The sequence below is a fragment of the Flavobacterium chungangensis genome (assembly GCF_042654045.1).
GTDB classification, from domain to species: domain Bacteria; phylum Bacteroidota; class Bacteroidia; order Flavobacteriales; family Flavobacteriaceae; genus Flavobacterium; species Flavobacterium chungangensis.
Genome location: NZ_JBHSFY010000008.1, coordinates 115343 through 230685 on the forward strand (window position 1 = coordinate 115343; position 115343 = coordinate 230685).

Below are 115343 nucleotides of genomic sequence, written 5' to 3' on the forward strand. Positions count from 1 at the left end.
TTTTTAGCACCTCCACAACAAATTACTGGAACAGTTACCACATTACAAACGGAGTTAATTAGATCAATATCATATCCTAAATAAGATCCATCTCTATCAACAGAGTTAATTAATATTTCGCCTGCTCCTAAATTTTGAAATTCAACAGCAATTTTATTAACTGGTATATCAAGTACTTTGTGATTTATATAATCAAAAACTTTATATTCTCCGTCTTCTTTAACAGCATCTATAGAAACTACTACACATTGATCTCCAAATATATGTGCTGCTTTAGAAATAAGATCTTTATTTGTTAATGCTGCATGATTAAGTGCAATCTTATCAGCTCCACAATGCATGAGCTCTCTCATTTGATCTACATTTGTAATTCCACCTCCAACAGTTAATGGAACGTGAGATTTTAATGCTGCGTTTTTTATCATTTCATAATTAGGCTCCAAATTGTTTTTTGTCGCCGAAATATCTAATAATATAATCTCATCTATACCCCATTGATTTAAAAATTCAATGGCTATATCAGGTTTACCTACAGGTAAAAACTTCTTAAAACCAATACTTTGAACTACAATTCCATCTTTTACGATCAAACTTGCAGCGATTCTTTTTTTTAGCACTATATTTTAAATTGAGTTAAAAAAATCTCTAAATAACTTCAAGCCATTTGTCTGGCTTTTTTCTGGATGAAACTGAACACCAAAAATATTATCTTTCTGGATAGCTGCAGTTACTTTAATATGATAATCGCAATATGCACTTACGTAAGCTGGATCACAATCATAGTAATAGCTATGATCAAAATAGAAATTAGATTTATCTGCATTTCTATCAAATATCGGTTTTACATTATTTACAGTTACATCATTCCAACCAACATGAGGAACCGCAAATTCTTTTGGAAGCTGTAATTTTTTTACTTTTCCTTCAATCCAGTTTAATCCATTATGAATACCGTTTTCTTCGGACAAAGTAGCCATTAACTGCATACCAACACAAATTCCTAAAATAGGTTTCTTCTTTTCAAGTACTTGCTCATTTAAAATCAAGTCAAGATTTCTAGCTCTCAAATTGTTTACAGCCTCTTCAAAAGCTCCTACGCCTGGCAATATAAGAACGTCAGCATTTTTGATTACTGATTCACTGTCAGATATAATTAACTTATTATAGCCAAGATATTTTATTGCGTTTGAAACAGAATTAGTATTACCAACTCCATAATCAACAATTACTATGTTTTGTTTTAAATTCATAAGCCAACTCCTACTTCAAATTTTGGAACCCATTTATTTTCGCCATCCTTTTCAAATAAATCTTTATTAACTGATTGATCAACTTTTTCCCAAAATTGTTTTTCAGTAATGTCTATATAATCACAAAAACTCTTGATATATTTTGGCGAACAAGCTCCGTCATATTTTTTATTCAGTGCAATAGCTTCATCACGTGTCATTCTACCTAAACGGATGTCTTCATTTACGTAATCGCTAATACGACCAAAACCAAACTTAAGATACTTGATCATTTGGTTCAAACCAACCCAGTCCTCATCTAAAGAAGTAATTCCTAATGGATCCCCTATATCTTTTGGCGATTCATTTCTAATGTCTAATCCTCTAAGCGCTGAAAAATTACCATTATCTAATAATGACCAATCTTTCCAGAAATATCCAAGAAATGTAATACGTAAATTTGCATCTTCCATTTCTTTTTCTGAAGGATAATTATATTGTAAAATATCCTGCTTTTTTATTTCATCGTTTAGCAACCATGTAATATCTCCTCCTCCTAAAGTATTCATTTTACGCAGATTATTACCATCACTTCCACTTTTCCCCATTACATTCAAATCACCAAGTTGCAATGCCGCATTTTCACCCCACCAAATAAGAGGTATTTGATAAGCAATCGCTAAACGTGGAACACTACTAAACAAAGCAAGTTCTGTTGATTTTGCCCAGTTTGTATATTCAAAAAAACCTTTTCTCATTAGCTTCTTCCATACTTTGGGACTTGGATTAATTGAAATGCAATCAAATCCATGAGCAATCATATTTGAAACGTTATCTACACCACGCTGCGTTACTTGTTCTGGAGGATAACCTAAACTCACTAAGAGTGGATTCATTTTCAGCACATCTTTTACAAAAAAAGCCTGTCTGGTACTATCCTTACCTCCACTAACACCAATAATACAATCATAGCCAGATTGAGCGTTTGCTTTTCCAAAGGCTACAATATCATCTAATTCTTTACGTCTTTCGTCCCAATCAACTGTTTTAAGACTTTCAAAATAGTTGCAAGCAGGACACACGCCTTTGTCGTCAAATTTTGTACCTGGACGAGTATCTACCTGTAAACATTTTTTACAATATTTCATATTTCTGTTGCTAAAATTCCGTATTCAACAATATCATAATATTGTCCTTTTTTAAATATTGCTTCTTTTCTAAGGCCTTCTTTTTTCATTTTTAACTTTGTAGCTAATTTTTGCATGCCAAAGTTTTCACTTGAAGTACCACAATATATCCTATGAAGATTTAAATTTTTAAAGCCGTGGTCAATAAGTATACTTCCTGCCTCATACATAATTCCTTTGCCCCAGAAAGATTTATTTCCAAGCAAAAAAGCGATTTCTGCATTTCTGTCTAGCCAGTTAATATTCTGAAGACTAATATTTCCAATATGCTTTAGAGTAATCTTATCCTCAATTGCTAATATTAAATCATTTTTTGAAGATCTTGAATGATCTATATAACTTAACAGTTTTTCTTTTGTCATTGGAAATCTTCCATGAGAATTAAAAGCTGTTATCTCTGGATCATTTAACCATAAATAATAATCTCCATTTACATCATCTGGTTTAAGTAATCGCAAATAAATATTTTCTCCTTCTAAAAAAAAATCGGTATTCATTTAAACTTCTTTATGTTGTTAACTAGACTTTCACCGTTTGTTTTGACACCTACATTTAATCCCAAAAAAGGATCATTTTTAAGCTCATTAATTAAGAACCTTATAATTGGTTTATTCATTACATCTGCCTCCATTAGGAATGAAGAAAAAAATCCCATTACAATATCTGAAAAATAAATACATTCATTAGTATTAACATCTAAAGGTAAAATAGTAAAATTGTCATTTGCTTCAAATATTCTTGCCAACTCTTCTACACATTGATTTGGATGCATTTTGATTAGAAAATGATATGTCTGTTTAAAATCGTCATTAGTTTCTTTAACGCATTTAACGATTTCCTTTGAAGCAATGTATTCATCAAAACCAAACTTTTCAATTCCATTGACATTGGAAAGTGGGTCTGGTGCAAACAAAATCATTTTTTTTGTTTCATCTAGTTTCAGACTATTAAAGAAATCCTTTCTTTCAACTTTCGGTTTCCATTTTTTTAACCAGATATGGTATGGATTTCCTACTATGAATAATTTCTCTTTGACGATTTTTTCTAGAATTGCTATGTGTTTAGCTCTTTCGTCTAAAACCCAAATTTCATCGGGAAAGTTTAATCCATCTGGATTTAAAAATCTATTAGATATTGAAGTCCAATGATCAACAAAAGAAATAGTAAAAACACCATTTTTTTTTGCGTAACTAATGGCCTTCCTCTCCAAATCTGAAGTATAGGATGTTCCTGTAAATAAAACATCTGGATCAAATTCATCTATTAGGGTGCTAATTTCAATGTCGTTTTTTAGAACCTCAACTGTAGATTTAAAATCATTGTAAAACGAATATTTTCGATCTGATATTATTTTTAAATTTAACTTATTGAAGTCTTCAAAAATCGATAAACAAGGTTTTGCACCACCTGGATCACTAAAGATTACAAGAATTTTACCTCTAAGTTTATTTTCAAACACAACTATTTCAATTCATTTACGTTCTCTAAAACTTTATGAAAAGCATTTACTACATCATTCATATCGTCTTTAGTCATCCCTGGACGCATAAACTCATGTGTAAATAATTTTTCAAAATGCATTTGTTCTGTAATCGGACATAGGCCTTTTGGATAACTTATATTCTTATCTGCTAAATGATGCTCAAATGCCCATGCTGCTTTTTGTTGATAGATTGGCTGTAAATAAATTGGCATTACATAACCAGCTCCAATTAATGGAGCAGTTTCTCTTAAAATTGCTGATGGAAGTTCTGCTTTTAATGCATTAACAAAAGTATTTCTATCAACGCCAATCAACTCTTTGTTAAATTTTATTGGATGAACATAATAAGTATGAACAGATCCATCCTTTACTTCCGGCTGTAGTTCTAAACCACTTATTCCGCTTAAATTCGCATTTAAAAAGGCAACATTTTTTAGTCTCTCTTCTAAAAGATGGGGCAACTTTTTTAATTGTTCAATACCAATAGCGCATTCAATTTCTGTCATACGATAATTAAAACCAATCATATTGGTCAAATCGCTAACAGCTTTTGGAGCTACAACATTTTCTGCGTGGTTTCTTATCATTTGACATCTATCTACTAGTTCGCTATTATTGGAAGTAATAACTCCTCCTTCACCTGTATGAATATGCTTATGATAATTTAAACTAAAAACACCTAAGTCACCAATCGTTCCAAGGTTTTTACCTTTATATTTACCCATTGGCGCTTGGGCACAATCTTCAATAACGTATAAATTATGTTCTTTAGCCAATGCCATAATAGCATCCATTTCTGCTGGATGTCCAAAAATATGAACAATTAAAATTGCCTTAGTGCGAGAAGTTATACAAGCTTTAATGCTTTCTGGAGACATACAAAAAGTAACTGGATCTATATCTGCAAAAACAGGTACACCGCCATACAAAAGTGGTGCAATAGCACTTGCAGACATTGAATACGGAGAAACAATCACTTCATCTCCAGGCTGAACCCCAATTGCACCCATTGCAGTATATAAACCTGAAGTATTTGAGTTTACCGAAACAGCGTGTTTAACATTAAATGCTTCTGCCCATGCAGCCTCAAATGCTTTTACCGTAGGTCCGCCTAAGAAATCACTATGGTATGCACCTAAAAACTGAGAAAGGTTTCCAGTGTCAAGAACTTTCATTACAGCATCCTTTTCTTGCTGTCCTATTGTATTATATGCAGGAAATAGCTCTGTTCTTACAGCTTTGCCTCCGTTGATTGCTAACTTTGACATATTTTGTTTAGTTATTTTTGTAGTTTAACATTTTTAAATTTAAGTCGATCGAATTAATAAAATTATCTTTTAGTTCTGGATTATTCATCAATTTAATTGCATAATCGACTACAGGAACCATATAATTTTTTAAAGAATCCTTTTTGCTAATATTTTCTTGAAATATAAGAGGCAAAAGAATCGTTGATTTATCCTCTGTCTTGTAAATCTCGATTAGATTTCCGGCATTTTTTATTAAAATTTTGTGCTTCTCGAAATATAAGTCTATTTCAAAATGTGAGAATAATACATTTCCAAGTCCTAGTATATTTATATTTACATGATCCCAAAGTGCCATTAACGATAATGTCTCATCATTATCAAATTGATCAAAAACTGCATTATGAGTTTTAATAGAATCAAAATTAATTTGTTTATCCACTAGAAATTCTAGCAAATCTAAAGCATGACTACAATTATTTATGAACCCTCTTTGATAGCGTATAGAAATATTTGTTAATTTCTCCGCAGATAAAACATCTTGGACAAAATTTTTAAGATTAAAATAATCTGGCTGGAATCTTCTTATATAATTGACAAGTATTTTCGATTTGCTTTTTTTATAAATATCTTTTAGCAGAATCATTTCCTCAACTTTATTTGAAACTGGTTTTTCACAAATGACTACTTTAACACCTGAGGCCAAGACATTTTCTAAAATTTCAAAATGAGTAAATGTTGGAGTACAAACACTAATGATATCAAACTGAGAAAGAGTTTCACTAGATATATTGTCTACTACTTGACATTTATACTTATTAGCAACTTCTAGTACAAGATTTTGATTAAGGTCAAAAACATAGACATTTGTCAAGTCGTTTAAGTGCCAAGCTTTAACATGAGTTTGTATTTCGTCATTATCAATATCATATTGCGCTCCAATATTGCCGCAACCAATTACTAAAACCTTATACACTAGTCTCTCTTTTTATTTTTTCTAAGAGAAATGTATATTTAATTTCAGCTACTTTCCAATCTTCTTCGGTATCTATATCTTGAACTTCAGATTCTGGCATTTCATAACCTAATGAATTATCAGAAAAAAGCTTTTTATTCTTCAAGAATAAATCAGTCTGAATGAAATAAAACTGTCCGCAATCATGATAAGCAGGAGGCAAATCTTGTGATCTTGTACTAATGTATTCAGGCCAATTCATTTTAATTAACCCAGCTTCCAATTTAAATGATCTTAAAATAGGAAAACCAAAACTTACAATTGGTACTACTGTTTCAGCATTTTTCTCAATCAGCATTTTATAAGCTTCATTAAGTTTAAAACCTGTTACAAAAGGAGCTGTAGGATAAATGCAACAAGCATAATCAAAATGCTCTCCTTTTTCTTTATACATGTTCAAAACCTCTGTAATTACATCTGCTGTTGTAGCAAAATCATTTGAATTTTCACTTGATCTAATAAATGGTACTTTAGCTCCTAATGATATTGCTAACGATGCTATCTCTTCGTCATCAGTTGAAACCATAACTTCAGTAAAACATCCTGCGTTTAAAGCCGCGTCTATGGAATACTTAATGATAGGGCTCCCTAAGAAATTCTTAATATTTTTTCGAGGAATTCTTTTACTTCCTCCACGTGCAGTAATAATTGCTAGGCATTTTTTCATATATCAAGTACTAAATTAAATCAAAACTTAAAGCTGTACCTCTTTTTACAGATTTGTTTATTTTTTTTCCTAATACTATTTCGAGATACTTTGGTGCAATTCCCAACCCTGGTCTAATTATACGAATGTTTTCCTCTGTAAAAACATCCCCCTCCTCCATATCTTTAACAATATAAATTGAACGTTTGAACATTTTACTTTTTTGCTCAGCATCCATAATACCGTAGGTAACTTTGCCAATTGACAAAAATGCTCTTTCTGATTCTTCGACTAGCATTTTAAACTCAGCAGGTTCCAAAGAAAAAGCTGAATCAACACCACCTTCTGATCTGTCAATAGTAAAATGTTTCTCAATAACACGCGCCCCCAAAGCGACACTGCTCACTGCGACACCTACCCCTAATGTATGATCTGATAAACCTACATGACAATCAAATAAAGCTGACATATGTGGGATTGTACTAATATTAGTATTTTCTGGAGTAGCAGGGTATGTACTTGTACACTTTAATAAGACAAGATCCTTACAGCCATTTTCTCTTAGTGTTTTTACTGCAATTTCTATATCTGCAAGTGTCGAAATTCCAGTAGACATAATTACAGGTTTACCAGTTTGTGCAACTTTTTTTAGTAAAGGAAGATGATTGTTTTCAAATGAAGCTATTTTATAAACTTCGACTCCTAATTCTTCTAAAAAATCAACAGAAGTATCATCAAATGGAGTACTAAAACATAACATCCCTTTTTCTTTTGCACGATCAAACAATGCTTTATGCCATTCCCAAGGAGTGTAAGCCTCTTGATACAGTTCATAAAGGTTTCTATCTTTCCATAATGAATTTGGATCCTTGATAGAAAATTCATCATGAGACACGTCTATTGTTAGAGTATCAGCAGTATATGTTTGTAATTTGATAGCATGCGCACCAGTTGCTGCGGCTGCGTCAATAATTTCAAGCGCTTTTTCTAATGACTGGTTATGATTACCACTCATTTCTGCAATTATAAAAGGTTTGTGACTATTACCAATTGTAATATCACCAATTTTAATGTCATTTTTCATTGTTTGTTTTTATATAAAATAAAACTAGGAATTTCACTTACTATTTCCTCTTTTAAAAGCTTATAATTAGCATTTATAAAACTATTAATCGAAGATTTATTTATTTTAAAAATATAGGCTAATATCGTGAATGAACTATTAAGAGATAAAAAATCGTCAGATGCCTTTGCAATCATTTCTTTCGCAAATCCATTTCCTCTAAATTTAGCATCAATCATTAGTCCAATTATTGCATTATCTTTCCCACTTTTATTTATTCTAACTTGGCCAACTGGTAAATTTGATTCGTTTAAAAAAACATAAAGATAATTAGTATCACTATTAATTTGATTGCTAAACCAGTTCACATGATTTTCATAAATAATCATTTCCTTTTGATATGAATTATTACGAACTAAAGGATCATTTGCCCAATTAAAAAATAACTCTACATCATCGATAGTTGCTTTTCTAAATTTTAGCATTCCCTAGTTTTTTAAATTCATCTAGAATTCTCTCGCCTGATTTTCCATCTGCAAATATTGACTGATTTTTGATCAAGTTATTTATAAATGTTAAATCATTCATCTTTTTTAGTTTCGAAACAATACCATTAACGCTGACCGTATTAAAGTCATCAATTGTTTCGGCATAATTTCCTTCAACTAATTGTTCATGAATTAATTTTTGGTTATCAACTGTAATTCCAGTAAGCAAACCAGATTTAACACAACAAACTTCCAATGCAATAGAACTTGATGGACATACACATATTTCTGCTTTACTAATTAATTCGATCATATCTAAAGCATTAATGTTGCTATAATTTGTAATGTTTACTTGAGAGTTTTGTGCAATAAATGTTTTTAGTTTATCATCCCACACATAAGCTGCGCCTGTAACTACAATTATATTTTTAATAAAATCTGTCTGAATAAAGCTCTCCAGAACCTTTAATGTAATGTTTGTTGGGTCTGCCCCTCCCATACAAATAAAAGCCGTATCAACTTTTAATTTTTCTTTATGCTCAGTTGCTGCTTTCTGCAAAAATTCCTCCCTAAGAATTAAATAATCTGGACCACACAATACCTTTGTATTTGGACTTACATCGTATTTATCAATTAAATATTTATTGGCATGATTTAAGACTAAATCTGAGTGAAAGTACCCCTTTGCAAAATCATCTATCTGAACAATCGCTTTTACTTCATTTTGTATAGTAGTAATATATTCTTCATTAAACAAATAGCCATCGAAAACTACAATATCACTTTTATTTAAAAACTTGCCAAATTCTATTAATTCTTCTGATTTATTAGACTCTAATAAAGAGACCACTTCTCCATATTGCAGTAATATCAAACTAATTTCTTCTGATGGACAGAAAATAACAAAAAAACAATCAAATTCATTTTCTAAGATTTGAGATAATGCCACACATCTCATAAGATGTCCTAAACCTATTGTACTATCTCCGTCTGCGCGAAAAAAAACTCTATTTTTTGTAGAAATCATTAACTTTTTCAATTACAAAATTTTGCTCTTCACTCCTTAAAGTAGGAAACATTGGAAGACTTAAACAATTTTTATAATATTCCTCTGCATTCGGCATATCACCTTCTTTCCAACCAAACTGTTTATAATAAGGCATCAAATGACAAGGTATATAATGAATTTGAGCAAAAATATTATTCTCTTTTAAGTAATTATAAAGTCCTAAGCGATTTTCAACTTCAATAACATATAGATGATAAGCATGCCCTTCAACAACCCCTGATTGTCCTTTGATATATCCTTTTCCTTTAAATGCGTTATCGTAAGTTTTTGCAATTTCCCTTCTTTTGACAATACCTTCATCAGCTCTTTTCAATTGGCTCGTGCCTAGTGCTGCCTGAAAATCTGTTATTCTATAATTGTATCCTAAAGTCTGCATTTCCATATACCAATTTGGATATTTTTCTGATCCTAAAGTGCCGTTTGCAAAATCAGTACTATTATGATATAATGAATCATTTTTTGTAATGCCATGTGTACGCAACATCAATAGTTTATTGTATAAAGCTTCATCATTGGTTGTTATCATGCCACCTTCGCCACATGCGATATGCTTAACGGGATGAAAAGAAAAAATAGATAAATCTGCAAAATTACCATTTCCGCAATTTTGTCCTTTTTTATTAGTATCTAAAAAATATCCCCCAGGTGCATGGCATGCATCTTCAATAATCCATAAACCGTATTCATTTGCCAACTCCCTAAAAGCTTCTAAATCAACACTTCGACCCGCAAAATCTACTGGTATTATACCTTTATATGTTCCTTTTGGAGATTTCTCTAAAAGGCTTCTTACATTATTTATATCAAGAAGATATGTGGTAGGATCAATGTCCGCAAAAACAACATCTCCACCACAATATTTTACACAATTAGCAGATGCTGCAAAAGTAATAGGGGATGTAATCACCTTATCACCCTCTTGGATACCAAGTGCCAAAGCACATAAATGCAATGCAGCTGTACCATTTGATACAGCAACTGAGTATTTTACTCCAATATAATCAGAAAAAGCATTTTCAAATTCAACTATTTTTGGTCCCTGTGTTAGGTAGTCAGATTGTAATGCACAAATCACTGCATCTATATCTTCTTGTGTTATATTTTGTCGACCGTATGGTATAACTTTATTAGTCATCTATTAAAAATTTGAATCTACATGTTCTTTAATTAACTCTCTCAAACTAGCAACAGTCTCCCATTCATCGTTATCACCCGAGTTATATGTAAAACCTTCTTCTACTTTTACCGCATTAAAGGCGGTTATAAAATCTTCTAAATTAAAATTTGGTATTGCTGGCAAAATTGTATAGTACCTTCCCAAATCATAAGTATTATATGAATCTGATGATGTAATCATTTCTTCATGAATTTTTTCTCCAGGTCTAATACCCACAATTTCTAGTTTACACTCGGGAGCAATAGCTTCTGCAACATCCGTTATATTATAAGAAGGTATTTTAGGTATAAAGATTTCTCCTCCCCAAGCATTTTCCATTGCATGCATCACCATATCAACTCCACCTTGCAATGAAATATTAAAACGTGTCATGGAAGCGTCTGTTATTGGTAGTCTTCCTTCTCGCCTCTTTTTTATAAAGAAAGGAATGACAGAACCATTAGACCCCATAACATTCCCATATCGCACAACAGAAAATTTAATAGGATTTGTTCCCTTTATATTATTAGCGGCAACAAATAATTTATCCGATGTCAATTTAGTGGCGCCGTATAAGTTGATTGGTGCACACGCCTTGTCAGTTGATAAAGCAACTACATTACTTACACTTGTTTGAAGAGCGGCATGAATAACATTTTGTGCACCTCCTATATTTGTTTTTATACATTCGTCAGGATTGTATTCCGCCAAATGCACATGCTTCATTGCAGCTGCATGTATTACAATATCTACTCCTTGAAATGCACGAACTAATCTTTGTTCATCTCTAACATCTCCAAGAAAGAACCGAATTTGTGGGAACTGATTTTCTGGAAATTCTTGAGCCATTTGAAACTGTTTTTGTTCATCTCTTGACAAAATAATTAGTTTCTTTATATTTGGATGATTTTTAAAGATATGATAGGTAAGAGCTTTACCTAAGGAACCTGTTCCTCCTGTTATTAATATTGTTTTATTTTCGAGATTCATATTATATATATTTGTGTGAAGTAATTAATTTAGATACTCTTTGAAATCTTTTCAAAAAGACATGTATGCAATTAAAAGATAATTACAACAATAATCGCTTTATAATCAATCCAAAAAGCGTTAAAAAACCCGCAATTAATCCACCAATAGCTAAGCCTTTTAATTTACTAAAACGCTCGTTAGGCAAAGGCAAAATTGGGCGATCAATTACTTGTATTAAAGGAGTTTCTTTTCGTAAAGTAACTTTAGCTAATTCAGTTTGTTTAACTAATTCCGTTAGAATAGCAGTATTTGCTTGTACATCAACTTGTCTTCTAGCGGAAGGTGTACGACGTACATTGAGAGCGGGATTTAACATAAATGTATTGTCGTTGGCAATTGCAACACCTGTAATGGCACTATTTAATTCACTTCGAATAGAATCCGTTTGCCGTTTAAGAATTTCCATATTCATACGTGCTTTTTTACTTTTTGTATCAACATAGAATTTACCCACTTGTTTAGCAAGAGCTTCACAAAAATAAAGAGAAAACAATTCATTATTAGAGGTTACATCCATAGAAATAATTGCTATTTTTTTATCTTTTTGAGCCACTGCCAAAGAATTTTGTGATAACTTTTGATAGATTACTCCCAAAATACTATCATGCGTGCGTGTGAAGAATTGGCGTTTAGTATCAGGTAAAAACTGTATATTCTTAAATTTAGAATTGTCATTCCATCTTTTTCTCCAATCATTATTCTCGATATACATTTCTGCTAATGATATCACTTTTCCATTAATGGTAACCGGGGTTAATAGTGTTTTTTCCACCATTGATCTCGATTTAAACAATTCAGTTAAGTTTGAACCAGTAAAAATTCCACCGCCTCCGCCTCCTAAATCTAACCCAAAAGAGCTGGCTAAGCCTAATGCACCTCCACCTAATCCTCCACTCTTTTCATCTTCAACAGCAAAAGTTAAGGTAGCAGTATATACCACTTTCTTCGTAATCGCATAAGCTAGCCCCAAACATCCACCAAGTATCCCAGCTAATAAGATTATTTTCCACTTTGAAAGCAAATATGAATAGTATTCCTTTGCTTTTTGCATTAATTCGTTTAACGATATTTCATCGTTTTCAACAACTCTTTTATCCATTAAATTAATTTATTTAAAAGCCGTAACAATTAACAAGGCTAAACTAGCCAAAACACTTCCCATTCCGACCCATTCTCCTGCACTCATCTTTTTCCTTTCAGGTTTTTCAGGCACAACTATTTGCGAATCTGGTTCAACTTTAGGATAAGATCTAAAGAATAAAAATGAGCTAGTTACAGCAGCTTTCCCATTTGGATAGATTATGTAAGCTTTTCTCTTCCATCCTTTATTATCTACACCTCCAACAGAATTAATATAATATTTGAATCCTTTACCACTTCTATATGGAATTTCAGAAGTCAACAACACATTACCAGTAACTTTTACTCCTTCGTTATATACAGCGACTTCAATCTCATCTCCAGGAAATAAAGTAACATTAGAATAGTGGTTTTTATCTTTTACAATTTTTTCCCAATTAACAGGGATAGTAGTATATTTTAATTCATCTCGAAGTTTTTTCGACAACTTAGATTTAAGCGTATCTTTTTCCATTAAATTAGACTTAGATTCGTCTTCTGAAATAGTTTTCTTATCTAAATTAAGATTAATACTTTCCAATTGCTCTATTTGTTCTTCTTTAATTGGCCGTTTGATTTTCATTCCATCTAAATTAGCAATAGATGTTAATCCACCAGCTCTCATCACTACATTATAAACTCTTTCCTTTTTATTTGCTAAAACATATTTTCCTGGATAAGTAACAGCTCCGCTTACTTTAACCATTTCTGGTTTTTCATAAACTGCCATTCGTCGAATATTAATAACATCAAAAGGTTTTAAAACAAAATTCTTTACTTGCTCATTATTATCTGCGGTAATTTCCAGTTCAACTAATTCTATTCGTTTAGGATCTGCATCATCAATAGCATCGGATTTAATCATTCTAGCAATTTCAACTCTCTTAGAAGCTGAACCTGTTAATCCTCCAACCTGAACAACTAAGTCGTTTAACGTAAGATTTTCAAAATATTCGTATTCGCCTGGATTTTTCACTTCTCCATCTATAGTTACTTTATATTCTTCCCTAAAGTCTAAAATAGAATATACTGTAACTATATCTTCTCTTTTTAATTCAATATCAGCATTCAAATCACCTGACAAAGCAGCCCCTAAATCAACATTAACAATTTCCGTTGTTAAATCTGTTTTTAAACGAATGACTCTTGCTCTTTTACTATAAGCATCTTCTTTTAGCCCTTCAGCTCTTATCACCAAATCTGAAATTCTCATTCCCTCTGTAAAAGAATAATAATCTGGTCTAAAAACAGCACCTTCAATCTTAATACGATTTTCAAAACGATTTAAAATCTTTGTAACCCTGAAAACATCTCCCGATTGTGGCTGATAAGAATTGTATTCACTTTCGTTTATATCATGAACTTTAAATTCTTTTCCTGTTTTTTGTAATACATTTACTGAAGCCGTATAAGCAAATTCGTTGAAACCTGATGCAAAGTTTAACAAATCAGAAAATTTTTCTCCTTTTTTCATTTCAAAGATTCCTGGTCTCTTTACTTCACCTTCAACTGTTACCCTCTGACTGTAAGCAGGAATTCGAATTACATCATTTTCCTTTAAAGCAACATTATCTGACTGATCTCCCTTAACTAAAAACCTATAGATATCAATATTCTTGTATACTTTATTGTTTCGTATTAATTCAATATTTCTATAACTTCCATTCTTTCCTGGTCCTCCAGCTAAGTGTAAAGCATTATAAACAGTTGCTAAAGAAGATATTGAATAGTTACCAGGTTGTTTGCCTCCAACAATTGTTACTTTTATAGTACGTATTTTTCCTAAACTAATGCTCACCTGAGATTGTCCAGAACGAACAGTACTATAAACTCTTGCAACAGCAGCTTTTATTTTTTGCGTAGCTGCCTCAATAGACATCCCTGAAACTGATATTTGTCCTACGTAATCAATATTAACTTTCCCTTCAACACTAACTGGTACATTGGCATTATATTCTTGAACACCATACACACTTATTTGTAGTTCATCACCAGGACCTAAAACATAGTTCATAGGAGTAGCTAAATTTAAATCTGGTTCAAAATTTAATGTAGGATTATCAAATAATTCTGATCCAAAAATTAAAGCATTTAAAGAGTCTTTTATTTTCTCGTTTTTTATTTTTTCTTGTTTTCTTCCAAACTCTGAGTCCTTATCAGTCTTTTTTGATTTATCCTGATCCTTTTTAGTTTTATCTTTATCCTTATCTGAAGTATTCCTTCTTTCGTATTCATTAACACGAGCTCTTAACTTATCAAATTCCGCTTGACTCATACCCTTTGATAAAGCCATCGACTCAACATCATTAATTGTTGTTTTATTACTTTTTAATTGAGAAACAATTTTTGCAATTTCATCATCTGACAAATAATCCACTTTGACAGTACTAAGATCTTTAGATTTTATAATATCTTGGGCATTTACATTAAAAGACATTAATAGAGTAAAAAATAGAGCAAGAACGTATATTATTTTTTTCATGTTTATGAGAAAATTATTTAAAAGAGAAATTTATTGTTTAAGTATCTTCTTTTATGAGTATTGTTTTTGATAATAATCCTTATAAGATCCTGAAGTAACACTTTGAAGCCATTCTTGGTTATTCAGATACCAATTTATAGTCTTTTGTAATCCTTCTTCAAAAGTTACTGAAGGCTTCCATCCTAATTCTTTATTAATTTTTGAGGCATCGATAGCATAACGTAAATCATGACCTGGTCGATCTTTTACGTATGTAATTAATTCTTCACAAGCACCTTCAACTCGCCCTAATTTTCTATCCATTATTTTACATAGTAACTTAACCAGATCAATATTTTTCCATTCGTTAAAACCTCCTATATTATATGTTTCATGATTTTTTCCTTCATGAAAAACTAAGTCTATTGCAATAGCATGATCTTCAACAAAAAGCCAATCACGCGTGTAATTTCCATCTCCATAAACAGGCAATGGCTTATTATTTATAATATTATTAATAAAAAGAGGAATAAGTTTTTCAGGAAAGTGATATGATCCATAATTGTTTGAACAATTAGTTAAAACATATGGAAGTCCGTAAGTTTCTCCATAAGCTCTAACAAAATGGTCAGAACTTGCTTTTGAAGCCGAGTATGGAGAATTTGGATCGTAAGGAGTATCTTCCGTAAATAATCCTGTAGAACCTAAGGAACCGTAAACTTCATCAGTACTTATATGATAAAATCTTTTCCCTTCAAAATTACCTTTCCATTGATTTTTAGCTGCGTTTAATAAATTCATTGTTCCTATTACATTTGTTTTAACAAATGCTAATGGATCTTCAATTGAACGATCAACATGAGATTCTGCTGCTAAATGTAAAACTCCGTCGAATTTGTGGAGTCTAAAAAGATCATTTATAAAAGTCTCATCAACAATGTCTCCTTTTACAAAGGTATAATTTGAATTATTTTCAATGTCTTTTATATTTTCCAGATTTCCTGCATATGTCAAAGCGTCTAAATTAAAAATCTCGTATTGTGGATATTTATTTACAAAACGTCTTACTACATGAGAACCAATAAAACCAGCTCCACCAGTTATTAGAATTTTTTTCATTTTTAAATGCTCTTATTAATTTAATAAATCTGAATTTTGTTTTTCCAATTCGTTATATATATCTTTTACATCTTGCGAATTTTCTTTTTGTAAAATCAAATTTGCCGTGTCTGTATGTACATAAATAGTATTTCTTAAGCCTAAAAAAGTTGTATGACTGTCACAACCTATTACCATATTACCATTAGAATCTACGGGATGCCCTTTTGAAACTAAATATTCGTATACCGATTCAAAAGAACCTAAATCTGACCAAGAAAAAGATGCTGGAACTACCTTAATCTTTTTACTTCTTTCCATCACAGCATAATCAACGCTTATTGATGGAATTTGTAAAGATAATCCTAAATCTAAAAACCCTTCATCAGAAGCCTCCCAAGCTATTTTAGATTTTTCATAAATATCTGGTTGAAATTGTTTTAACTCCTCTAAAAGTACATTTGCTTTAAAGCAAAACATACCGCTATTCCATAAAAAATTTCCTCTTGCAATAAACTCTTTGGCTGTAGTTTCATTTGGCTTTTCTCGAAATGACAATACTTTATCTCCTTTAGATTCAATATACCCATAACCTGTTTCTGGTTTTGTTGGGATAATTCCAAAAGTGACTATGAAACCTTCTTTTGCTTTAGAAATTGCCTCATTAATTGCATTATCGTAATCTTCTATTTTATCAATTATATGATCAGAAGGAGTAACAATTAATATATCGTCTGGTTTTGAAGCAAAAGCTGCAAAAGCAATTGCAGCAGCCGTATTTCGAGGTGTTGCTTCTACAATGTTAGTATAAGAAGTTTGAGTTTTATTCATCACCTTTCCACTTAAATGATGATTGTCTATATTTCCTACTACAATTACCTTATCCGCTAAATGACTGTTACGTTCTACAGTCATTTCAAATAAAGATTTACCTTCAAATATTTCTAAATATTGTTTAGGTTGGCTTTTGCGGGAAAGAGGCCATAATCTACTGCCTACTCCTCCTGTTAAAACCACATGTATTATTGAATTATTTGTTTCCATTTTCTCTAAAAATAAAAAAGGTTTTTTAGCGCTATAATCTATTATCAGCTATTGCCCCTAAAACTCCTTTTACATCATACAATAAACTATTTGATTTTTGCAATTTAGCAAAATCTAATTCTAAAAATTCAGCATGTGAAACTCCAAGAACTATTGCATCAAATTTATTGTTTGGAATAGAGTCTAATGTTACTAAATTATATTCTTTTATTACATCATGTGCATTTGCAAGGGGATCAAATATGGTAACTAAAATTCCATATTCCTTTAAAGCCTTAACAACATCCACAATTTTAGTATTTCTTACGTCTGGACAATTCTCTTTGAAAGTAATACCAAGCATTAACAACTCAGCTCCATTAACCGAAATCCCTTTTTTAATCATTAACTTCACTATTTGCGAAGCTACATATTCACCCATGCTATCATTCAAACGTCTTCCTGCCAAAATTATTTCAGGGTGATAACCAAACTCCTGTGCTCTTTGTGCTAAGTAGTAAGGATCTACACCAATACAATGTCCGCCAACAAGACCTGGTTTAAATGGCAAAAAATTCCATTTTGTAGATGCAGCTTCTAATACTTCTTGAGTATCGATATTCATTAAGTTGAATATCTTAGCTAATTCGTTAACAAAAGCAATGTTAATGTCTCGTTGAGAGTTCTCAATAACTTTCGCTGCTTCCGCTACTTTTATTGTTGGAGCTAAATGGGTTCCTGCAGTAATTACAGAATTATATAAAGCATCAACTTTTAAACCTATTTCTGGTGTTGATCCTGATGTTACTTTTAAAATTTTTTCAACTGTATGCTCTTTATCACCTGGATTAATTCTTTCTGGTGAATATCCTGCAAAAAAATCTTCATTAAATTTCAATCCTGAAACCTGCTCTAAAACTGGCACACATTGTTCTTCTGTCACTCCGGGATAAACCGTAGATTCGTAAATAACTATATCTCCTCTTTTTAAAACTTTACCAACGGTTTCACTAGATTTATAAAGAGGCGTTAAATCTGGCCTATTATTTTTGTCTACTGGTGTAGGGACTGTCACTATATAATAGTTACACTCAGCAATATCATTTATAGAGGTAGTACAATATAACCCTTTCTCATTTGGTTTATCTATTAAAACACTTTGTAAAACATCATCCTCTACTTCTAAAGTAGTATCTGTTCCAGATTTTAAAGAATTAACTCTCGATTCATTTATATCAAAACCAACAACTGGATACTTTGTAGCAAATAATCGAGCTAAAGGTAATCCTACATAACCTAAACCTATAACCGCAATCTTTACATTATTTTCCAACTTCATATTTTTTAATTTAATCTGGTCACTACAATTCACGGCTTCGCCGTTCTCAGTCACATAACTCTGACTCAGATACCTAAAATAATGATTTTCGCGCAAATATAGTACAATAACTCTAGTTATTCAATACGGTTTCCCGTAATACTCAAAAAACTGTTAAGCGCAAAAAAACTAAACCCTTACAACAGTCTACTAATCAGACTGTAAATAAATCCTTTATAAAAAAACAGAAGAAAATATTTCTTTCAAAGACTTTTTCTCCTGTTTGAATTACTTTAAAATCTACAATTACTTATATTTTATCTTTAATGTACAACCCAAAGCTTCTAATACTAATACATAATAATTATTAGAAACCTCTTGAACAACTCCACTTTGATTGCTAAATGCTCCCGATTCTAATTTAATTTTATCTCCAACCTGAATACTAGAAACTGAAACATCCTTTAGATTTGGAGATTTTAAACTTGTCTTAATAATTTCAATTTCTTGATCTTTTACAATTGCTGGCTTTCCTAACCAAAACAAATACCTAACTACTCCTTGCGCTTGAAAAACTAAATTACGATCTGAATCAGGTAACTGGACAAAAACGTAGGAATTAAAAAGAGGCGTTTCAATTTTCTTCTTGCGATCTGACCACTGCTTTATTTGAGTAATCAATGGACAATAGCATTCTATTCCAAGCTGATTAAGCTTATCTGCTACTTTCTTTTCCCATTTCGGTTTTGTATAAACAACGTACCAATTCATTTTCTTTTTATTTAGGATGAAGCAACATATTCAACTCCATTTTAACTCTACAAATACAAAACCAATTTATGCTCCAATACCATTATAAACGAATCCGATTGATTCTAATTGTTTGGCATTTAAAATATTTCTTCCATCAAATATAAAAGCTGGCTTATGCATAGAATCATAAATCCTTTTCCAATCGTAAGTTGTAAACTCATCCCATTCTGTTAAGATTGCAATCGCATGTGCGTCTTTACATGCCTCGTAAGCATTATTAAAAACACTTAGTGCATCAAGATTACTTTTACTTGCTCTCGTTTCTAGATAATCTAAGTCATTTAGCATTTTAGTTTTAGAAACCTTCGGATCAAAAACTGAGATTTTGGCTTGTTCATTTATTAAATCATCAGCAACATAAATAGCTGCAGACTCTCTTGTATCATTTGTGTCTTTTTTAAAAGCCCAACCCAAGAAAGTAATTTTTTTGTCGGCTACTGTATTATATAAAGTCTGAACTATTTTATTAGAAAATCTTCTTTTTTGATGATCATTCATAATAATAACTTGCTCCCAATAATCCGCAACCTCATTTAATCCGTATGATTTTGCGATATATACTAAATTCAATATGTCTTTTTGGAAACAAGAACCTCCAAATCCTACAGAAGCTTTCAAAAATTTAGAACCAATTCTACTATCCATACCGATCGCTTTAGCTACCTCATTTACATTTGCTCCCGTTTTCTCGCAAAGTTCCGACATCGCATTTATTGAAGAAATACGTTGTGCTAAAAATGCATTTGCGGTTAGTTTAGATAATTCTGACGACCAAACATTTGTTGTCAAAATTCGATCTTTGCTTACCCAATTCGAATAAACTTCTACTAATGAATTAATCGCTTCTTCTCCTTCTTGAGTTGTATCTCCACCAATCAAAATTCGATCCGGGTTTAACAAATCTGTAACTGCAGTTCCTTCTGCTAAAAACTCTGGATTAGATAAAATTTGAAATTGAACACCATTTCCGGTATTATCCAATATACTTTTAATTGCTTCAGCAGTTCTCACTGGCAAAGTCGACTTCTCGACTACAATTTTATTTTGTTTTGCAACCCTTGCAATTTGTCTAGCACATAATTCGATATATTTTAAATCTGCTGCCATTCCTTTTCCTTTTCCATAAGTCTTGGTTGGTGTATTTACAGAAATAAATATCATTTGAGCTTCATCTATTGCTTTATCTACATCAGTAGAAAAAAATAAATTTCTCCCCCTTGCTTCTGCTACAATTTCAGAAAGTCCAGGTTCATATATCGGAATATTTTCAGGATTCGGATCATTCCAATCTGCGATTCTTTGTTCATTTAAATCAACAACTGTAACCTGAATATGGGGACATTTTTGAGCAATAACTGCCATTGTTGGCCCTCCAACATATCCTGCACCAATGCAGCAAATTTTTGTAATTTTCATTTGATCTATTTTATTTTGATCTTAAATTTATTTTAAATTATTCCAATACCATTCGACAGCTTCTTTTAATCCGTCTTGCAAAGAATACTTTGGATTATAACCCAGATTTCTTTTTGCCTTTTCGATACTTGCTAGAGAATGCGGAATGTCTCCTACCCTATTTTCGCCATAAATAACTGGAACATTCTTAATTTCTGGATCAAAGTCTGATAAATATTCTTTTAAATATCCGACTAAGTCATTTAATGTATTTCTGTCTCCAAATGCCGTATTATAAACAGTGTTAATTGCTTCGGGATTCTGACAAGTCATAGCCAACTCATTCATTTGAATGACATTATCTATATATGTAAAATCACGAGAATAATTTCCGTCTCCATTAATTATTGGGCTTTCGTGGTTCATAAATTGCTTTACAAACTTTGGAATTACAGCTGCATAAGCTCCATTAGGGTCTTGCTTTCTTCCAAAAACATTAAAATAACGAAGTCCGATTGTTTCTAATCCGTATGTCTTGCTAAAAATTTCAGCATAAAGTTCATTCACATATTTTGTAATTGCATAAGGAGACAATGGTTTTCCTATAACATCCTCTACTTTTGGCAATCCTTGAGAATCTCCATAAGTAGAAGAACTCGCTGCATAAACAAATCGTTTTACTTTAGCATCGCGTGCTGCTGTAAGCATATTTAAAAAACCCGAAACATTTACATCATTAGTCGTAATTGGATCTTTTATCGATCTAGGAACAGAACCTAAAGCCGCTTGATGTAAAATACAATCTACTCTTTCAACAGCTAATTTACAATCAGTTAAATTTCGAATATCGCCTTCAATTAACTTAAAATCAGGATTATTTAAAAAATCTTTTAAATTATATCGATGGCCTGTAGAAAAATTATCCAAACAAACGACTTTATAACCTAAGCCTAAAAAATACTCAGTCAAATTTGAACCTATAAATCCAGCTCCCCCAGTAATCAAAATTGTATTCTTTACCCTGCTTTCCATTTATCAAGTTTATTTTTTTCTAATTCGGTTTAAAAATGCTTTCCAAAATCCATCTTTAACCTCCTCATCATGATAGCCATTTGAATAAGCACCGTAGCCGTAGCCATATCCATAACCACTACCATATTTTGCTTTATTTTCATAACCATTTAGCACAATACTCACGTTGCTCAACTCTCCACGTTTAATCCTAGTATTCAACAACGTGATCATATCTTTCTTAGTATAATTTTGTCTTACAATGTACAATATTACATCTGCAAACTGAACTAATTCTAACGAATCTGCAACTAAACCAACTGGCGGAGTATCCAAAACTATATAATCATATTTCTGCTTCAGTTCATCAATCAATTCTTTCATTGCATCACTTAAAATTAACTCAGAAGGATTTGGAGGGATTGGTCCTGAAAGTATTATATCTAAATTAGGAATTGGTGTCTCATTAGTAATTTCTTCTAAATTATTTTGTCTTATTAAATAATTGACCACTCCTAGAGATGATTTTAATTGAAATTCATCTGCCAATCTTGGTTTTCTTAAATCCAGACCAACTATTACTGTTTTTTTCTCGCTTAAAGCAAAAACTGTAGCAATATTTATAGAACAGAATGTTTTTCCCTCTCCACTAATTGAAGAAGTAATCATCAAGGTTTTGGATCCGTCAACTTTTTGCTTTTTATATAAAAACTGAAGGGAAGAACGTAAGCCCCTAAATGATTCTGAAAGAGCAGATTTTGGCTTATCAAAAACCGCTAAGCTTCCTGAGTCTTTATTAATACCCACTACTCCAAGTAATGGAATCTGAGTTAGTTTACTAATATCATCACCATTCTGAATTGAATTATTAATAAAGAAGATTAACAAAACAAACAACAAAGGAATTAAAATCCCTAAGAACAAAGCCATTACATAGTTTACAGAAGTCTTTGGCCCAATTAGACCTCCGCCAATATCTTTTGCAGGATCAATAAAATGAATATCTGATAGATTAGACGCTCTTACAATTTCTGCTTCATTTCTCTTTTGAAGGAATTCTGTATAGATATTATCGTTCAAATCATATTTTCTTTTAATCTTCAGTAATTCTTGTTGTTCAGCAGGAAGTTTTTTAACAGTGCTTTCTGCTTGGCCAATTTTAGCATTTAGCAAAGATAAATCATAAACTAAAGAAGACTTTGCTGTAACAATATTCTCTTGAAGAACATTTTTTACCGCGGCCATTTGATTATCAAAATCTTTAAATATTTTTTCACTTTTTACAGCATAAGCCATCTCAGATCTTTGAGTAGAAAGGGCTATAAGTCTGGAAACATTAGCAACAACGTTAGGATCTTCAATTCCAGCAACAGAAGGGGCAGGTAATCTAGAATAATCAACGCTACTATTTAGATATGCTTTTAAAGAGTTATAATAAGCAATTTTTCTAGCTACTTGATCCTTTTCAGCATCAAAACTCATTATTTTCTCTGAAACTTTAGACCCTCCATCTTCTATTTCGTAAATATTTTTGTCTTTTTGAAAAGACTTTAATTCGTTACCTGTCTCTTTTAGCTGAGATTCCATTGCAACAAGAGTACTATCAATAAATCTAATCGTGTTTGTTGCAAATTGATTTTTACCATCTAGTTGCAATTTCATAAGCATCCTTACGGTAGCATTTAGATAGTCAACCATCCTTGCTTTATTTGTTCCCTGCATTGACAAAGTCAACAACGAACCCGTACTTTTTCCAGCATCTACATTTATGCCTTTATATTGAGATACAGTTCCATCAAAATCATTAAATCTTACAAAGTATTCTTTACCTTTATAAAAACCTGGATTATCTACTATTTGAAGTTTCCAATTTAAAAATGGAAGATTAACACGTTCTCCTACTTTGTATTTTTTAATAAAAGTTGTGGGTTGTACTGACGTATTGCTGTAAGAATTATTGCTATAAGTAATTAACGAAACAGAATTAACTTCAAATGGTATCTGAATTTGATACTCATTTTCACTTAAAAATTTTATATTAATTAATGTATTTGCAAGCTGTCCCTTTGTTTTGTCAATATCGACATAAAATGGTACTGCTCCGTAAGAATCAATTAAATTGTATTTTCCCTGCTCTAAATAATTAATATAAAATTGAAGTTTATCTACAACTAGTTCATTATGAGATCGCGATTGCAAAATCGTAGAAATACCATTTACCTGATCCGAAACTCCTCCCCAATTGAATACCAAACTGGTGTTTGATGTAAAAAAAGGATTGCTTTCTTCTTTAACAGAAATCATGGTTTGCATTCCGTAAATTTTTTCTTTACGAATATTTATCTGGTAAGCAATAGTGAATGTAATAATCAAACTTACAAGAAACCATTTCCAGTAACTTACAATTTTCAACAGAAACCCTTTAAAATCAAAATGAGAATGATTTTCAAAAATGGCGAAATCTTTAATATCTAACATTTTAAAAATCTATTTTTTACTTTATAATTAAATAAACTGTTGTTGCCAAAGATAACAATGTAATTATTGTTCCTATAGACTGTATTCCCGTTTGCCCAGTTCCCCAAGTTTTTTGTCTCAATGGCTTTACGTATATATAATCATTCGGTTGCAAATAATAGTATGGTGATTTCATTACGTTTACATCTGTAAGATCAATATCATGCATTTGAACACCAGTTGGACTCTGACGAATTATGGTTACTTCTCTTCTATTACCAACTGTTGTAATATCTCCTGCATTTGCAACAGCTTCTAAAATATTTACATTGTCTTTAAATAATACTTTTGTACCTGTACTTCCAACTTCTCCATTTATGGTATATCTAAAGCCAGCTAATTTTACTGTTACAAAAATATTTGCTTCGCTTTTAAAATATTCTTCCAGTAATTTCTTTTCAATTTTTATTCTTGTCTCTTCGAGAGTGTATCCAATTACATTAATTTCTCCAAGAATTGGCATTCTTATATTTCCGTGATCATCAACTGTAAATCCATCAAAGTACAAAGCAGATTCACTTTTCCCTGCCTGACCTTGACCCGTTTCCGATTCTGTTGTATTAAAAATAGAAACTAATTTTGAGTCTATTGCCTTTATATTAATTCTTAAAATATCATGTACCTGCAATCTATATGGTTTTGATTCTACTGCTACAATCGCCGCTTGTTCTCCTGAATCATTTTTATCTTGAAGGTAAACCAAATCTTTAATTGGAATGCACGAAGTAAATAATGTAGAGACTAATAAGAATAGAAGAAAGCTATTTTTTGTCATTCGTTCAATGTTTTCGCAAAGATCGTTTCTTTTTAATATTAAGAAAAACCTAATCGCTATTTGGGGTTTAGTTAATTGTTTTTAAATGTTTTTTCGAAAGGCACTCTATGCAAGATACTGCGCCCAAGTGTTATTTCGTCTGCATATTCTAATTCATCTCCAACCGATATTCCTCTCGCAATTGTCGAAATTATAATATCAGAATCTGCAATTTGTTTATAGATATAAAAATTCGTTGTATCTCCTTCCATAGTTGAGCTTAAAGCAAAAATAATCTCCGCTACATTTCCAGATTTTACTTTTGTTACTAAACTAGAAATATTTAACTGATTCGGACCAACTCCTTCAATAGGTGAAATTTTCCCGCCAAGTACATGATATATTCCTTTAAATTGTCCAGTATTTTCTATAGCCATAACATCTCTAATATCTTCTACAATACATATTGTTTCATGATTTCTAACTGGATTAGCGCAAATCTCACACATTTTAGTGTCAGAAATATTATGGCAACTTTCACAAAACTTAATATCCTCACGCATTTTCAATAATGCTTGAGACAAAAAAGCTGTTTGTTCTTTAGATTGCTTTAACAAATGAAGAACTAATCGAAGTGCCGTACGCTTACCTATACCAGGTAATTGCGACATTTCGTTTACCGCTTTTTCAATTAATTTTGATGAAAATTCCATGACGACAAAAGTAATACTTTTAATGGTTTAGCCTACATTACAGCCATTAAATTCAAAGCTTAACACTAACAATAATTTATTACGAAACCCCTTTCTTTTCTTAGCTCAAATGAAGATGACAAACAATGTTTTAGTATTGATTTGTAGCCAACAAAACTAACGTACAAGCTACCTCTACTTGAATATCATTTAATTCTAGCAATTGGTACAACTCTGGATTTTCGGTTCCTGGATTAAAAATTACTCGTTTAGGATGTGACTCAATAATATAATTATAATAATCTCTCTGACGAATAGGATTTAAATACAAAGTGATAGTATCAATATTTTTAACTGGTATCGCTTTAGTTTGAATTTTTACTCCAGCAACTTCTCCAGCTTTTTGTCCGATTGCTAAAACAGAATGTCCTTTTCCTATCAGCATATTTACTGCTTTATAAGAATAACGTTCTGGATTTGTAGACGCTCCTATAACTAATGTTTTTTTATTTTTCATTTTTTTTGTTTAGAATGCAAAAGTAATTAAAAAGAACGATTTAACTTTATCTCTTTGACCCAGAATAAACAGCAATAAAAAACATTATTATAACATAATTCTACATAAAAACATCAAAAAATAACTACATTTACTTCAACCAACCAATACAATATGGAATTATTTATTTACTTATTTGCCGCCTTGTTCTCCGTGCTTAACCCAATTGGAACCGTACCTATTTTTGTCGGATTAACACAACACGACTCTCAAAAAGAAAGATCCCGAATCTCTCTTTGGACTGCAATCAATGTTTTCATCATATTATTGGTTTCTTATTTCATTGGCCAATATGTTCTAACTTTTTTCGGAATAAGCATAGACGCCTTAAGAATTGCGGGCGGAATTGTAATTGTAAATTCTGGCTTTTCTTTACTTTCTGGAAAATTCAACAAGAAACGAGGAATCAATAAAAAAATTGAAAATGAAGCACAACACAGAAATGATATCGCATTAACACCTTTAGCAATACCAATGCTTGCTGGCCCTGGATCGATGTCTCTTTTAATTGCTTTTTATCAAGAACATCATGAAATAAACGAAATTATCATTTCTTCATTAGCCATTCTTGCAATTGCTGTAGCGATTTTTGCCATTTTAAAAAGCGCTCATTATCTAGCTAGAATTTTAGGAGCATCTGGAATTGTTGCTATTTCAAGAATTGTTGGTTTTATCGTTATTTCTATCGGAATTCAATACATAGTAAGTGCTATAGTAAATATTATAAAAGGAAATTTTTAACTCCAAAATATTCTTAAAAAGAAAGGGATAAAATCTTACTTGATTTTATCCCTTTCTTTTTATTAGATCTTTTATTTTAACTTCTTGGCAAGAAAACTTCAGCCATCATACATCTTGCACTTCCTCCTCCACAAGCTTCAATTGTATCAAGGCTTGAGCTTAAGATTTCTGCATGATTTTCCAATTGAGCAATCTGTTTTGGAGTTAAGATCTGGTGTGCAGAAGCACTCATAACAATATATCTCTTATCATCTTTTCCGCGAACTTCTAGCATATTTCCTGCAAAATTATTCACTTGGTCTTCTGTTATTAAAATAACTTCCTTTTGATCTTGTTTAAGATTATCTAGAACCATTTTTCGTTCTTTCTTATCATCGATAGAATCTGCACAAATAACAGCAAAAGTTTCACCTAAACACATCATTACATTAGTATGATAAATTAGTTTACGCTCGCCATCAACCGTCTGAAAAGCTTCAAAAATAACAGGAGCATAATCAAAATCTTCGCAGAATTCTATAAAAAGCTCTTCATCTGCTCTTGGAGATAGTGCGCAATATGCTTTTCCATTAGCTCTATCTAACAACAAACTTCCTGTTCCTTCTAAGAAAATGCCATCTTCTTCTGCTGAAGTATAATCCATGATATTAGAAATTTCGAATCCTTTTTCTTCCAAAGTATCCAAAATATCTTCACGACGTTCTTGACGACGATTTTCAGCAAACATCGGATAAAGTGCTACATCACCATTTTCATGAAATGAAACCCAATTGTTTGGAAAAATACTATCAGGAGTATCAGTCTCCAAATTGTCATCAACAACAGTAACATCTACTCCGACTGCCCTTAATTTTTCAACAAAAGCATCAAATTCCTGTTGTGCTTTAGCATTAACGGTACTTGGTAAAAGTCCATCTAATACTTTTTGATAATAATTATTTACAGCTGTCTGTTCATTCATTCTGAAAGCAACTGGTCGAATCATTACTATTGCGTTTGTTGTTTGTCTCATTTTTTATATTTTTTTGTTTCAAGTTTCAAGTTTCAGGTTTCACGTCTTGCAAAAACTTGAAACCTGAAACTTGAAACAAAAACTGTTTTTAGTCTCTAATTAATGGAAGCGTTGAACATCTCAACAAACCTTCTTGCTTTGAAATTTCAGCATATGGAATTTCTTCAACAGTAAAACCATTTTCACGAAGCCAATTATTCAATCTCGTAAAATTCTTTTCAGAAACTACCACATTTTCATCAATTGAAAACACATTCGAAAACATATTATACATTTCGTTTCTTTCAATATGAAATAGATTTTCTTTTCCGAAAAGCTTCACTAAATAAAGATAATCTGCTTCTTCACGAAAACCTCTTTTATAAATAATACCTTTATTTTTTCCAACCGGCTGAAAACAACAATCTAAATGCAACGCATTGTCACGAGCTTCTAATTTCGATTTAACTAAATCAAATTCTTTTACAATCTTATTAGGAAATAACGATTTAATATAATTAACACCGTGCATATTTGTCCTTGCTGTAATGTAGTCTTTATAATCACTTCCTTTATAAGTTCCGATAAAAATATGATCATTCCAAAGCATTACATCTCCTCCTTCGATATGAACTTCTTCTGGAGGGCGAACTACTTTTAATGGATCTATCTGATCAATTACATATTGAATAGCATCCAATTCGCGCTCTCTATCTGGAAGAATATTTGATTTCACAAAGACATCATCAATTACGAACCCAATATCTCTTGCAAAAATCTGATTGTAGTTTTCAATCATTTCCGGACGATAAACTGTAACATCATATTTCTGAAAAACAGCATTAAAAGCATCCATTTCAGCAACCATATCTTTTTCTAAAGGATAAGTTCCCGCCTTAATATGTTCCAATGATTTAGGATCATAAGCCTCTTCTATAGTTGGAGTTGGTCCATTATGAACAGCAGAACCCAGAACTACAGCACGAAGTCGAGACGTTTCGTTCTTTACATTTAATTGCAACATAACTTTATTGTATTTTGAGCAAATATAAAAAAAGCTTCACAGTTAAGTGAAGCTTTCGTTTTTTATTTATTAGACTTAAACTCTCGTAAAGGATGTCCTGTATAAATTTGTCTTGGTCTTCCAATTGGTTCTTTATTTTCACGCATTTCTTTCCATTGCGCAATCCAACCTGGTAGTCTTCCAATTGCAAACATAACAGTAAACATATCAGTAGGAATTCCTAAAGCTCTGTAGATAATTCCAGAGTAGAAATCAACGTTTGGATATAAGTTTCTTGCTTTGAAGTATTCATCTTCAAGAGCAGCTTTTTCTAATTTTCTTGCAATATCTAAAATCGGATCTTCAACACCTAAAGTCTCTAATACTTCTGTTGCTGCTTTTTTTATAATTTTAGCTCTTGGATCAAAGTTTTTATAAACTCTGTGTCCGAATCCCATTAAACGGAAAGGATCATTTTTGTCTTTTGCTTTTGCTAAGAATTTATCTGTATCTCCGCCATCTTTATTAATCTCTTCAAGCATTTCAAGTACAGCTTGGTTTGCTCCACCGTGAAGTGGCCCCCATAAAGCTGAAACTCCTGCAGAAACTGAAGCAAATAAACCTGCGTGAGAAGAACCTACCATTCTAACAGTAGATGTAGAACAGTTTTGCTCATGATCTGCGTGAAGAATAAATAATTTATCTAAAGCATTTACGATTACTGGATTTGCAGCATAAGGACCAGTAGGCAATTTAAACATTAATTGCATAAAGCTTTCTACATATCCTTTTGTATTATCGTAGTAGTTTAAAGGATAACCCATAGATTTTCTATAAGTCCATGTAGCAATTACAAGAAATTTTGCCATTGTTTTACAAATAGCCTCGTACATTTCTTTTTCATTATCAACATTAACTGCTTTAGGGTTAAATGCTGTTAAAGCACTTGTTAAAGCAGATAGCACTCCCATTGGGTGAGCCGTTTTAGGAAAACCGTCAATGATATTTTTCATTTCTTCGTTTACCAAAGAATGCTTTTTGATACCATTTTCAAAATCTTCTAATTGTGAAGCTGTAGGCAATTCACCAAAAATCAAAAGATAAGATACTTCTAAGAAATTAGCTTTTTCTGCAAGATCTTCGATTGAGTATCCTCTGTAACGTAAAATTCCTTCTTCTCCATCTAGGAAAGTGATTTCGCTTGTACAAGACCCTGAATTTTTATAACCTGGATCAAGTGTAATAAAACCTGTTAAATCACGTAATTTGTTAATATCGATAGCTGATTCGTTTTCGCTTCCTGTGATTACTGGAAGTTCAATCTTTTTACCATCTATTTCTAATGTAGCTATTTTTGACATAATATACTGGAAATAATTCTTTAAATAATAATTTATCAAATCTAATGAATTTAAGACTAATTAAAAAAAGAATACTGCTATGAATTTGTTAAAACTCCAAAAAAAAACCATTCATTAAAAAATGAATGGTTTATCTTAATATATCTCTTATGATTATTTAATCTTGAAAGCATTTAAACCTGGGAAATAAGCAGTGCTTCCTAATTCTTCCTCAATTCTTAATAATTGATTGTATTTTGCCATACGATCTGAACGAGAAGCAGAACCAGTTTTAATTTGACCACAGTTTAAAGCTACAGCTAGGTCAGCAATTGTATTATCTTCAGTTTCTCCAGAACGGTGAGACATTACAGATGTGTAACCAGCATTTTTTGCCATGTTTACAGCAGCAATAGTTTCAGTTAAAGTTCCAATTTGATTTACTTTTACCAAGATAGAGTTAGCAATTCCTTTTTGGATTCCTGTAGACAAACGCTCAACATTAGTAACAAACAAATCATCACCAACTAATTGGACTTTATCACCAATTTTTTCAGTCAAATATTTCCATCCATTCCAATCATCTTCGTACATACCATCTTCGATAGAAATGATTGGATATTTAGCTGCAAGTTCAGCTAAGTAATCAGCCTGCTCCTCAGAAGTTCTGATTTTTCCAGTTTCACCTTCAAATTTAGTATAATCGTATTTACCGTTTACATAAAACTCAGAAGCAGCACAGTCAAGAGCGATCATAATTTCGTCACCGAAAGAATAACCTGCTTTTTCAACAGCCAATTTAATTGTATCTAACGCATCTTCAGTACCACCAGCTAAGTTTGGAGCAAAACCACCTTCGTCACCTACAGCAGTACTCAAACCTCTATCGTGTAAAACTTTTTTCAAACTGTGGAAAATTTCAGTTCCCATTTGCATCGAATGTGTAAAAGAAGTTGCTTTTACTGGGAAAATCATAAACTCTTGGAACGCGATAGGTGCATCAGAGTGAGAACCACCGTTGATGATGTTCATCATTGGAACTGGTAACGTATTAGCAGAAACACCACCTACGTATCTGTATAATGGCAAACCAAGTTCGTTAGCAGCAGCTTTTGCAGCAGCTAAAGAAACTCCTAAAATAGCATTAGCTCCTAATTTAGATTTATTTGGAGTTCCATCTAAATCGATCATTAATTGGTCAATTGTGTTTTGTTCGAAAACAGAAGTTCCTACTAATTCTTCAGCAATAACAGTATTTACATTGTTCACTGCATTCAAAACACCTTTACCTAGATAAGCTTTACCTCCATCACGTAATTCAACAGCTTCGTGTTCTCCAGTTGATGCTCCAGATGGAACAGCAGCTCTACCTAAAACTCCATTTTCAGTTACTACATCTACTTCAATAGTAGGATTACCTCTAGAATCAAGAATTTGTCTTGCGTGAACTTTAATTATAATACTCATTATTTTTGTTTTTTATTAATAAATTATATATTTTTTTCGAAATTATAAAAATATTTAATACTATAAACGCATTGTAGTCATTAAACACCTTTATTTATTAACTACATCGTTTTAGGCTTTGCCGCTTTTAATATTCTCTACAAATTGGTCAAACAAATATGACGAATCATGCGGTCCTGGACTAGCCTCTGGGTGATATTGAACTGAGAAACAATTTTTATTCTTCATTCTCATTCCTGCAACAGTACCATCATTCAAGTGAACATGCGTAATTTCTAATTCTGGATGATTTTCCAATTGCTCTCTCTTAACAGCAAACCCGTGGTTTTGAGATGTTATTTCTCCCTTACCTGTAAGGATGTTTTTTACCGGGTGGTTAATTCCTCTGTGTCCATTAAACATCTTATAAGTTTCAACACCATTAGCCAAACCGATTACTTGATGCCCTAAACAGATTCCAAACAATGGCTTATTATCTACCAAAATCTCCTTAGCAACCTGAATTGCTCCAAACAACGGATCCGGGTCTCCAGGTCCATTTGATAAGAAGTATCCATCAGGATTAAACTCAGACATATCTTTATAAGTTGAATCAAACGGATACACTTTAATGTAACAATCTCTTTTAGCAAGATTTCTTAAAATATTCTTTTTGATACCAAGATCTAAAGCTGATATTTTATAAGTAGCATTTTCGTCGCCAAAGAAATATGGCTCTTTAGTCGAAACTTTAGAAGCCAATTCCAAACCTTCCATATTTGGAACATTAGCTAACTCTTTTTTCAAATCCTCGATTGAAGTTCCATCTGTACAAATTACTGCATTCATAGCCCCATTATCTCGAATGTAACTTACAAGTGCACGCGTATCAACATCAGAAATACAGATTAAATTTTGTTTAGCAAAATAATCCTCTAAACTTCCCGAAGCATTTTCTCTAGAATAATTAAAACTAAAGTTTTTACAAACTAAACCGGCAATTTTAATACTATCAGATTCAACCTCAGAATCATTAACACCATAGTTTCCGATATGTGTATTTGTAGCAACCATTATTTGCCCAAAATAAGAAGGATCAGTAAAAATTTCCTGATACCCAGTCATCCCTGTGTTAAAACAAACTTCACCAAAAGTTTTACCGCTAATTCCGATAGATTTTCCGTGAAAGATTGTTCCATCACTAAGTAATAAAATGGCGCTTTGTCGTGTTGTGTATTTCATTATTTAATTTGTATTGTTTTTTAATCAAGTTATAAAACCAAAATATAGGTTTTAAGTGTAATTAGAATTTTGCAAATTTACTTCTTTAAAATAGCCCCTCCAAGATTTTTTAAAACTTTCATCCGTAAAAATAAAACCTATCATTTTAAATAAGTTACATTTTTACGGTTTCAAAAAAATCAAAAAAAAAGGATAAACTAAAAATTAGTTTATCCTTGATTTCTATAGAATGATTACTTTCATAATTATTCAGAAGCTTCAGTAGTCGTTTCTGTTTCAGCAGCAGGAGCTTCTGGAGCAGCAGTTTCAGCTTTTTTAGCTTTACCACCACGACGGCTTTTCGCTTTTTTAACTTCTTTTTTACCTCCGTTGTAAAGTTCATTAAAATCTACAAGTTCGATCATTGCCATATCAGCATTATCTCCCAAACGATTACCAACTTTAATGATACGAGTGTATCCACCTGGACGGTCTCCAACTTTAGCAGCCACATCTCTGAACAAGTCAGTTACAGCATATTTGCTACGTAGGTAAGCAAAAACAATACGACGATTGTGAGTCGTATCTTCTTTTGATTTAGTGATTAAAGGCTCAACAAATTGTTTAAGCGCTTTAGCTTTAGCAACAGTAGTGTTAATACGTTTGTGCTCAATAAGAGAACAAGCCATATTAGCCAACATAGCTTTTCTATGTCCAGTCTGTCTGCTTAAGTGGTTGAATTTTTTTCCGTGTCTCATGACGTGTTTTTTTTATCTTCATCTTGCTACAATCCGCTATGGAGAGCAAAATATGAAGTAAATTATTCTTTATCTAATTTGTATTTAGCTAAATCCATTCCGAAAGTTAAATTCTTCACTGCAACAAGTTCATCAAGTTCAGTTAAAGATTTTTTACCAAAATTACGGAATTTCATTAGGTCATTTTTATTGAACGATACTAAATCACCAAGTGTATCAACTTCAGCCGCTTTCAAGCAATTTAATGCTCTCACAGATAAATCCATATCAACAAGCTTAGTTTTAAGCAATTGTCTCATATGCAATGACTCTTCATCATACGATTCTGTTTGTGCAATTTCGTCAGCCTCAAGTGTAATTCTTTCATCAGAAAACAACATGAAATGGTGAATTAAAACTTTAGCAGCTTCAGTAAGAGCATCTTTTGGATTAATAGATCCATCAGTTTTAATTTCAAAAACTAATTTTTCGTAATCTGTTTTTTGCTCTACACGGAAATTTTCGATTGCATATTTTACATTTTTTACCGGAGTAAAAATAGAATCTGTAAAAATTGTTCCAATTGCAGCATTCTGTTTTTTGTTCTCTTCAGCAGGAACGTATCCTCTACCTTTCTCGATTGTTAAATCGAAGTTCAATTTGATTTTAGAATCTAAATTACAGATAACAAGGTCTGGATTCAAAACTTGAAAACCTGAGATAAATTTTTGAAAATCACCTGCTGTTAATTGATCTTTACCAGAAACAGAAATAGTAACTGATTCATTATCGATATCTTCAATCTGACGTTTGAAACGTACTTGTTTAAGATTAAGGATAATTTCGGTAACATCCTCAACAACACCTGAAATAGTAGAAAACTCATGATCTACACCTTCGATACGAACAGATGTAATTGCATAACCTTCTAACGCTGAAAGCAAAACTCTTCTAAGTGCATTACCAACTGTCAATCCGTAACCAGGTTCTAAAGGTCTAAACTCAAATTTACCTTCAAAATCGGTTGAATCGATCATGATAACTTTATCGGGCTTTTGAAAATTAAATATTGCCATAAATTTCGACTAAGTCAATTATTATTTGTTGTACAACTCTACGATTAATTGTTCTTTAATGTTTTCTGGAATTTGAAGTCTCGCAGGTACAGAAACGAAAGTTCCTTCTTTAAGATCATTATTCCAAGTAATCCATTCATAAACATGACTTGAATTTGATAAAGAACGTTCGATAGCTTCTAAAGATTTAGATTTTTCACGAACTGCAACTTTATCACCAGGCTTAAGGTGGTAAGAAGGAATATTAACAACCTCTCCATTTACAGTAATGTGTCTGTGAGAAACGATTTGACGCGCACCTCTTCTAGATGGAGCAATTCCCATTCTAAAAACAACATTATCTAATCTTGCTTCGCATAATTGTAATAAAACTTCACCAGTTACTCCTTTAGTCGCTGATGCTTTTTCGAATAAATTTCTGAATTGTTTTTCTAAAATTCCATAAGAATATTTAGCTTTTTGCTTTTCCATTAACTGAACAGCATACTCAGATTTTTTTCCTCTTTTTTTAGCCATCCCGTGTTGTCCAGGTGGGTAATTTCTTTTTTCGAAAGATTTATCATCTCCGAAGATTGCCTCGCCAAATTTACGAGCGATTTTGGTTTTAGGACCAGTATATCTTGCCATTTTAAAAAAAATTTAAGGTAGAAATTATGAATTCAGGTCTAATCCTTCGATAATCTATGTTCTACCTTGTTTATACTATAAAAATAAAAAATTAAACTCTACGTCTTTTTGGAGGACGACATCCGTTGTGCGGCATTGGAGTAACATCGATAATCTCTGTAACTTCAATTCCACCGTTATGAATAGAACGGATAGCAGACTCACGTCCGTTTCCTGGTCCTTTTACATAAACTTTCACTTTTTTAAGTCCTGCCTCAAGTGCTACTTTAGCGCAATCTTCTGCTGCCATTTGAGCTGCGTAAGGAGTGTTCTTTTTAGAACCTCTGAAACCCATTTTACCAGCTGAAGACCAAGAGATAACTTCACCTTTCTTATTAGTCAAAGAAATAATAATGTTATTAAAAGTGGCAGAAATATGAGCCTCACCCGTTGATTCAACGATAACTTTACGTTTTTTTGCAGTTGCTTTAGCCATATTACTTATTATTTAGTTGCTTTTTTCTTGTTAGCAACAGTTTTTCTTTTACCTTTTCTTGTTCTTGAGTTGTTTTTAGTTCTTTGCCCTCTTAATGGAAGACCAGATCTATGACGAATACCTCTGTAACATCCGATATCCATTAAACGCTTAATGTTTAAAGATATTTCAGAACGTAATTCTCCTTCAATTTTGTAAAATGAAACAGCTTCACGAATCGCTCCGATTTCATCATCATTCCAATCTTGAACTTTTTTATCTTGGCTAACTTGAGCTTTTTCCAAAATCTCGATAGCTCTACTTTTTCCTAATCCGAAGATGTAGGTAAGTGCAATAACACCTCTTTTGTTTTTTGGGATATCTACCCCTGCTATTCTTGCCATAATTATCCTTGTCTTTGTTTAAATCTAGGATTCTTTTTGTTTATTACGTACAGTCTCCCTTTTCTACGCACGATAATGCACTCGGCACTTCTCTTTTTTACTGATGCTCTAACTTTCATAGTGAATATCCTTTAATATCGATAAGTAATTCTTGCTTTTGACAAATCGTATGGACTCATTTCTAGTTTCACTTTATCACCAGGTAATAACTTGATGTAATGCATTCGCATTTTTCCAGAAATATGAGCAATTACGATATGTCCATTTTCTAACTCTACACGGAACATCGCATTTGATAATGCTTCAATGATTGATCCGTCTTGTTCTATTGCTGATTGTTTTGCCATAAATATATTAAGCTACCGCTTTTCTATTTTTACCAGTCTTCATTAAACCATCATAATGTTTGTTTAACAAGTATGAATTGATTTGTTGAATAGTATCTATTGCAACACCAACCATAATTATTAATGAGGTACCTCCAAAAAACATTGCCCAAGATTGTTGTACATCCATAATACTTACAACAATAGCTGGGAACACAGCAATCAAAGCAAGGAATAAAGATCCTGGGAAAGTTATTAAAGACATCACTTTATCAAGGAAATCAGAAGTTTCTGCTCCAGGACGAACTCCAGGAATAAAACCGCCGCTTCTCTTTAAATCATCAGCCATTTTGTTAGTAGGTACAGTGATCGCAGTATAAAAGAATGTAAATACAATAATTAAAGTTGCAAAAACAAAATTATACCAGAAACCAAACATATTACTAAATGCACCAACAATAGATTGTGATGTATCTGATTTAGACAATCCAGCTACAGCCGCAGGAATAAACATAATTGCCTGAGCAAAAATAATTGGCATAACTCCAGAAGCATTAAGCTTAAGAGGAATCCATTGTCTATTACCTCCTGCCAAATCTTGCTCGTAATCTCCTGTAGTTGTACGACGAGCATACTGAACAGGGATTCTACGTACTGCCATTGTAAGCAATACACAAGAGATGATAACTAATAACCACACAATAATTTCAATAACTAATAACATTGGACCTCCATTGTTATTGGTAACACGAGTTGTAAACTCTTGGATAAAAGCTTGTGGTAAACGAGCTAAAATACCAACCATAATTAACAATGAAATACCATTTCCAATACCTTTATCTGTAATTTTCTCACCCAGCCACATAGCAAAAATTGTACCAGTAACCAAAATGATAACAGACGAGAACAAAAATTCAGGAGAATTAAAGCCTAGCAAAAATGCATTACTAGGCAATGTTCTGTATAAATTATAGATATAAGTTGGACCTTGAACCAATGTGATAGCGATTGTCAACCAACGAGTGATTTGATTAATCTTTTTTCTACCACTTTCCCCATCATTTTGAAGTTTTTGTAAATATGGAATCGCAATCCCCATCAACTGAACAACAATAGACGCAGAAATATAAGGCATGATACCTAAAGCAAAAACTGAAGCCTTAGAGAAAGCACCCCCGGTGAACATGTCTAGGATAGATCCTAAACCATTTTTAGTTTGTCCCGCTAAACCAGTCAATTGCGTTGCGTCAATTCCAGGAAGCGTAACGTGTGCTCCAAAACGATATACTAAAAGTAATCCTAATGTAATTAAGATTCTATTCTTTAGTTCTTCGATTTTCCAAACATTACTTATTGATTCAATAAATTTCTTCATCTTAATAGATAAGTTATATAGTTACAGCCTCTCCACCAGCAGCTTCAATAGCAGCTTTTGCAGTAGCAGTAAATTTGTGGGCAGTTACTTTTAATTTTGCTTTCAATTCTCCTCTACCTAAAATCTTAACGATTTCATTTTTAGTAGCTAGACGATTTGCTACGAACTCTGTCATAGAAACAGAATCAGTAATTGCACCGTTATCAACTAATAATTGAAGAGTATCTAAATTAACACCTTCGTATTCTTTACGATTGATGTTTTTGAAACCAAACTTAGGTACACGTCTTTGAAGTGGCATCTGCCCTCCTTCAAAACCAATCTTCTTAGAATAACCAGAACGAGATTTTGCTCCTTTGTGTCCACGTGCAGCGGTACCACCTTTTCCAGAACCTTCTCCTCTACCTAATCTTTTATTTTGATTGTGTGTAGATCCCTCAGCAGGTTGTAAGTTACTTAAATTCATAACAGTATTTGTTATTTAGTTTCTTCAACAGAAACTAAGTGTTTAACTTTGTTTATCATCCCAAGGATAGCAGGATTTGACTCATGCTCCACAACTTGTCCAATTTTACGTAGACCTAAAGCTTCCAACCCTCTCTTTTGAGAAAGAGGACAGTTGATTTTGCTTCTTACTTGTTTTACTAATAATTTAGCCATAATTTCCTGAATTAACCTTTAAAAACTTTCTCTAAAGAAACACCTCTCTGTTTTGCAACAGTATGAGCGCTTCTCATTTGCAATAAAGCATCAAAAGTTGCTTTTACTACGTTATGTGGATTTGATGATCCTTGAGATTTAGACAATACATCGTGAATACCTACTGACTCAAGAACTGAACGAACAGCTCCACCAGCAATAACTCCAGTACCATGAGACGCTGGAATTAAGAATACGCGTGCACCACCAAATTTACCTTTTTGTTCGTGAGGAACAGATTGTCCATTTAAAGGAATTCTAACTAAATTTTTCTTAGCATCTTCCACTGCTTTCGCAATTGCTTCAGAAACGTCTTTAGATTTTCCTAATCCATGACCAACTACTCCATTTTCATCACCTACAACTACAATAGCAGAAAAACCGAAAGCTCTACCACCTTTTGTAACTTTAGTAACACGATTAACACTAACTAGACGATCTTTTAATTCAAGACCACTAGGTTTTACCAATTCTACATTTTTGTATTTAGACATAATATATTAGAATTTAAGTCCAGCGGCTCTTGCGCCTTCTGCTAATGATTTAATACGCCCGTGATATAAATATCCACCTCTATCAAAAGTGATGGTATCAATCCCAGCTTTTAACGCTTTCTCTGCAACTAGTTTTCCAACAGCAGCAGCTACTTCAACGTTAGTACCTTTTCCTATTTCTTTTTCTCTAGAAGATGCAGCTAAGATAGTAACTCCATTTACATCATCAATAATTTGAGCGTAAATTTCTTTATTACTTCTAAAAACAGAAAGTCTAGGTCTTGCAGCAGAACCACTAACCGATTTTCTAATTCTGAATTTAATTCTCTGTCTTCTTTCAGATTTTGTTAATGACATAATCTTATATTTTAAGCTGATTTACCTGCTTTTCTTCTTAATACTTCACCCACAAATTTAACACCTTTTCCTTTGTATGGCTCAGGCTTACGGAAACCTCTGATTTTCGCAGCTACTTGACCTAAAAGTTGTTTATCAAACGATGTTAATTTTACGATAGGGTTCTTACCTTTTTCAGATACTGTTTCTAAAGATACTTCTGGAGCAATTTCTAAAACAATATTGTGAGAATATCCAAGAGCTAAATCTAATTTTTGACCTTGGTTTGAAGCTCTATAACCTACTCCAACTAATTCTAGTTCTTTTGTGAAACCTTCAGAAACACCAACAATCATATTATTGATCAAAGATCTAAATAATCCGTGTTTTGCTCTATGGTCTTTATGATCAGACGATCTTTCAACTAAAACTTGATCGCCTTCAACAGTTACATTTACGTCCGAAAACTCTTGTACTAGTTGACCTCTTTTTCCTTTTACTGTAATAATACCGTCTTTAACTTCAACAGTTACACCAGCAGGGATTACAATTGGGCTTTTACCTATTCTTGACATCTTTATCTAGTGTTTAAAATTAGTATACGTAACAAATTACTTCACCACCTACATTTAATTGCTTTGCTTGTTTTCCTGTCATCAAACCTTTTGATGTAGAAACAATCGCAATTCCTAATCCGTTAAGGATTCTAGGTAATTTGGCAGCACCTGCGTACTTACGTAAACCAGGTTTACTAATTCTTTGGATATCTTTGATTACAGGCTCTTTAGTATCTTTATCATACTTTAAAGCAATTTTGATAGAACCTTGAACTGTGTTCTGCTCAAATTTGTAACTTAAGATATAACCTTGATCAAATAAGATCTTAGTTATCTCTTTTTTAAGATTAGATGCTGGAATTTCAACAACTTTGTGGTTTGCAGCCACAGCGTTACGAACTCTAGTCAAATAATCTGCAATAGGATCTGTATACATATGTATTTGATTGCGATTATGGTTTTCGGGAGATACTCATCTCCCGAACCTTTAATCAATTAAAAATTATTTTTTGGTTTGCAAAAGTAATAACTTATTGCCAGATTACCAAGATGCTTTTTTAACACCAGGAATTAATCCATTGTTAGCCATTTCACGGAAAGTTACACGTGAAATACCGAATTGACGGATGTAACCTCTAGGTCTACCTGTTAACTTACAACGGTTGTGTAAACGAACTGGTGAAGCATTTTTAGGTAATCTTTGTAAACCTTCATAGTCTCCAGCTTCTAATAAAGCTTTTCTCTTTTCAGCGTACTTAGCTACCGTTTTCTCTCTTTTCACCTCGCGGGCTTTCATTGATTCTTTAGCCATGTCTTAATTCTTTTTAAAAGGTAATCCTAATTCAGCCAATAATGACTTTGCTTCCTTGTCTGTTTTTGCAGTAGTAACAAAAGTAATATCCATTCCTGAAATTTTGTTTACTTTGTCAATATCAATTTCTGGGAAAATGATTTGCTCTAAAACTCCAAGATTGTAGTTACCTCTTCCGTCGAATCCAGTAGCTTTAATACCACCAAAATCTCTAACACGTGGTAAAGCAGAAGTGATAAGTCTATCTAAAAACTCATACATTCTTTCTCCACGTAAAGTAACTTTTGCTCCAATAGGCATTCCTTTTCTCAATTTGAAAGACGCAACGTCTTTCTTAGAGATTGTAGAAACTGCTTTTTGTCCAGTGATCTTTGTTAACTCATCAACTGCATAGTCAATAAGTTTTTTATCAGATACAGCTGCACCAACTCCACGGCTCAAAACGATTTTCTCAAGTTTAGGAACTTGCATCACGTTTGTATATCCGAACTCTTCTTTAAGAGCAGAGATTACTCTACTCTTATATTCTTCTTTTAGTCTAGGTGTATATGCCATTACTATAGTACTTGATTAGATTTTTTTGAAAATCTTACTTTCTTATCTCCTTCTACTCTAATACCTACTCTAGTTGTCTCCTTAGTTTTAGGATCAATTAAAGCAATGTTAGAAATTTGAATAGAAGCTTCTTTCTTAACGATACCACCTTGAGGGTTTTTAGCACTTGGTTTAGTATGTTTAGAAACCATGTTTACACCTTCAACGATCGCTTTGTTTTTTTCACGGTAAACACGTAAAACTTTACCTTCAGCCCCTTTATGGTCTCCAGCAATAACTCTTACGATATCTCCTGATTTTATTTTTAGCTTTATCATCTTAAAACGAATTAAAGCACTTCTGGTGCTAATGATACAATTTTCATGAATTGTTTTTCACGAAGTTCTCTTGCTACCGGACCAAAAACACGAGTTCCTCTCATTTCCCCTGCAGCGTTCAAAAGAACACATGCATTATCATCGAAACGGATATAAGAACCATCAGCTCTTCTCACTTCTTTTTTAGTACGCACAACAACTGCAGTTGAAACAGCTCCTTTTTTCACGTTTCCGTTTGGAGTTGCATCTTTGATAGAAACTACAATTTTGTCACCAACAGAGGCATATCTTCTTTTAGTACCTCCTAAAACACGAATAGTTAAAACTTCTTTAGCTCCCGTGTTATCTGCTACTTTTAGTCTTGATTCTTGTTGTACCATAATTATTTAGCTCTTTCTAAGATTTCAACTAATCTCCAACATTTTGTTTTACTTAAAGGACGCGTTTCGCTAATTCTTACAGTATCTCCAATGTTACAGTCGTTTGTTTCGTCGTGTGCAACATATTTCTTAGTTTTCAACACGAACTTACCGTATAATGGGTGTTTTACTTTTCTTACTTCCGAAATAACGATAGATTTATCCATCTTATTTGAAGTAACAACACCTATTCTTTCTTTTCTTAAATTTCTTTTTTCTTCCATCTTTCAGCAGAATACAATTATTGTAACTCTCTTTTAGTTAACTCTGTAGCTAATCTTGCAACTGTTCTTCTAACGCTTCTAATTTGAAGTGGGTTAGCAATTGGAGAGATTGCGTGAGCCATTTTTAGGTCAGCATATACTTTCTTAGTTTGACTAAGCTTTTCTTGCAACTCCGCTGCAGAAAGATCTTTTATTTCTGATTGTTTCATAATAAATATAAATTATGCTTCGAAATCTCTAGCAACGACGAACTTAGTTTTTACTGGAAGTTTTTGAGCTGCAAGACGCAAAGCCTCTTTTGCAACTGACAATGGAACTCCTCCAACTTCAAACATAATTCTTCCTGGTTTAACAACAGCAGCCCAATACTCAACTGCTCCTTTACCTTTACCCATACGTACTTCAAGAGGTTTCTTAGTAATAGGTTTGTCTGGGAAAATTTTAATCCATAATTGTCCCTCTCTTTTCATGTAACGAGTTGCAGCGATACGCGCAGCTTCGATTTGACGAGAAGTTAAGAACATTCCATCTTCATGTACAGATTTAATACCAAACATTCCATTTGAAAGTTCATGCCCTCTTTGAGAGTTACCTTTCATTCTACCTTTTTGTACCTTACGGTATTTTGTTCTTTTAGGCTGTAACATTTTTCTTTAGTTTAAAAATTTACTTTCTTTTACGAGCGTCTGGTTTTCCACCTTTGTTAAAGTTAGATTTGCCTCTAGGAGCATCTCCACCTTTTCCACCACCTGTACCAGATTGTTTTTTGTCCATTCCGGCAAGTGGAGAAAGTTCTCTCTTACCGTAAACTTCACCTTTCATGATCCACACTTTGATCCCCATTCTACCGTAAGTAGTGTGAGCTTCAGCAAGTGCATAATCAATGTCAGCTCTGAAAGTTGATAGAGGAATTCTACCTTCTTTGAAACCTTCCGAACGCGCCATCTCAGCACCATTCAAACGACCAGAAATCAAAACTTTGATACCTTCAGCGTTCATACGCATAGAAGCAGCAATAGCCATTTTGATTGCACGTCTGTAAGAAATACGGCTTTCGATTTGACGAGCGATGCTTGTCGCCACAAGATAAGCATCTAACTCAGGTCTTTTAATTTCAAAGATGTTGATTTGAACCTCTTTGTCAGTAACTTTCTTAAGTTCTTCTTTTAACTTGTCTACCTCTTGCCCACCTTTTCCGATAATGATACCAGGTCTAGCAGTAGTGATAGTAACGGTTACAAGTTTCAAAGTTCTCTCGATGATTACTTTTGATACACTAGCTTTTGATAAACGAGCGTGGATATACTTTCTGATTTTGTGATCTTCGGCAAGTTTATCACCGTAATCATTTCCACCATACCAGTTTGAGTCCCATCCTCTGATGATACCAAGTCTATTTCCAATTGGATTTGTCTTTTGTCCCATGCTGCTTAAGAATTGCTTTGTGTGTTATTGATAGCTCCAAGCACGATTGTTACGTGATTAGAACGTTTTCTTATTCTGTGTGCACGACCTTGTGGAGCTGGACGAAGTCTTTTTAACATCATTCCACCATCTACTCTGATCTCTTTAACAAATAATCCAGCCTCTTCTAAATTACCTTCACTATTTTTTTGCTCCCAGTTATTGATTGCAGATAATAATAGTTTTTCTAATTTTCTTGAAGCTTCTTTAGAACTGAATCTTAAAATGTTAAGTGCTCTTTCTACCTTCTGACCTCTTACCAAGTCCGCTACTAAGCGCATTTTTCTAGGTGAAGTAGGGCAGTTATTCAATTTTGCGAAAGCGATAGACTTATTAGCCTCTTTTCTCGCATCTGCTGTTTCTCTTTTACGAACTCCCATTGCTTCTTTTATTTTTTACCTTTATTTTTTGCTCCAGCATGACCTCTAAAAGATCTAGTTGGCGAAAACTCTCCTAATTTGTGACCTACCATGTTTTCTGTTACGTAAACTGGTACAAATTGACGACCGTTATGAACTGCGATAGTTTGTCCAACGAAATCCGGAGTAATCATTGAAGCTCTAGACCAAGTCTTAACAACTGCATTTTTACCACTTTCTACGTTTTCTTGAACTTTCTTGTCTAATTTATAATGAACGAAAGGTCCTTTTTTTAATGAACGTGCCATATCTTATTATTTCTTTCTACGTTCTACGATATACTTGTTACTCGGGTTTTTCTTAGAACGAGTTCTGTAACCTTTAGCTGGCAATCCGTTTCTTGAACGTGGGTGCCCTCCAGAAGAACGTCCTTCACCACCTCCCATAGGGTGATCAACTGGGTTCATCGCTACTGGTCTAGTTCTAGGTCTTCTTCCTAACCATCTTGTTCTACCTGCTTTTCCAGACACAACTAATTGGTGGTCAGAATTAGAAACAGCTCCAATTGTAGCCGAACAAGTTAACAAGATTAATCTTGTCTCACCAGAAGGCATTTTAATTGTTGCATATTTCCCGTCTCTTGCCATTAACTGAGCAAAAGTTCCAGCTGAACGAGCGATAACCGCTCCTTGTCCTGGACGTAACTCAATACAAGATATAACAGTTCCAAGAGGAATTCTGCTTAAAGGTAATGTATTACCGATTTCTGGTTGAGACTCTGGTCCAGAAACTAATTTCTGACCAACTTTCAATCCGTTTTGTGCGATAATATAAGTTTTCTCTCCATCAGCATAAGCTAATAAAGCGATAAATGCAGTACGATTTGGATCGTATTCGATTGATTTCACTGTAGCTGGAATTCCATCTTTAGTTCTTTTGAAATCAATAATACGATATCTCTGCTTGTGACCACCACCCGTATAACGCATGGTCATCTTTCCTTGACTATTTCTACCTCCTGAGTTTTTTATCGGCGCTATCAATGAGCGTTCCGGCTTATCAGTTGTAATAGCGTCATAACCATTCACAACTCTAAATCGCTGACCCGGGGTAATAGGTTTTAATTTTCTTACTGACATTTTTCTATCTTAGATATTGTTGTAAAAATCAATTGTTTCTCCTTCTTGTACTTGTACAATTGCTTTTTTGTAAGCATTTGTCTTTCCACTGATTAAACCACTTTTAGTGTATTTAGTAGATCTATCTGGTCTCACATTCATTGTGTTAACAGAAACAATAGTCACTCCATAAGCAGCTTCAACAGCTTTCTTAATCTCAACTTTGTTTGCTTTTTTGTTAACAACGAATCCGAAGCGGTTTAGAACTTCACTTTCTTTGGTTACTTTTTCCGTTACTATAGGTCTAATAATAATGCTCATATTCCTATTATTTACTTAAATTTTCTTCAATTAACTCTAAAGAACCTTCCAAAAGCACTAAATTATTAGCGTTTAATATTGCGTAAGTGCTTAATTCTGAGCTAGTTACGACGTTTGAAGCCTTTAAATTACGTGACGACAAATATACATTTTTATTTGACTCGCCCAACACAAATAAAGATTTTTTATTCTCTAACCCTAAAGCTTTCAAAACGTTAATGAAATTTTTAGTGTTTGGCGCTTCAAAATTAAAGTCTTCTAAAACTACGATATTTGACTCTTTTGCTTTGATCGAGAAAGCTGATTTTCTAGCTAATCTCTTTAAGCCTTTATTCAATTTGAATGAATAACTTCTTGGTCTTGGTCCGAAAACTGTTCCACCACCTTTAAACAATGGATTCTTAACACTTCCTGCACGTGCAGTACCAGTTCCTTTTTGTTTTTTAATCTTACGCGTACTTCCAGTCACTTCAGCTCTTTCTTTAGCTTTGTGAGTACCTTGTCTTTGATTAGCAAGATATTGCTTAACATCAAGATATACTGCGTGATTGTTTGGCTCAATTGCGAATACTGAATCAGAAAGTTGAACTTTTCTACCAGTATCTTTTCCGTTGAAATCTAATACTTTTACTTCCATTACTTCTGAATGATTACATAAGAGTTTTTGTGCCCAGGAACGCATCCTTTAACAACAAGTAGATTCTTATCAGCAACTACTTTTAAAACTCTAAGGTTTTGAATTTTTACATTTTCTCCTCCCATTCTTCCAGCCATACGCATTCCTTTGAATACTCTAGATGGATAAGAAGAAGCTCCTACAGAACCTGGCGCTCTTAAACGGTTGTGCTGACCATGAGTAGCTTGTCCAACACCACCAAAACCGTGACGTTTAACAACACCTTGGAAACCTTTACCTTTAGACACACCTTGTACATCCACAAATTCTCCTTCTTCAAAAATAGTAACATCAACAAGATCTCCTAATTTTTGTTCAGTTGCAAAATCCTGAAATTCAACGACTTTTTTCTTAGCAACAGTTCCAGCTTTTTTAAAGTGCCCTAAAGCAGCTTTAGTAGAATGTTTCTCGTTTTTGTCATCGAAACCAAGTTGCAACGCTTCATACCCGTCAACCTCTTTGGTTCTGACTTGGGTAACAACGCATGGGCCAGCTTCGATTACTGTACAAGGAATGTTTTTCCCGTTTTCATCAAAGATACTAGTCATGCCGATTTTCTTACCAATTAACCCAGACATAAATATTAATTATTAATTACTAAAATTCCCTTCAATTTGAAAATAACAGAAATTTCCAAACAGGGAGTGCAAAAGTAGACATTAAAAACGAATATACCAAACAGTTGCAAAAATTAAATCGCTCATAATCAAAATCCAAGCATCAAAACACTACCAAAACAGACCTTAATTACAACAAAATTTGAATCTATTTTTTCAATCTTTAGACAATCCAATCATAACAATTAATTAATAAAATCGCAACAAAAAAAACTCGCACCCCTTTAAAACAAAGGCTTTTACAAAAAAGTAAAAAATTTTACAAATAAAAAAAAATTAAATTTCACAAACTAAAAACGACTTTTTAAAACAAAAAAAGCGAGACAAAAAATGCCTCGCTTTTTATATAAAAAAATATAAAAAAATTATACTTTAATCTCTACTTCAACTCCACTTGGCAATTCAAGTTTCATTAAAGCATCAATAGTTTTAGATGAAGATGAATAAATATCAATCAATCTCTTGTATGACATTACTTCAAATTGCTCTCTCGCTTTTTTGTTAACGTGCGGAGAACGCAATACAGTGAAAAGTTTTTTGTGAGTTGGCAACGGAATTGGACCTGTTACAACCGCTCCAGTAGTTTTTACTGTTTTTACGATCTTTTCAGCAGATTTATCTACCAACATGTGATCGTAAGATTTTAGTTTTATTCTGATTTTTTGACTCATTTTCTTAAAATTAAGCGTTACCTTTTGCTTTTTTGATTACCTCTTCTGAAATATTAGAAGGTGTTTCTGCATAGTGAGAGAACTCCATTGTTGAAGTAGCTCTACCAGAAGATAATGTTCTTAATGTAGTTACATAACCAAACATTTCTGATAAAGGCACATCAGCTTTAATAGTTTTAGCACCATTTCTATCCCCCATGTCATTAACTTGACCTCTACGACGGTTCAAGTCACCTACGATATCACCCATGTTTTCTTCTGGAGTAATAACCTCGATTTTCATGATTGGTTCAAGAATAACAGCTCCAGCAGCACGTCCTGACTCTTTATAACCCATTCTAGCAGCCAATTCAAAAGAAAGAGCATCAGAATCCACAGGGTGGAAAGATCCATCTAATAAAGTTACTTTTAAACTATCAACAGCATACCCAGCTAATGGACCTGTTTTCATAGCCTCACGGAAACCTTTTTCAACAGCAGGGATATATTCTTTAGGAACGTTACCACCTTTTACCTCATTTACGAACTGTAATCCAACTGGAACTTTACCATCAACTTCATCAGCAGGCTCGATTCTAAATACGATATCACCGAATTTACCACGACCCCCAGATTGTTTCTTGTAAGTTTCTCTATGTTGAGCAGATTTAGTAAACGCCTCTTTGTACTCTACTTGTGGCTCACCTTGATTAACCTCTACTTTAAACTCACGTTTCATACGATCTACTAAGATATCCAAGTGAAGCTCACCCATACCAGAGATAATAGTTTGACCTGAAGCCTCATCAGTTCTTACAGTAAACGTCGGATCCTCTTCAGCTAATTTAGCTAAAGCCATACCCATTTTATCAACGTCAGCTTTAGTTTTAGGCTCAATAGCGATACCAATTACCGGCTCTGGGAATTTCATCGACTCCAAAATAATTGGACTCTTTTCATCACACAAAGTATCTCCAGTTTTGATATCTTTAAATCCTACAGCAGCTCCAATATCTCCAGCCTCAATAAATTCGATTGGATTTTGTTTGTTAGCATGCATTTGGTAAATACGAGAGATCCTCTCTTTGTTACCAGAACGAGTATTTAAAACATAAGAACCAGCATCTAAACGTCCAGAATACGCACGGAAGAAAGCTAAACGACCTACGAATGGGTCAGTAGCAATTTTAAATGCCAAAGCAGCGAACGGCTCTTTTACATCTGGGCGACGTAAGATTTTAGTTTGATCTTCTTCTAATAATTCAGCATCATCAGGATGAATCCCTTCAATACCTTCTTTATCTAATGGAGATGGTAAATATTTACAAACAGCATCTAACATGAATTGAACTCCTTTGTTTTTGAAAGAAGAACCAGCAAGCATAGGAATGATTGCCATATCGATAGTTGCAGCTCTTAAAGCATTGTTGATTTCTTCCTCTGTAATAGAGTTTTCATCTTCCATGTATTTATCCAAAAGATTTTCATCATAAGTAGCAATCTCTTCGATAAGAATAGAACGGTAATGCTTAACATCATCCACCATATCAGCTGGGATATCAACAATATCAAAAGTAGCTCCTTGAGTCTCATCATGCCATACGATAGCTTGATTTTTAACTAAGTCAACAATACCTTTAAAATCTGCTTCATCACCAATAGGTAAAGTAATTGCAACCGCATTCGATTTCAACATATCTTTAACCTGTCCGCATACAGCCAAAAAGTTAGCACCTTGACGGTCCATTTTATTCACGAATCCCATACGAGGAACTCTATATTGATCAGCAAGTCTCCAGTTAGTTTCTGATTGAGGCTCAACACCATCAACAGCACTAAATAAGAAAACCAAACCATCAAGTACACGTAAAGAACGGTTTACCTCTACAGTAAAGTCAACGTGTCCAGGAGTATCAATAATATTAAAGTGGTAAGGTAATGATTCTGGAATAACTTTACCTTGTACAGTTGGAAAATTCCAAGTACAAGTCGTAGCAGCTGAAGTAATTGTAATACCTCTTTCTTGCTCTTGAGCCATCCAGTCCATTGTTGCAGCACCATCGTGCACCTCTCCAATTTTATGTGACTTTCCAGTATAAAAAAGAATACGCTCAGTTGTTGTTGTTTTACCAGCATCAATGTGAGCAGCGATTCCGATATTTCTTGTATATTTTAAATCTCTAGCCATTTCTTACGAATTAAAATCTAAAGTGAGAGAATGCTTTGTTAGCTTCTGCCATTTTGTGAGTATCCATTCTTTTCTTAACTGCAGCACCTTCTTCTTTAGCAGCAGCTAAACACTCTGAAGCTAAACGTTGTGCCATAGATTTTTCATTTCTTCTTCTAGAATAAAGTATTAACCACTTCATTGCCATAGAAATTTTTCTGTCTGGACGAATCTGCATTGGAATTTGGAATGTAGCTCCACCAACTCTACGGCTACGTACTTCTACGTGAGGCATAACGTTTGTTAAAGCATCTTTCCAGATCTCTAATGAAGTTTTCTCATCATTTTGCTTTTTAGTTTCAATGATATCAATTGCATCATAAAATACTTTAAAAGCTGTAGATTTCTTACCATCCCACATTAAGTTGTTCACAAAACGTGTAACTAATTGGTCATTAAACCTTGGATCCGGTAAAAGTGGTCTTTTCTTTGCCGCTCTTTTTCTCATGTCTTTTTCTTAAAAGTTTTTAAATTACTTTTTTGCTTCTTTTGGGCGTTTAGCACCGTACTTAGATCTTCTTTGCGTTCTTCCTGCAACACCTGACGTATCAAGGGCTCCACGAACGATATGATATCTAACACCTGGTAAATCTTTTACCCTTCCACCTCGCACTAATACTATCGAGTGCTCTTGTAGATTATGTCCTTCTCCTGGGATGTAAGCATTCACCTCATTACCATTTGTCAAACGTACACGCGCAACTTTACGCATTGCAGAGTTTGGTTTTTTTGGTGTAGTAGTGTAAACACGCGTACAAACCCCTCTTCTTTGAGGACAAGAATCTAAAGCAACCGATTTACTCTTCTTAGTGATCTGAGTTCTTCCTGTTCTTACTAATTGTTGAATTGTTGGCATAATTAATACTAAAAATTATTATGTTTATTAAATTCCCGCTTTTTACGGGGTTGCAAATGTATAAAATAATTTTCACTATACAAACGTTAAATCATTAATTTTCAACAACATTATTTATATCTATGATTTCACAAAGAAACATTAGATATTTGCTTTACATTTAACTAACAAAACAATTGCTTTTGAAACAATTATATCACATACTCATTTTACTCCTATCCTCAAATTGTTTCGCGCAATCTTTCTACCTTAATATAAACGGAATAAACAAAAAACAAAGCCAAACTATTGACTCCATACTCTACACAAAAAAACATCCAAATATAAAATCACTAAACAACGAGATTTCAACAGTAACAAACAGACTCGCAAAACAAGGTTATATAAGCGCTAAAACATTAGAAAACAAAAAAGTAAATGATAGCACTTACACTGTTTTAATGGACTTGCAAACTAGAATAAAAGATATACATATATATATAGGTATAAATAGTTTTTTTTATGACTCAAAAAAAACAGCAAAAGACACCATAATCATACCCTATACAGAACTTGAAAATTTCTTAAACCAAGAAATATCAGACAACGAAAAGGCAGGATTTGCATTCTCTAAAATCAAACTTGAAAATATCAAAAAAAAGAATTCAATAATTTATGCTGATTTAAATTTCGATTCCGAAAAAAAAAGAACCTTAAATTCCATTATTGTAAATTACACAAATCCTTCTTTGAAGGACTATTTCCCAAAAGGAGCACTCAAGCAATTAAACAAAAAATACCTAAACAAAACTTTTAATCAAGAAACCGTCAAAAAACTCCATGACGACATCAATAGTTTTGAATTTGTTTCACAGCCCAAATATCCTGAAATATTATTTACTTCAGATTCGACCAAAATCTACACTTATCTTGACAAAAGAAAAGCCAATAACTTTGATGGATATATTGGTTTTTCAAATGATGAAAACAAAAAGTTAATTCTAAATGGCTATTTGGATATTTCATTAACAAACATACTACGAGCTGGCGAAAAATTTTCTCTTTATTGGAAAAGCGACGGAAACCAACAAAAAACCTTCAACACAAAACTTGAAATCCCCTATCTATTTCAATCTCCACTTGGAATAAAAGCACAATTAAACATCTTTAAGCAAGACAGCACATTTCAGAACACTAAAACAGACATCAACCTTGGATATTATTTAAATTACAATTCCAAGATCTATCTTGGCTACCAATCTACCGAATCAAGCGACATTCAAAACATCAACAATTCTACTATTAGTGATTTCAATAATTCGTACTTCACTTCAACATACGAATACAAAAAAACAGACTCCAACAATAGTCTCATGCCTGGAAAAGCATTTTTAAGTTCGATACTAGGCCTTGGAAAAAGAGAAACAAATAATGATCTTGAAACAGCAGATCCTAGCAAACAATTTTATATAAATGTAAATGCCGCGTACAATTTCGAACTTAATAACAAGAATTTCATTAACATAAATTCTCAAAGCTGCTATTTAGACAGCAAAAGTTATATTACTAATGAATTATTTCGATTTGGAGGAATGAATTCAATCAGAGGTTTCTCAGAAAACAGTCTACAGGCAAATTTTTATTCTGCGTTTCTTACAGAATACAGATATATGTTTTCAAAAAGCGCATACATCCATTCTATAGCTGATTATGCTATATATCAAGACTTAACCAATATTTCAAATCCTAAAAAAATTAAGAATTTAATAGGAATCGGCATAGGTGTAGGAATGGAAACAAAAAACGGAATTTTACGAATTATTCTCACGAATGGACAGCAAAATCAACAGGAAATACAATTATATAACACTATCGTAAACATATGTTATAATGTTAAATTTTAGGGTTTACCAAAAAAAATATTTTTTTTATTAGGAAAGTTAACAAATTATTAAGAGTTTTGCGATACTAATTCAAAATATTTAAAAATGAAACTAAAGTTCAATGGATTCTTAGTGCTTTTATTAGTACTAGTTGCGCAATTGACATTTGCGCAAGAAAGAGCTGTTTCAGGAACAGTTTCCGATAATACAGGTATGCCTTTACCGGGGGTAAGTGTATTAGTGAAAGGAAGCAAAACTGGAACACAAACTGATTTTGATGGAAAATATTCTATTAAAGCATCTTCAAGCCAAGTTTTGGTATTTAGCTACATTGGAATGAAAACCCAAGAAGTAGCTGCAAGCTCATCTGTAGTTAATGTTAAATTATCAGGTGATGCACAAGAACTTGAAGCAGTTGTAGTAACAACAGCTTTAGGTATCAAAAGAGAGAAAAAATCTTTAGGTTACTCATCACAAAAACTGGATGAAAAAACAGTTAACTCAACACCAACAAACAACTTCCTAAACAACTTATCTGGTAAAGTTGCTGGTTTAGAGGTTAAAACTAACTCTAACTTTGGTGGATCTACTAACATCGTACTACGTGGATCAAAAAGTTTAACTGGAAACAACCAAGCATTAATGGTTGTTGATGGTGTTGCTATTAGCAATGACAACTTAAACTCAGCATCAGCAAAAAGCGGAAGAGGTGGTTTTGACTTCGGTAACTCTGCTTCTGATATTGATCCAAACAACATTGAATCGATTACAGTACTTAAAGGTGCTGCTGCGACTGCATTGTATGGTAGCCAGGCTGCGAATGGTGCGATCATGATTACTACTAAAAAAGGTAAGAAAAACACTGCTTTAGGAGTAAGCTTCAGCTCAACAACTTCTATGGGTTCTTATGATAAAGATACTTTTATTAAATACCAAAAAGGTTATGGAGCAAATGGTTATTCAGGACCAAATGACAGTTTCCTTTCACAAGATGCAAACGGAGACGGGATTCCTGATCAAGTTGTTGATATGACTGCGGATTCATCTTTTGGTAATGCTTTTGACCCTAGCTTAAACGTATACCAATGGACTGCTTTTGCTCCTGGTAATCCTAATTATGGAAAAGCTACTCCATGGGTTGCTGGCGCTAACGATCCTGGTAAATTCTTCCAAAAATCTTTCAGCACTGTTAACAACATTGGTTTAAGCGGTGGTGACGAAAAAGGATCTTACAACTTTAGCTACACTAACAACAATGAATCTGGAATTTTACCAAACAGTAGATTAAACAGAAACATTCTTAATGGTAGTTTCTCAAGAAGTTTATCTGACAAAATTAAAACAACTGCATTCTTCACATTCTCTGATCAATCTACTGTTGGTAGAAATAGTACAGGTTATGGAGATAATATCTTAACTGGTTTCAGACAGTGGTGGCAAACTAACGTTGATGTTAGAGAATTAAAAGACGCATACAATGTAAACGGACAAAACGTTACATGGAACATGAATGACCCAGTAGGGGGTGATTTTTCTCCAGCTTACTGGAACAACCCATACTTTGACCGTTACAAAAACTACTCTTCTGATGACAGAACGAGAGTACTTGCGGGTGCTAATATCTCTTATGACATAACAAAAAACTTTAATGTTTTAGGACGTGTTACTGTAGATACTTCTAACGACAGACAAGAATTAAGAAAAGAAAAAGGAAGCCACGCTGAAGAATTTGGTTTACAAGCTCTAGATGAAACTTCAGGATATGATTTATACACAAGAAGTTTCATGCAAACGACTTACGATTTCATTGCAACTTACGATTTAAAAATCTCTGAGAAAGTTTCAGCAAAACTTTTAGGTGGATCAACTTTTATTAAAGCTCACGTAGATTCTTTCAACGGATCAACTACTGGAGGTTTAGTAGCTCCTGGATTGTTTACATTAGCAAATTCAATGTCATTTGTTGCTCCACTTGAGCAAGAACTGAACTATAACAAATTAGGTCTTTATACTCAAGGATCTATTGATTACAACAGAATCGTTTTCGTTGAAGGATCATACAGAAGAGATCAATCTACTGCTTTACCACAAAGTAACAATAAGTACGATTACTGGTCAATTGGAACAAGTTTCATTGCATCTGAATTAATCAAACAAGATTGGTTAAATAACTTGAAACTAAGAGCTAACTATGCAGTAGTAGGTAATGACCCTGCTTATGGTTTACTTGGATGGAAAATAAATAATGGATTAGTTGGCGGAAACTTAATGTTTGCTAATAATTCTACTTACGTAAACTTTGACAAACTAAGATCTGAAAAATTAAAAAGCTGGGAGTTTGGTGTTGAGGCAGCTATGTTCAAAAACAGATTAAGTTTTGACGTATCTCTTTACCAATCTAACACTACAGACCAAATTTTCAATGTACCGCAATCTACATCTACAGGATATGCAAGTCAACAAGTTAATGCTGGAGAAATGCAAAACAAAGGTATCGAGGTATCTTTATTCGGATCACCAGTTAAAACTAAAGATTTCGAATGGCAAGTTGGTGTAAACTGGTCTAGAAACAGAAACGAAGTTGTTTCTTTAAACGAAGGAAGAGAAAACTTACAAATAGCTTCATGGCAAAATGGAGTTACTTTAAATGCTACTGTTGGTCAACCTTACGGTACAATGAGAGGAACAGACTATGTATATGATGCAAACGGAAACAAAACAGTTGACGAGGATGGTTACTACTTAATCGCTACTGATAAAGTAATCGGAAACATCCAAGCTGACTGGATTGGAGGTCTTTCTAACAGATTTACCTACAAAGATTTCTCTTTGAACTTCTTAATCGACATGAAAAAAGGAGGAAGTGTTTACTCTCTAGATCAAGCTTACGGACAATACACAGGTCTTTATCCAGAAACTGCTGGTCTTAACGACTTAGGAAACCCATTAAGAAATTCTATCGCTAATGGTGGTGGTATCATCCTTGATGGTGTTTACGAAGATGGTACTCCAAACCAATCTAGAATCCCTGCAAACATGGTAGGAGCTGGTTTTGGTGTTGAAGTTGAACCAAACAAAAAATTCATCTACGATGCATCTTACGTAAAATTAAGAGAAGTTGGTTTCACATACAATGTACCATCTAAATTCTTAGACAAAACAATGGCTAAATCAATCTCATTTAGTTTATTAGGAAATAATCTTTGGATTATTCACAAAAATTTACCGTATGCTGACCCAGAAGCTGGACAATCATCTGGAAACGTTCAAGGTTTTCAATCAGGTGTAATGCCAACAACAAGAGTATACTCATTTAATATTAAAGCGACTTTCTAAGATGAAAAAATTAATCCTCTCAATAACAGCATTGTCTTTATTTATGACAAGCTGTGTAAGTGATGATCCTACATACAATAATGACCAGGACAAATCTTACGGCGTACCTTCTGAGACGCTTTTTACAAACGCTGAAAAAGAGCTGACAGATCAACTAGTTACTCCAAGTGTTAACCTAAGTGTGCTAAGATATGCATCTCAATATTGGGCTGCAACTCAGTACAACACTGAAGCAAGGTTCAACATTACTACAAGAAGAATCGGAGACGGACACTGGAATGCATTATACAGAAGTACATTAAGCAATTTAGAAACTTCAAAACAAGTACTTTTAACTGAAGATGGTGATGCTACCGTTAAAAAAAATAAAATTGCTTTAATTGAGATTCTTCAAGTTTATACTTTCCAAGTTTTAGTGGATACTTACGGAGATGTTCCATATACTGATGCATTAAAAGTAGAAGAAGTAATTTTACCTAAATACGAAGATGATGCAGTTATTTACCCTAAATTAATCACAAGATTAGATGCGGCTATTGCAAGCTTAGACTCTAGTGCTGATTCTTTTGGTTCTGCTGACTTTATTTACGGAGGTGACGTAGCAAAATGGAAAGTTTTTGCTAACACTTTAAAATTAAAAATTGGTTTGAATTTAGCTGATGCTGATGCTGCACTTTCTAAAAGTACAGTTGAAAGCGCTTATAATGCTGGAGTTATCTTAAACAATACTCAAAATGCATCTTTCAACTATCCAGGAGCTGCTCCAATGTACAACCCTATCTTTGCTAACTTAGTAGCTAGTAACCGTAATGACTTCGTTGCTTCTGAAACTATTGTTAATGCAATGAATGATTTAGAGGATCCAAGAAGAGCTATTTACTTCAACGCAATGCCTGACGGTTCTTACAAAGGAGGTCTTAACGGTCCAACTAATGCTTACCCAAATTTCTCTTCAATTGGAGATAAATTAACAGCTGCTAATTTCCCAGGTTTATTAGCTGAAGCTACTGAAGCTAACTTCTACTTAGCGGAAGCTGCTGCAAGAGGATATGCTGTTGGAAATACTGCTGAGTACTACTATAACAGAGCTATCACTGCTTCTTTCGAAAACTGGGGAATTGCTAGTGAAGCTGCTGCTTACTTAGCTAAACCAGAAGTAGCTTATGCTACTGCTCCAGGAACAACTTACAAAGAAAAAATCGGTCAACAAGCTTGGATCGCTTTCTTCAACAGACCATTCGAGTCTTGGAACTCTTACAGAAGATTAGATTTCCCTGCATTAGTTGCACCTGCTAACGCTGTTGCTGCTGCTGAAGGAGAAATTCCAAAACGTTACACTTATCCAATCAACGAGCAAACAGTAAACAATGCAAATTGGGCTGCTGCTTCTACTGCAATTGGAGGAAACAAACTTAAAGTTCACGTTTTCTGGGATAAATTCTAATTTATTCTAAAAACAATTATATCAAACCGCTCTGTTAATTCAGGGCGGTTTTTTTATAGAAACATATTACCTATATTTGTCCAATGGAAAAAGAACATCAAATATTTGGCATTAGAGCCATCATAGAGGCAATTCAAGCAGGAAAAGAAGTAGACAAAGTTTTCATACAGAAAGACATCTCTGGTGAGCTTATGAAGGATTTAATGAAAGTAATGAAACGTGCAAACGTTAACTTCTCTTATGTACCTGTAGAAAAACTAAACCGCCTTACTCCAAATAATCACCAAGGTGCAGTAGCAACCATCTCTCCTATTGGTTTTATTGATTTAGAACATTTAGTTGAATCTACGATTGAGTCAGGTCAAAAACCTCTTTTTCTAATATTAGATCAGGTATCAGACGCTAGAAATTTTGGCGCTATTATTAGAACAGCTGAATGTACTGGTGTAAACGGAATCATTATACAAAAAGCAGGTTCGGCTCCTGTTAATGGGGATACAGTTAAGACTTCTGCTGGAGCGGTATTCAATGTGCCTATTTGCAAAGTTGAACATATAAAAGATGCTATCTTTTACTTGCAAGGTTCTGGGGTAAAAACAGTTGCTGCAACTGAAAAAACAGATCAAAACATATACGATATATCACTAACAGAACCACTGGCTATCATTATGGGATCTGAAGATCGAGGAATAAACCCTTCTGTTTTAAAAATAGTTGACGAAAAAGCCAAATTGCCCATGTTCGGCACAATTGGATCACTAAACGTATCTGTTGCCTGTGGCGCTTTTCTATACGAAGCTGTTCGCCAAAGAACCTAAAAACACATTGAGAGATTAAGAATGCGAATGAAATAATTAAATACCTTTAATTAATGCTTTCAAAATCTAATTCAAAATCAAAAGTTACAATATTCCGCTGCCTGTTTGTAATTTTACTAATTACAAACAGCTACGGACAAAATACTACATACAATCAATTTTGGAATGAGATTCAGTTTAATCAGACTTTAAGCAAAAAATGGGCAACAGAAATAGATTTCGCCGCAGCTTACAGCAGTACCGAATCTTCATCCAACTTATTCGAAAACACTATACAGAGATCTATAAGAGGATGGGGGCATTACTACTTTTCTCCAAGATGGAAATTCTCTGTTTTTATAGCCTATTTTAATAATAGAGATGTACCCGAAATAGGCCAGTTTGAATCTCCCGAGACACGTTTTGCACTTCAAGGCATTTATTATTTTCATAAAACGGGATACACTTTAAGTACAAGAATGCGTACTGAATTTCGCCACATGAGAAATGAAGATGATGATTATGAAAATGTTTTTAGATATCGGCAGCAAATTAAATATATACAACCTATAAATAGTAAAATATTAAGAAGCGGTGTTGTATACGCAATTGCGTCAGATGAACTTTATTTTAAATCTGGAGCAAAAGTTACTGGCGAAAGTTTCTTTGATCGGAATCGTTTAAATATTGGAGCCGGTTATTTATTTTCAGATGATATTCAGATTGAACTAACCTATTGCAATGAATATCTTCCCCGAAACAGCGGGAATCAAACAACCAACGCAGCCTCGCTTACTCTAACATTCAATAATCTTATTAGGAACCTTAAAAAGAAAATTGAAGCCAAAAAACATCCTGAAATGAAGAATGAAGAATAATTAGTTTTCTTCTTTCTTTAAAAAACATTTAAGCTGTTCGATGATAGCATCTTTATGAAGCTTAAAGTTGTAGCTTCGCACAAATTCAGTTCCTTCCATATTGATTTCAGCACTAATAGCTTCATAATTAGAAAACGCATCAAGATCTTTATTGTCTATCAAATAGAGAACTTGCATTATAGAATCGTTACGTCGATATTGTGTATCGTAATGTGCTAGCTTATAGGTTTTGTTATCTGCAAGATGAATTATTAAATCGTCTTTGATTTTTTTTCCAACTTTCTTTTCAGGAAATGGTGTCGGCTGAAGTGCAACAAAATAATTTTCTTTATCTGTAACAATATTAATTTTCAACGATTTTGATTTTGTAGTATAAAATACTGCAGGCTCAAAATAGTAAATCATACTGCCATCTGCCTGTACCCTATTTTTTATTTCACATTGAGCAATTCCTTTCCCAGTACAAACAAAACTAAAAAACAAAAGTAGAAACTTCATTTTCATAATACTCGAAATTAAATTGTTACAGTAACAAATTTACTTTTTTTATTTCAAAGAAAATTATTCATCGGTTTCTTCTTGATCTGCTTTTTTAACTACAATATAATTTACTGGATGACTAGACGAAAAATACTCTATCTGATCCTCTTCTTCCTCATGGGAAAAAGTAACGAAATTTCCATTTTCATCAAAATGCTTCATAAAAGGATCATTGTTCGGATCAAAATCTGAACGCTGCCAATCGTAAACAATTGGCTTTGCATATTCGGGCGCTTTATAAAACAAACTCAAAACAAAACCAGTTATAAGTCCGGCCAAATGCCCTTCCCAAGAAATAGATTGATCCACATCTGGGAAAACATACCATATCATTCCGCCATAAAGTAAAATCACAGTTAAAGATAATGCCACCAATCTATAATATTTAGTTTGAATACCCTTGAAGAAAATAAAACTAACTAAAACATAAATTAATCCGCTAGCACCAATATGAAAATTTTCTCTTCCGACAACCCAAGTGATTAATCCCGAAAAAAGAATCCCGTAGCCTATAACACCTAATGTCTGTTTTGGATAAAAAAACTGCATCGCCGCCAATAATATTACAAGCGGAATACTATTGTTGTACAAATGATCTAAATTTTCATGAATAAATGGACTGAACAAAACACCACGTAAACCAATTAAGTCTCGCGGATAAATTCCGTATCGATAAAAATCAAAATCAAAACGGATCTGAAGCCAATATACTATCCATAAAAAAAGGACAAAAAACATCGGAAGTCCAATTACCGAATTTGAAAACCTAAAATTAGTATCGTTCATATTTTTAGAAAATAACAATTAACAGGACTCAAAAAACTATCCAAAAATATTTTACTGATATTTTGTCATATCAAAATACAAAATTGTCTCAAATCAGAACAATCATTCTCTCTGCGATCTGTTTTAACTTTTGAATGAATGAAATTTAAATCTTAAAATAGTAATTTTGTAATATGGAAGCACCTTTAGCAGAGCGTATTCGTCCGCAGAAATTAGAAGACTATATAAGCCAACACCATTTGGTTGGACCAACTGGTTCATTAACACAGCAAATTTCAAAAGGAATCATTCCTTCATTAATTTTCTGGGGACCTCCTGGTACAGGAAAAACAACATTGGCTCAAATTATTGCTCAGGAATCCAAAAGACCTTTCTATATTTTAAGTGCCATAAATTCTGGCGTAAAAGATATTCGCGATGTTATAGAAAAAGCCAAACAAAGTGGCGGACTTTTTACTGCTAAAAACCCTATTCTATTTATCGATGAGATTCATCGATTTAGCAAATCACAGCAAGATTCGCTTTTGGCTGCTGTAGAAAAAGGCTGGATAACGCTGGTTGGTGCGACAACCGAAAATCCAAGTTTTGAAGTGATTCCTGCATTATTGTCACGTTGCCAGGTTTACATCCTAAATGCATTTACAAAAGCCGATTTAGAAGCTCTTTTACAGCGTGCAATGAGAACCGATTCCTATTTGCTGACAAAAAAAATAAATCTAAAAGAAACAGAAGCTTTATTGCGTATTTCAGGCGGTGACGGAAGAAAACTCTTAAATGTATTTGAACTTGTAGTTAATGCTTCGGCTGGTGATGAAATTACCATTACCAACGATCGTGTTTTTGAACTGGTACAGCAAAATACCGTTCTTTATGACAAAACTGGCGAACAGCACTACGACATTGTTTCTGCATTTATTAAATCTATTCGCGGTAGCGACCCTAACGGAGCCGTTTATTGGTTGGCAAGAATGATCGAAGGCGGAGAGGAGGTAAAATTTATTGCCAGAAGAATGCTTATTTTGGCAAGTGAAGATATTGGCAATGCTAACCCAACTGCTCTTATAATGGCCAATAATACTTTTCAGGCTGTTACAACAATTGGATATCCAGAAAGCCGTATCATTCTAAGTCAATGTGCAATTTATTTGGCCACTTCACCAAAAAGCAATGCTTCGTATATGGCAATTGGCAATGCGCAACAGCTGGTAAAACAAACTGGCGATTTACCTGTTCCAATTCATTTGCGAAATGCTCCTACCAAGTTAATGAAAGAATTAGGATATGGAGATGAATACAAGTATTCGCACGATTATGCCAATAATTTTGCCGAACAAGAATTCCTTCCAGATGCTATAAAAGAAACGGTTCTTTATAATCCTGGAAACAATTCTAGAGAGAACAGTACACGCGAATTTTTAAAGAACCGTTGGAAAGATAAATACGGTTATTGAGTCGTATTTTGTATTTAGAATTTAACTACAATTTTTTCTGAAACTAATTTATCATTCTGATAAGATTCAAAGTACCATTGTCCATCTTCTTTTAAGATTAAAGAACCTTGAACATTATCTTTTATAGCGATATAAACATTTGGTTGAGAAGTTTTAAGAAGCTTCATAACTACCTTTGGTGTTTTATCAATCAATTGGTAACCAGATTCTGTTGGTTGCGCATATAATAAATTTGGATCTTTCAAATCTGGCGAAGATGCGGTAGCAATTGGAGTTGCAACCACAGTTGTTGCCACAGCAGCTTTTACAGGAGCAGATGTTTTTGAATTCGCAACTGGATTTCCACTATATTTATAATGCAAAGCATAAACTGACTTAAAGGCATTGTCTAACGCTTCTTTATAAGCCACTTCATATTCTTTCTCCCTGCTTTTTCCTGCTTCCGAAGTAAAAACTACTTGTCCAAAACAATCCTTGAATTGTATAATAAGTTTAGTTACCAAGAAAGCATTATCTCTTATTACATCCATATATAAAACCTGGCAACGGTCTGTATATCCCTCAGGAAGTTGTTCATTTGAATAAAAAGCTTCTAAACCAGCTTTAGTCAAATTTTGTTTACTTAAAGTTGCCAAACGATATTGATTATCCGTCTTCATAAACTCATATTTCAGAGGAATAATTACAGCTTTGTAATCATTAATAGACTGTGCAAATCCAACAACTGAACATAAAATTGCAGTAAGTAAAATTTTAATTCTCATCATTATAAATATTTTTTTAGTTCTAATAAATGGTTAATTTGTTTATAATTTTCCGAAACGTCTACTCGCTTTTCATTAAAGAAAATAGCATCTATACCAGCATTTAAAGCACCATTTACATCAGCCTCAAAATCATCTCCGATCATGATACTGCTTTCTTTAGATGTATTGGCTAATTTTAATGCGTAGTCAAATATAATACTATTTGGCTTTTTAACTCCAGCTAATTCCGAATTTGTAATGGTACTGAAATATCCCCCAAGTGAAGCATTATTGATTTTCTTCTCCTGAACATGAGCAAATCCGTTTGTTATAATATGAAGTTTGTACTTAGGCTTTAAATATTCCAAAACTTCAATTGCTCCATCAAAAAGATAATTGTTGTCGGTAAGAAACTCAATATAGTCATTAGCAATTTCCAAAATATTCTCTTCTGAAATTACATAATTCAAAGCATCAAATGAAAACTTCAAACGATTATAACGCAGCTCCTGATGTGTAATTTTATCATTCTGATACAATCTCCAACATTCTTGATTGATTGGAATATATTCTTTAATAAAATCTTGAGTAACGATTTCTTGGTACTTCGTTTTGAAAATTCGATCAAAAGCCATTTCTGAATTTTTATCAAAATCCCAAAGCGTATGATCTAAATCAAAAAAAATGTCGGTAATATTGGTGTTCATGTATTAAAAAATTCCTTCATCTACAAAACTATAATATTTTGATTCAGTAATAATCACATGGTCTAAAACTTTAACATCTAATATTTCTCCAGCAGTTTTAATTTTCTTGGTAATTTGTTTGTCGGCATTACTCGGATCCAGACCACCTGAAGGATGATTATGACACAAAATCAAGGCTGTAGCGCCATTTTCTAGTGCTAATTTAAAAACCAATCGTATATCTACAACCGTACCAGCAATACCTCCTTTACTTAATTGCGATTTAGAAATTACTTTATTTGAATTATTAAGAAAAAGTACCCAAAATTCTTCATGCGGAAGTTCTCCGATAATGGGTTGCATAATATCAAAAACAGCTTTGCTAGAAGTTATTTTTTTTAATTTTAAAACATCTTCTATCCTTTGTCTCCTACCCAATTCTAAAGCCGATACAATGGAAACAGCTTTTGCTTCACCTATGCCTTTAAATTGCATCAACTGAGAAATTGTCATTTTTCCTAAGGCAGTTAAATTTTTGGTTGCCAATAAAATACGCTTACTTAAAGCAACCGCAGATTCATTACGGCTTCCAGAACCAATTAGTATAGCCAATAATTCAGCATCACTTAAAACATCTTTTCCTTTAAGCATTAATTTTTCGCGAGGCTTGTCATCATCTGACCAATTTTTTATAGCAAAATGCCCACCTTCCATAATATTAATTTTGAAAGGCGAAGATATTAAAAAGAAGAAAAATCTTTCAAAAAATTAAATCGATTTCTAAAAATAAAAAAAAGCCGACTGTATAAACAGTCGGCAAATTATCTAATTGACTAATAATCAGATTTCCTAATTAATCAATCCTTTTACTTCATCAAAATTCAAACCTCCGTAATTTCCTGAACTCATTAATAAAAGTGCAGAATTATCTAAATTTAAGTTGAATAGGTATTCTTTAAACTCAGCAGGATTGGTATAAATAATTAAATCTTTTCTATTGAATGCAGTAGCAATTTGCTCATAAGTTACTTCTTCCAGTTGTTTAATTTTTACCGCATCTGGCGAATAAAAAACAACCGCAACATCGGCATATTCTAAAGCACCTTCATATTCTTTTAAAAACTCGGCATTTAGACTACTATACGTATGTAATTCTAAACATGCAACCAAAGTTCTATTTGGATACTGCTCTTTTACTGCTTTTGTTGTTGCTGCTACTTTACTTGGCGAATGAGCAAAATCTTTGTAAGCTACTTTTCCTTTTCCTTCGGCAATTTTTTCTAAACGCTTAGATGCGCCTTTAAAACTTGCAATTGCTTCGTAAAAATCTGCTTCATCAACACCCATATTTTGGCAAATCCATTTTGCTCCGGCAAGATTATTTAAATTGTGTGCTCCAAAAACTTCTATTGGCATATCGCCTTCTGGAGTTTTTAATAAAGTCACTCCATCACTCACAGCATATTCTGGAGTTGAATACGCGATTTTTCTAATCGGATTTGTAGCCGCTTCAGAAACACGTTTTACTTCAGGATCATTTTCGTTATAAACCAAAATTCCACCATTTGTAATTTTTTGGATGAAAATCTCAAACTGTTCAACGTAGTTTTCATAAGTTGGAAAAACATTAATATGATCCCAAGCAATTCCAGAAATCAAAGCAATGTTTGGTTGATACAAATGAAATTTTGGACGTCTATCAATTGGAGAAGACAAATATTCATCTCCTTCCAAAACCATAAAGTCATTTTCTTCTGTTAAATGAACCATCGTATCGAAACCTTCCAACTGCGCTCCTACCATATAATCGACCGCAATATTATGATAATGCATTACATGAAGAATCATAGAAGTAATTGTTGTTTTACCATGAGAACCACCAATTACAACACGCGTTTTATTTTTAGATTGCTCGTATAAAAATTCAGGATAAGAGTAGATTTTTAATCCTAATTCTTGCGCTTTTAATAATTCAGGATTATCCGCTTTTGCGTGCATTCCTAAAATAATAGCATCAATATCTGAAGTAATTTTTTCTGGAAACCAGCCCATTTCTGCAGGAAGAATTCCTTTTTTCTCTAATCTTGATTTTGAAGGTTCAAAAATAGCATCGTCACTTCCTGTAACTTGGTATCCTTTATTATGTAATGCTAATGCCAAATTGTGCATTGCGCTTCCGCCAATGGCGATAAAATGTGTTTTCATTTAAAATGTTTAATCGTTAAACTGTTTAATCGGTTAATCGAAATGGCAAATAACTTATTAAACTCCATAATTATTCTTCAAAAATAAGGAATTATAGATTCCATCATTTGGTTTTAGAGATAAATTAATTAAAAGACAACAAAAAACCCGACAAGCTTTTAAAACTTGTCGGGTTTGATATTTATAATCAGAACTAAAGATTATTTAGCAATCGTCAATTCGTCAATAATGTTTTTAGCACCTGCGTATTTGTCAATAATCCAAAGTACGTAACGAATATCAACGTTGATAGTTCTTTGTAATTTAGGATCAAAAATTACGTCTCCAGCCATTGCTTCGATGTTTCCGTCAAAAGCAATTCCGATTAATTCTCCTTTTCCGTTAAGAACTGGTGAACCAGAATTTCCTCCAGTGATATCATTATCAGTTAAGAAGTTTACTGGCATGTATCCCGCTTTATCAGCATACTGTCCGAAATCTTTTTTCTTGTTCAATTCTAATAAACGAGCTGGCAAGTCAAATTCCTGATCTCCTGCTTTGTATTTTTTAACCATACTTTCCATTGTAGTATAGTTATTGATTTTTGCATCGTTACGAGGATCTGCAGGTAAAGCACGAACTTTTCCGTAAGTTAACCTCAACGTAGAGTTTGCATCTGGATATTTAATTGCGTTCAATTTAGATTCTCTTAAACCTTCAACCAATTTACGGTAAGCAGTTGCAAAACCATCATCTGCTTTTGCTTGATCATCTGTTTTAGAACGGTATTTTGTCAATAAATCATTAGAAATAATATACAACGGATCGTGTACAATTGCTAATGGTTTTGGATCAGCTAAAAATGCTAATACTTTTTCTTTATTTGTAAAGTAACTAATCTCTGTTGCTTTTGCTACATCTGCAGTAAAGTCACCATTATTAGCTGTTTTCATTTTTGCAATTTCTGAAGCAATTCCATATTCAGCACCTTTTGAAGCGTATAAATTCAATTGAGCAGCTAAAATATCTTTTTCTAACGGAGCGTTAAACTCACCATAGATACTTTCAACCATTGCATTGATTTTAGGAAGCATTTCTGCTTTCTTAGCATCATTTTCTTTATAGTAAGCAATTAATGCATTTCCTAAATTAGCAGGTCCAGTTGCATAACTAGAAGTACGTAAAAGTTGCATCAAATAATTATCGTGACGTGCTTTTAAGTTTGTTTCTCTGTAATAATCGTTAATAGTCGGAATTACATTTTCGTATTTCTCTTTGTTTGCAGGTTTACTTGCCCACTCGTAGAATTTATCTTCTTGCTCTGCTTTTGTATCTACAGTTCCAGCTTTTGTTAAAGCATCAATCATACCTTGACGGTTTTTCCAGTAGTTTGCTGTAGAAGCATATTTAGAAGCATACTGTAAACGAACAGTTGCATCTTTATCCATATACTTTTTCATTACATCCATTCCGGTTTTTGCACCTTCAACCCAAGCAGGATAAGCATATTTAATGTTTTGCTCAATTCCTCCAGCTGGCATCCAACGGTTTGTTCTTCCTGGATAACCTAAGATCATTGCAAAATCATTTTCTTTTACTCCTTTTAAACTTACAGGCAAATGGTGTTTAGGTTGCAATGGCACATTGTCTTTAGAATATGCTGCAGGATTTCCATCTTTATCTGCATAAACTCTAAACATAGAGAAATCTCCAGTTTGACGAGGCCACTCCCAGTTGTCAGTATCTCCACCAAATTTACCAACACTTTCAGGAGGAGTTCCAACTAAACGTACGTCTGTGTAATCTTGGTAAACAAAATAGTAATATTCATTTCCTTGAAAGAAAGGACGAACAGAAACAGTGTATTTTCCGTTTTCGCTGTTTTCTTTTTCAATTAAAGCGATTTCTTGCTGAATAATTTTGTTTCTTTCCGTTTCTGTCATAGTATCATTTACTTTAGACAAGATTCTTTTTGAAACATCATCCATACGAACAAAAAAACGAACGTATAAAGATTTAGGCTTTAGTTCTTCTGAACGATTTTTTGCCCAAAAACCATTTTTCAAATGATTTTGTTCTGCAGTTGAAAGTTCTGCAATCGCGCTATATCCACAGTGGTGATTAGTCAATACCAATCCGCTGTTTGAAACGATTTCAGCTGTACAGCCTCCATTGAATTGTACAATCGCATCTTTTAAGCTATGATTGTTGATACTGTAAATTTCTTCGGCTGTCAATTGCAAGCCCATTTTTTCCATATCTCTATGGTTCAATCTTTCGATAAACATCAAAAACCACATTCCTTCATCGGCTCTCATTGGGAAAGCCATAAGGCACATGGTCAAGAATAAAATTACTTTTTTCATGTTATTTTGTTTAAGTGATGCGAATATAACTCATTTTCGCAAAAAAAATAAGCTAAACAATCATAAACTAAACATAACAAACAAAACAAAAAGGTGATTTTGCGAAATTCACAATTTTAGCAAAACAAGAATAACCTTTAAATTTTAAAAGTTATTTCACAAAAAATAATAAAAAGATTAGATAAAATGATTTTAAACTTTAATTAAGATCATTATTTATAATAATAAACTTTCAAAATCAAAAATATAAATTAATTTTTTTCTTACAAATTGTTTTCTACTACATTTGCCACCCAAACAAAAATTAAATTAAAATGAAAAAATTATTAGTAGCAGTTGTAATATTATTTACAACTATGGCAAGTGCACAAAAAAACTCTATCCTATTAGGCGGAAATGTTGGATTCTCCTCAGAGAAAATTGGAGAATCAAAACTTGAAAATTTTGAATTTTCTCCAAAAGTTGGATATCAGTTTGCTGACCAATGGACAGCAGGAGTTGAAGGTTCTATTGTAAACGTAAAAACAAAAGGAACTGACACAACTGAAAAATATAAAATTGGAGGCTTTGTACGTTATACTGTACCGCTTTCAGATGTATTTTCTGTCTTTGGTGATTTAGGTGCTGGATACCAATCTACCAATGTTAATGATGCAAAAGGAATGTATGCAAGTCTTACTCCAGCTTTATTCATTAATATGAAAAGAGGATTTGGTTTAAATTTCTCTATTGGAGGAATCAATTACGATAATCTTGATGGAAAAAATGATCCAAGACAAGAACGTTTTGGTTTTAACTTTGGAAAGACTTTAAACATCGGAATCTCTAAAAACTTCGGATTGTAGTTAAAAGTAAGATTTAGCCATCTTAAAACTTTTTGTTTTTTCGTGCAAAAAGTAAAAACCCGACAATAAATAGTATTGTCGGGTTTTATATTTTTAGTAAAATACTTTTATTCGTTAAGCATTTTCCAAAGTCTGTCTTTCAAATCTGTTAAACCTTGCTGGGCAACAGAAGAAATAAACATATAAGGAACTCCGTTGAACGAAACGTCTAATTCTGCTTTCAGCTCTGCTTTCAATTCGTCGTCCAACATATCGCATTTTGAAATAACAACAAGACGTTCTTTATCTAACATTTCGGGATTGTATTTTGTCAATTCATTCACCAAAATATCATATTCTGCCTTGATATCAGCGGTATCAACTGGAATTAAAAATAATAACGTTGAGTTACGCTCAATATGACGCAAGAAATAATGACCTAGCCCTTTTCCTTCGGCAGCACCTTCAATAATTCCAGGAATATCGGCAATTACGAAAGATTGAAAATCTCTGTAGGCTACGATTCCTAAATTTGGTTTTAAAGTCGTAAACGGATAATCGGCAATTTTTGGTTTGGCTGAAGTTAAAACAGACAATAATGTAGATTTTCCAGCATTTGGGAAACCAACTAAACCAACATCAGCCAAAACTTTAAGTTCTAGAATAACATCCATTTCTATTCCAAGCAAACCTGGCTGTGCATAACGAGGTGTTTGGTTTGTAGAACTTCTAAAATGCCAGTTCCCTAAACCTCCCTTTCCTCCTCTTGCAAGAATCTGTTTTTCTCCGTGTTCCGTAATTTCAAAAAGTGTCTCTCCCGTTTCTTTGTCTTTTACAACAGTTCCTAATGGCACTTCAATGATTTTATCTTCTCCATCTGCACCTGTACTACGATCGCCACCTCCATCTCCACCGTGACCAGCTTTAATGTGACGTGCAAACTTTAAATGAAATAATGTCCAGAGTCCTTTATTTCCAACTAAATACACATGTCCTCCACGGCCTCCATCTCCTCCGTCGGGACCTCCTTTTTCAATAAATTTCTCTCTATGTAAATGCGTAGATCCTTTTCCTCCTTTTCCGGAAGAAACATATATCTTAACGTAGTCTACAAAATTTCCTTCTGTCATTTTCTTTGTTTATGTAAAGTTTCAAGTTTCATGTTTCATGTTTCAAGTTGCGTAATGCATAATCTGAAATTTGAAACATGAAACCTGAAACAAATTTTCTCTCTACTCTTTCAATGCTCTCACAAGCACTTTATCAATCTTAACACCGTCCATATCGATTACTTCTAGGACGAATTTCTGCCAAACTAGTTTTTCACCTTCTTTTGGTATATGAGAAAGCTCGGTCATGATCATTCCGCTTACAGTGTTTACTTCGTAATCATTTGTTAGTTCGTCTAACTCGAAATAAGTTAAGAAATCGTGTAACGAATAATGTCCATCAACCAGCCAAGAACCGTCTTCTCTTTCTATAAGCTGGAATTCATCTTTATAAAACTCAGATGCATCTCCAACTAAAGCTTCCAGAATATCATTCAAAGTAATTAAACCTTGAAAAACCCCATATTCATCTGAAACTAAAGCGTAATGAACTCCTGTTTTCTTAAAGTTTTCTAAAGCTTTATAGGCAGTTGTCTGCTCCATTAAATAAGGTGCATCAGAAACTATTGCTGACAAATCAAAATTATCATTTTCGATGTTAGCAAAAATATTTTTAAGTGTTACAACTCCAACAATATCATCGTAATTATCATTATAAACTGGATAAACAGCATGCAGATCTTGAACTACCAATTCTTTGATTTTTTCTCTGTCTGCTTTTAATGGAAGCATATCAACAGATTTTCTGTGCGTCATTAACGAACTTACTTTTCTATCTCCGATATGGAAAACACGTTCCACAATATCTTGTTCTATTTCCTGAACCTCTCCTACTTCTGTACCTTCTTTAATAATGGCTTTAATTTCTTCTTCGGTAACTTTTCCGTCAGCAGTTGGTTTTATCTGAAAAACATTCAGTAAAAAATCTGTTGATGAAGTTAAAAGCCAAATAAATGGTGCTGTAATAATCGAAATCACTTTCATTGGCATTGCAACCATTTTAGCAATAGCTTCTGGATAATTTAATCCGATTCGTTTTGGAAGTAATTCTCCCAAAACCAATGAGAAAAAAGTTAAAACTACCACTACAATTCCAACTGCAATTGAATGTGCATAAGGTTTAAGAGCTGCAAAACCTGCTACAAAAAGTTCTACATCGGCAGTGATTTTGTCACCAGAATAAATACCCGTCAAAATTCCGATTAAGGTAATTCCGATTTGTACAGTAGATAAAAACTTATTTGGGGAATTGGCTAAATCGAGTGCCGTTTTAGCGCTTTTGTTGCCTTTTTTCGCAGCAGTTTCCAGCCTGTTTTTACGGGCCGAAATCAAAGCAATTTCAGACATGGAGAAAACTCCGTTTAATAGAATTAGAAAAAATATAATTAGTATTTCCAATTGATAGGGGATTCGTTATAAAATGGTCTCGTTAAATGTAATTTGTATTCAATTTATTAAGGCTGTCAATTAAAAAACTAATTTTTCTAACCCAAAAACTTTGATTGTCAAAAACATTTGAAAAGCCCGTTTTAGAGTTAGAAAAATAGTTTTTTTGAGCCCGATAATTATCGGGAGTAACGTACAGCTTAAAAAAGCTTTCTACAAATTATCTATAACTGACGTTAAGCGCTCTGTAATTTGTTCTACAGTTCCGATACCATCTACGGCATGAAACTTATTTTGTTCTTTGTAATATCCAATAAGCGGAGCTGTTTTCTCATTATATTCTTGATATCTTACACGAATTTTTTCTTCGTCTTGATCATCAGCCCTTCCGCTTGTTTTTCCTCTTTCAAGTAAACGTTTTACCAAAATTTCGTCATCAGCTTCTAAAGCGATTGTCGCTGTTACGCTTGATCCAATTGTTGGTAAAAATTCATCTAAAGCTTCTGCTTGATTGATTGTTCTTGGATAACCGTCAAACAAAAATCCTGCAGTATCTGGATGTTTTTTAACCTCATCAATTAACATTGCAGTTGTTACTTCGCAAGGAACCAATTCTCCATTGTCCATAAAAACTCTTGCTTTTTTTCCTAGTTCAGTATCATTTTTTAAATTAAAACGAAAAATATCTCCAGTTGAAAGGTGTGTTAAATTGTATTTTTCTTTTAAAAATTCTGCCTGAGTTCCTTTTCCTGCACCAGGCTTTCCAAATAAAACGATGTTAATCATAATTGAAATGAGTGTTGTTACTTCTGTCTTTCAGAAGTCTTTAAATGAATAGATAGTTGTGTTTTGTTATTCTGCTAATTTGTAAACTTCAGTTAGGTTTCTTCCTAAACCATCGTAGTCTAAACCGTAACCTACAATAAATTTGTTCGGAATTCTAATTCCGATATAATCTATTTTTATATCTTTTTTATAAGCTTCTGGTTTAAAAAACAATGTTGCAATTTTAAAATGCTTTACATTCTGCGCTTTAAACAAATGCTTTAATTCTTCAATTGTGTTTCCAGTATCAATAATATCTTCAATAATAATTACTGTTCTTCCAGATAAATCTTGATTAATTCCAATTAGTTCTTTAACCGAATTTGTTGTTTCAGTTCCTTCATACGATGCCATTTTGATAAACGAAACCTCGCACGGTTTTTTATATTTTTTCAAAAAATCTGACACTACCATAAAAGCGCCATTCAAAACTCCAATAAAAATTGGCGTATCATCTCCAAAATCATCTTCGACCTGAGCCACTATTTTAGTTAAAGCAAAATCAATTTCTTTAGCCGAAATAAACGGAACAAATTGTTTATCGTGAAGTTGTATCATTATTTTTCATTTTAAAATAATGGACAAAGATAAAGAATTAGAACTTAACTGCTTCTATCAAAATGGAGTGTATCGCGATATTTTTTAAGAATGTTAAATATCAGTTAATGTTTACAAATTATTTTTTGAGACTACCCGAATTTTAAGTAAATTGTTGTACTATAATTATTTAACTCCAAAAACCAATGAAAAAATCCTTAACCTTATTTTCAATTCCATTATTAGCCTTAATGACTGCCTGCAATGGGCAAGTAAAAAAAGAAGAAAAAGAAGCTTTGGCGAAGCAGCCAAACAATGTTGTAAAAACTGCCATTGGAGATATTACCCTTCCTCCACCCTATGCAACCGAATCAAAAAGCAACAATAGTAAAGTGATTGGCTGGCCCACTGGCAAAACCCCAAAAGCTCCGGAAGGTTTTACCGTAACTAAATTTGCTGACGGATTTGAGAATCCGCGTTGGACTTACATTGCGCCAAACCAAGATATTTTTGTGGTAGAAAGCGGAACTCGCAATAGCAAAAATCAGATTACAGTTTTACGAGATAAAGATAAGGACGGAAAATTTGAAACTAGAGAAGTTTTTATTTCTGGACTAAACAAACCCTTCGGAATGCTAGTCTTAAAAGACTTTTTCTACATTGCCAATACCGACGGATTACACCGTTATCCTTATAAAAACAATCCGCTTAAGTTAGAAACCAAAGGCGAAAAAATTCTTGAACTTCCTGCGGGTGGCTACAACAATCACTGGACAAGAAATTTATTGGCAAGTCCAGACGGAAACAAAATTTACGTTTCTGTAGGTTCTGGAAGTAATGTTGGCGAAAACGGAATGGACAAAGAAGTGCGTCGCGCAGCAATTTTAGAAATTAATCCAGACGGAACGGGAGAAAAAATCTTCGCTTCGGGTCTAAGAAATCCTGTTGGAATGGACTGGAATCCCGTAAATAAAGAACTTTGGACCGCAGTAAATGAACGCGACGAATTGGGCGATGACCTAGTTCCCGATTATATTACAAGTGTAAAAAGAGACGGTTTCTACGGATGGCCGTATTCTTATTTTGGAAGTATTCCTGATCCGAGAATGAAAGGCGAAAGAAAAGATTTAGTCGAAAAAGCAATTGTTCCAGATGTTCCCGTTGGTTCGCATACCGCTTCGTTGGGATTGGCTTTTTATACTAAAGATGCTTTTCCTGCAAAATATAAAAATGGTGCTTTTGTAGGTCAGCATGGTTCTTGGAACCGTTCTAAAATTTCGGGTTACAAAGTGTTGTTTGTTCCTTTTAAAGATGGAAAACCGTCAGGAAAACCAGAAGATTTTTTAACCGGATTTATTTCTGATGAAAACAAAGCAGAAGTTTACGGACGTCCAGTTGCTGTAACAGTGATGAATGATGGATCTCTTTTGGTAAATGACGACAGTAGTAATACTATTTGGAAGGTTACGGCGAAGAAATAAAAAATTAAATTCCAAACTAAAAATCCCAAATTCCAACTATAAAGAGATTTTAAACACATAGAGACGTAGATTTTTGTTTAAAAGATGTTATTAAGAAAACTCGTTTTCACGCATAGTTTTGCTATGTGGCTTTTGATAAGTAAAACGCCTTTTTTGCCTCAATCAATGCTATGTTTCTATGTGTTAAAAATAAATCTCAATAGTAATCTGTTCAGATAAAATTCCAAATTCCTAGAATTGCTACATAAAATATATGTTTTTAAAAAAATACTATTTTCTAATTATTGTTTTTTCGATTTTACAAAATCTAATTGCACAAGAAAAAGAAGTCCAAAATATTGATTCTGTCAAAACTCAAAAACTGAATGAAGTTTTAATAAGTCCGCTTCATATCAATCGTGATTTACAGAATAGTCCAGCGTCGATAGGCATTTTATCCGAAAAAGAATTACTTCAAAATAACACTACAGACATTAGCAATGTCATTAATGCAATTCCCGGTGTTTTTATGCAATCGTCAAATATCACGACAACCCGAATTTCTATTCGCGGAATTGGCGCGAGAACTCCATACGGAACCAATAAAATCAGAGCTTTTTACGGAAGTATTCCGTTGACATCTGGAAACAGCGAAACGGTAATTGACGATATCGATCTTCAAAACATCAATCAACTTGAAGTCATAAAAGGTCCGCTTTCGAGTATTTATGGAGCAGGTTTGGGCGGAGCGATTCTCATTTCGCCTCACACATTAAAAAAAGGCAATTATCAAACTGAAATAAGTTCTGTTTTTGGTTCTTTTGGCTTGCTCAAAAACAGACTCAGTTTTGATTTGAATGAAAAAAGTTCTTCTTTAAGTCTCAGTTATCATAATTTAAAAACCGATGGCTGGCGCCAAAATAGCGCTTACAATCGGGAAGGAACTACACTTTCGGGAGAATTATTCCGAAAGAAAAACAGTAAACTGACATACTTCTCTAATTATACTTATTTGAAAGCTTATATTCCAAGTTCCATCAATAAAACTACTTTCGAAAATAATCCGCAGGCAGGCGCACCAACTTGGGTTGCTTCACAGGGTTTTAAAGAATACAAATCGACTTTGGGCGGATTGGCGTATGATTTCAAAATAAACGATCACCTCAACAATTCTACTTCAGTTTTTATCAATTATAAAGATAGCAACGAACCGCGACCTTTTGATATTTTACGTCAATATACTTTTGCCTCAGGCGTAAGAACACAATTTTCTGGAGATTTCAATATTGGAAAAATCAAAAATCAATTTATTACAGGATTGGAATATTTCAGAGATAATTACAGCGGTAATACTTTTGAAAATCTTTATCAACAAAATAACGGAAACGGAAGTTTACAGGGCGATCAACTTACAGCAACTGATCAAAAAAGACATTTTTATAATATTTTTTCGCAAATTAGAACTTTACTTTCTGATCGATTTGAAATTCAGGCAGGATTAAATTACAACAAAACCAAATTTGAACTTCAGAATGATTTTCCCGCTTCCGCGAATGATCCGAAAGAGAAATATAGTTATGATGGGATTTTTTCGCCACAACTTTCTTTTTTATTTAAGCCGAATGAAATTCAGACTTTTTACTTTTCTGTAAGCCGAGGATTTTCTCTTCCCGCAACCGAAGAAACTTTAACCTCAACAGGAAATATCAATCAGAATATTAAACCCGAAACAGGTTATAATTTTGAGTTGGGGGGAAAACTACATTTCTTCAATAAAAAACTGTATACACAAATTGCCATTTACCGAATGGAAATTAAAGATTTATTGGTTGCCAAAAGAATTGGCGACGATCAATACGAAGGCGTAAATGCGGGAAAAACTTTTCATGAAGGAATTGAAATCTCATTAAACCACAATTGGCCAATCAATCAAACTTTTTCTTTGAACTCATATATTGGAACTTCAATTGGAAATTATGAATTTAAAGAGTTTGTGGACAACGGAAATGATTATTCTGGAAACAAATTAACTGGAGTTCCCGCCAATACAGCAAGTGCTGGTTTTATTCTAAACATCAATTCAGGGTTTTATGTTTCAGCCGATTTTCAGTTCACAGATAAGATCCCAATGAATGATTCAAATGCCAATTTTTCAGATTCTTATTCTCTTTTGAATTTAAAAACGGGTTATCAATTCGAAATTCTATCGGGTTTAAAAGCACGTTTAGACGCTGGAATCAATAATGTAACAAATGAAAAATATGCTTCTATGATTTTAACCAATGCAACAGGAGTTGGAAATGCGCAACCAAGATTTTATTATCCTGGATTACCCATAAATTATTACGGAATTATCTCATTAAATTACTTATTTTAGCGTTGTATTAAATACCAAAAACAATGCTATCCGAATTGCAAAAAAAACTGGATTACGTAAATGCATATAGAGAAAACCGTCTCAAAGCTGCTCAAGATGTTCTAGAAAACCCAACGCTTTTTAGTGAATTGGTTTCAATTTGCTTTTCGCCCGAAGATAAAAACAATCATAAAGCGTGCTGGATTTTAGAATTTGTTTCGTACGAAGAATTGCTTTGGCTCCAGCCTCATCTTGACTTTTTCTGTTCGAATTTGAAAGTTTTAAAAGATGAAAGTTCCCTGCGTCCGATTGCAAAAGTGACACAACTTTTAGTTAAATCGCATTATAAGAAAAACGAAAACTGCATAAAACTTTCTGAGGAAAATCTCCAAGACTGTATTGAAGCTTCTTTTGATTGGTTAATTAATGACACCAAAGTCGCAACAAAAGCCTATTCGATTCGCACTTTATATATTCTAGGAAATCATTACGATTGGATTCATCCCGAATTAAAAGTAATAATTGATAAAGATTTCGGAGATCATTCTGCGGCATATAAAGCCGTTGCCAAAGAAGTATTAAAGAAAATAAAATAAGTTTTTAATAGCCACGAATTCACGAATTATTTTTTTATACATAATGCAAGGAAAAAAAAATTCGTGAATTCGTGGCGGAAAAAACTTGTACTCAACGAAATTTTGGCTAAAAAAAGATTAAAAAGTATCTTTGCAAAAACACAACACAAAATGAATTATTTTTCTTCTGATTTTAAATTGGGAATATTAGGTGGCGGACAATTAGGTAAAATGCTTTTGTTCGACACCAGAAAATTTGATATACAAACTTATGTTCTAGATCCGAGCGACGAAGCACCTAGTAAAATCGCCTGCAACAAATTCTTTCAAGGCGATCTAATGGATTATGAAACTGTTTATAACTTCGGAAAACAAGTCGATGTTTTGACCTTCGAAATCGAATTGGTAAACCTTGAGGCTTTAACGCAATTAGAAAACGAAGGCCTAAAAGTATATCCATCTCCAAAAACTTTAAAAGGAATTCAGAATAAAGGTGTTCAAAAAGATTTTTACACTAAAAATAATATCCCAACTGCACCATTTGAAAGATTCGAAAATTTAGATCAGCTAAAATCTAAAATCAACGATTTGCAATTGCCATTTGTATGGAAATGCACTGAATTTGGTTATGATGGAAATGGCGTAAAAATAGTTCGCCAAGCTTCAGATTTAGATACGCTTCCAAATGTAGAATGTATTGCAGAAACTATGGTTCCGTTCAAAAATGAATTGGCAGTAATTGTAGTAAGAAATCCATCAGGAGAAATGAAAACGTATCCAGTTGTAGAAATGGAATTTCACCCAGAAGCAAACCAAGTTGAATATGTAATCTGCCCAGCAAGAATCGATGATAAAGTAGCTGAAAAAGCAAGAGCAGTTGCCTTAAAAGTTTCAGAGAATTTTAATCATGTTGGTCTTTTAGCAGTAGAAATGTTCCAAGCTCAAGACGATGAAATTTTAGTCAATGAAGTTGCTCCTCGCCCACACAATTCTGGACATTATTCAATTGAAGCAAGTTATACTTCACAATTCGAAAATCATTTACGCGCTATTTTAGATCTTCCGTTAGGAAACACCGACAGTAAAGTTGCCGGAATTATGGTAAATTTAGTGGGTGCCGAAGGTCATTCTGGAAATGTAATTTATGAAAACATCGAAACCATTTTAGGATGGGATGGTGTTACGCCACATATTTACGGCAAAAAACAAACTCGCCCTTTCAGAAAAATGGGGCACGTTACGATTGTAAACGAAAATATGGCTGAAGCTAGAAGAATTGCACAGGAAGTTAAGAACACGATTAGAGTGATCAGTGGTCAGTAATTTTTAGTGGTCAGTCGCAGTTTATAACTTAAAATAAAACAAACAGTTTTCAGTCTCGGTTTTGAGTTCCAACAAAACCTGAAACCTGAAACTTGAAACAAACAAAACAAAACACACATGAGCAAAGTAGCTATTATAATGGGAAGCATCTCAGACATGCCAGTTATGCAGGATGCAATCGACATATTAAAACAATTTAATGTAGAAGTTGAAGTAGATATCGTTTCGGCACACAGAACGCCAGAGAAATTATTCGATTTCAGCAAAAATGCACACACTCGCGGAATCTCCGTAATTATTGCCGGCGCGGGCGGTGCGGCACATTTACCTGGAATGGTAGCTTCAATGTCTCCGCTTCCTGTAATTGGAGTTCCTGTAAAATCAAGCAATTCTATTGATGGATGGGATTCTGTTTTATCGATTCTGCAAATGCCAGGTGGAGTTCCTGTTGCAACTGTTGCTTTAAACGGTGCAAAAAATGCTGGAATTTTAGCAGCACAAATCATCGGAAGCCACGATAAAAAAGTTTTAGATACTATTATTTCTTACAAAGAAGAATTGAAAGCGGCGGTAAATAAAGCTGCTGAAGGTTTAAAAAAGTAATTCCACAGAGATACACAAAAAAAACACAGAGGTGCACAAATTTTTTGTGAATCTCTGTGTTTTTTCTTTGAGCTTCTTTGTGAAAGTAAATTTCCTATTTTATCTCTTTTTGAATTAAACTACATCTTCAGCTTCTTCCAAAATAGATTCAAACTCAGATTCATTTATATCTTCTTTATTTATCCAATTTTCTGAAGTAACAAGATCATAGTTTGTATCATCATCTGTTTTCAAATCCCAAACTATACTGTCAGCTTCTGGAAATGGAATATTTTGAGAAATTTGATTTTCAAACAATCTCTTGATAAGATTTCTGTCAGACAAACCATTATTCAATAATTTCAAAACGTTTTCGGCTGTAAGTTTTTGTGGTTCTCCATCGTTTGGCGTCATTGAAAAATGAACAATAGAAGCTTTTGCATTTGGAAATTTGCCATTGTACGCCTTAAAAAGTAATTGATTTACATGAAACAAAGTGCCTTGCATGTGTATTTCTGGATATTCTTCGCAAACCTTATCAATTAACATATCGTTCGATATTTGATGTATTTGACCTTCGCTTAATTGATCTCCCAATTTATAGTGCAAAACTATTTGAGCCGCTTCGTTAGGCTCATAATCTGAAATAGCCATTTCTAATAATTCTGGCAAACTACTTTTTTCAGCTGTTGCGCCGTCAGGATAATTGAATTTTTCTAATAACGCAATAAAATCTTCGTCTGACCAATATCCTTCAATTTCATTAACCGTATCAATATTCTGTATTACAATTTGATAATTCATCATTTTTCTATTTTAATTATGATTCGCATTTTATAATGCAAAATCTATTTTTTCAATTTACGCTTTTAAAAACGCTTAGACCAATAAATAACATATCTATAACACAATTTAAGAGGATTTTATGTTGAGAATCGGTTTTGCATAGATGATTAGGTTTTTATTAATTGCTATCTTTGAAATTCAAAAAATTGCTTTTTATTAATAAAAAAATATAATAATATAATGAGTGTTTTACTTTCAAAATTTATAACTAAACATAACACCGCACCTTTTTCGCAAATTAAAATCGAAGATTATGTTCCTGCTTTCAACGAAGGAATTGTTTTGGCTAAAGCCGAAATTGATGCAATCGTAAATAACCCAGATGCGCCGACTTTTGAAAACACAATTGTGGCAATGGATTTTTCGGGCGATATTTTAGATCGTCTTTCTAGTATTTTCTTCAATTTAAATTCGGCTGAAACGAATGACGAAATGCAGAAAATTGCGCAGGAAGTTTCGCCTTTACTTTCAGAATTTGGAAATGATATTCGATTGAATGCTGATTTATTTGCACGAGTAAAAGCCGTATACAATCAAAAAGAAAGTTTAAATCTTAATCCTGAACAAACAACTTTATTAGATAAAAAATACAAAAGCTTTTCGAGAAACGGTGCCAATTTGCCCGAAGACAAGAAAAACCAATTAAGAGAAATTGACAAAGAATTATCTAAATTGAGTTTACAGTTTGGTGAAAATGTTTTGGCAGAAACCAACAATTTCGAATTGCATTTAACCGATGAAAAGGATTTATCTGGTTTACCGGAAGGAACAATCGAAGCAGCAAGATTATTAGCTAAAAATCAAGAAAAAGAAGGTTGGATTTTCACTTTAGATCATCCAAGTTATGTTCCGTTTTTGACTTATGCGGATAATCGTGAATTACGTAAAAAAATGGCGATTGCGTTCGGCGCAAAAGCATTTCAAAATAACGAATTCAACAACGAGGAAAACGTTTTAAAAATTGCTAAACTTCGTCATGAAAGAGCGAATTTATTAGGCTACAAAACGCACGCACATTTTGTTTTGGAAGAAAGAATGGCCGAAAGTCCAGAGAAAGTGTTCTCTTTCTTAAATGATTTATTGACAAAAGCAAAACCAGCAGCTCAAAAAGAATTTGCTGAATTAACTGCTTTCGCAAAAGAATTAGACGGAATTGAACAATTAGAAAAATGGGATGGCGCTTATTATTCTGAGAAATTAAAACAACAGCTTTTTAATTTAGACGATGAAAAACTGAAACCTTATTTTCAATTAGAAAAAGTTTTAGATGGCGCTTTTACAGTTGCCAAAAAATTATACGGTTTAACTTTTACCGAGGTTTTTGATATTGATAAATACCATGAAGAAGTTACGACTTACGAAGTAAAAGATGCTAACGGAAATTTAGTTTCGATTTTTTATGCCGATTTCTTCCCAAGAAAAGGAAAAAGAAACGGCGCTTGGATGACTTCATTCAAATCACAATATGTAAAAGACGGTATAAACGAAAGACCACATATTTCAAATGTTTGTAATTTCACGAAACCAACCGAAACAAAACCTTCATTATTAACTTTTAATGAAGTAACGACTTTATTCCACGAGTTTGGTCACGGTTTACACGGAATGTTAGCCGATACGGTTTATCCAAGTTTATCAGGAACTTCTGTTTATTGGGATTTTGTAGAATTACCAAGTCAGATTATGGAAAACTGGTGCTACGAACCAGAAGCTTTGGCTTTGTTTGCGAATCATTACGAAACGGGAGAAATTATTCCGATTGAATATGTTCAGAAAATTAAAGAAAGTGCGAGTTTTCAAGAAGGTTTGGCAACATTACGTCAATTGAGTTTCGGATTATTAGATATGGCTTGGCACGGACAAGATCCAACTTCTATTACCGATTTAAAAGCTTTCGAAACAGAACAATTTGCGAACACACAATTGTATCCTGATGTAAAAGAAAATGCAATGAGTACGGCATTCTCTCATATTTTTCAAGGTGGATATTCTTCTGGATATTACAGCTACAAATGGGCAGAAGTTCTAGATGCTGATGCTTTTGAATATTTCCAAGAAAATGGAATCTTTAACGAAGAAATTGCAAAAAAATTCAAAGACAATGTTCTTTCAAAAGGAGGAACAGAACATCCTATGACTTTGTACAAACGTTTTAGAGGTCAAGAACCAAAACCGGAAGCTTTGTTGAAAAGAGCTGGGTTGCTTTAATATTTAATATCTTTGTTTTATTATTTAAAAATTTGAAAGAAAAAAATCTATATATAATTGCGGGTTGTAATGGAGCTGGAAAAACAACAGCTTCATATACCATTCTGCCCGAAATATTAAATTGTAAGGAGTTTGTAAATGCTGACGAAATTGCAAAGGGATTATCTCCTTTTCAACCTGAAAAAGTAGGTTTTGAAGCAGGAAGGATAATGCTTAATCGAATAGATGAATTATTTCAGAAAGAAGTTGACTTTGCTTTTGAGACCACGCTTTCTGCAAAAAGCTATCTCTCAATTGTAAATAAAGCTCAAAATCAAGGTTATTTTGTAACATTAATTTTCTTTTGGCTTAGCTCAGTTGAATTAGCAAAACAAAGAGTAAAAATAAGAGTAAAGGAAGGTGGTCATAATATACCTGAAGATGTCATCGAAAGAAGATATGAGAGAGGAATTAAAAATTTCTTTAAGATCTATCTTAATAATTGTGACAATGTAATGTTATTTGATAATTCAAATAAGTTGCCAATATTAATTGCCGAAAAAGAAATCAACGAAGAAATTCAAATTATAGATCAAAACTTATTTAGTAAAATAAATAGCTTAAAATTATGACAAAAGATAAAATTAAAGAGCTACAAAATAAAATTGTGGAAGGTTTAAAAGTTTCTTCAAAAAAAATGATTGAAAGTAAAAAGAAATCTAACGGACAAATTGTGATTTATGCCGATGGAAAAATTCAGACAATAAATGCAATTGATATTAAAGAATAATGCGCAGATCTAAATTGAAAAAATATTTTAAAATAGCCCTTTATCTTGCAGTTATTGGATTAATTGCAATTGTTTCTATAAACTATTACGTAAAAAATTCGACTAAGAAATACATTCATTATTCCATCAAAAAATTCCCTAAGAATGATGTCGGAATTATTTTTGGTGCGGGAATCAACGGCAATCAGCCAAGCAAATATCTAAAAGATCGTTTGGATGCTGGAATTATGCTTTGGAAAGCTAAACGCATTAATAAAATTCTGCTTTCGGGAGATAACGGCCGCGATGAATACGATGAACTGACGGTAATGAAGAATTATTGTTACAATCATGGCGTTGACACTACAAAGATATTTATTGATTACGCAGGTTTCGATACCTATTCGACAATGTATCGTGCAAAACATATTTTTAAAATTAAAAAAGCGACTTTAATTTCGCAGGAATATCATTTAAATCGCGCCATTTATATCGGACAAAAACTCGGAATTAAATCTGCTGGTTATTCTGCAAATAAAGGTGAATATTTGGGTTACAATTATGTTCGGTTTAGAGAATACGGTTCGGTTTTTAAATCTTTTTTTGATGTTTTGAGAGATCGGGAACCTCGTTTTTTAGGCGGAGAAATTAATATAAATGGAGAATCTAATTATTCTAAAGAAGATAAGCGATAAAGAAAGCCCGAAACATTTCTGTTTTGGGCTTTTCTAATTTAAAATCTCTTCATGTTTGACAACATAAGACAAAGCTTCTTTTACAACTTCATTTAAATTCAATCCTTTTCTGGAAGCTAAAAGTGCTATTTTTTGATGTAACTCTTGAGACACCCTCACATTAAAAGAACCTTTATAAGTTTTATCCGGGGCTTTATTTAACAATTTACATGTCTCTAAATAATCTTCAATAGCTTCTTTAAAAGATGCTTCCAATTCGGCAACCGAAGATCCTTCAAAGGTTACTAAATCATTTATACCTTGAATTTTTCCAAAGAATATTTTATCATCCGCAGAAAATTCTAAAGTCCCAATATAGCCGTTATATTCTAAATAGTTTTTCATATTACAATTCCAAATATTCAATAATAATATCAATCTGATATCCTTTCAAAACTTTTTGCGGATGTGGTTCGTGTAGACTTATAATCTGTTTATTTTCATTCACAAATTTTCTTCTTGAACCACCAGTTTTTCCTTGTGAGATTTGTTTATAACCAAAGTGATTTAAAACTTTCAGCATTTCATCCCAAGAAAAATCTCTTGGTTTTGATTTTAACTTTTCAATAAGTTTATCAATCTTACTCATGCAAATTTATAATTAAATCTTTAATCCGCAACTACAATTTAGTTGCAAATTAAACCAGAAGGCAAAATTAAGAAAAATCCCTCAATTTATATCCTCGTTTTTAAAACCAGAAATATCTAATCGAAAAACAAATCAAAAAAAAGACCTGCAAATATTTTTGCAAGTCTCTTATTAAATGGCTTAAAAAATAAAATCTTTCTTCTAGCGTCTATTTCCTTTTCTCTATTCTTTCTCCAAAACTCGTTTAGCCAATTTCCCAACAGTAAGTCCCTGCACTACAATTGAAAACAACACGACGATATAAGTTACTTCAAGTAAAAGGTTTTTGTATTCTCCTTCGGGCATAGAAAGCACTAATGCAATAGAAACTCCACCGCGAATTCCGCCCCAAACTAACACCATTAGAGAGCCTTTATTGTAAGCAGATCTGATTCCGAAAAACTTAAAAATATCAAAGAATTTCCACGGTAAAACGATAGAAGTTAATCTTGAAAAAAGCACGATAAAAATAGCTACGAAACCAGTTAGCAATTGTTTGTTCAAATCTGGTAATAGCAATAACTCAAAACCAATAAATAAGAATAAAATAGCGTTTAGAATCTCATCAATAAGTTCCCAGAATTTCCCTAAATAATCTTGGGTAATTTCGCTCATTGCAACTTTTTTACCGTAATTTCCAATAATCAATCCGGCAACAACCATCGCCAGCGGACTAGAAACGTGTAAGCTTTGAGCAATCAAAAATCCTCCCATTACGATAGAAAGCGTGATTAAAACCGAAACTTTATAATCGTCAATTTTCTTCATAACGTTTGATGCCGAAATCCCAAGAACAGCACCTAATAAAAGTCCTCCAATACCTTCTTTTGCAAACAACCAAGCAATAGAACCAAAAGTCATATCAAATGTCGGATCAGTTGCCATTTTCAAAACAACAGCAAACATCACTACAGCCACTCCATCATTAAATAGAGATTCTCCAACGATTTTAGTTTCGATTCTCTTAGGAACTTTTGCTTCCTTTAAAACGCCCAAAACAACAATTGGATCGGTTGGAGAAATTAAGGTTCCAAAAACCAAACAAAATATATAAGGGATCTTTATTCCTAAAAGTGGTGCGATGTAAAAAAGTAAACCAGAAATTATTAGAGCTGACAATACTACACTTACCGTAGAATAAATCATAATGGGAACTTTTTGCTCTTTAAGATCTGCCATATTTACGTGAAGTGCGCCGGCGAACAAAAGAAAGTTCAACATTGCTCCCATTAGGATTTCGTTGAAATCAAATTCTTTTATCAAATCAAAAAAATGTTTGGTGGTTGCAGGAAAATAAGAATCTCCCAAAAGACGAATTCCAACTGAAACCAGCATCGCAATAATCATGATTCCGATGGTTCCTGGAAGTTTTAAAAATCTTAAATTTAAATAGGCGAAGAAAGAAGCCAGTACAATAAGTACCGAAAATGTGTAGTATAATTCCATAAAATGTGATTTTTACAAAAATATCCTTCTCATTAGTTAATCAAAAATTCAAGACTTGAATTAACATAACTTTATAATTCGTTAAATATGTTTCAATTATTTTTGAAAGTTTAAAAACTTTTACTTACATTTGACTCATGGAATTCAAAGAAGCAAAAAATAAGTTTGTACAAACCTGGGGAGCATTAGGTTCTCAATGGGGTATTAATAAAACGATGGCACAGATCCACGCTTTATTAATGGTTTCGAACGAACCTGTTTCTATGGAAGATATCATGGAAGAATTGCAGATTTCCCGCGGAAATGCCAGTATGAACTTAAGAGGTTTAATGGATTGGGGAATTGTTTATAAAGAATATAAAGCTGGAGAAAGAAAAGAATTCTTCACGGCAGAAAAAGATTTAGACGAATTAGCAGTTAAAATTTCCAGAGAAAGAAGCAAAAGAGAAATTAAGCCAACCCTAAAAATCTTAAAAGAAGTTTCGACTATCGAAGCAAAAGATTCGGCAGAAGAAAAACACTTTGTAGATCAAACTACCAAATTGTATGATTTCGTTTTAAAAGCAGACAATATGTTGGACAAAATGACTGAATTTAATGATAACTGGCTAGGTAAACTGGTTATAAAAATGATGAAATAAAAAAATTTAATCTAAACTTTCATTTTTTTCTGAAAGTTTAAAAATTTAAAAACAAAATATCATGAACTTCTTAAAAGCAGAATGGAAAAACTTATCACTTTTTAATTATGAAATTGATGCTGCAATTTTAGAAAAATATCTTCCTGCAGGAACTCAAATTGACATTTGGAATAACAAATGTTACGTAAGCTTGGTCGGATTTATGTTTAAAAACACCAAAGTTTTAGGATTGAAAGTTCCTTTTCATACCAATTTTGAAGAAGTGAATCTTAGATTCTATGTCAAACGTTTTGAAAATGGCGAATGGAAACGCGGAGTGGTTTTCATTAAAGAAATTGTTCCTAAAAAAGCGATCACTTTTATTGCGAACACTTTGTATCAGGAAAATTATGAAACTCAGAAAATGAGACATGAAATCATTGAAAATAAAAATCGTAATACTTTCATTTATCAATGGAAGAATAACAACGAATGGAACACCATTGAAATTGAAACCAAAAAAGATTTGAGTAAAATCGAAATGGATTCTGAAGCCGAATTTATTACAGAACATTATTTCGGATATACTAAAATTGACGAAGAAACCACTTTTGAATATGAAGTGACGCATCCAAGATGGGAACAAATTGAAGTCTTAAACCATCGAATTGATGTTGATTTCGAAAAAATTTATGGAACTGATTTTGGATTTCTTCAAACGCAAAAACCAACCTCAATTTTCTTGGCTGAAGGTTCAAAAATTACGGTTAAAAACAAAAGAAAAATCGAGTTGATTCCTATTGAAGAAAAATTATACGCATAAAACTATTCATCTTTAAAACCAAAAATCATGAAAACGTTAGAAGACCAAACCTTACTTTATGATGAAGATTGTCCGCTTTGCAGTTTGTACACAACTGGATTTGTAAAAAGTGGCATGCTTGATGAAAACGGAAGAAAATCTTATTGCCAATTATCTGCAGAAGAACAAAATTTTGTGGACTTAAAACGTGCTCCAAACGAAATTGCTTTGGTTGATAATAAAACAAAAACAGTCACTTACGGAATTGACAGTTTGATAAAAGTTATTGGATTTTCTTTTCCTTTAATTGAAAAAATTGCGACTATAAAACCCATTCATTTCATTCTGAAAAAAATGTATTCTTTTGTTTCTTACAATAGAAAAGTAATTATTCCTGGAAATGTAAAAGAAGAAAATAAATTGCAATGTACACCAGATTTTAATTATAAATACAGATTTCTATTTATCGGTTTTGCGTTGACAATAACGAGTTTTGTTTTATTTGGATATTCTAATTTGATTCTGAATTTGCCAAAATCTAATATTACAAGAGAAATTATTTTGGCTTTTGGACAAATTGTTTTTCAAAGTTTACTGCTGCTGAAATTTCACAAACAAACGATTCTCAATTACGCAGGAAATTTAATGACGGTTTCTTTAATCGGAAGTTTAATTTTGATGCCGATTTTAGTTTTAAGTCAGTTTTTCCAGCTTCCTCAAACGATCATTTTGGGCTGGTTTGGAGTTACGGTTTTAATTATGTTTTTGGAACACTTTAGAAGAGTAAAAATTTTAAAACTTCCTTTTTATTTATCTTTCACTTGGATTCTTTACCGAATTCTTGCTTTGCTTTTAATTCTTAATTAAAAAGATTCGCCACGAATTCACTAATTAAAAAATAATAATTCGTGAATACGCGGCTATAAAATTACACCAATGGAAAAACTTATTATCGCAGCCGGAACCGGTTTTCTGGGACAAGTTTTAGTCAATAATTTCAAAGATAAATTTGAAGAGATTGTCATTCTAACAAGAGGAAAATCTCAAACAATTGACGGAATCAAATATGTAAACTGGAATGCCAGAACTTTTTCGGGCTGGGAAAAGGAATTGGAAAATGCAACGATTTTAATTAATCTCGCAGGAAAATCTGTTGATTGCCGTTATACGAAAGAGAACAAAAAAGAAATTCTTTTATCCCGAATTGAAAGCACTAAAATTCTAAATAAAGCCGTTTTAAATTGTCAAAATCCGCCGAAGCATTGGCTGAATTCTTCAACCTCAACTATTTATCGATTTTCTTTAGACAAACAAATGGATGAAATTGATGGAGAAATTGGAAATGACTTTTCTATAAATGTGGCGCTTTCTTGGGAAAAAGCATTCTTTAAAACTGAAACCCCAAAGACTTTAAAAACAGCTTTGCGAACTTCTATTGTTTTAGGAAAAAATGGAGGCGCTTTTGTTCCGTTAAAGACTTTGGCAAAAATTGGTTTTGGCGGAAAACAAGGAAGCGGCAATCAGTTTATAAGCTGGATTCATGAAGAAGATTTCGCAAATGCAGTTGATTTTATTATTGAGAACGAAATGACAGGCATTATTAATGTCGTTTCACCCGAACCAATTCGAAATGAATCATTCATGCAAAAACTTAGAAAAGCAGTTGGTTTTCCCTTCGGAATTCCGATGAACAAATTCTTTCTTGAAATTGGATCTTTTTTTATTCGAACTGAAACAGAATTGGTTTTGAAAAGTAGAAATGTAATTCCGAAACGACTTTTAGAAAATGGTTTTCGATTTAAGTTTGGGGAAATTGATGATGCTTTTCGAGATTTAATTTAGAAACCAAATTCACATCGTTTTGTCATTTCGACGAAGGAGAAATCTCTCCAAGTAATTCAGTTCTAATAAGCCAATCTTTTTGGAGCTTCTTGTGGAGATTTCTCCTTCGTCGAAATGACAAGATTACGTAAAAAGCAAACTTAAATTAATAAGATGCTAAAAAAAACATTAAGATAAATTTCTTAATTTTATAAGTATCATTCTTAAAACGAATTAATTAAAAATATACTTATGAAATTAAAAACAATATTAACTGTAGTTTTCTTTGCGATTTCTTTTATCGGGTTTTCTCAAAGCAATTGTACAAATTTAAAAGGATGCGAAAGAAAGCTTTGTGAATTAAACACAAAATTGGCTGCTGCGAAAAAAGCGGGAAATCAAAATCAGATAAAAGGTGTTGAAGAAGCTATTGCACAAACCAAGAAAAACTGCACTACCAAAACAGTCAACAAAGATCTTGACAAAAAGGTAAAAGAGAAACAGCAAGAAGTCAACGAAAGAACTGCTGATTTGAACGAAGCGATTAAAGACAAGGAAAGCAAAGAAAAAATCGACAAGAAAAGAAAAAAACTAAATGAGGCTAAAGCAGATTTGAATAAAGCTTTGGCCGAACAAAAAACGAAATAGTTTTTTCTCACGCAGATTTGGCAGATTAAAAAGATAATTTTAATTGCCTCCAGCTTTAGTTGGAGGTAAAAAATAAGTCTCCAATCTGGGCTTTAGCCAAATTATAAAGTTGGGCTAAAGTCCAGAATATTCAATCATATTTCTCCTCCAGCTAAAGCTGGAGGCAATTGAAAAACAATTAAATCAAACTTTATTTTCAAACATAGCCCGCCGTTTCAACCGCAAGAAACGTTTTGCAAAAAACCATCCCAAATTTTGAAATCATTTGCAGTATTCTAAATGTCTTTTGAAAACGAATTTTCTCATTTTACGTTTTGCGTGAGGGATAGAAGCTAGCTACCGAAGTAGCGCGGATAGCCCGACAGCATCCTGATAAAAGGGCTTATAGGCGTAAAGTAAGTAAGCCCTTTTATCGGGATGGTGGCACGCCCTAAATATTTTTATAGAAAAACGATCATCAACCACCAAAAAATGGGCACACTTTCGACCCAAAAGGAAGTGTAATATTTAGAACGATTCGGATTGGCAAAAGCAATAAACAGCATCAGCATGATGACCATAATAAGATTTATAATAGCGTCATGAATATTGAATGTCGAAATAAAAACTTCTAAAAACCAAAACGGAATCAATAGCAAAAATCCTAAAAGTTTGGTTTTCTTTACTCCGATGGTCTGCGGAACGGTTTGCAAATGCGGATCGTCATTGGCTAAATCTAAAATTTCGAAAACTAAAATCAGTACAAAAACCAAAACGAATCTTTGAATGCATTTAATAAAGAAATCTATAGTAACTGGAATCTCTGCATTTATTAAAGGTAAAACCAAAGTAGCGCCAACCCAACAAAGCGCTACAATGTAGATTTTTACTCCTGCCCAATTTCTGGCATTTCTTCGATTTGGAAAAAAGGGTAATGTGTAAAGTGCAGTTATGGCAAAAATTCCAACGGAGACTATTTGTGTTATTCTTTTTAAATTAAAAAAATAGTAGCCAACTAAAATCACCGAAATAAAACTTAAAACAGCAATAATTTTTAGTTGTGTTCCTATCGGGTTTTTCTTTACGCGAACCAGCGCATCATATTTTACGAAATTATATCCTACAATTGTTCCGAAAAAAACAAACAATGCCATTGGCTCATCGTACTGAATATGAAACACATGAAATGTAATTCGGACCAAAGCATAACACGATAAAGCCACGTGAATACTGCTGTTTAAATAAAAATCAAAAATCTGTTTTAGAAGTTTCATAGCTCAAATCTAATCAATTGGTAACAAATCAACTCTTTAGTTATAAATTTGATAAAAATTGAAGTTAAAAATACCTATTAAATTATTAATAATACTTAATTTTGCGCCACAAAAAAACAACACATTTACTTTTAAATGTGATTCGTATGTCAAAATGGTTTACGAACACATCAATTTAAAAAAAATAGATAGCTACAAATGAAAACAGATGCTTTTGCTTTAAGACACATTGGTCCAAGAGAAACTGATCTTCAGCATATGCTGAAAACTATTGGAGTTGACTCAATTGAGCAACTTGTTTATGAAACCCTTCCGGACGATATTCGTTTAAAAGCACCTTTGAACTTAGATCCTGCGATGACAGAATATGAATTCGCAAATCACATTCAAGAATTAGGGAAGAAAAATAAAGTATTCAAATCGTATATTGGTTTGGGTTATCATCCAACTATCGTTCCTGCGCCAATTCAGAGAAATATCTTTGAAAACCCAGGATGGTATACTGCTTACACGCCTTACCAAGCAGAAATTGCTCAAGGTCGTTTGGAAGCTATTTTAAATTTCCAGACTACTGTTATCGAATTAACAGGAATGGAAATTGCAAACGCTTCTTTATTGGACGAAGGTACAGCTGCTGCTGAAGCGATGGCTTTACTTTTTGATGTTCGTACTCGTGATCAAAAGAAAAACAATACAAACAAATTCTTCGTTTCTGAAGAAATTTTACCTCAAACTTTATCAGTACTTCAAACACGTTCAACTCCAATTGGAATTGAATTAGTTGTTGGAAACCACGAAACTTTTGATTTTTCAACTGAGTTTTTTGGAGCTATTTTACAATACCCAGGAAAATACGGTCAGGTAAACGATTATAGTGCTTTTGTTGCTAAAGCAAAAGAAAACGAAATCAAAGTTGCTTTTGCTGCTGATATTTTATCACTTGCTGCTTTAACTTCTCCGGGAGAAATGGGAGCTGCAGTAGTAGTTGGAACTTCACAACGTTTTGGTGTGCCAATGGGTTACGGTGGTCCTCACGCTGCTTACTTTGCTACTAAAGAAGAATACAAAAGATCTATGCCAGGTCGTATCATTGGAGTTTCTATTGATGTAAATGGAAACCGTGCTTTACGTATGGCTTTAGGAACTCGTGAACAGCACATTAAACGTGAAAAAGCAACTTCAAACATTTGTACTGCTCAGGTTTTATTGGCAGTTATGGCTGGAATGTACGCTGTTTACCACGGTCCAGAAGGATTAAAATACATTGCAAACAAAGTTCACGCATCGGCGGTTACAACTGCTGAGGCTTTAAATAAAATTGGAGTTTCTCAAATTAACTCAGCTTACTTTGATACCATCTTAGTAAAAGCAGATGCTCAAAAAGTAAAAGCTGTAGCAGAGAAAAACGAAGTAAACTTCTTCTATGTTGATGCTGATACGATTTCTATTTCGTTAAACGAAACAACTTCTGTTTCTGACATCAACCAAATCGTTGCTATTTTTGCTGAAGCTTTAGGAAAAGAAACTGTTTCTGTTTCTGAACTAACTGAAGCTAGTCAATTACCTGCTTCATTAGAAAGAACATCTTCTTTCTTAACGCATGATGTTTTCAACAATCATCATTCTGAAAGTCAATTGATGCGTTACATCAAGAAATTAGAGCGTAAAGATTTATCATTGAATCATTCGATGATTTCATTAGGTTCTTGTACGATGAAATTAAACGCAGCTTCAGAAATGTTACCTCTTTCAATGCCAAACTGGAACAGCATTCACCCGTTTGCACCAGTTGAGCAAGCTGAAGGTTACATTACAATGCTTAAAAAATTAGAGCAACAATTAAATGTAATCACTGGATTTGCTGGAACAACATTACAGCCAAACTCAGGTGCTCAAGGAGAGTATGCTGGATTAATGGCAATTCGTGCTTACCACATGTCAAGAAACGAAGGTCACCGTAATGTATGTTTGATTCCTTCATCGGCTCACGGAACAAATCCTGCTTCTGCAGCGATGGCTGGAATGAAAATCATTGTTACGAAAACTACTCCAGAAGGAAATATTGACGTAGAAGATTTAAGAGAAAAAGCGATTGAGCATAAAGATGATTTATCTTGTTTAATGGTAACCTATCCTTCTACTCACGGAGTTTTCGAATCTTCAATTATCGAAATCACAAAATTAATCCACGATAATGGCGGATTAGTATATATGGATGGTGCAAACATGAACGCGCAAGTTGGATTAACAAATCCTGCTACAATTGGTGCTGACGTTTGTCACTTAAACTTACACAAAACTTTCGCTATTCCTCACGGTGGTGGTGGACCTGGAGTTGGACCAATTTGTGTGAATGAAAAATTAGTTCCGTTCTTGCCAACAAACCCAATCTTAAAAGTTGGTGGTGAACAAGCGATTACAGCAATTTCATCTGCACCTTATGGATCTGCTTTAGTATGTTTAATTTCTTATGGCTACATCACTATGATGGGGGCTGAAGGATTAAAAAGTGCTACAGAGCATGCAATCTTGAATGCGAATTATATGAAATCTCGTTTCGAAGGCCATTACCCAATTCTTTATACTGGAGAATGCGGAAGAGCGGCTCACGAAATGATTTTAGATTGCCGTGCATTTAAAGAAAACGGAATCGAAGTGGGTGATATCGCAAAACGTTTAATGGATTATGGTTTCCACGCTCCAACGGTTTCTTTCCCAGTGGCGGGAACTTTAATGATCGAACCAACTGAATCTGAAGATTTAGCAGAATTAGATCGTTTTTGTGATGCGCTTATCTCAATTAGAAAAGAGATCGAAGCTGCAACTGCTGATGACAAAAACAATGTATTGAAAAATGCACCTCACACGTTGGCAATGTTAACAACAGATTCTTGGGATTTCCCTTATACAAGAGAAAAAGCGGCTTACCCATTAGAGTACATTGCTGACAATAAATTCTGGCCATCTGTTCGTCGTGTTGACGATGCTTACGGTGACAGAAATTTAGTTTGTAGCTGTGCTCCTATTGAAGCTTACATGGAAAGTTAAAATTTAGTTTTCTTATAATATACAAACCCGACAGGTTTTTAATAACTTGTCGGGTTTGTTTTTTTTAGTTTCAGGTTTCAGGTTTCAAGTTTCAGCATAACTTGAAACCTGAAACCTGAAACTTTCTAACTCAAACAACAAAGAAGAAATCTGATTTAAAGAAACATAACTTTCTGCCAATCTTTTGTGAAATTAATTCAATAAAATCAAGATAAAAGCAAAAAAATATCGGCTTTTAAATCTCCTTCAATCGTTTGAAATCTAGGAAATATTAAAAAATCATTAGAAAAAAGACAATATATCAACAGAAAAATAGTTATTTCATAATTATATGCATGCATACTATTTTTTATGATAGTTATCATAATATTATTTATACATTAGCATTAAATTTATCGGATAATTAAAGGGAAATGAAAATAAAAATTATTGGTATTGGGAGCTATATTCCTAATTTAGAAGTAAAAAACACAGATTTTGATAAACATGTTTTTTTAAATGAGGACGGAACTCCTTTTGGTTATCCTAATGAAGTTGTAATTAAAAAATTTAAAGGCATTACGGGAATAGAGAATCGCCGTTATGCCGAACCACAATATAATTCTTCTGATTTAGCTTTCTTTGCTGCTGAAAAAGCAATTGCAAATGCAGGAATCGATCCAGAAACTTTAGACTACATTATTTTTGCGCATAATTTCGGTGACGTAAAAACAGGAACGCATCAAACTGATGTTTTGCCAAGTTTAGCAACAAGAGTTAAAAACAAATTAGGAATTAAAAATCCTAAATGTGTAGCTTACGATATTCTTTTTGGATGTCCTGGATGGATCGAAGGCGTTTTACAAGCAAATGCTTTTATCAAATCTGGAATGGCAAAAAGAGTAATGGTAATTGGTGCCGAGACTTTATCTAGAGTTGTAGATGATCACGACCGTGATTCTATGATTTATTCTGATGGAGCTGGAGTTTCAATTTTAGAAGCATCAACTGATGATGCTGGATTGTTATCTTACGAAAGTGCCACTTATGCCAATGATGAGGCCAATTATCTTTTCTTCGGAAAATCTTATAATCCAGATTTAGATCCAGACATTAAATACATTAAAATGTATGGGCGTAAAATCTACGAATTTGCTTTAAGCAATGTTCCGTGTGCTATGAAAAGCTGTTTAGATAAAAGCGGAATTGGAATTGATGAAGTTAAAAAAATCCTGATTCATCAAGCAAACGAAAAAATGGACGAAGCAATTATCGAACGTTTCTACAAACTTTACGATAAAACGGCTCCAAAAGATATTATGCCAATGAGTATTCACGATCTAGGAAATAGCAGTGTTGCAACTGTGCCTACTCTATTCGATTTGATTTTACAAGGAAAAATAGAGAACCACGAAATCAACAAAGGCGATGTTCTTATTTTTGCTTCAGTAGGAGCTGGAATGAATATTAATGCTTTTGTTTATAGATATTAAAATTTAAAATCGAGTGAAATAATCTCGCAAAGACGCGAAGTCGCGAAGTTTTTAACCATATAAGTAATACAAGTTCAATTAAGTTTTCTTTTAATTGAACTTGTATTACTTATATGGTTTATTTTTTTAATCAAAACTTTGCGACTTCACGTCTTTGCGAGAAATTCATTTTAAAACTTAGCACCGCAACTGAATACTAAAAACTGAACACTGATTACTTTTTTAGTATATTTGCGACCTAATTAAAATCAAGAACGAGAGATTAATTCGTTCGCAATAACTATGTACGAAAAAACGTTTCCGAATAAAAGATTCAAACTTACCTTAGAGTTTTTAAAAAAGCACGTTAGCACATCTGAAACCATTTTTGATTTTGGTGTACCCAATCCGTTTTCTAAGATAATGGAAGAAAATGGTTATACCGTAAAAAACACAAAAGGCGAAGATTTAGACAACGACCATACGGCGCTACAAACGGAAGAATATACTGTTTTTACTGCATTTGAGATTTTCGAACATTTACTAAATCCATACACAGTTTTACAAAATGTAAAATGTGACAAACTATTAATTTCTATTCCTTTACGTTTATGGTTTTCACCTGCATACCGTTCTAAAACCGATATGTGGGACAGACATTACCATGAATTTGAAGATTGGCAATTGGATTGGCTTTTAGAAAAAACGGGCTGGAAAATTACCGATCGATTACAATTTACACATCCAGTAAAAAAATTCGGATTCAGACCCTTATTAAGATATTTCACTCCGAGATATTATATTGTTGTGGCTGAAAAAGTTAAGAACTAAGATTGCAGATTAACGATTTTTGATTTTTGATTTTTAGATGATTTCCATACAATCTAAAATCTAAAATCTAAAATCTAAAATTCTTAAAATGAAATACTACATCGTCATTCCCGCGCACAACGAACAAGATTTAATAGGCTTGACTTTAGAATCTTTGGTTTCTCAAACTGTTTTGCCATCAAAAGTTGTGGTTGTAAATGACAATTCTACAGATAAAACTGAAGAAGTCGTGTTGGGTTTTGCAAAAGATAATCCGTATATTTCTGTTGTAAATAAAACTTCAGATGCGATTCATATGCCCGGAAGCAAAGTGATTCAGGCTTTTCAAAAAGGTTTTGAAACTTTAGATTCAAATTACGATATCATTGTAAAAATAGACGGCGATTTAATTTTTCCTCCCAACTATTTTGAGACCATAATTAAACATTTCGAATCAGATGAAAGAGTTGGAATGGTTGGAGGATTCTGTTATATTGATAAAAATGGCGAATGGGTTTTAGAAAACCTTACCGATAAAGATCATATTCGTGGAGCCTTAAAAGCGTATAGAAAAGAAACCTATCAGCAAATTGGTGGTTTACGTCCAGCAATGGGTTGGGATACTGTTGATGAATTGCTTTGTAAATATTACGATTGGAAAATTGTTACCGACCAATCTTTGCAGGTAAAACATCTAAAACCAACGGGAGCAAATTACAACAAAACAGCTCGTTACAAACAAGGCGAAGCTTTTTACACTTTAGGTTATGGATTTTGGATCACCGCAATTGCTTCGGCAAAATTGGCGATGATGAAGAAAAAACCATTTCTGTTTTTAGACTATATAAAAGGTTTTTGGAAAGCTAAAAAAGCAAAAACACCTTTATTGGTTACACCTGAACAAGCTAAATTTATTAGAAATTATCGTTTGAAAAAAATGAAAGAAAAGTTAATTTGATTGGTAAAACACTCGAAAAAACTGAACTCATAACTCATAACTCATAACTTCTTTTTACCTTAGCCAATATTTAAAAATTATGATGCTAATCCGTTATTTATCCCAAGTAGGGAAATATTTTTTAATGCTGAAAGAAATTTTCAACAAACAGACTAAATGGCCTGTTATGAAAAATCTAATCCTAAAAGAAATTGATGATCTTATTATTGACTCACTAGGAATTGTTTGCTTTATCTCTTTTTTCATCGGAGGAGTTGTTGCCATTCAAACAGCATTAAACTTAACCAATCCTTTAATTCCAAAATATTTAATTGGTTTTGCTACACGTCAATCTGTAGTTTTAGAGTTTGCCCCTACTTTTATTTCGGTAATTATGGCCGGAAAAATGGGGTCTTACATTACTTCAAGTATCGGAACAATGCGAGTTACAGAACAGATTGATGCGTTAGAAGTTATGGGAGTTAACTCCGTAAACTATCTTGTTTTTCCAAAAATAATCGCTTTATTAATGTATCCTTTCGTAATCGGGATTAGTATGTTTTTAGGAATTTTTGGTGGATGGATGGCTTGTGCTTACGGAGGATTTTCAACTGGTGCAGATTTTATTATGGGAGCTCAAAAAGATTTCATACCGTTCCATATTACTTATGCCTTTATTAAAACTTTAATCTTTGCCATGCTATTGGCAACAATCCCGTCTTTTCACGGGTATTATATGAAAGGTGGTGCATTAGAAGTTGGTAAAGCAAGTACAACATCATTCGTATGGACTTCTGTTTGTATCATTCTTTTTAATTATATATTAACTCAATTATTATTAGGATAATGATAGAAGTAAAAAATATAGAAAAATCATTTGGGGATAGCAAAGTTTTAAAAGGCGTTTCGACGGTATTTGAAACTGGAAAAACCAACTTGATTATTGGACAAAGTGGATCTGGAAAAACAGTTTTATTAAAAACGCTATTAGGAATTCACACACCAGATTCAGGAACAATTGAATTTGACGGAAGAGTATATTCTGATTTAGACAAAGATGAAAAACGTGATTTGAGAACTGAAATCGGAATGGTATTTCAGGGAAGTGCCTTATTTGACTCGATGACTGTTGAAGAAAATGTAGCTTTCCCGCTAAAAATGTTCACTAATAACAACAAAGCGCAAATTAAAGAACGAGTTGATTTTGTTTTAGAAAGAGTAAATCTAATCGATGCACACAAGAAACTGCCTTCTGAAATTTCTGGAGGTATGCAGAAACGTGTGGCTATTGCTCGCGCAATTGTAAACAATCCGAAATATTTGTTTTGTGATGAACCTAACTCTGGTTTAGATCCAAATACTTCGACTTTGATTGATAACTTGATTCAAGAAATCACAAAAGAATACAATATTACAACTGTAATTAATACTCACGATATGAACTCTGTAATGGAAATCGGTGAGAATATTGTTTTCTTAAAGAAAGGTCTGAAAGCTTGGCAAGGAACAAAAGAAGAAATCTTTACGACCGACAATGAGGCAGTAGTTAAATTTGTTTATTCTTCAAACCTTTTCAAAAAAGTAAGAGAAGCCTATTTGAAAGGCTAGTCCTTTTAAAAATTCCAATATTAAAAATCCCAAATTCCAATTGTAGTAAACTTTGGAATTTGGGATTTTCTATTCATTCTTACTTTAGAATTTAATTGATCAATTCCACTTCCGCATTCGGGTTAAAAAGATAAGTCTTTCCAGAGCTAATTTCTAAACACTCAAAACGCTTTGTTCTAACGGCTATTTTTTTAAAAACTTTACCATTTTTAATTCTAAAAACACTTCCGTACGGAATTTCAAACACGTAATTTTTATCATTTTCCTTGTCATATTGTTTTAAAGCCAAAGACAAAGTGGTATCGGTATCACTACTCGCTGAAGGATTCTTGAAATGCCTTGCCAAAAGAGGCAATATCTGTCCTGGAAATATTTCTGGCCGAATAAACGGAACCATTAAACGCTGAAAAGTATATTTCCATTCATTCCCATGCGGTTTTATATTTCTTCCGAATTTCTCAAAAGCAACCAAATGCGCAATTTCATGAATCAGCGTAATTAAAAAACGATACTTATTCAAACTTGCGTTAACCGTAATTTCATGCTTTCCACTTGGTCCTCTCCTATAATCTCCGTGACGCGTCTGACGCTCGTTTACAATTTTCAAGTGAACCTGATTGGCCACTATCAAATCGAAAACAGGTTTTACTGCGTGTTCAGGAATATATTTAGCTAAAGTTTCGCTCAATTTAAAGTTAAAAGTTATTTGTTAGACGTTTTAAAATTGGAATTTGGATTTTTTATTTTGGAATTTAATTTACGGATTTGTTGAAGAAACTTCTAAAACTTTTCCGTTAAAATATTTATTGCCATTTAATGTGAAATCATAAATATAAGTTGCCATTCCTTCGGCAGAAATAGGCGCTTGATAACCAGGGAAAGCTTCATTAAGCATTTCGGTCTGAACAGAACCCAAAGCCAAAACATTAAATGAAATTCCTTTTTCTTTATATTCTTCAGCCAATAATTCAGTTAAAGTAATTACGGCTCCTTTACTCGAACTGTAAGCCGCTAATCCAGCAAACTTTAAGCTTCCGCGAACTCCACCAATTGAACTAATTGTTACAACATGACTTCCTTTTTCTAAATACGGAATACAGATACGAGTTAAATTGGCAACAGCAAAAACATTCACTTTATAAAGATTTTCAAAATCTGCCTGTGTCGTTTGCTCAAAAGGTTTTAAAAGCAAAGCTCCTGCATTATGAACCACTGCATCTACTTTTTTCCATGTTGAAGAAAGAAAATTGTCAACCTGATCCAAAGCCGTTTCATCTGCCAAATCAACAGACAGACAAGTTACATTTTGATGTTCTAAAAGTGCTTGCGGTATTTTTCTGGAAATGGCCAAAACCTGATGACCTGCTTCGGCAAATTTCAAGGCTAATTCGTAACCAATTCCTCTGCTTGTTCCTGTAACGATAATATTTTTCATGTAGCAAAAATAATCAAATGCTGTAAAACAGCCTCTTATTTGTTCATGGTTATTTCTTGCATTGGCGAAACCGCAATTTTGGTTACTGCAGGCAATAATTCTTGTGTGAATGCCGTGATATGAGGAATATCCATTAATTTAAATTCGTCTGAAACATGGTGATAGTAATCAAAATTTTCGAAGTCAAAAGTACTTAGGGATTGGCATGGTTTTCCAAAAGCTTGAAAAAACGAATAATTATCAGAACGATAGAATAATTGATACTCTGCTTCTTTCGGTAAAAATCCGATGGTGTTTTTTCCTGTGTATTCGTTTATTTTTTGCGCCATATTCGATTTATCAAAACCAGTTATGTAAGCCAAATAATCTCGTTTCATTGGCACACCAATCATTTCTATGTTTAATTGTGTATAAAGATTGAAATTTTGTTTTTTCAATTTCTCTACTAAACTTTTTGAACCTAGTAACCCTTTTTCTTCTCCAGCAAAAAATACAACTAAGATGCTTCGCTTATTCGCTTTAGTTTCGCTAAAATATTTTGCCATTGCCGCTACAGAAGTTACGCCCGAAGCATCATCGTTTGCGCCATTATTTATTTTATCGGCCTGTTCTTTTTTCTCTAAACCAATATGATCATAATGCGCACTCAAAACAACAAATTCTTTTTTTAATTGAGGATCTGTTCCTTCAATAACTCCAACAATGTTGAAAGCTGGCAAATCAAAATTGGTTAGAGTATCACGATAGGTTTTAAAATAGGGTTTGATTTTATTTTTCTTTAAAAAGTCTTCCAAGAAAACTGCAGCTTTTTCAATTCCTTGCGTTCCTGTCTCACGGCCTTCCAATTCATCAGAAGAAAGGTATTTTAAAAAATCTGAAATTTCAGATTCTTTTACTTTATAGCTAATCTCTATTGGTTTTGAATCTGCTTTTGCTCCACTTTCATTTGAAGTTGAAGTTCCCGATTTACACGCTAAAAAAATAAATGGAAGCAAAAAGTATAGCTTTCTCATGGTTTTCTGTTTTTATTGATGATTGATAATAAATTTTATTGGACTATAAACTTATGAAAAGTAATAGAATATTCATAAAAAAACCCTTTCAACTAAAAGCTGAAAGGGTTTAAAATATATTCTTAACATTCTTTATCCAGCAATAACTGCTCTAGAAATTACGATTTTCTGAATTTCAGAAGTTCCTTCGTAAATCTGAGTAATTTTAGCATCACGCATGAAACGCTCTACGTGGTATTCTTTTACATAACCATTTCCTCCGTGAATTTGAACAGCTTCAACTGAAGTATCCATTGCAACTTGCGAAGCAAATAATTTTGCCATTGCACCGCTCACGTCGTAATTTTTATTATTGTCTTTATCCCAAGCCGCTTTCATACATAAATGACGGGCTGCTTCGATATTTACTGCCATATCTGCCAATTTGAAAGCAATTGCCTGATGGTTGCAAATTTCAGTTCCAAAAGCTTTACGTTCTTTAGAATATTTTAAAGCCAATTCATAAGCTCCAGAAGCAATTCCTAATGCTTGAGAAGCGATTCCGATTCTTCCGCCAGCAAGAGTTTTCATTGCAAATTTAAATCCGAAACCATCCTCACCAATTCTGTTTTCTTTTGGAACTTTAACATCAGAAAACATTAATGAATGTGTATCAGAACCGCGGATTCCCATTTTCTGTTCTTTAGGGCCAACTGAAAAACCTGGCATATCTTTGGTCATAATCAAAGCATTGATTCCTTTGTGCTTTAATTCTGGATGCGTTTGTGCAATTACTAAATATACAGATGCTGTATTTCCGTTTGTAATCCAGTTTTTAGTTCCGTTCACTAAATAGTGGTCTCCCATATCAACCGCAGTTGTTTTTTGAGAAGTTGCGTCACTTCCTGCTTCAGGTTCACTTAAGCAAAAAGCTCCGTGAATTTCTCCAGAAGCCAAACCTGGAAGGTATTTTTGTTTTTGCTCTTCAGTACCATATTCTTGTAATCCCCAACAAACTAATGAATTGTTTACAGACATTACAACAGATGCAGAAGCATCTACTTTAGAAATTTCTTCCATTGCAATAACATAAGAAATAGCGTCTAAGCCGCTTCCTCCATATTTAGGATCAACCATCATTCCCATAAATCCAAGCTCACCCATTTTTTTGATTTGCTCAGTTGGAAAAGTCTGGTTTTCGTCACGTTCAATAACTCCCGGCAATAATTCATTTTGAGCAAAATCTCTTGCAGCCTGCTGAATCATTAAATGTTCTTCGGTAAGATTAAAATCCATAGTAGTATTCTTTAAAGTTTTTTCAACCAAATTTCAAAAATAAATTTTAGCTGATGGTTTTTTATGTTTTTGTTTTTTTTGAGCTCCTAAAACTTTTCAGTTCAAAGGCTTCCAAAGATACTTTTTAAAAGTCTAATTTACAATGCGCGCATATAAAATTAATAGATCAGCAAAGATTGCGATAACGTTTTCGTGATTATTTAGCTTTTTCTTCAAATCAGCATTAATCTTGCAACAATTCTTTTAAAATTTAAAAGTCAATTTTTCTTTTTAAAGCATAAAAAACGAACATTTTTGAAGCATTTATATCAGTCAATCCTTAAACAATTCTTAAAGCACGTAAAGCTACGTAAAACTAGTCTTACTAATTTGATTTTTAATACAATAGAAAAATTAAATGTATATTTTACAGAAAAAAAACATTCTAAAAATGAACCAAATATTAATAAATTACTATTATTTTTGCCTTAAAAATAATAAATTGATAGAATATGAAAAAGATTTTACTTTTACTGATAGTCCTTTTAAGCTTACCATTTTCTACTGTTTCGGCACAAACTCAAATCGAAGTTAACGGTGTGACAGTTCCTAGAAAAATAGAATTTCAAGGCAAGTCATTACAGTTAAACGGAGCAGGCGGAAGATCAAAAATGTGGCTGGAAGTATATGTTCAGGCATTGTATCTATCTCAATTAGCTCAGGATCCGCAATTCATTATTGATAGCGATACTGAAATGGCTGTTAGAATCGAAATTACTTCTTCTATGGTTTCTTCAAGCAAACTGACAAAAGCAATGAACACAGGTTTTGAAAAATCTGCAGGAGCAAATCTTGAACAATTACGCCCTAGAATCGAACAGCTGAAAAGCTTTTTAAGTGACGCAATTACAGAAAAAGATGTATTTGTTTTAGCTTACAACCCTTTTGACCAAAATGTTTACGTTTCTAAAAATGAAGTTTTGAAAGGAAAAATTCCTGGATTTGATTTCAAAAAAGCATTATTCGGAATCTGGCTTTCTGACAAACCAGTTGACGAAACTTTGAAAAAACACTTATTAGGACAATAGTTCTTAATTTTCTAAATATTCAAAAAGCCGAAAACCTAATAGTTTTCGGCTTTTCTTTTTTGTTTGGTAAATTTGCTGCAAAATACATTATTCGCATTATTCTATTTTATACATTTACGCAAAATAAACATATCACAACAAAATGAAAGATTTATTACAACAATTTGAAAACAAAGCACCTGAAATTGTTTTCAATTGGAAAGATTCTGAAACAGAAGCCGAAGGGTGGACTGTTATTAATTCACTTCGTGGAGGAGCTGCGGGTGGAGGAACAAGAATGAGAAAAGGCTTAGACATGAACGAAGTTTTGTCATTGGCAAAAACTATGGAAGTTAAATTCTCAGTTTCTGGTCCTGCAATTGGAGGAGCTAAATCTGGAATTAACTTTGACCCAAACGATCCTCGCAAAAAAGGTGTTTTGCAACGTTGGTACAAAGCCGTTTCTCCGTTATTGAAAAGCTATTATGGAACTGGAGGAGATTTGAATGTTGATGAGATTCACGAAGTTATTCCAATGACAGAAGAATGTGGTGTTTGGCATCCGCAGGAAGGTGTTTTCAATGGACACTTTAAACCAACAGAAGCTGACAAAATTAATAGAATTGGTCAATTGCGTCAGGGTGTAATTAAGGTTATCGAAAACCCTAAATTCTCTCCAGACGTAACTAGAAAATATACAGTTGCCGATATGATTACGGGTTATGGCGTTGCCGAAGCGGTTCGTCATTTTTATGCAACTTACGGCGGAGACATAAAAGGTAAAAAAGCAATCGTACAAGGTTTTGGAAACGTAGGTTCTGCAGCTGCTTTTTATTTAGCTGAAATGGGTGCAAAAGTAATCGGAATCATCGATCGCGACGGTGGATTAATAAAAGAAGAGGGTTTTTCTTTTGAAGAAATTAGAACGTTGTTTTTAAACAAAGACGGAAATAAACTGGTTGCAGATAATATGATTCCGTTTGAAGAAATCAATTCTAAAATCTGGACTATTGGTGCTGAAATTTTCACACCTTGCGCTGCTTCAAGATTGGTGACTCAAACACAAATTGACAGCTTAATCGCAAACGGATTGGAAGTTATTTCTTGTGGCGCAAATGTTCCTTTTGCTGACAAAGAAATTTTCTTTGGTTCTATTATGGAAGAAGTAGACCGTAAGGTAAGTTTAATTCCAGACTTTATTTCAAATTGCGGAATGGCAAGAGTTTTTGCTTATTTCATGGAGAAAAAAGTTCAAATGACAGATGAGGCAATTTTTAATGACACATCAGATACAATTAAAAATGCGATTGTAAAAGCTCATGCTTTAAGTCAATCAAAAACAAATATCAGTGCAACAGCTTTTGAAATTGCATTAAAACAGTTAGTATAGATTTATTTATATCTCAATCTAAACGAGCCGCATTATTGTTGGCTCGTTTTTTTTGCTATAGATTTTTAACGCAAAGTACGCTAAGTTATTTTAATATTGGAACGCAAGCAATATCTAAATATTAAGTTCGCAAAGCTATGTGTACATCTAGCTTTGCGAACTTCAATCGAAGATTTAATCAAATTTGAGACAAATAAAACTTTGTGTTTCTTTGCGTAAAACTTTGCGAACTTTGCGTTATAATTACAACCATTTTTTTAACGCAAAGCACGCTAAGTTATTTCTCGCGAAGTCGCGAAGTCACAAAGAAACTAAAAAAAGAAAAATTTCGCGACTTTGCGAGATTTAAAAAACAAACCGCTTTGCGAACCTTGCGTAAACCTTTGCGAACTTTGCGGTTAAATTCTCTCTTTCATTCTAAACAATTTTTACTACTTTTAAACGTTTTTAAAATAATACATTTCAAAATTCAGAATTTAAATGAGTTCCTCTATTTCTTCAGATCAAAAGAAATCATTGCTATTCACAATCGCTATTTATGCGGTAGTTATTGCGTTGCTGTTTTTTATACGTTTTTGGCCTCCATATAATCCTGAAAATAATGTTGCCCTTGCTGATGGCGGCGGAGGTGGCGGAGGCGTGACTGTAAATTTCGGAGACAGCGATTTAGGCTCTGGCGCCAATTATAAAAGCGAAGTTCTGGATGTAAAAAACAATGTAAAACAAGCTCCCGCAAAAGCAACTCCTGAAGAAGAAGCTATAATTAGTCAGGAAAATACAACTGCTGATAATGATGTTGTTATTCCGACCAAAGAGAAGCCGAAAAAACCTGTTCCTGTTGAAAAACCGATACAAAAACCTGTACCAGAAAAACCAAAAGTTTCCAACTCAACAAATGATGCTTTAGCCAGCATTATGAAAGGTTCTAATAAAGGTGGCGATGGAGATGATAAAGCAGCTGGAAATAAAGGAAAAGCAAACGGAAGTTTAAACTCAAACGGATATTACGGATCTGGTGGCTCTGGCGGAGGAACTGGAGGCGGTAACGGAACCGGAAATGGCATTGGCACAGGAAGCGGTTACGGAGCCGGAAGTGGCGGAGGATCTGGCGGAGGATCTGGATATTCTTTAGGAAACAGAAAAGCCCTTTCTAAACCTGCACCAAAATATACTTGCAACGAAGAAGGAAAAGTCGTTGTTGAAGTAAGCGTTGACCAAAACGGTAAAACAATAAGTGCGACTGCAGGAATTAAAGGAACAACTAATACTGCAAAATGTTTACTAGATCAAGCAAGAATCGCAGCAATGAATACCAAATGGGAATCTGATAGTGATGCTCCTGCAAAACAGGTTGGGAAAATTATTTATAATTTTAGTTTGGATTAAAAAACACGAATTTACTTCGTCTGTTCGCCCTTCGGGCTCGAGTCACAGATTTACACTAAATCTGCTATTATAAAAAAGGCTTTCAGAAATCTGAAAGCCTTTTTTGTTGCTTTTATTCTAATTTACTATTAAACTTGTCATCCTGAGCGAAGTCGAAGGACACACAAGTACTTCCGCAAAGAGAATCATCAATCTTTGTCGAGCTTCTAGCGTGTCCTTCGACTTCTCAGGATGACAAATTATTGCGTAAAATTAGGTTCTGTTCGCGTGAGGGATAGAAGCTAGCTACCGAAGTAGCGCGGATAGCCCGACCATACCGAGATAAAAAGGCGTATATACGCAAAGTATATTTGCCTTTTTATCTCGGTATGGTCACGCCCTAATATTAAATTTATTTCGGACTTGTAGCAATTACAAACTTCAGATTGTTCTTTACTCCTATTTGCAAAACATCTACTAAATCTTGAACTTGCAGATTAAACGGAATTCGAACTACAACAGTTTGTTCTTTGTCTGTTCCTATTTTTGACATTAAACTCGTTTCTAGATTTTCAAAATCTACTTCCTGTTTGTCAATGTAGAACTTTTTATCTTCGGTAACCGATAAACTAATTAATTGTTTATTGGTCTTTTCATTTGCTTTAGCTTTTGGCAATGTCATCTTAATCACATTCGGATTTGCCAGTGTTGAGATAATTAAGAAAAACAACAGCAGGAAAAACATGATATCGCTCAAAGATGAAGTCGCAACTTCGGCGTGAAATCTTCTTTTTCTTTTAATAGACATGGCTTATGCTCTTTGAATTATATTGACAAATTCTAAAATCTGTTTCTGAATTTTTAAAGCAAAATTATCAATTTTTCCGTTTAATAAGTGGTAAGCGCTATAAGCAATAATACCTACAATTAATCCAGAACCAGAACTGATCATTTTTTCGTATAAACCTCCAGAAATGTTTCCGATGCTAATGTTTTCTGTAACCGAAATGCTATAGAAAATTTTAATAACCCCAGAAATCGTTCCAATGAAACCTAACGTTGGCGCAATACCAGCAATAAGTCCAAGATGACCTAAATGTCTTTCCATTTCGCCAATTTCGATATCGGCAGCGCGGTCCATGTTGGCTTCAATTTCTGAAATTGGTCTTCCGATTATCAAAACACCTTCTTTTAAAATATTTCCGGCCGCAGTATTATTTCTTTCTACAATTGTTCTTGCTAATTCAATATTCCCAGAATGCAATTTTTCACCAATATCTTGCATCAATCTGCTATCAATTTTAGATGCTCGGCTAATGTACATATAACGTTCAAAAATCAAGTAAATAGTGTAAAACAATAAAATCGCAATCGGAATTAGGAACACTCCCCCTTTCATGATGAAACCAAACATTGAAATTTCATTTTGTGGTGCTGCAATCTTCTCGATCACTACATTTGAAGCATTTGCGATTGTATCTGTTTGTAACTGAATAAAACTAAACATATATTAATTCTGGTTTTTAATAATTAATTCTAAAAAATATTTGAAATTTGCAATAAAGATAATTTTCGCTGTAATATTAAACTACAAAAATCGAAATTTATTTCAATGAACAACCATTTTATCTAAACAAATGAACTATCAAGAGACCACCAATTGGATGTTTAATCAACTTCCAATGTACCAATTGCAAGGTGCTTCGGCGTATAAAGAAGATTTAACGAATATTAAATTGTTGGCGGCTCATCTTGATAATCCGCAAAACGAGCTAAGGTGCATTCACGTTGCGGGGACAAACGGAAAAGGTTCTACCTCGCATATGCTTTCGTCTGTTTTACAAGAAGCAGGTTATAAAGTCGGATTATATACTTCTCCGCACTTGAAAGATTTCAGGGAAAGAATAAAAATAAACGGTAGAGAAATCGCAGAAGAATTCGTGATTGAATTTATCGCAAAACACAAAGATTTTTTTGAAGCCAATGATATGAGTTTCTTCGAAATGTCAGTCGGTTTGGCTTTTGATTATTTTGCTGCAGAAAAAGTAGATATTGCGATTATCGAAGTTGGTTTGGGCGGAAGATTGGATGCTACTAATATTATTACGCCTTTGGTTTCGGTAATTACCAATATTGGTTTAGACCATACACAATTTTTAGGAAATACATTGGAAGCGATTGCAGGCGAAAAAGCGGGAATTATAAAACCCAATGTTCCTGTTGTTATTGGCGAATATACCGATGAAACGAAACCGGTATTTTTGGCTAAAGCCGAAGAAAACAACGCACCGATTTCTTTTGCTTCAGATTTAATTGATCAGATTTATTTGTCTGATTTGATTGGAGATTATCAGTTTCATAATAAAAAAACGGTTCAGCAGGCGATTTCTATTTTGAATAATGAAACCAATTTTAAAATTTCTATCGAACAGTTGAAAGAAGGTTTATTGCATGTTGTAAAAAATACGGGGTTGCAAGGCAGATGGCAGCAATTGGGAGAAAACCCAAAAATTATTTGCGACACTGCTCACAACAAACATGGATTAACGGTTGTAATGAATCAGCTGAAGAATGAGAAATACGAGAAACTTCATATTGTTTTAGGAGTTGTAAATGATAAAGATTTGGATTCTATTTTGCCGCTTTTCCCAAAAGAAGCGCAATATTATTTCTGCAATCCAGATTCGTCACGGGCTTTGCCTGCTGAAACTTTAAAAAATGCGGCTGAAAAATTCAGTTTAATAGGAGAAAAATACGATTCTGTTGTTATCGCTTTCGCGGAAGCGAAGAAAAATGCTTCAGAAAATGATTTTATTTACGTTGGTGGAAGCACTTTTGTCGTTGCCGAATTACCTTTGAACTAAAATATACTTTTGATCTAGAAAAAACTTTAAAAAATTCATTTTAATAACAAATTCATAAACAAATAGATATGAGTTATTTTTAAAAAAGTTTTATTTTTTATTCTTTTTTCTTTGCAGGACTCGAAAACAAGCGTATATTTGCACTCGCAATCACAAACGATAGCAACCTAGTAAAATAGGGCGATTAGCTCAGCTGGTTCAGAGCACCTCGTTTACACCGAGGGGGTCGGGGGTTCGAACCCCTCATCGCCCACAAAAAAACTCCTTAAGAAATTAAGGAGTTTTATTTTAAATAAGAGGACTGAAAAGAATATTTAAAAATTCATAAAAGTTAAAAATTGTTTGCAGAACTCAAAAACAAACGTATATTTGCACTCGCAATCACAAACGATAGCAACCTAGTAAAATAGGGCGATTAGCTCAGCTGGTTCAGAGCACCTCGTTTACACCGAGGGGGTCGGGGGTTCGAACCCCTCATCGCCCACAGAATTCCAAAAACTCCAAAGTCATTTGATTTTGGAGTTTTTTTTATGCTGTATATTTTATCCCAGGTATTAATTATAAATATTTTGAAATGGAAAAGCACATTACATCAAAAACAATAGGAAAACTCAATCAGAATAGTGATTTTTCAGATTGGTGGGAAAGCACTGAAATAAAAATTCCTTTCCTAGATAATCGAAAGCTAAAAATTACATTTATGGATTTTGAACCAGAGTATGACAAAAAATTCATTGAAGAAGCAGATCAGGCTTTGACAAATTTTCTTAAAATGAATATTGAAGACCGAAATTTAATATCTGAATTAGCATATCAAAACTGTATGGATTTTCTTGATTTGATTGAATATGATGAAGCAGATGATTCACTTAGAGAAATACAGAATACAGATGAAATTTGGGAGTTCATTTATCCAGAAAAAATTTATATTTCAAGAAGATATAAAAACGATAAGGATGTTTATATAAGTATTGCCTGCAATTGTGATTGGGAACAAGAACATGGACTCCAATTAGTATTTAGACAAGGGAAAAAGTTAACCAGAATTAGTAGTCAAGACGGTCATTTAACTGAAGCAGATGCTTATGCAAAACCAGATTCTCAGGATAAACTATTGAGTGAGTTTTAATTTTAAAAAAACATTAAAAAAAAGCCAAAAAACTTCTTAAGAAAGAAATTAAGGAGTTTTTTATATCTTTTTTCAGCATTGTCATTTCTAGGAACGAGAAATCACACTGTAAATAACAACCATTTTGTAAGCACAAATAACAACTGCACTTTTAATCCACTTGATAAAGCTGTAGAACCTTATGAACGCTTAATCCAAGCCGAAAAAGATAAAGTTGAATATCTCGAAAAAATAGCAAAAGGAAAATAATCTTTTTAAAGGATAAAAAAACTCCATTAGAAATAATGGAGTTTTTTTATCCTTTAACTTTTTTTATTTGCCCAACTCTTTGTCAATTTCTTTAATAAGCTCAACTGCAAGTGGTTTTGTATTTTCTTTATAAACCCTTATGTTATTTTTACCAAGTTTAACAAGATATGAAAGTGTCTTTTTATATTTTGGGTCTGAGTATAATTCTTTTTCTGGCTTATCGGCATTTTCTATTTCTTTATCAAAACACTTAAACAAAAATTCAGTATACATTTTATCTACTTCATTAGCCGCTGGCACATATATCTGGTAATAGTTTAAGATTTTCTGTTTTAGTTTTTCGTCTTCAATGTAGCCAAGTTTACCACTAGACTTAAAACTTTCATAATTACCTATAGTCAATGTTTGCCCATGTGAATGAATTGGAAAATTAACTTTACTTTTAGATCTATAAATACTGTCCAGTTGAGAAGTGGTTAATGCCAAAATTTTTTCGTATTCTGCGTTTGTTTTTTGGTATGCGTGTATTTCTCTATCGATACTTTCTATATCATTCTTTAAATCGTTCTTTAAATTAGCCAGAAACACAGATACTTCTTCTTGTTGATGTCTATGCTCGCTCCAACTGTGCAACCATATCGAAAGCGTCACAGCAAAAACGATTATAAATATTTCTATAATGATCTCTTTTACTTTCTCACCTACTGTGTGTTCTGGTTTTTTCACTGCTTTGTAAATTTTGTTTGAATGTTTGGTTATTTCTTCCTGCATAATTTAGTTTTGTAATTTTAATTCTAGTTGTTATTTGTAGTTTATTTTAGTCTGCTATTTAATTCTACGAGTTCAAAAGCGAATATAATACTATTTGCAAAATCTCTTATTAATTTCTTAAATTCCACATAAAACTTTTCTTAAATAGTTAAAATAAAAAACAAAAAAACTCCTCAATTTCTTAAGGAGTTTTTCTACGCTTTTAGACTTTAACAATCTGCCATTATTGCTTTTGTATTTTCTCACATACTTTTTCAAGAAGATTCTTAGTCTGTTTGAAATATCTCATTTTATCATCAATCTCTTTTATTTTGGCTTGAAAAAGCTCGAGCGTTTCGGGTTTTGAGTCAGTCGTTTCGAACCAGCTAATCAATATTTTTTTTATTTCTGCTAAAGTAAATCCAACTTCTCTTGCTTCTATAATAATTTCTAAACGTTCAATAGTATTAGCATCGTAATGTTTATAGTTATTAGATGTCACCTTTTCATCAGTCAATCCTTTGATCATTCCTAAGTTCTCGTAATATCTAATAGTATGGATCGACAATCCTGTCTTTTTTGATAGTTCGTTTACAAGCATAACATTTATTTTTTTTCAGTAAAAAACAACAAAGTATAGAGTGTAGTCTATACTATTTGGTTGCAAATATACTAATTGTTTTTAGTTTTAAAATTTTAAACCATAAAAAATGAGAGAAAAACAATTTTCGAAACAGAAAACACAACAGAATTAAAATGTTTTCATAAAAAAAATCCATTATTTCTAATGAAGTTTTTGTTTACTTTTATCAAAACTTCCAAAATGAGCAACGTCATTAAAAAAATCAAAATTGCGGCTTTTATTATCGCATTAACAATGTGTAACTATTTTTACGCTCAAACAAATAAACCGGAAACCGAACTAGATGTTTTATTTCAAAAAGCACTTCAATCGAAAACTTTTAACGGAAATGTTTTAGTTGCTAGAAAAGGGAAGATCATATACGAAAAGGCTCTCGGTCAAGCCGATGCGAGCAACACAATACCATTAAATAAAAATTACCGTTTTCATATTGGTTCAATTGCTAAAGAGTTTAACGCTGTTGGAATTATGATGTTAAAAGAGCAAGGGAAATTAAAACTTAACGACTCAATTTCTAAATTTCTTCCTGAACTTCCATCTTGGGCTAATAAGATTAAGATTATCCATTTGCTTCAGTACACCAGCGGACTTCCTCAAATAAAGTGGAATGAAGTCAATCAAGATTCAGACAATATGGCTTTTCTGCAAAAGACCTTAAATTTAGATTTTGAACCGGGAACTCAATACGATTACAATAACAATAATGTGTTTTTACAAAGACGTATTATTGAAAAAATCACCAACATGAGTTTTAATTCTTTTGTGATGAAGAAAATCTTAAAACCTATCGGAATTAAAAATGCAGTTGTAGATCCTGACGACAAAGAACCTCTTTTTGCAAAATCTTTTAATAAAGAAGGTAAACAAGATCTTCTTAAATATAACATTTCGGGTTGGACTGCTTTAAATCTAACAGATTTTTACAAATGGTCTGAAGCTATTAATTCTTTTAAAATTATTAACAAGCAATCTACACATGAACTTTTTGAACCTTTTTCTAAAGACAATCAAACAGGTCTTGGGAGTGGAACTATCGAAAACGGAAAAGTAACGAGTCACATACACGATGGTGCCGCTTTTAATTATCAGGCTTTATTAATCAGTAATCCTAATTTGACGATTATTCTAATGACCAATAACAAACAAAATAATTTGGAGGAAATTAGTAATTCAATAGAATCCATACTAAATAAATAGCATTCCTTTCTCAATAATAAAAAAACTCCATTATTTCTAATGGAGTTTTTTTTATTACACTAATTGTTATTTTACTCTTACTAAATCTAAGTCCTGAAAATCAAAACTAAAATCAATGTTTGGAGAGATGCCTTTCATTTTAATAGATTGAGCTTTGCCATTTTCATCCAAAGAAAACAGGGCCATTGCATCACAATTCATCGCTTGATATTCCCATTTTATGGCAAATGTATTAGCATTATAAAAAGCCATTGGACCATTTAATTTAGGTGAACGGTATGATTTAAACCATAATTGTTTATTTTTTTCAAATACTTCAATTTCACCAAACCATTTATCAGCATAAACACCAATAAAATCTTCATTTTTTATTTTTACATTTTTTGCCAGCTTTACTTTTTCCCATACTTTTTTGGTTACATCATCACCCGAATTTCTGTCTTCACTCATCCATTGTACCAATTTATCGGTCCATCCAAAATCATCTAAACCTAAATAACTATCAGAAATGGTATTGCTAACTGCTGTAAAAAGTCCTCCACCTCCATTTTCAGTATTGGTTAAAATTACAATCCCAAAATTCAAATCTGGATACATGGTTACAATAGAGAGCATTCCAGGCAAACCTCCAGTATGTGATACTTTTAAATTTCCCTTTTCGTCTGATAATTGCCAGCCTAAACCATAACCATTAAAATGAGAATTATATCTCGGATTTTGATCTGTTTCTTGAACCGTATGTATTCTCCACATTTCATTGTGATTTTTTAAGGAAAAAAGCGTCGTTTTCAAATCTGGTCCGTACTGACCTTTATTCAAACGAACTATCATCCATTTCGCCATATCTTGAGCATTAGAAAACATACCACCCGCAGCGGCATTAATTTGATCATTAAACCCTTCAATTTTCTTTATCGTTCCAGATTCAGACGAATGCGAAACTGCAAAATTAGATGTATCTTTTATTAAACTACTTCCAACAAAAGTATTGTTCATTTGTAAAGGAGCAATGATTCTTTTTTGCACAAATTCCTCATAACTCATACCGCTTACTCTTGCAATTATTTCGCCAGCTACGATATAAAGCAAATTATCATAATCCCATTTCGTTCGAAAAGCTGAAACAGGCTTAAAATGCTGAAAACTTGTCAAGACATCTTTAATGGTAAAATTAGTACCGTCAGGAAAAAACATCAAGTCACCTGCTCCCAATCCTAATCCGCTACGATGAGTCAGCAAATCTTGTATATTAAAATTCTCCGTCACATAATCATTATACATTTTAAATTCAGGAGCATAATCTTTTACCTTATCGGTCCATTTTAATTTTCCTTCATCCTCCAAAATAGAAAGCGCTGCCGTTGTAAATGCTTTGCTATTTGAGGCAATTTGAAAATTAGTATTTTCATTTACAGCTTTTTTGGTTTCTATAGAACTAACTCCGTAACCTTTTAAATGAATTATTTTTCCATCTTTAACAACTGCAATTGATGCTCCCGCTACTTTAAATTTCGCTAAGGCAGATTCCATCAATACATCAATATTTTGTGATGTTATTTGACTAAAGGCGGTTGCTGACGAAAAACAGATACAAATAACTAATACTAAATAACTATTTACTTTTTTCATTTATAGATTTAATTAATGTTTCCAATTCCGTTTTTTTCTGGTTCACAATTATCAATTGACTTTTATCGTCTAAAAGAATTTTCTCTACAAATTCTTTATCAGGATTTGCTTTCCAGTTCTCCAATTCTTTAAACTTATTCTTTAGTAGTTTAATTTTTTCCTTACTGTCTTTTGAAATAATCACCATTTTAGTCAGCGGTGTATGCTTCATTTTTTCAATACTGCTCTCCGTAATTTGATCTTCATATTCTGTTCTGGAACGATAACGAAACATTTTATTTATAACCTTAAAATCTTTTTCATTTTCTGTAATCACATAACGGTACGTCATGATATTATTCAATTCATTTATCCAATCTGGAAAATTGGTTTCGTAAAGCTGAATATAACTATCTATAAAATTCTTATCAATTGGTTTCTTTTGATCGATATATTCTTTAGCTAACGGATAAATCTGCTTTGCCATCAAATTGATGTATTTATTACTATACCAATCTCCCGAATCTATTTTGCCCTCTAATTCTGCATAAACATAACCATTACCCAATACCGTCGCCAGAACTTCATTCAATAATTGATAAGCGTAATTACTGCACGTTGATTTATTCGTTTTGAAATAAGTGTCGATTTTTTCTTTTACTTCTAGAGATTGTTCGTCGTAAATGATATGATACGTTTCATGCATCATTACACTAAATAAATCTTTATGCGATTTTAAGTCGGTTTGAATAGCACTAACGAAATTATTGCAAAATGCAGAGGCAGTAAAACCTTTTGAATTAGGTAAAGGATAAAAAGCCGCTTCAAAAGGGATTGAATTATCCCAACTGGAATCGTAAAATACTAATCCCGTTTTAAAATAATTTTCAATCTCGTGATCGCTA

At 33.1% G+C, this 115343-nt stretch carries 122 protein-coding genes, 2 tRNA genes and 1 pseudogene (2 of these 125 running past the window's edge); 37 read left to right on the forward strand and 88 right to left on the reverse strand.

Features of this window, described 5'->3' with window-relative positions; translation table 11 throughout:
• From hisF to ACFO3N_RS14430, 25 genes are all read right to left on the reverse strand, one after another.
• Positions 1–617, reverse strand: the 5' portion of a protein-coding gene (gene hisF, locus ACFO3N_RS14310; RefSeq protein ID WP_379798758.1) for an imidazole glycerol phosphate synthase subunit HisF. The gene continues 250 nt to the left of window position 1, outside the view; the window shows 617 of its 867 coding nt (coding positions 1–617); its start codon is at positions 615–617; its stop codon lies beyond the left edge, outside the window.
• A 6-nt stretch (positions 618–623) separates the two neighbouring features.
• A complete protein-coding gene (hisH, locus tag ACFO3N_RS14315) occupies positions 624–1250 on the reverse strand; it encodes an imidazole glycerol phosphate synthase subunit HisH (protein WP_379798760.1) in 627 nt (208 codons plus the stop codon).
• A complete protein-coding gene (locus ACFO3N_RS14320) occupies positions 1247–2377 on the reverse strand; it encodes an N-acetyl sugar amidotransferase (protein WP_379798762.1) in 1131 nt (376 codons plus the stop codon). Before ACFO3N_RS14320 ends, hisH begins: the two co-directional genes overlap by 4 nt.
• The gene (locus ACFO3N_RS14325) at positions 2374–2913 is read right to left on the reverse strand and encodes a GNAT family N-acetyltransferase (protein WP_379798765.1); all 540 of its coding nucleotides are present in this window, start codon (positions 2911–2913) and stop codon (positions 2374–2376) included. Before ACFO3N_RS14325 ends, ACFO3N_RS14320 begins: the two co-directional genes overlap by 4 nt.
• A complete protein-coding gene (locus ACFO3N_RS14330) occupies positions 2910–3875 on the reverse strand; it encodes a hypothetical protein (RefSeq protein ID WP_379798767.1) in 966 nt (321 codons plus the stop codon). Before ACFO3N_RS14330 ends, ACFO3N_RS14325 begins: the two co-directional genes overlap by 4 nt.
• A gap of 2 nt (positions 3876–3877) precedes the next feature.
• Positions 3878–5167 (reverse strand): DegT/DnrJ/EryC1/StrS family aminotransferase, encoded by a 1290-nt coding sequence (locus ACFO3N_RS14335; RefSeq protein WP_379798769.1) that lies wholly within the window; start codon positions 5165–5167, stop codon positions 3878–3880.
• A 7-nt stretch (positions 5168–5174) separates the two neighbouring features.
• Positions 5175–6122 carry a Gfo/Idh/MocA family protein gene (locus ACFO3N_RS14340; protein WP_379798771.1) on the reverse strand — a complete coding sequence of 316 codons (948 nt, stop codon included), beginning with the start codon at positions 6120–6122 and terminating at the stop codon, positions 5175–5177.
• Positions 6115–6828 (reverse strand): pseudaminic acid cytidylyltransferase, encoded by a 714-nt coding sequence (gene pseF / locus ACFO3N_RS14345; protein ID WP_379798773.1) that lies wholly within the window; start codon positions 6826–6828, stop codon positions 6115–6117. The genes ACFO3N_RS14340 and pseF overlap by 8 nt, the downstream gene beginning before the upstream one ends.
• 10 nt (positions 6829–6838) lie before the next feature.
• Positions 6839–7891, reverse strand: coding sequence for a pseudaminic acid synthase (gene pseI, locus ACFO3N_RS14350; RefSeq protein WP_379798775.1), 1053 nt, complete (start codon positions 7889–7891; stop codon positions 6839–6841).
• A complete protein-coding gene (locus tag ACFO3N_RS14355) occupies positions 7888–8355 on the reverse strand; it encodes a GNAT family N-acetyltransferase (protein ID WP_379798777.1) in 468 nt (155 codons plus the stop codon). Before ACFO3N_RS14355 ends, pseI begins: the two co-directional genes overlap by 4 nt.
• Positions 8342–9397, reverse strand: coding sequence for a UDP-2,4-diacetamido-2,4,6-trideoxy-beta-L-altropyranose hydrolase (gene pseG, locus ACFO3N_RS14360; protein ID WP_379798779.1), 1056 nt, complete (start codon positions 9395–9397; stop codon positions 8342–8344). Before pseG ends, ACFO3N_RS14355 begins: the two co-directional genes overlap by 14 nt.
• The gene (pseC, locus tag ACFO3N_RS14365; RefSeq protein ID WP_379798781.1) at positions 9366–10562 is read right to left on the reverse strand and encodes a UDP-4-amino-4,6-dideoxy-N-acetyl-beta-L-altrosamine transaminase; all 1197 of its coding nucleotides are present in this window, start codon (positions 10560–10562) and stop codon (positions 9366–9368) included. Before pseC ends, pseG begins: the two co-directional genes overlap by 32 nt.
• A gap of 3 nt (positions 10563–10565) precedes the next feature.
• A complete protein-coding gene (pseB, locus tag ACFO3N_RS14370; protein ID WP_379798783.1) occupies positions 10566–11573 on the reverse strand; it encodes a UDP-N-acetylglucosamine 4,6-dehydratase (inverting) in 1008 nt (335 codons plus the stop codon).
• 82 nt (positions 11574–11655) lie between these two features.
• Positions 11656–12714 (reverse strand): Wzz/FepE/Etk N-terminal domain-containing protein, encoded by a 1059-nt coding sequence (locus tag ACFO3N_RS14375; RefSeq protein ID WP_379798785.1) that lies wholly within the window; start codon positions 12712–12714, stop codon positions 11656–11658.
• A gap of 9 nt (positions 12715–12723) precedes the next feature.
• A complete protein-coding gene (locus tag ACFO3N_RS14380; RefSeq protein WP_379798787.1) occupies positions 12724–15216 on the reverse strand; it encodes an SLBB domain-containing protein in 2493 nt (830 codons plus the stop codon).
• A gap of 51 nt (positions 15217–15267) precedes the next feature.
• A complete protein-coding gene (gene rfbB / locus ACFO3N_RS14385) occupies positions 15268–16314 on the reverse strand; it encodes a dTDP-glucose 4,6-dehydratase (RefSeq protein WP_379798789.1) in 1047 nt (348 codons plus the stop codon).
• A 15-nt stretch (positions 16315–16329) separates the two neighbouring features.
• Positions 16330–17337 carry a mannose-1-phosphate guanylyltransferase gene (locus ACFO3N_RS14390; protein ID WP_379798791.1) on the reverse strand — a complete coding sequence of 336 codons (1008 nt, stop codon included), beginning with the start codon at positions 17335–17337 and terminating at the stop codon, positions 16330–16332.
• Positions 17338–17368: 31 nt separating this feature from the next.
• Entirely contained in the window at positions 17369–18655 is a 1287-nt protein-coding gene (locus ACFO3N_RS14395) for a nucleotide sugar dehydrogenase (RefSeq protein WP_379798794.1), read from the reverse strand.
• Between the two features lie 285 nt (positions 18656–18940).
• A complete protein-coding gene (locus ACFO3N_RS14400; RefSeq protein ID WP_379798796.1) occupies positions 18941–19405 on the reverse strand; it encodes a UpxY family transcription antiterminator in 465 nt (154 codons plus the stop codon).
• A gap of 66 nt (positions 19406–19471) precedes the next feature.
• Entirely contained in the window at positions 19472–20863 is a 1392-nt protein-coding gene (locus ACFO3N_RS14405) for a UDP-glucose 6-dehydrogenase (protein WP_379798799.1), read from the reverse strand.
• 27 nt (positions 20864–20890) lie between these two features.
• The gene (locus tag ACFO3N_RS14410; protein ID WP_379798801.1) at positions 20891–21874 is read right to left on the reverse strand and encodes an SDR family oxidoreductase; all 984 of its coding nucleotides are present in this window, start codon (positions 21872–21874) and stop codon (positions 20891–20893) included.
• 9 nt (positions 21875–21883) lie between these two features.
• Entirely contained in the window at positions 21884–24331 is a 2448-nt protein-coding gene (locus tag ACFO3N_RS14415) for a polysaccharide biosynthesis tyrosine autokinase (protein ID WP_379798803.1), read from the reverse strand.
• 16 nt (positions 24332–24347) lie between these two features.
• Complete coding sequence (locus ACFO3N_RS14420; RefSeq protein WP_379798805.1) at positions 24348–25145, reverse strand: polysaccharide biosynthesis/export family protein; 798 nt, start codon at positions 25143–25145, stop codon at positions 24348–24350.
• Positions 25146–25216: 71 nt separating this feature from the next.
• Entirely contained in the window at positions 25217–25837 is a 621-nt protein-coding gene (gene recR, locus ACFO3N_RS14425; protein ID WP_379798807.1) for a recombination mediator RecR, read from the reverse strand.
• 130 nt (positions 25838–25967) lie between these two features.
• Complete coding sequence (locus tag ACFO3N_RS14430; RefSeq protein WP_379798809.1) at positions 25968–26333, reverse strand: CoA-binding protein; 366 nt, start codon at positions 26331–26333, stop codon at positions 25968–25970.
• A 153-nt stretch (positions 26334–26486) separates the two neighbouring features.
• On the opposite strand from ACFO3N_RS14430, the gene ACFO3N_RS14435 reads away from it, so the two are divergent.
• A complete protein-coding gene (locus ACFO3N_RS14435) occupies positions 26487–27113 on the forward strand; it encodes a MarC family NAAT transporter (protein ID WP_095931487.1) in 627 nt (208 codons plus the stop codon).
• 76 nt (positions 27114–27189) lie between these two features.
• Here the strand turns inward: ACFO3N_RS14435 and ctlX are convergent, their stop codons facing one another.
• The 37 genes from ctlX to rpsL all read right to left on the reverse strand — a co-directional run bounded on the left by ctlX (position 27190) and on the right by rpsL (position 50813).
• A complete protein-coding gene (ctlX, locus tag ACFO3N_RS14440) occupies positions 27190–28125 on the reverse strand; it encodes a citrulline utilization hydrolase CtlX (protein WP_379798811.1) in 936 nt (311 codons plus the stop codon).
• Positions 28126–28213: 88 nt separating this feature from the next.
• Positions 28214–29128 carry a dimethylarginine dimethylaminohydrolase family protein gene (locus ACFO3N_RS14445; protein WP_250837464.1) on the reverse strand — a complete coding sequence of 305 codons (915 nt, stop codon included), beginning with the start codon at positions 29126–29128 and terminating at the stop codon, positions 28214–28216.
• A gap of 62 nt (positions 29129–29190) precedes the next feature.
• A complete protein-coding gene (locus ACFO3N_RS14450) occupies positions 29191–30468 on the reverse strand; it encodes a citrate synthase (RefSeq protein WP_095931490.1) in 1278 nt (425 codons plus the stop codon).
• 153 nt (positions 30469–30621) lie between these two features.
• Entirely contained in the window at positions 30622–31914 is a 1293-nt protein-coding gene (gene eno / locus ACFO3N_RS14455) for a phosphopyruvate hydratase (protein ID WP_095931491.1), read from the reverse strand.
• Positions 31915–32025: 111 nt separating this feature from the next.
• Positions 32026–33135, reverse strand: coding sequence for a glutamine-hydrolyzing carbamoyl-phosphate synthase small subunit (carA, locus tag ACFO3N_RS14460; protein ID WP_379798814.1), 1110 nt, complete (start codon positions 33133–33135; stop codon positions 32026–32028).
• A 245-nt stretch (positions 33136–33380) separates the two neighbouring features.
• The gene (rplQ, locus tag ACFO3N_RS14465) at positions 33381–33872 is read right to left on the reverse strand and encodes a 50S ribosomal protein L17 (RefSeq protein ID WP_095931493.1); all 492 of its coding nucleotides are present in this window, start codon (positions 33870–33872) and stop codon (positions 33381–33383) included.
• Between the two features lie 62 nt (positions 33873–33934).
• The gene (locus ACFO3N_RS14470) at positions 33935–34927 is read right to left on the reverse strand and encodes a DNA-directed RNA polymerase subunit alpha (protein ID WP_008464329.1); all 993 of its coding nucleotides are present in this window, start codon (positions 34925–34927) and stop codon (positions 33935–33937) included.
• A gap of 21 nt (positions 34928–34948) precedes the next feature.
• Positions 34949–35554, reverse strand: coding sequence for a 30S ribosomal protein S4 (gene rpsD / locus ACFO3N_RS14475; RefSeq protein WP_008464326.1), 606 nt, complete (start codon positions 35552–35554; stop codon positions 34949–34951).
• Between the two features lie 91 nt (positions 35555–35645).
• Positions 35646–36029, reverse strand: coding sequence for a 30S ribosomal protein S11 (rpsK, locus tag ACFO3N_RS14480; RefSeq protein ID WP_026727866.1), 384 nt, complete (start codon positions 36027–36029; stop codon positions 35646–35648).
• 8 nt (positions 36030–36037) lie between these two features.
• On the reverse strand, positions 36038–36412 hold the full coding sequence (gene rpsM, locus ACFO3N_RS14485) for a 30S ribosomal protein S13 (protein WP_008464322.1): 375 nt from the start codon (positions 36410–36412) through the stop codon (positions 36038–36040).
• Between the two features lie 2 nt (positions 36413–36414).
• Entirely contained in the window at positions 36415–36531 is a 117-nt protein-coding gene (ykgO, locus tag ACFO3N_RS14490) for a type B 50S ribosomal protein L36 (protein WP_002987490.1), read from the reverse strand.
• Between the two features lie 12 nt (positions 36532–36543).
• The gene (infA, locus tag ACFO3N_RS14495) at positions 36544–36759 is read right to left on the reverse strand and encodes a translation initiation factor IF-1 (protein WP_007136545.1); all 216 of its coding nucleotides are present in this window, start codon (positions 36757–36759) and stop codon (positions 36544–36546) included.
• Positions 36760–36766: 7 nt separating this feature from the next.
• The gene (gene secY, locus ACFO3N_RS14500) at positions 36767–38113 is read right to left on the reverse strand and encodes a preprotein translocase subunit SecY (protein ID WP_007803669.1); all 1347 of its coding nucleotides are present in this window, start codon (positions 38111–38113) and stop codon (positions 36767–36769) included.
• Positions 38114–38126: 13 nt separating this feature from the next.
• Positions 38127–38579, reverse strand: a complete 453-nt coding sequence (rplO, locus tag ACFO3N_RS14505; RefSeq protein ID WP_095931496.1) for a 50S ribosomal protein L15 — start codon at positions 38577–38579, stop codon at positions 38127–38129.
• An 11-nt stretch (positions 38580–38590) separates the two neighbouring features.
• On the reverse strand, positions 38591–38773 hold the full coding sequence (gene rpmD / locus ACFO3N_RS14510) for a 50S ribosomal protein L30 (RefSeq protein ID WP_113676536.1): 183 nt from the start codon (positions 38771–38773) through the stop codon (positions 38591–38593).
• Between the two features lie 11 nt (positions 38774–38784).
• The gene (rpsE, locus tag ACFO3N_RS14515) at positions 38785–39309 is read right to left on the reverse strand and encodes a 30S ribosomal protein S5 (protein WP_085949269.1); all 525 of its coding nucleotides are present in this window, start codon (positions 39307–39309) and stop codon (positions 38785–38787) included.
• A gap of 3 nt (positions 39310–39312) precedes the next feature.
• Entirely contained in the window at positions 39313–39663 is a 351-nt protein-coding gene (gene rplR, locus ACFO3N_RS14520; protein WP_035650451.1) for a 50S ribosomal protein L18, read from the reverse strand.
• 11 nt (positions 39664–39674) lie between these two features.
• Positions 39675–40217, reverse strand: coding sequence for a 50S ribosomal protein L6 (gene rplF / locus ACFO3N_RS14525; RefSeq protein ID WP_248728271.1), 543 nt, complete (start codon positions 40215–40217; stop codon positions 39675–39677).
• 19 nt (positions 40218–40236) lie between these two features.
• On the reverse strand, positions 40237–40635 hold the full coding sequence (gene rpsH / locus ACFO3N_RS14530) for a 30S ribosomal protein S8 (protein ID WP_008464306.1): 399 nt from the start codon (positions 40633–40635) through the stop codon (positions 40237–40239).
• 105 nt (positions 40636–40740) lie between these two features.
• The gene (gene rpsN, locus ACFO3N_RS14535; protein ID WP_008464305.1) at positions 40741–41010 is read right to left on the reverse strand and encodes a 30S ribosomal protein S14; all 270 of its coding nucleotides are present in this window, start codon (positions 41008–41010) and stop codon (positions 40741–40743) included.
• A 3-nt stretch (positions 41011–41013) separates the two neighbouring features.
• A complete protein-coding gene (gene rplE / locus ACFO3N_RS14540; protein ID WP_012022484.1) occupies positions 41014–41565 on the reverse strand; it encodes a 50S ribosomal protein L5 in 552 nt (183 codons plus the stop codon).
• Positions 41566–41567: 2 nt separating this feature from the next.
• Positions 41568–41882, reverse strand: coding sequence for a 50S ribosomal protein L24 (gene rplX / locus ACFO3N_RS14545; protein WP_026727873.1), 315 nt, complete (start codon positions 41880–41882; stop codon positions 41568–41570).
• 11 nt (positions 41883–41893) lie between these two features.
• On the reverse strand, positions 41894–42262 hold the full coding sequence (gene rplN / locus ACFO3N_RS14550) for a 50S ribosomal protein L14 (RefSeq protein WP_007803649.1): 369 nt from the start codon (positions 42260–42262) through the stop codon (positions 41894–41896).
• A gap of 2 nt (positions 42263–42264) precedes the next feature.
• Positions 42265–42525, reverse strand: a complete 261-nt coding sequence (gene rpsQ, locus ACFO3N_RS14555; RefSeq protein ID WP_012022485.1) for a 30S ribosomal protein S17 — start codon at positions 42523–42525, stop codon at positions 42265–42267.
• 17 nt (positions 42526–42542) lie between these two features.
• Positions 42543–42734: a 50S ribosomal protein L29 gene (gene rpmC / locus ACFO3N_RS14560; RefSeq protein WP_008464297.1), complete on the reverse strand. Its 192-nt coding sequence runs from the start codon at positions 42732–42734 to the stop codon at positions 42543–42545.
• Positions 42735–42746: 12 nt separating this feature from the next.
• Positions 42747–43172: a 50S ribosomal protein L16 gene (gene rplP / locus ACFO3N_RS14565; RefSeq protein ID WP_008464295.1), complete on the reverse strand. Its 426-nt coding sequence runs from the start codon at positions 43170–43172 to the stop codon at positions 42747–42749.
• Between the two features lie 19 nt (positions 43173–43191).
• The gene (rpsC, locus tag ACFO3N_RS14570) at positions 43192–43950 is read right to left on the reverse strand and encodes a 30S ribosomal protein S3 (RefSeq protein ID WP_008464292.1); all 759 of its coding nucleotides are present in this window, start codon (positions 43948–43950) and stop codon (positions 43192–43194) included.
• Positions 43951–43955: 5 nt separating this feature from the next.
• Positions 43956–44369: a 50S ribosomal protein L22 gene (gene rplV / locus ACFO3N_RS14575; RefSeq protein WP_007803631.1), complete on the reverse strand. Its 414-nt coding sequence runs from the start codon at positions 44367–44369 to the stop codon at positions 43956–43958.
• Between the two features lie 8 nt (positions 44370–44377).
• Positions 44378–44656 (reverse strand): 30S ribosomal protein S19, encoded by a 279-nt coding sequence (gene rpsS, locus ACFO3N_RS14580; RefSeq protein ID WP_008464288.1) that lies wholly within the window; start codon positions 44654–44656, stop codon positions 44378–44380.
• Between the two features lie 6 nt (positions 44657–44662).
• Positions 44663–45487, reverse strand: coding sequence for a 50S ribosomal protein L2 (rplB, locus tag ACFO3N_RS14585; protein WP_008464287.1), 825 nt, complete (start codon positions 45485–45487; stop codon positions 44663–44665).
• Positions 45488–45496: 9 nt separating this feature from the next.
• Positions 45497–45787: a 50S ribosomal protein L23 gene (rplW, locus tag ACFO3N_RS14590; protein WP_008464286.1), complete on the reverse strand. Its 291-nt coding sequence runs from the start codon at positions 45785–45787 to the stop codon at positions 45497–45499.
• A 7-nt stretch (positions 45788–45794) separates the two neighbouring features.
• Positions 45795–46424 (reverse strand): 50S ribosomal protein L4, encoded by a 630-nt coding sequence (gene rplD, locus ACFO3N_RS14595; protein WP_111379744.1) that lies wholly within the window; start codon positions 46422–46424, stop codon positions 45795–45797.
• Positions 46424–47041, reverse strand: a complete 618-nt coding sequence (gene rplC, locus ACFO3N_RS14600) for a 50S ribosomal protein L3 (protein WP_248728272.1) — start codon at positions 47039–47041, stop codon at positions 46424–46426. The genes rplD and rplC overlap by 1 nt, the downstream gene beginning before the upstream one ends.
• A gap of 404 nt (positions 47042–47445) precedes the next feature.
• A complete protein-coding gene (gene rpsJ, locus ACFO3N_RS14605; protein ID WP_007803605.1) occupies positions 47446–47751 on the reverse strand; it encodes a 30S ribosomal protein S10 in 306 nt (101 codons plus the stop codon).
• A gap of 10 nt (positions 47752–47761) precedes the next feature.
• Positions 47762–49918, reverse strand: coding sequence for an elongation factor G (fusA, locus tag ACFO3N_RS14610; RefSeq protein ID WP_111364460.1), 2157 nt, complete (start codon positions 49916–49918; stop codon positions 47762–47764).
• Between the two features lie 10 nt (positions 49919–49928).
• Positions 49929–50405, reverse strand: coding sequence for a 30S ribosomal protein S7 (gene rpsG, locus ACFO3N_RS14615; RefSeq protein ID WP_026727879.1), 477 nt, complete (start codon positions 50403–50405; stop codon positions 49929–49931).
• A 24-nt stretch (positions 50406–50429) separates the two neighbouring features.
• A complete protein-coding gene (gene rpsL, locus ACFO3N_RS14620; RefSeq protein ID WP_007136570.1) occupies positions 50430–50813 on the reverse strand; it encodes a 30S ribosomal protein S12 in 384 nt (127 codons plus the stop codon).
• 182 nt (positions 50814–50995) lie between these two features.
• Here rpsL and ACFO3N_RS14625 point away from each other — a divergent pair, with 182 nt between their 5' ends.
• The 5 genes from ACFO3N_RS14625 to ACFO3N_RS14645 all read left to right on the forward strand — a co-directional run bounded on the left by ACFO3N_RS14625 (position 50996) and on the right by ACFO3N_RS14645 (position 59130).
• A complete protein-coding gene (locus ACFO3N_RS14625; RefSeq protein ID WP_379798819.1) occupies positions 50996–52696 on the forward strand; it encodes a BamA/TamA family outer membrane protein in 1701 nt (566 codons plus the stop codon).
• 84 nt (positions 52697–52780) lie between these two features.
• On the forward strand, positions 52781–56011 hold the full coding sequence (locus tag ACFO3N_RS14630) for a SusC/RagA family TonB-linked outer membrane protein (RefSeq protein ID WP_379798821.1): 3231 nt from the start codon (positions 52781–52783) through the stop codon (positions 56009–56011).
• 1 nt (position 56012) lies between these two features.
• Positions 56013–57455: a SusD/RagB family nutrient-binding outer membrane lipoprotein gene (locus ACFO3N_RS14635; protein ID WP_379798823.1), complete on the forward strand. Its 1443-nt coding sequence runs from the start codon at positions 56013–56015 to the stop codon at positions 57453–57455.
• An 83-nt stretch (positions 57456–57538) separates the two neighbouring features.
• On the forward strand, positions 57539–58273 hold the full coding sequence (rlmB, locus tag ACFO3N_RS14640) for a 23S rRNA (guanosine(2251)-2'-O)-methyltransferase RlmB (RefSeq protein WP_095931505.1): 735 nt from the start codon (positions 57539–57541) through the stop codon (positions 58271–58273).
• 53 nt (positions 58274–58326) lie between these two features.
• Positions 58327–59130 carry a DUF2490 domain-containing protein gene (locus ACFO3N_RS14645; RefSeq protein ID WP_379798825.1) on the forward strand — a complete coding sequence of 268 codons (804 nt, stop codon included), beginning with the start codon at positions 58327–58329 and terminating at the stop codon, positions 59128–59130.
• Here the strand turns inward: ACFO3N_RS14645 and ACFO3N_RS14650 are convergent, their stop codons facing one another.
• Both ACFO3N_RS14650 and ACFO3N_RS14655 read right to left on the reverse strand, forming a co-directional pair.
• Positions 59131–59634: a hypothetical protein gene (locus ACFO3N_RS14650; protein WP_379798827.1), complete on the reverse strand. Its 504-nt coding sequence runs from the start codon at positions 59632–59634 to the stop codon at positions 59131–59133.
• A gap of 57 nt (positions 59635–59691) precedes the next feature.
• A complete protein-coding gene (locus ACFO3N_RS14655; RefSeq protein ID WP_379798829.1) occupies positions 59692–60456 on the reverse strand; it encodes a rhomboid family intramembrane serine protease in 765 nt (254 codons plus the stop codon).
• Positions 60457–60629: 173 nt separating this feature from the next.
• Here ACFO3N_RS14655 and ACFO3N_RS14660 point away from each other — a divergent pair, with 173 nt between their 5' ends.
• A complete protein-coding gene (locus ACFO3N_RS14660; protein WP_379798831.1) occupies positions 60630–61907 on the forward strand; it encodes a replication-associated recombination protein A in 1278 nt (425 codons plus the stop codon).
• 14 nt (positions 61908–61921) lie between these two features.
• Here the strand turns inward: ACFO3N_RS14660 and ACFO3N_RS14665 are convergent, their stop codons facing one another.
• From ACFO3N_RS14665 to ACFO3N_RS14685, 5 genes are all read right to left on the reverse strand, one after another.
• Positions 61922–62671 (reverse strand): hypothetical protein, encoded by a 750-nt coding sequence (locus ACFO3N_RS14665; protein ID WP_379798930.1) that lies wholly within the window; start codon positions 62669–62671, stop codon positions 61922–61924.
• Between the two features lie 2 nt (positions 62672–62673).
• Complete coding sequence (locus ACFO3N_RS14670) at positions 62674–63360, reverse strand: YjjG family noncanonical pyrimidine nucleotidase (RefSeq protein ID WP_379798833.1); 687 nt, start codon at positions 63358–63360, stop codon at positions 62674–62676.
• Positions 63361–63363: 3 nt separating this feature from the next.
• The gene (gene radC / locus ACFO3N_RS14675) at positions 63364–64053 is read right to left on the reverse strand and encodes a RadC family protein (RefSeq protein WP_379798835.1); all 690 of its coding nucleotides are present in this window, start codon (positions 64051–64053) and stop codon (positions 63364–63366) included.
• 135 nt (positions 64054–64188) lie between these two features.
• Positions 64189–65544, reverse strand: a complete 1356-nt coding sequence (locus ACFO3N_RS14680) for a UDP-N-acetylmuramate--L-alanine ligase (RefSeq protein WP_379798837.1) — start codon at positions 65542–65544, stop codon at positions 64189–64191.
• A gap of 200 nt (positions 65545–65744) precedes the next feature.
• Positions 65745–67889 (reverse strand): S46 family peptidase, encoded by a 2145-nt coding sequence (locus ACFO3N_RS14685; RefSeq protein WP_379798839.1) that lies wholly within the window; start codon positions 67887–67889, stop codon positions 65745–65747.
• A 314-nt stretch (positions 67890–68203) separates the two neighbouring features.
• On the opposite strand from ACFO3N_RS14685, the gene ACFO3N_RS14690 reads away from it, so the two are divergent.
• The gene (locus ACFO3N_RS14690) at positions 68204–68734 is read left to right on the forward strand and encodes an outer membrane beta-barrel protein (RefSeq protein WP_379798841.1); all 531 of its coding nucleotides are present in this window, start codon (positions 68204–68206) and stop codon (positions 68732–68734) included.
• Positions 68735–68841: 107 nt separating this feature from the next.
• Here ACFO3N_RS14690 and obgE read toward each other — a convergent pair whose 3' ends face one another.
• The 4 genes from obgE to hpt form a co-directional block, all read right to left on the reverse strand.
• A complete protein-coding gene (gene obgE / locus ACFO3N_RS14695) occupies positions 68842–69843 on the reverse strand; it encodes a GTPase ObgE (protein ID WP_248728288.1) in 1002 nt (333 codons plus the stop codon).
• 102 nt (positions 69844–69945) lie between these two features.
• Positions 69946–71220, reverse strand: coding sequence for a hemolysin family protein (locus tag ACFO3N_RS14700; RefSeq protein ID WP_320492985.1), 1275 nt, complete (start codon positions 71218–71220; stop codon positions 69946–69948).
• A 201-nt stretch (positions 71221–71421) separates the two neighbouring features.
• The gene (locus ACFO3N_RS14705) at positions 71422–71994 is read right to left on the reverse strand and encodes an adenylate kinase (protein WP_379798844.1); all 573 of its coding nucleotides are present in this window, start codon (positions 71992–71994) and stop codon (positions 71422–71424) included.
• 66 nt (positions 71995–72060) lie between these two features.
• On the reverse strand, positions 72061–72591 hold the full coding sequence (gene hpt, locus ACFO3N_RS14710) for a hypoxanthine phosphoribosyltransferase (RefSeq protein ID WP_244165420.1): 531 nt from the start codon (positions 72589–72591) through the stop codon (positions 72061–72063).
• 185 nt (positions 72592–72776) lie between these two features.
• Between hpt and ACFO3N_RS14715 the strand changes: the two genes are divergently transcribed.
• The 5 genes from ACFO3N_RS14715 to purE all read left to right on the forward strand — a co-directional run bounded on the left by ACFO3N_RS14715 (position 72777) and on the right by purE (position 78887).
• Entirely contained in the window at positions 72777–74051 is a 1275-nt protein-coding gene (locus tag ACFO3N_RS14715) for a PQQ-dependent sugar dehydrogenase (RefSeq protein ID WP_379798847.1), read from the forward strand.
• A gap of 253 nt (positions 74052–74304) precedes the next feature.
• On the forward strand, positions 74305–76407 hold the full coding sequence (locus ACFO3N_RS14720) for a TonB-dependent receptor (RefSeq protein WP_379798849.1): 2103 nt from the start codon (positions 74305–74307) through the stop codon (positions 76405–76407).
• A gap of 23 nt (positions 76408–76430) precedes the next feature.
• Positions 76431–76982 carry a hypothetical protein gene (locus ACFO3N_RS14725; protein ID WP_379798851.1) on the forward strand — a complete coding sequence of 184 codons (552 nt, stop codon included), beginning with the start codon at positions 76431–76433 and terminating at the stop codon, positions 76980–76982.
• Positions 76983–77132: 150 nt separating this feature from the next.
• Positions 77133–78284, forward strand: a complete 1152-nt coding sequence (locus tag ACFO3N_RS14730; protein ID WP_379798853.1) for a 5-(carboxyamino)imidazole ribonucleotide synthase — start codon at positions 77133–77135, stop codon at positions 78282–78284.
• Between the two features lie 117 nt (positions 78285–78401).
• On the forward strand, positions 78402–78887 hold the full coding sequence (gene purE, locus ACFO3N_RS14735; RefSeq protein ID WP_012022518.1) for a 5-(carboxyamino)imidazole ribonucleotide mutase: 486 nt from the start codon (positions 78402–78404) through the stop codon (positions 78885–78887).
• A 114-nt stretch (positions 78888–79001) separates the two neighbouring features.
• On the opposite strand, the gene ACFO3N_RS14740 is transcribed toward purE, so the two are convergent.
• Entirely contained in the window at positions 79002–79673 is a 672-nt protein-coding gene (locus ACFO3N_RS14740) for a hypothetical protein (RefSeq protein WP_379798855.1), read from the reverse strand.
• Between the two features lie 219 nt (positions 79674–79892).
• Here ACFO3N_RS14740 and ACFO3N_RS14745 point away from each other — a divergent pair, with 219 nt between their 5' ends.
• Genes ACFO3N_RS14745 through ACFO3N_RS14760 form a run of 4 tightly spaced genes read left to right on the forward strand, consistent with a single transcriptional unit; the run spans position 79893 to position 83363 of the window.
• The gene (locus ACFO3N_RS14745; RefSeq protein WP_379798857.1) at positions 79893–81920 is read left to right on the forward strand and encodes a M3 family metallopeptidase; all 2028 of its coding nucleotides are present in this window, start codon (positions 79893–79895) and stop codon (positions 81918–81920) included.
• 32 nt (positions 81921–81952) lie between these two features.
• Positions 81953–82531, forward strand: a complete 579-nt coding sequence (locus ACFO3N_RS14750; protein ID WP_379798859.1) for a zeta toxin family protein — start codon at positions 81953–81955, stop codon at positions 82529–82531.
• A complete protein-coding gene (locus ACFO3N_RS14755; RefSeq protein ID WP_379798861.1) occupies positions 82528–82689 on the forward strand; it encodes a hypothetical protein in 162 nt (53 codons plus the stop codon). Before ACFO3N_RS14750 ends, ACFO3N_RS14755 begins: the two co-directional genes overlap by 4 nt.
• A 14-nt stretch (positions 82690–82703) precedes the next feature.
• On the forward strand, positions 82704–83363 hold the full coding sequence (locus tag ACFO3N_RS14760) for a SanA/YdcF family protein (RefSeq protein ID WP_379798863.1): 660 nt from the start codon (positions 82704–82706) through the stop codon (positions 83361–83363).
• Between the two features lie 33 nt (positions 83364–83396).
• On the opposite strand, the gene ACFO3N_RS14765 is transcribed toward ACFO3N_RS14760, so the two are convergent.
• The 3 genes from ACFO3N_RS14765 to ACFO3N_RS14775 form a co-directional block, all read right to left on the reverse strand.
• The gene (locus ACFO3N_RS14765; RefSeq protein ID WP_379798865.1) at positions 83397–83747 is read right to left on the reverse strand and encodes a type II toxin-antitoxin system HicB family antitoxin; all 351 of its coding nucleotides are present in this window, start codon (positions 83745–83747) and stop codon (positions 83397–83399) included.
• Position 83748: 1 nt separating this feature from the next.
• Positions 83749–83991, reverse strand: a complete 243-nt coding sequence (locus ACFO3N_RS14770; RefSeq protein ID WP_379798867.1) for a type II toxin-antitoxin system HicA family toxin — start codon at positions 83989–83991, stop codon at positions 83749–83751.
• A gap of 222 nt (positions 83992–84213) precedes the next feature.
• Complete coding sequence (locus ACFO3N_RS14775) at positions 84214–85476, reverse strand: cation:proton antiporter (RefSeq protein ID WP_379798869.1); 1263 nt, start codon at positions 85474–85476, stop codon at positions 84214–84216.
• 137 nt (positions 85477–85613) lie between these two features.
• On the opposite strand from ACFO3N_RS14775, the gene ACFO3N_RS14780 reads away from it, so the two are divergent.
• The 5 genes from ACFO3N_RS14780 to ACFO3N_RS14800 all read left to right on the forward strand — a co-directional run bounded on the left by ACFO3N_RS14780 (position 85614) and on the right by ACFO3N_RS14800 (position 89367).
• On the forward strand, positions 85614–86117 hold the full coding sequence (locus ACFO3N_RS14780) for a GbsR/MarR family transcriptional regulator (RefSeq protein ID WP_129054171.1): 504 nt from the start codon (positions 85614–85616) through the stop codon (positions 86115–86117).
• A 61-nt stretch (positions 86118–86178) separates the two neighbouring features.
• The gene (locus ACFO3N_RS14785; protein ID WP_379798871.1) at positions 86179–86919 is read left to right on the forward strand and encodes a YqjF family protein; all 741 of its coding nucleotides are present in this window, start codon (positions 86179–86181) and stop codon (positions 86917–86919) included.
• Between the two features lie 27 nt (positions 86920–86946).
• Positions 86947–87765 (forward strand): thiol-disulfide oxidoreductase DCC family protein, encoded by an 819-nt coding sequence (locus ACFO3N_RS14790; RefSeq protein ID WP_379798873.1) that lies wholly within the window; start codon positions 86947–86949, stop codon positions 87763–87765.
• 69 nt (positions 87766–87834) lie between these two features.
• Positions 87835–88740 (forward strand): TIGR01777 family oxidoreductase, encoded by a 906-nt coding sequence (locus ACFO3N_RS14795; protein ID WP_379798875.1) that lies wholly within the window; start codon positions 87835–87837, stop codon positions 88738–88740.
• 231 nt (positions 88741–88971) lie between these two features.
• Entirely contained in the window at positions 88972–89367 is a 396-nt protein-coding gene (locus ACFO3N_RS14800) for a DUF1090 family protein (protein ID WP_379798877.1), read from the forward strand.
• Positions 89368–89807: 440 nt separating this feature from the next.
• On the opposite strand, the gene ACFO3N_RS14805 is transcribed toward ACFO3N_RS14800, so the two are convergent.
• Complete coding sequence (locus ACFO3N_RS14805; protein WP_250837498.1) at positions 89808–90620, reverse strand: UbiA prenyltransferase family protein; 813 nt, start codon at positions 90618–90620, stop codon at positions 89808–89810.
• A gap of 198 nt (positions 90621–90818) precedes the next feature.
• Between ACFO3N_RS14805 and gcvP the strand changes: the two genes are divergently transcribed.
• From gcvP to ACFO3N_RS14835, 6 genes are all read left to right on the forward strand, one after another.
• Positions 90819–93668 carry an aminomethyl-transferring glycine dehydrogenase gene (gene gcvP / locus ACFO3N_RS14810; protein WP_379798879.1) on the forward strand — a complete coding sequence of 950 codons (2850 nt, stop codon included), beginning with the start codon at positions 90819–90821 and terminating at the stop codon, positions 93666–93668.
• 413 nt (positions 93669–94081) lie between these two features.
• Positions 94082–95140: a 3-oxoacyl-ACP synthase III family protein gene (locus ACFO3N_RS14815; RefSeq protein ID WP_379798881.1), complete on the forward strand. Its 1059-nt coding sequence runs from the start codon at positions 94082–94084 to the stop codon at positions 95138–95140.
• Between the two features lie 282 nt (positions 95141–95422).
• A complete protein-coding gene (locus ACFO3N_RS14820; RefSeq protein WP_379798883.1) occupies positions 95423–95950 on the forward strand; it encodes a methyltransferase in 528 nt (175 codons plus the stop codon).
• A gap of 88 nt (positions 95951–96038) precedes the next feature.
• On the forward strand, positions 96039–96887 hold the full coding sequence (locus tag ACFO3N_RS14825) for a glycosyltransferase family 2 protein (protein WP_379798885.1): 849 nt from the start codon (positions 96039–96041) through the stop codon (positions 96885–96887).
• A 79-nt stretch (positions 96888–96966) separates the two neighbouring features.
• Complete coding sequence (locus ACFO3N_RS14830) at positions 96967–97713, forward strand: MlaE family ABC transporter permease (RefSeq protein ID WP_095931814.1); 747 nt, start codon at positions 96967–96969, stop codon at positions 97711–97713.
• Positions 97713–98474, forward strand: a complete 762-nt coding sequence (locus ACFO3N_RS14835) for an ABC transporter ATP-binding protein (RefSeq protein ID WP_095931813.1) — start codon at positions 97713–97715, stop codon at positions 98472–98474. The genes ACFO3N_RS14830 and ACFO3N_RS14835 overlap by 1 nt, the downstream gene beginning before the upstream one ends.
• A gap of 91 nt (positions 98475–98565) precedes the next feature.
• Here ACFO3N_RS14835 and ACFO3N_RS14840 read toward each other — a convergent pair whose 3' ends face one another.
• The 4 genes from ACFO3N_RS14840 to ACFO3N_RS14855 form a co-directional block, all read right to left on the reverse strand.
• Positions 98566–99162 (reverse strand): SprT-like domain-containing protein, encoded by a 597-nt coding sequence (locus ACFO3N_RS14840; protein WP_379798888.1) that lies wholly within the window; start codon positions 99160–99162, stop codon positions 98566–98568.
• 69 nt (positions 99163–99231) lie between these two features.
• Positions 99232–99909, reverse strand: a complete 678-nt coding sequence (locus ACFO3N_RS14845; RefSeq protein ID WP_379798890.1) for an SDR family NAD(P)-dependent oxidoreductase — start codon at positions 99907–99909, stop codon at positions 99232–99234.
• A gap of 35 nt (positions 99910–99944) precedes the next feature.
• Positions 99945–100922 (reverse strand): M20/M25/M40 family metallo-hydrolase, encoded by a 978-nt coding sequence (locus ACFO3N_RS14850; protein WP_379798892.1) that lies wholly within the window; start codon positions 100920–100922, stop codon positions 99945–99947.
• A 132-nt stretch (positions 100923–101054) separates the two neighbouring features.
• Positions 101055–102197, reverse strand: a complete 1143-nt coding sequence (locus tag ACFO3N_RS14855) for an acyl-CoA dehydrogenase (RefSeq protein ID WP_250837507.1) — start codon at positions 102195–102197, stop codon at positions 101055–101057.
• Between the two features lie 491 nt (positions 102198–102688).
• Between ACFO3N_RS14855 and ACFO3N_RS14860 the strand changes: the two genes are divergently transcribed.
• The 3 genes from ACFO3N_RS14860 to ACFO3N_RS14870 all read left to right on the forward strand — a co-directional run bounded on the left by ACFO3N_RS14860 (position 102689) and on the right by ACFO3N_RS14870 (position 106019).
• Positions 102689–103264, forward strand: a complete 576-nt coding sequence (locus ACFO3N_RS14860; RefSeq protein WP_379798894.1) for a chalcone isomerase family protein — start codon at positions 102689–102691, stop codon at positions 103262–103264.
• A 142-nt stretch (positions 103265–103406) separates the two neighbouring features.
• Complete coding sequence (locus tag ACFO3N_RS14865; protein WP_379798896.1) at positions 103407–104633, forward strand: Glu/Leu/Phe/Val dehydrogenase dimerization domain-containing protein; 1227 nt, start codon at positions 103407–103409, stop codon at positions 104631–104633.
• A 480-nt stretch (positions 104634–105113) separates the two neighbouring features.
• A complete protein-coding gene (locus tag ACFO3N_RS14870; protein ID WP_379798898.1) occupies positions 105114–106019 on the forward strand; it encodes an energy transducer TonB in 906 nt (301 codons plus the stop codon).
• A 391-nt stretch (positions 106020–106410) separates the two neighbouring features.
• Here ACFO3N_RS14870 and ACFO3N_RS14875 read toward each other — a convergent pair whose 3' ends face one another.
• Positions 106411–106806: an ExbD/TolR family protein gene (locus ACFO3N_RS14875; protein WP_008464192.1), complete on the reverse strand. Its 396-nt coding sequence runs from the start codon at positions 106804–106806 to the stop codon at positions 106411–106413.
• Between the two features lie 3 nt (positions 106807–106809).
• Entirely contained in the window at positions 106810–107505 is a 696-nt protein-coding gene (locus ACFO3N_RS14880) for a MotA/TolQ/ExbB proton channel family protein (protein ID WP_250837511.1), read from the reverse strand.
• A gap of 130 nt (positions 107506–107635) precedes the next feature.
• On the opposite strand from ACFO3N_RS14880, the gene ACFO3N_RS14885 reads away from it, so the two are divergent.
• The 5 genes and pseudogenes from ACFO3N_RS14885 to ACFO3N_RS14905 form a co-directional block, all read left to right on the forward strand.
• Positions 107636–108862: a bifunctional folylpolyglutamate synthase/dihydrofolate synthase gene (locus ACFO3N_RS14885; protein WP_379798900.1), complete on the forward strand. Its 1227-nt coding sequence runs from the start codon at positions 107636–107638 to the stop codon at positions 108860–108862.
• A gap of 178 nt (positions 108863–109040) precedes the next feature.
• Positions 109041–109115 (forward strand) — tRNA-Val (locus ACFO3N_RS14890).
• Positions 109116–109271: 156 nt separating this feature from the next.
• A tRNA-Val gene (locus ACFO3N_RS14895) sits at positions 109272–109346 on the forward strand.
• 90 nt (positions 109347–109436) lie between these two features.
• A complete protein-coding gene (locus ACFO3N_RS14900; RefSeq protein WP_379798902.1) occupies positions 109437–109991 on the forward strand; it encodes a DUF6985 domain-containing protein in 555 nt (184 codons plus the stop codon).
• Positions 109992–110123: 132 nt separating this feature from the next.
• Positions 110124–110240 (forward strand): annotated as a pseudogene (locus ACFO3N_RS14905) (transcriptional regulator); the annotation flags it as partial.
• A 63-nt stretch (positions 110241–110303) separates the two neighbouring features.
• Here the strand turns inward: ACFO3N_RS14905 and ACFO3N_RS14910 are convergent.
• Positions 110304–111011 (reverse strand): DUF6090 family protein, encoded by a 708-nt coding sequence (locus ACFO3N_RS14910; protein WP_379798904.1) that lies wholly within the window; start codon positions 111009–111011, stop codon positions 110304–110306.
• 223 nt (positions 111012–111234) lie between these two features.
• The gene (locus ACFO3N_RS14915; protein WP_250837517.1) at positions 111235–111591 is read right to left on the reverse strand and encodes a MerR family transcriptional regulator; all 357 of its coding nucleotides are present in this window, start codon (positions 111589–111591) and stop codon (positions 111235–111237) included.
• Between the two features lie 222 nt (positions 111592–111813).
• On the opposite strand from ACFO3N_RS14915, the gene ACFO3N_RS14920 reads away from it, so the two are divergent.
• The gene (locus ACFO3N_RS14920; RefSeq protein ID WP_379798906.1) at positions 111814–112830 is read left to right on the forward strand and encodes a serine hydrolase domain-containing protein; all 1017 of its coding nucleotides are present in this window, start codon (positions 111814–111816) and stop codon (positions 112828–112830) included.
• Between the two features lie 66 nt (positions 112831–112896).
• Here the strand turns inward: ACFO3N_RS14920 and ACFO3N_RS14925 are convergent, their stop codons facing one another.
• Both ACFO3N_RS14925 and ACFO3N_RS14930 read right to left on the reverse strand, forming a co-directional pair.
• Complete coding sequence (locus ACFO3N_RS14925; protein WP_379798908.1) at positions 112897–114459, reverse strand: serine hydrolase; 1563 nt, start codon at positions 114457–114459, stop codon at positions 112897–112899.
• Positions 114443–115343, reverse strand: the 3' portion of a protein-coding gene (locus tag ACFO3N_RS14930; protein WP_379798910.1) for a hypothetical protein. 482 nt of this gene lie beyond the right edge of the window; 901 of the gene's 1383 nt are visible here — the last part of the coding sequence; the start codon falls outside the window, past its right edge; it ends in the stop codon at positions 114443–114445. Before ACFO3N_RS14930 ends, ACFO3N_RS14925 begins: the two co-directional genes overlap by 17 nt.

Bases quoted from the DNA above. Each gene is read 5' to 3' on its own strand.
- hisH (WP_379798760.1), bottom strand. From the start codon at position 1,250: ATGAATTTAAAACAAAACATAGTAATTGTTGATTATGGAGTTGGTAAT.
- ACFO3N_RS14320 (WP_379798762.1), bottom strand. From the start codon at position 2,377: ATGAAATATTGTAAAAAATGTTTACAGGTAGATACTCGTCCAGGTACA.
- ACFO3N_RS14325 (WP_379798765.1), bottom strand. From the start codon at position 2,913: ATGAATACCGATTTTTTTTTAGAAGGAGAAAATATTTATTTGCGATTA.
- ACFO3N_RS14335 (WP_379798769.1), bottom strand. From the start codon at position 5,167: ATGTCAAAGTTAGCAATCAACGGAGGCAAAGCTGTAAGAACAGAGCTA.
- pseF (WP_379798773.1), bottom strand. From the start codon at position 6,828: ATGAAAAAATGCCTAGCAATTATTACTGCACGTGGAGGAAGTAAAAGA.
- pseI (WP_379798775.1), bottom strand. From the start codon at position 7,891: ATGAAAAATGACATTAAAATTGGTGATATTACAATTGGTAATAGTCAC.
- ACFO3N_RS14355 (WP_379798777.1), bottom strand. From the start codon at position 8,355: ATGCTAAAATTTAGAAAAGCAACTATCGATGATGTAGAGTTATTTTTT.
- pseC (WP_379798781.1), bottom strand. From the start codon at position 10,562: ATGACTAATAAAGTTATACCATACGGTCGACAAAATATAACACAAGAA.
- pseB (WP_379798783.1), bottom strand. From the start codon at position 11,573: ATGAATCTCGAAAATAAAACAATATTAATAACAGGAGGAACAGGTTCC.
- ACFO3N_RS14375 (WP_379798785.1), bottom strand. From the start codon at position 12,714: ATGGATAAAAGAGTTGTTGAAAACGATGAAATATCGTTAAACGAATTA.
- ACFO3N_RS14380 (WP_379798787.1), bottom strand. From the start codon at position 15,216: ATGAAAAAAATAATATACGTTCTTGCTCTATTTTTTACTCTATTAATG.
- rfbB (WP_379798789.1), bottom strand. From the start codon at position 16,314: ATGAAAAAAATTCTAATAACTGGTGGAGCTGGTTTTATTGGTTCTCAT.
- ACFO3N_RS14390 (WP_379798791.1), bottom strand. From the start codon at position 17,337: ATGGAAACAAATAATTCAATAATACATGTGGTTTTAACAGGAGGAGTA.
- ACFO3N_RS14395 (WP_379798794.1), bottom strand. From the start codon at position 18,655: ATGAAGTTGGAAAATAATGTAAAGATTGCGGTTATAGGTTTAGGTTAT.
- ACFO3N_RS14400 (WP_379798796.1), bottom strand. From the start codon at position 19,405: ATGAATTGGTACGTTGTTTATACAAAACCGAAATGGGAAAAGAAAGTA.
- ACFO3N_RS14405 (WP_379798799.1), bottom strand. From the start codon at position 20,863: ATGAAAATTACAAAAATTTGCTGCATTGGTGCAGGATATGTTGGAGGG.
- ACFO3N_RS14410 (WP_379798801.1), bottom strand. From the start codon at position 21,874: ATGGAAAGCAGGGTAAAGAATACAATTTTGATTACTGGGGGAGCTGGA.
- ACFO3N_RS14415 (WP_379798803.1), bottom strand. From the start codon at position 24,331: ATGTTAGATATTAAAGATTTCGCCATTTTTGAAAATCATTCTCATTTT.
- ACFO3N_RS14420 (WP_379798805.1), bottom strand. From the start codon at position 25,145: ATGACAAAAAATAGCTTTCTTCTATTCTTATTAGTCTCTACATTATTT.
- recR (WP_379798807.1), bottom strand. From the start codon at position 25,837: ATGGAATTTTCATCAAAATTAATTGAAAAAGCGGTAAACGAAATGTCG.
- ACFO3N_RS14430 (WP_379798809.1), bottom strand. From the start codon at position 26,333: ATGAAAAATAAAAAAACATTAGTTATAGGAGCGTCTACAAATCCAGAA.
- ACFO3N_RS14435 (WP_095931487.1), top strand. From the start codon at position 26,487: ATGGAATTATTTATTTACTTATTTGCCGCCTTGTTCTCCGTGCTTAAC.
- ctlX (WP_379798811.1), bottom strand. From the start codon at position 28,125: ATGAGACAAACAACAAACGCAATAGTAATGATTCGACCAGTTGCTTTC.
- ACFO3N_RS14445 (WP_250837464.1), bottom strand. From the start codon at position 29,128: ATGTTGCAATTAAATGTAAAGAACGAAACGTCTCGACTTCGTGCTGTA.
- ACFO3N_RS14450 (WP_095931490.1), bottom strand. From the start codon at position 30,468: ATGTCAAAAATAGCTACATTAGAAATAGATGGTAAAAAGATTGAACTT.
- eno (WP_095931491.1), bottom strand. From the start codon at position 31,914: ATGAGTATTATAATTAAAGTTCACGCAAGACAAATTCTTGATTCTAGA.
- carA (WP_379798814.1), bottom strand. From the start codon at position 33,135: ATGAAATACACAACACGACAAAGCGCCATTTTATTACTTAGTGATGGA.
- rplQ (WP_095931493.1), bottom strand. From the start codon at position 33,872: ATGAGACACGGAAAAAAATTCAACCACTTAAGCAGACAGACTGGACAT.
- ACFO3N_RS14470 (WP_008464329.1), bottom strand. From the start codon at position 34,927: ATGGCAATATTTAATTTTCAAAAGCCCGATAAAGTTATCATGATCGAT.
- rpsD (WP_008464326.1), bottom strand. From the start codon at position 35,554: ATGGCAAGATATACTGGTCCTAAAACCAAAATCGCTCGTAAATTTGGC.
- rpsK (WP_026727866.1), bottom strand. From the start codon at position 36,029: ATGGCTAAAGCAACTGCAAAAAAACGTAAAGTTATCGTTGAATCAACG.
- rpsM (WP_008464322.1), bottom strand. From the start codon at position 36,412: ATGGCAAGAATAGCAGGGGTAGATATCCCAAAAAACAAAAGAGGTGTT.
- ykgO (WP_002987490.1), bottom strand. From the start codon at position 36,531: ATGAAAGTTAGAGCATCAGTAAAAAAGAGAAGTGCCGAGTGCATTATC.
- infA (WP_007136545.1), bottom strand. From the start codon at position 36,759: ATGGCAAAACAATCAGCAATAGAACAAGACGGATCAATCATTGAAGCA.
- secY (WP_007803669.1), bottom strand. From the start codon at position 38,113: ATGAAGAAATTTATTGAATCAATAAGTAATGTTTGGAAAATCGAAGAA.
- rplO (WP_095931496.1), bottom strand. From the start codon at position 38,579: ATGAATTTAAGTAACTTACAACCTGCTGAGGGATCTACACACAATCAA.
- rpmD (WP_113676536.1), bottom strand. From the start codon at position 38,773: ATGGCTAAATTATTAGTAAAACAAGTAAGAAGCAAAATCAACTGTCCT.
- rplR (WP_035650451.1), bottom strand. From the start codon at position 39,663: ATGTCATTAACAAAATCTGAAAGAAGACAGAGAATTAAATTCAGAATT.
- rplF (WP_248728271.1), bottom strand. From the start codon at position 40,217: ATGTCAAGAATAGGTAAAAGCCCAATTGTAATCCCTGCTGGTGTAACT.
- rpsH (WP_008464306.1), bottom strand. From the start codon at position 40,635: ATGTATACAGATCCTATTGCAGATTATTTGACTAGAGTTCGTAACGCT.
- rpsN (WP_008464305.1), bottom strand. From the start codon at position 41,010: ATGGCTAAAGAATCAATGAAAGCCCGCGAGGTGAAAAGAGAGAAAACG.
- rplE (WP_012022484.1), bottom strand. From the start codon at position 41,565: ATGGCATATACACCTAGACTAAAAGAAGAATATAAGAGTAGAGTAATC.
- rplX (WP_026727873.1), bottom strand. From the start codon at position 41,882: ATGATAAAGCTAAAAATAAAATCAGGAGATATCGTAAGAGTTATTGCT.
- rplN (WP_007803649.1), bottom strand. From the start codon at position 42,262: ATGGTACAACAAGAATCAAGACTAAAAGTAGCAGATAACACGGGAGCT.
- rpsQ (WP_012022485.1), bottom strand. From the start codon at position 42,525: ATGGAAGAAAAAAGAAATTTAAGAAAAGAAAGAATAGGTGTTGTTACT.
- rpmC (WP_008464297.1), bottom strand. From the start codon at position 42,734: ATGAAACAATCAGAAATAAAAGATCTTTCTGCAGCGGAGTTGCAAGAA.
- rplP (WP_008464295.1), bottom strand. From the start codon at position 43,172: ATGTTACAGCCTAAAAGAACAAAATACCGTAAGGTACAAAAAGGTAGA.
- rpsC (WP_008464292.1), bottom strand. From the start codon at position 43,950: ATGGGACAAAAGACAAATCCAATTGGAAATAGACTTGGTATCATCAGA.
- rplV (WP_007803631.1), bottom strand. From the start codon at position 44,369: ATGGGAGTTCGTAAAAGAGAAACAGCAGATGCGAGAAAAGAGGCTAAT.
- rpsS (WP_008464288.1), bottom strand. From the start codon at position 44,656: ATGGCACGTTCATTAAAAAAAGGACCTTTCGTTCATTATAAATTAGAC.
- rplB (WP_008464287.1), bottom strand. From the start codon at position 45,487: ATGTCAGTAAGAAAATTAAAACCTATTACCCCGGGTCAGCGATTTAGA.
- rplW (WP_008464286.1), bottom strand. From the start codon at position 45,787: ATGAGCATTATTATTAGACCTATAGTAACGGAAAAAGTAACCAAAGAA.
- rplD (WP_111379744.1), bottom strand. From the start codon at position 46,424: ATGGAAGTAAAAGTATTAGATTTCAACGGAAAAGATACTGGTAGAAAA.
- rplC (WP_248728272.1), bottom strand. From the start codon at position 47,041: ATGTCTGGGTTAATTGGTAAGAAAATCGGCATGACTAGTATCTTTGAT.
- rpsJ (WP_007803605.1), bottom strand. From the start codon at position 47,751: ATGAGTCAAAAAATCAGAATAAAACTAAAATCTTACGATCACATGTTG.
- fusA (WP_111364460.1), bottom strand. From the start codon at position 49,918: ATGGCTAGAGATTTAAAATATACAAGAAATATCGGAATCGCTGCTCAC.
- rpsG (WP_026727879.1), bottom strand. From the start codon at position 50,405: ATGAGAAAAAGAGCGGCAAAGAAAAGACCACTTTTACCGGATCCAAGG.
- rpsL (WP_007136570.1), bottom strand. From the start codon at position 50,813: ATGCCAACAATTCAACAATTAGTAAGAACAGGAAGAACTCAGATCACT.
- ACFO3N_RS14630 (WP_379798821.1), top strand. From the start codon at position 52,781: ATGAAACTAAAGTTCAATGGATTCTTAGTGCTTTTATTAGTACTAGTT.
- ACFO3N_RS14635 (WP_379798823.1), top strand. From the start codon at position 56,013: ATGAAAAAATTAATCCTCTCAATAACAGCATTGTCTTTATTTATGACA.
- rlmB (WP_095931505.1), top strand. From the start codon at position 57,539: ATGGAAAAAGAACATCAAATATTTGGCATTAGAGCCATCATAGAGGCA.
- ACFO3N_RS14645 (WP_379798825.1), top strand. From the start codon at position 58,327: ATGCTTTCAAAATCTAATTCAAAATCAAAAGTTACAATATTCCGCTGC.
- ACFO3N_RS14650 (WP_379798827.1), bottom strand. From the start codon at position 59,634: ATGAAAATGAAGTTTCTACTTTTGTTTTTTAGTTTTGTTTGTACTGGG.
- ACFO3N_RS14655 (WP_379798829.1), bottom strand. From the start codon at position 60,456: ATGAACGATACTAATTTTAGGTTTTCAAATTCGGTAATTGGACTTCCG.
- ACFO3N_RS14660 (WP_379798831.1), top strand. From the start codon at position 60,630: ATGGAAGCACCTTTAGCAGAGCGTATTCGTCCGCAGAAATTAGAAGAC.
- ACFO3N_RS14665 (WP_379798930.1), bottom strand. From the start codon at position 62,671: ATGAGAATTAAAATTTTACTTACTGCAATTTTATGTTCAGTTGTTGGA.
- ACFO3N_RS14670 (WP_379798833.1), bottom strand. From the start codon at position 63,360: ATGAACACCAATATTACCGACATTTTTTTTGATTTAGATCATACGCTT.
- radC (WP_379798835.1), bottom strand. From the start codon at position 64,053: ATGGAAGGTGGGCATTTTGCTATAAAAAATTGGTCAGATGATGACAAG.
- ACFO3N_RS14680 (WP_379798837.1), bottom strand. From the start codon at position 65,544: ATGAAAACACATTTTATCGCCATTGGCGGAAGCGCAATGCACAATTTG.
- ACFO3N_RS14685 (WP_379798839.1), bottom strand. From the start codon at position 67,889: ATGAAAAAAGTAATTTTATTCTTGACCATGTGCCTTATGGCTTTCCCA.
- ACFO3N_RS14690 (WP_379798841.1), top strand. From the start codon at position 68,204: ATGAAAAAATTATTAGTAGCAGTTGTAATATTATTTACAACTATGGCA.
- obgE (WP_248728288.1), bottom strand. From the start codon at position 69,843: ATGACAGAAGGAAATTTTGTAGACTACGTTAAGATATATGTTTCTTCC.
- ACFO3N_RS14705 (WP_379798844.1), bottom strand. From the start codon at position 71,994: ATGATTAACATCGTTTTATTTGGAAAGCCTGGTGCAGGAAAAGGAACT.
- hpt (WP_244165420.1), bottom strand. From the start codon at position 72,591: ATGATACAACTTCACGATAAACAATTTGTTCCGTTTATTTCGGCTAAA.
- ACFO3N_RS14715 (WP_379798847.1), top strand. From the start codon at position 72,777: ATGAAAAAATCCTTAACCTTATTTTCAATTCCATTATTAGCCTTAATG.
- ACFO3N_RS14720 (WP_379798849.1), top strand. From the start codon at position 74,305: ATGTTTTTAAAAAAATACTATTTTCTAATTATTGTTTTTTCGATTTTA.
- ACFO3N_RS14725 (WP_379798851.1), top strand. From the start codon at position 76,431: ATGCTATCCGAATTGCAAAAAAAACTGGATTACGTAAATGCATATAGA.
- ACFO3N_RS14730 (WP_379798853.1), top strand. From the start codon at position 77,133: ATGAATTATTTTTCTTCTGATTTTAAATTGGGAATATTAGGTGGCGGA.
- purE (WP_012022518.1), top strand. From the start codon at position 78,402: ATGAGCAAAGTAGCTATTATAATGGGAAGCATCTCAGACATGCCAGTT.
- ACFO3N_RS14740 (WP_379798855.1), bottom strand. From the start codon at position 79,673: ATGATGAATTATCAAATTGTAATACAGAATATTGATACGGTTAATGAA.
- ACFO3N_RS14745 (WP_379798857.1), top strand. From the start codon at position 79,893: ATGAGTGTTTTACTTTCAAAATTTATAACTAAACATAACACCGCACCT.
- ACFO3N_RS14755 (WP_379798861.1), top strand. From the start codon at position 82,528: ATGACAAAAGATAAAATTAAAGAGCTACAAAATAAAATTGTGGAAGGT.
- ACFO3N_RS14765 (WP_379798865.1), bottom strand. From the start codon at position 83,747: ATGAAAAACTATTTAGAATATAACGGCTATATTGGGACTTTAGAATTT.
- ACFO3N_RS14770 (WP_379798867.1), bottom strand. From the start codon at position 83,991: ATGAGTAAGATTGATAAACTTATTGAAAAGTTAAAATCAAAACCAAGA.
- ACFO3N_RS14775 (WP_379798869.1), bottom strand. From the start codon at position 85,476: ATGGAATTATACTACACATTTTCGGTACTTATTGTACTGGCTTCTTTC.
- ACFO3N_RS14780 (WP_129054171.1), top strand. From the start codon at position 85,614: ATGGAATTCAAAGAAGCAAAAAATAAGTTTGTACAAACCTGGGGAGCA.
- ACFO3N_RS14785 (WP_379798871.1), top strand. From the start codon at position 86,179: ATGAACTTCTTAAAAGCAGAATGGAAAAACTTATCACTTTTTAATTAT.
- ACFO3N_RS14790 (WP_379798873.1), top strand. From the start codon at position 86,947: ATGAAAACGTTAGAAGACCAAACCTTACTTTATGATGAAGATTGTCCG.
- ACFO3N_RS14795 (WP_379798875.1), top strand. From the start codon at position 87,835: ATGGAAAAACTTATTATCGCAGCCGGAACCGGTTTTCTGGGACAAGTT.
- ACFO3N_RS14800 (WP_379798877.1), top strand. From the start codon at position 88,972: ATGAAATTAAAAACAATATTAACTGTAGTTTTCTTTGCGATTTCTTTT.
- ACFO3N_RS14805 (WP_250837498.1), bottom strand. From the start codon at position 90,620: ATGAAACTTCTAAAACAGATTTTTGATTTTTATTTAAACAGCAGTATT.
- gcvP (WP_379798879.1), top strand. From the start codon at position 90,819: ATGAAAACAGATGCTTTTGCTTTAAGACACATTGGTCCAAGAGAAACT.
- ACFO3N_RS14815 (WP_379798881.1), top strand. From the start codon at position 94,082: ATGAAAATAAAAATTATTGGTATTGGGAGCTATATTCCTAATTTAGAA.
- ACFO3N_RS14820 (WP_379798883.1), top strand. From the start codon at position 95,423: ATGTACGAAAAAACGTTTCCGAATAAAAGATTCAAACTTACCTTAGAG.
- ACFO3N_RS14825 (WP_379798885.1), top strand. From the start codon at position 96,039: ATGAAATACTACATCGTCATTCCCGCGCACAACGAACAAGATTTAATA.
- ACFO3N_RS14830 (WP_095931814.1), top strand. From the start codon at position 96,967: ATGATGCTAATCCGTTATTTATCCCAAGTAGGGAAATATTTTTTAATG.
- ACFO3N_RS14835 (WP_095931813.1), top strand. From the start codon at position 97,713: ATGATAGAAGTAAAAAATATAGAAAAATCATTTGGGGATAGCAAAGTT.
- ACFO3N_RS14845 (WP_379798890.1), bottom strand. From the start codon at position 99,909: ATGAAAAATATTATCGTTACAGGAACAAGCAGAGGAATTGGTTACGAA.
- ACFO3N_RS14850 (WP_379798892.1), bottom strand. From the start codon at position 100,922: ATGAGAAAGCTATACTTTTTGCTTCCATTTATTTTTTTAGCGTGTAAA.
- ACFO3N_RS14855 (WP_250837507.1), bottom strand. From the start codon at position 102,197: ATGGATTTTAATCTTACCGAAGAACATTTAATGATTCAGCAGGCTGCA.
- ACFO3N_RS14860 (WP_379798894.1), top strand. From the start codon at position 102,689: ATGAAAAAGATTTTACTTTTACTGATAGTCCTTTTAAGCTTACCATTT.
- ACFO3N_RS14865 (WP_379798896.1), top strand. From the start codon at position 103,407: ATGAAAGATTTATTACAACAATTTGAAAACAAAGCACCTGAAATTGTT.
- ACFO3N_RS14870 (WP_379798898.1), top strand. From the start codon at position 105,114: ATGAGTTCCTCTATTTCTTCAGATCAAAAGAAATCATTGCTATTCACA.
- ACFO3N_RS14875 (WP_008464192.1), bottom strand. From the start codon at position 106,806: ATGTCTATTAAAAGAAAAAGAAGATTTCACGCCGAAGTTGCGACTTCA.
- ACFO3N_RS14880 (WP_250837511.1), bottom strand. From the start codon at position 107,505: ATGTTTAGTTTTATTCAGTTACAAACAGATACAATCGCAAATGCTTCA.
- ACFO3N_RS14885 (WP_379798900.1), top strand. From the start codon at position 107,636: ATGAACTATCAAGAGACCACCAATTGGATGTTTAATCAACTTCCAATG.
- ACFO3N_RS14900 (WP_379798902.1), top strand. From the start codon at position 109,437: ATGGAAAAGCACATTACATCAAAAACAATAGGAAAACTCAATCAGAAT.
- ACFO3N_RS14910 (WP_379798904.1), bottom strand. From the start codon at position 111,011: ATGCAGGAAGAAATAACCAAACATTCAAACAAAATTTACAAAGCAGTG.
- ACFO3N_RS14915 (WP_250837517.1), bottom strand. From the start codon at position 111,591: ATGCTTGTAAACGAACTATCAAAAAAGACAGGATTGTCGATCCATACT.
- ACFO3N_RS14920 (WP_379798906.1), top strand. From the start codon at position 111,814: ATGAGCAACGTCATTAAAAAAATCAAAATTGCGGCTTTTATTATCGCA.
- ACFO3N_RS14925 (WP_379798908.1), bottom strand. From the start codon at position 114,459: ATGAAAAAAGTAAATAGTTATTTAGTATTAGTTATTTGTATCTGTTTT.